Source organism: Verrucosispora sp. CNZ293, assembly GCF_002754655.1.
The window spans coordinates 3,318,971-3,434,313 of record NZ_PEFR01000001.1 but is presented as its reverse complement, the minus strand read 5'-3'; the positions used below and the strand labels follow the sequence as shown (position 1 = coordinate 3,434,313).

Below are 115,343 nucleotides of genomic sequence, written 5' to 3'. Positions count from 1 at the left end.
TCGCCGTAGGTGAACTCCACCTTGACCGGCATGCCACCCTCCGGGTTCGACGCGGTCAGCCCGAAGGTCTCGCAGTCCGCGTCGGCGGTCACCGTCGGCAGCGGGCAGTCCTCGGGACGCTCCCAGGAGTACGTGCCGTTCTCGATGACCTTGCCGTCGACCAGCACCTCGATCTTGCCGGCGTTCTCGGCGGGCACGACGGTCTCGTTGTCGGCCTTGCCCGGCTCGACCGTGACGGTCTTGGACCAGCCGTTCTCGCCGCGGACCTCGAACTCGACCGGGTACTTCGAGATCGAACCGTCGTTGCTCAGCGAGACGGTGACGGTGCCGTCGCAGGAGGAGGCGAAGGTGGACGCCGGGGTGGTGCAGTTCTTGTCACCGCCGTTGTACCAGCCCTGCGGACCCGACGAACGGTTGCCGGGCGCGCCCTTCTCGCCCAGCTTCTTGGAGCCGTAGCGCGGGCCGTTCTCGACGAGCGGGTCGATGATCTCGTCGACACCGCCCCAGATCAGGTCGACCTGGGTGTGGCAGTCCGGGACACCGACGCTCAGCTCGATCTCGTTCTGGCCACCGCCGAGGAAGTCGCTGTCCGGCTCGCCGTAGACGTACTGCGGGGTGGCGAACTCCGGCCGCGGCGCGAAGTACGACACCAGGGTGAAGTACTGCTTCTCGTCGCCGCAGAGCGGCAGGTCACCGTCCAGCTTGACCGTCGCCGTGCCCTTCGGGCCGTCGAAGGTGTGGCTGTACTTCGCCTCGCTGGCGTCAATGCACTTCGGCGCCGGGTTGCAGGCGGCGTCGGCGGCGAGGTTGATGGTGCCCTCGTTGGTCCGCTCCCGCCTGTTGTCCCAGCGGCCCTCGACGATGAGCTTGGCGCTCGTGGTCGCGCCCGGCACCCGCTGGACAGCCTGGACGGAGCCACCCCGGGGGATCGCCACACCCTGAAGGTCGACGGCCTCGGCACCCGGCACGAGCACCTGGACGGGGGTCGAGGGCTCGGCGGTCACCTTCTTGACGGTGGCGGCGGTACGACGCTCGCTGTTGGCCACCGTCCAGGTGATCACCCGCTCACCACTGAGCTGGTCGCAGACGGCGGTGGCGGTGATGGTGGTGTGGTGGGCAGCGGCCGGGGTTGCCACCGCCGCTGCTCCGGTCATGCCGATGAGGGCGGCTGCCAGGACAGCCAGCGGTCGCCGAAGCGACAGCTTGGGTCGGATCACGCGTACTCCCGGGGTGAAGAAGAGCGTCAGGGTCGGCACGGGCGGGACGGACGGCGCTGGCGGCACATGCCGCGCCTGAGAGGGTGCCTCCCGTGCCGATGACCGGCGGCGATGACGCCGGCACCGGGCAGACCCTAGCGAGATCGTGAGAAAGGAAACAGCCCTCAGGCAGGCTTAATCATGATGTTATGAATGCGAGATCATTGATATACGGGGGGTGAGCGCCCGGCGGCTTTCAGCGCCGGTGTCCGCTTTGGTCGTGGCCGGACTGGTGTGCTGACGGGGAGCCGGCCCAGGCGGTGGGACCAGTGGTGCGACGGGCGGGTGAACGCCCGAGGGCGCGTCGACCTGGTGGTCGGCGCGCCCTCGGTTCAGGTTCGGGTCAGCAGGGATCAGGCGGTGAAGCGCAGCCGGCGGCGGCGGGTCACCACGAACAGGGCCGCGCCAGCGGCCAGCAGCACACCGGCACCGGCGATGATGCCGCCGGTGGCGGCACCGGTGACCGGCAGACCGCCGCCACCGCCACCGTTACCGCAGTCCTCGGGCTGCTCCCAGGCCACCGGCTCGCCCTCGACGGTCTCGTCCTCGACCGTGAAGGTCGGGGTGACGACCAGGCCCGGGTACGCGTCGAAGGTGACCGAGGTGGTCTCGCCCGGGACCGCCTCAAGCGTCTGGGTCGTGCCCTTCTCGGAGGTCAGGGTGATCGAGAACGGGATCCCGTCGGCCGGGTTGTTGATCAGGAAGGTCAGCTCGTCACAGGTCTCGGTGAGCTCGAAGGTCGGCTCACCGGGCTCCGGCACCACCGGCTCGTCGGTCGGCGTCGGGGTCGGGGTCGGCTCGGTGGGCTCATCGGTCGGCGTCGGGGTCGGCGTCGGCTCGGTGGGCTCGTCCGTCGGCGTCGGCGTCGGGGTCGGCTCGGTGGGCTCGTCCGTCGGCGTCGGCGTCGGGGTCGGCTCGGTGGGCTCGTCCGTCGGGGTGGGGGTCGGCGTCGGCTCGGGCTCCGCGCACTTGCCGATGTACCGTGCCTTGCCGGTCTGGGTGTTGGTGACGGTGTGCCGGTCCTTCTTCCAGACCGCCTTCACGGTCAGGTGGGCGGCCTTGCCGCGCGGCACGATCTGCTCGCCGACAAGCGAGCCCTCGCCCGCCTTCGGCAGCACTGCGCCGACGACGATGTTGGTGACCGGGGTGCGGGACGGCGTGTAGACCGCGTCCACCTCGGCGACCCAACGGGACTCGCTGTTCGAGACGGTCCACTCGACCTTCACGTCGCCGTTGGCGAGCTTGCAGCCGACGCCTTTGATGATGGGGTGGTGAGCGCTGGCCGGGGCGGCGACGACGGCGACGCCAGCGAGGCCGATCAGCGCACCGGCGGCGGCAGCCGCGACGCGCCGGAAGTTCGGACGGTTCACGTTTACTCCTGAGTGGGGAACCGGAAGCTTCGTCGGCTGCGGACAGGCCGACCCGCCCCGACACCCGGCAGACCTTAGCGATCAGCCCCGCAGCGCCATAGCCTTCAGCTAAACCTAAGAATGATGTTGTGAACTCGTGATCTTCCATGTACGGAAGGTTTTCGCCCGGGTGCGGAGCGATCACTTGCGGGGTGCCGGTCGTCGGATGGATGTCGCGTAGCGTCGGAGTCATGAGCAGGAGTGAGCGATGACCCGCATCGTCGCCGGCAGCCTCGGTGGCCGGCGGATCACCGCCCCGGCCGGTGCCGGCACCCGGCCCACCTCCGATCGGGTCCGGGAGGCGTTGTTCAGCGCGGTCGAGGCGGAGATCGATCTCGACGGTGCCCGCTTCGCCGATCTCTACGCGGGCTCCGGTGCCGTCGGCCTGGAGGCGCTGTCGCGGGGTGCCGCGCACGCGTTGCTCGTCGAGTCGGATCCACGTGCCGCCCGGGTGATCCGGGAGAATCTGGCGGTGCTTCGGGTCGGCGCCTCGGCCCGACTGGTCACTGGCAAGGTCGCCACCGTCCTGGCCGCCGGGGTCGAGGGTGACCCCTACGACGTCGTCTTCGCCGACCCGCCGTACGCGCTGCCGGACGACGGCATCCACGCGATGCTCGCCGCTCTGGTGGACGGTGGCTGGCTGGCCGCCGAGGCGTTGGTGGTGGTGGAGCGGTCCAGCCGCAGCGGACCTGTCGAGTGGGTGGAAGGGGTCACTGGCCAGCGCAGTCGCCGATACGGCGAGACCACCCTTTGGTACGGTCGCCGATCATGAGACGTGCGGTATGTCCCGGCTCGTTCGACCCGGTCACCAACGGTCACCTCGACATCGTCGGCCGGGCCAGCCGGCTGTTCGACGAGGTGATCGTCGGCGTACTTGTCAACCAGTCGAAGAGCGGCCTGTTCACCGTCGAGGAGCGCATCGACATGCTCCGCGAGGTGACCTCTTCCTACGGCAACGTACGGGTGGAGTCCTTCCGGGGACTGCTTGTGGACTTCTGCCGGGCGCAGCGGGCGACGGTACTCATCAAGGGTCTGCGGGCGGTCAGCGACTTCGACTACGAGTTGCAGATGGCCCAGATGAACATCGGCCTCGCCGGGGTCGAGACGCTCTTCATGCCGACCAACCCGCTCTACTCCTTCCTCTCGTCCAGTCTGGTCAAGGACGTGGCCAAGTGGGGCGGCGACGTCACCCCCCACGTACCCGACGTGGTCCGCGACGCCCTCAAAGCCCGCCTCACCCTCCCGCGCCCCTGACTCCCCGCGCTGCTTCCACCTCGCGATCTTGCAGTTCCGGTGGCCGTTCTGTCGCTTTCGATGTGGTTTGCGGGGACGGGAAGTGCAAGATCGCGAGGCGGGGTGGGGCGACACGCCCGGGGAGGGGTCGGTACGGGGTTGGTGGTGGACGACATCATTGGGTGAAGCGGGAAACCGGCCGAAGCCCGCATGATGTAGGTCGGCCGACGAATGACAGGAGTGAGGTACCGGTGGACCCGCTCGACCGCATCGACGAACTGATCACCATCGTGGAGCAGGCGCGCTCCGTGCCGATGTCGCGCAACAACTGCATGGTCGACCGGGGTGAGATGATCGCGGCCCTCGACGAACTGCGCGCCGAGCTCCCCGCCGACCTGCGCCGCGCCGCCGCCCTCCTGGAGGAGCGGGACAAGATCATGGATGCTGGCAAGCGGGAGGCCGACCGCATCATCAGCGAGGGTGAGGCGGAACACGCCCGCCTGGTCTCGGTGAACGAGATCACCGTCTCCGCCGAGCACGAGGGCGCCCGGATCATCGCCGAGGCGCGGGCCGAGGCGCAACGACTGCGCGAGGAGGTCGACGACTACGTCGACACCGCACTTGCCAACTTCGAGCAGTTCCTCACCCGGGCGCTGGCCTCGATCGAGCGCGGCCGGGACAAGATGCACGCGCTGCGGGAGATCGGCACGTTCGCCGGCGACGAGGCGGAGCGACCGCTGCCCTTCTGAACTCTGGATCACCGTCGAACGGACCGTCCGCCGCCGGCCGGACCGTCCGCCAACCGCCGGGATCATCAGCCGCTTGCGGCATCGGGACGGCTGGTCACCCCCCAATTCGACGTTGGGCCGTCCGTCCAGGTAACCTCGTTTGTCGGCCTCTCACCGGCCGGAGTCTGACTATGCCCAAGAACTCACCCACTTCACTCAACCCCAGGTCGCCGCTGGTCCTCGACACGAGGGAGCTGCCGCGCCGACCTGGTGTTCTGCGTACCGTCGAACGGGTGGTCCCGGCACCGTCGGACCTCGGCGTGGAGTTGATCGGCGTGCCGGAGGGCGCGGACCTCGACCTCGATCTGCGGATGGAGTCGGTGTCCGAGGGCGTGCTCGTCTCGGGGACCGTGAGCGGTCCGATCCGGGGTGAGTGCGGTCGCTGCCTGCGCGAGATCAACGACTCGGTGACGGTGACGATCCAGGAGCTGTACGCGTACGAGAACAGCACCACGGACGTCACCACCGAGGAGGATGAGGTCGGTCGAATGCAGGGCGACCTGATCGACCTGGAACCGGCGTTGCGGGACGCGGTGGTGCTCGCGCTGCCGAACAACCCGCTCTGCCGCCAGGACTGCCCAGGTCTGTGCCCCGAATGCGGGGTGCACCGGGACGATCTGCCGGCCGATCACAGCCACCAGCAGATCGACCCGCGTTGGGCGGGCCTGTCGCAACTGACCCGTACAGAGGAGTAAGAACCGTGGCCGTCCCCAAGCGCAAGATGTCGCGCAGCAACACCCGGTCCCGCCGGGCGAACTGGAAGGCCGCGGCGGTCGCGACCGTCGCCTGCCCGCAGTGCAAGTCCGCGAAGCTGCCGCACGCCGCCTGCTCGGTCTGCGGCACCTACAACGGCCGCCAGGTCCTTGAGGTCTGACCCGGACGGCGCGTGACGTCTCCGACCACAGGTCGGGTGACGCACACCCCCCGGCGATCGCCCGTAACTCCGGCCGACGCCGGCCGGCCCAGGCCGGTCGGCGTCGGGACGGAGTCGGGCGTCGCACGGATCGCCGTTGACCTCCTCGGCGGGGACGAGGCTCCCGCCGTCGTGGTGGACGGCGCTCTGCGGGCGGTGTGCGACGACCCGGACCTGCACCTGCTCCTCGTCGGGCCGACCAGGGCCGCCGGCGCGTTGATCGACGCCCTCGACCCGGCGCAACGGGACCGGATCACGGTCCGCCCGACGCACTCCGTCGTCGACATGGCCGACGACCCCAGCGCGGCACGCGCGGAGACCACCGTCCAGGCGGCGGTGGCCGCTGTCCGTGCCGGGTACGCCGACGCGCTGGTCTCCGCCGGCGCCACCGGCGCGACAGTCACCGCCGCCGCTCTCGGCCTCGGACGCTGGCCCGAGGTACGGCGTCCGGCCCTCGCCGCCGCGCTGCCCGCCGTCTCCGGCACAGTCGTCCTGCTCGACGTCGGTGGCTCGCTGGAACCGAACCCGACGACGCTCGCCCGCCACGCCGCGCTCGGTGCCGCCTACGCCGCGGTCGCCCACGGCGTCGCCGCGCCCCGGGTGGGGCTGCTCTCCGTGGGCACCGAACCCGGCAAGGGCGATCGGGCCCGCCGGCTCACCGATCCCATGCTCAGCGCGGCGGCGTTGCCCGGCGACGCCCACTACGTCGGGCTCGTCGAGGGGTACGACGTCTGTCTCGGCACGCGCGCCGATGTGGTGGTCACCGACGGGTTCACCGGTAACGTGCTGCTCAAAGCCGTCGAAGGCGCGTACGCCATGGCCGGCGGAACCCCGCCCGGTGGTGGGGCGCCCAGGGCGGCCGCGCTGCTCGGAGTGGCCGGCACCGTCGTCGTCTGCCACGGCGCCGCCCGCGCCGACGATATCGCCTCCGGCATCGCCCTGGCCGCGCACCTCTGGCGGCGCGACGCCACCGAGCGGGTCGCCGCGCTGCTCGCCGGGGACCGCACCGATCGCACGACCGACACCGAGGTACGCACATCATGAGCAACGACAAGCGCCGTCGGCCCGCAATCGGCCACCTGGAGGCCGCCTTCGGCGTCTCACTGGATCCGGAGCTGCTGGAACGCGCGCTCACCCACCGTTCGTACGCGTATGAGAACGGTGGTCTGCCCACCAACGAGCGGCTGGAGTTCCTCGGCGACTCGGTGCTGGGTGTGGTGATCACGACCGCGCTCTTCCAGAACCATCCCGACCTGCCGGAGGGCCAGCTGGCGAAGCTGCGGGCCAGCGTGGTCAACATGCGCGCGCTCGCCGACGTGGCACGCGGTCTGGGCCCCGACGGGCTCGGCCAGTACCTGCTGCTCGGCAAGGGCGAGGAGACCACCGGCGGTCGGGACAAGGCCAGCATCCTCGCCGACACCCTGGAAGCGCTGCTCGGCGCGATCTACCTCCAGTACGGGCTGGACACCGCCGCCATCGTCATCCACCGGCTGTTCGACCCGCTGATGGCCGAGTCCGCCGGCCGGGGCGCCGCGCTGGACTGGAAGACAAGTCTTCAGGAGCTGACCGCCGCGCTCGGCCTCGGCGTTCCGGAGTACCGGATCGAGGGGACCGGGCCGGACCACCTGAAGACCTTCACCGCGTGGGTGGTGGTCGCCGGCAACCGGTACGGCGGCGCCGACGGGCGGAGCAAGAAGGAGGCGGAGCAGCGGGCCGCGGAGTCGGCGTGGCGGACCCTCACCGAGCAGGCTGAGACGACCGACGGCTCGGCCGACGAGCAGGTGACAGTGGCGGTCGACGACGAGCGGAACCTGGTGGGCGAGGTCGAAGCCCAGGCGCACCATGCCTGAGCTACCGGAGGTGGAGACCGTCCGGCAGGGGCTGTCCCGCTGGGTCACCGGCCGCCGGATCCTGACGGTGGAGGTGCGCCACCCCCGTGCGGTTCGTCGGCACGTGCCCGGCGGGGTTCACTTCGCCGACGTACTGGCCGGCCGGAAGGTGCTCGACGTCCGGCGGCGCGGAAAGTATCTCTGGTTGCCACTGGACAGCGGCGACGCCGTCGTCGGGCATCTCGGCATGTCCGGGCAACTGCTGCTGCAACCGGCGGACGCGCCCGACGAGACGCACCTGCGGGTCCGGTTCCGCTTCGACGACGACGGGCCTGAGCTGCGCTTCGTCGATCAGCGTACGTTCGGCGGGCTGTCGGTCAGCGAGGGCGGCGGCATGCTGCCGGCGGAGATCGCCCACATCGCCCGCGACCCGCTGGACCCGGAGTTCTCCGACGTGGAGTTCGTGGCCGCGCTGCGCCGACGGCGTACCGAGGTGAAGCGGGCGCTGCTCGACCAGAGTCTGATCTCCGGCGTGGGCAACATCTACGCCGACGAGGCGCTGTGGCGGTCGGGGCTGCACGGCACCCGGTCCACCGACGCGCTCACCGGCCCGGCCGCCCGGCGGCTGCTCGCGCACGTGCGGGACGTCCTCAGCGAGGCGATCACCGCCGGTGGCACCAGCTTCGACGCCCTCTACGTCAACGTCAACGGCGAGAGCGGCTACTTCGACAGGTCGCTCAACGCGTACGGCCGGGAGGGGCAGCCCTGCCCCCGCTGCGGTGCCCCGATCCGCCGCGAGCCCTTCATGAACCGCTCGTCCTACAGCTGCCCCCGCTGCCAACCCCGCCCCCGCCCCCGCCCCTGACCCCGCCCCTTTCCTCGGCGATCTTGCAGTTTTCGTCCCCACGAAGGCCACAAAAGGGGCGTTTCGGCGACCAGAAGTGCAAGATCGCGGCGGAGGGTGCGGGCGGGGTCAGGGGGCGGGGCAGGGGAGGCGCCAGGCGTCGAGGGTGCGGTGCTTGCGGATGGAGGCGAAGCCGTAGCCGACGCTTGTCACGCAGAAGTCGGTGGTGGCACCCGTGTACTCGACGTGGAACACCGGTTTGCCGGCGTCGGCGAACGGCAGCAGCTTCTCGCACTGGCGCAACCGGACGCACTCCTCGTTGACGGCGAAGTCGAAGTCCGGCGCCAGCGCGGCGACCTGCGGCAGGTCGCCCAGCAGACCGGGGGAGAGGTCGAGCGAGCGGGCCAGCGCGGCGACCCGACGGTTGAACTGCAACTGGTGGTCGAACTCCAGCGCGAAGCCGGAGCGCTTGTCGTAGCCGTCGGCGTCGGCGAACACCACAGCGCCGAAACCCTTCCCACGGCAGAGCCGGAACCGGTCGGCGAGCACCGGCCGCAGGGCGTCCCACCGGCGTACGTCCAACCAGATCCGTCCCGTCCGGGCCACCGTCGCACCGCGTACCGGTGCCGGATAGCGGCTGGCGTCCGGATCGGTCGGGTGCACCGACCCGATGTGTACCTGGCAGACCAGCCGGCGGCTGCGGGAGCGCAACTCCGCGGTCTCCGCAGCGGTGGTGTCGACCGGGTCGAGGACGAACACGTCCGCCTCGACGTGCGGATCGAGCACCCCCGCCACCTGCCACTGCCACTGCCAGTGTCGGGCCGAGGTGGTCGGCCAACTGGTCGGCGCTCCCGGCGGCGGCAGCTCCGGCCGGCAGGCGGCCACCGTGAGCAGCAGCGTGCACGTCAGACCGGCGGGCAGTGCCCGGTGGTGCAGCCACCGGGCGCGTCGTCCGCCCAGGCCGATCCGCATCGCCAGCTCCGCAGGTCGCGGGGCGGCGTCGGGCCGCCCGAGCCGGTACGCCGGGTCTCGGCGTACCCCACCCGGTCAAACGAGCACAGACCCGACAAGGACTCGCGCTCAGCGTGGTGCGGCGAAGACCTGCGTCCAGTACGGGCCGTTGCTGTTGGCCATGCCGACGCCGATCTCGGTGAAGGCGCAGTTGAGGATGTTGGCGCGGTGGCCGTCGCTGTTCATCCAGGCGTCCATGACGGCCGCCGGCGTCCGCTGGTTCCAGGCGACGTTCTCGCCGTAGGTGCGCCAGGAGTAGTTGACCCGGTCGATCCGGTCGCCGGGATCGCTACCGTCGCTGCCGGTGTGCGACATGTTCCGGTGGTCGGCCTGGTCCTGGCTGTGCCGCTGGGCCGCCGTCATCAGCTTGTCGTCGATGCTCAACGCGCCGCAGCCGGCCTTCGCCCGCTCGGCGTTCACCAGCGCCACCACCTCGGCCGCCTCGGCGGAGACGTCGTCCCCGGAGGACGACGGGCTGGCGGAGGCGGCCCGGCTCGGGCTGCCCTGGCGGTCGGCGCTGAGCCGGGAAGGAGCCGTGCTACGCGACGGCGCGGGCTTGGACCGGGTGGTCCGGCTCGGTGACGGCGACGCGGTGGCGGTGCTGGGGGAGACGCTGGGGCTGGGGCTCGGGCTCTCCGGCAGGTCGAGCGGTAGCGCCTGGTCCTCCTCCGGCAGGGCCGGCGCGCTGGCCACCGGCGCCTCGCCGGCCGTGGTGTTGGCGGGGGTGTCGTCGCCGGGCAGGGCGAGGGCGGCGACGCCGATGCTCACCACGAGGGTGGCCGCCGCGGCAGCGCCACCCATCACCAGGGGGCGCGGCAGCCGCCGGGACCGACGTTCCCGACCTGTCGGTTGGAGCGCCGGCTCGGCGACTCCGGCCAGGTCCCGGTGCCCGGTCTGCGGCGGCAGATGGTGGGAACGCACGACCGGTTCGGCGTACGCGTCGGTCTGGCCGGCGTAGCCAAAGGGCTGATCGACGTACCGGTCGGACCGATCATCGTAGGCGTACGGGTCGTCCTGCGGTGCGGTGTGGTGCGTGGGCCAGTCGGCGGCATGGACGGCGGTGAGGTCGTCGTCGCGGTGGTGCCGCCCGGTCCCGTGCTGGAACGAGGCGGAGGTGTCGTGCCAGTCCTGTCCGGCCCGCGGGTACGGCTGCTCCGCCGGCTGGTACGTCTCCGCCGCCGGCTGGGGATACGCGGCGTCGGACCGCCACTGCTCGGTCGGCTGGTCGCGGTACCACCCCGTGGGCGGGACCTCCGGGTCGTCGCCGAACAGGTAGGACGACCGTGGCGCCGGCCGGTCGGTCAACCAGGCCGGATCGTCGGTCGGCGGTTCCGGTCGCCGCGGGGTGTGCTCCGGGTCGATCGGATCATTCCAGCCGTGCACGCCTGTCGCCTCCACGGGTCAGTTAAGGGCCGGGGTGACGCTACGTGTTGTGTCTGAGCAGCAGCAATCTGGCTAAGGAAGAGTTAAGAGGAGCCTGTACGTCCGGGTGAGGTGTTCGGCTGTTTCAAAGCGTAGAGTCGGGGCGTCCGGACAGAGCGTGTTCGCGCCTCGTGGCAGCCTCCCGTGACGGGTGTGGCAGACGCCGAGATGATCTACGGCCTGCGTGAACTTGACGAAGCAGGGGCTGTCGGCTCAATATGGTGGTGTCGCCAGTCGCGCCCGGCCATGCCCAGAAATTGTGGGAATGGTAGTCGCGTTTACATGGGCGCGCGTTGGCCGGCCTCTCCGGCAGCGCACATCAAGGAGTAAAAATGGCGAAGGCCCTCTACGGCCACGTAGGTGCGGCGCCCGACCGGCGCCTGCTCGACGAGGTCACCCGACTGCGTGCCAGGGTTCAGTCACTGGAGTTCGAGGTCACGCGGCTGCGCGCCGAGAACGATCGGCTCGCGGCGGCTGCGGCGGAGGCGGACGATCTGCTCCGTCTGGCCGAGCCCGCGCTGACCTGACCCACCTGGTCGCCGCACAAGCGACTGCACCATTCGGTCGCCACAACTGAACAGCACCACCGCACTGAGCGCGCCGACACGATGTGCCGGCGCGCAGCTCTGTGCGTAGCCGATCGCATCGGCCGTTCGGTGCGGGGGCGTGGTCCGGTCGGTGTCCGACGGCCGGCAGGTGGGTCGCGTCGCGTGCTCCACCCGGTCCCGGGTTAGTCTGCGGGTTTACCAGGGTCCGCGCAGCCGGGCGACGGTACGGCGGCCACCGGACGAGGATCGAGAAGGTGCATCTCAAGAGTCTGACGGTGAGGGGCTTCAAGTCCTTCGCCTCCGCGACGACGCTCAAGCTGGAGCCGGGGATCACCTGTGTGGTGGGCCCGAACGGCTCCGGCAAGTCAAACGTCGTCGACGCCATCGCCTGGGTGCTCGGCGAGCAGGGCGCGAAGGCGCTGCGCGGCGGCAAGATGGAGGACGTCATCTTCGCCGGCACCGCCGGTCGGGCCCCGCTGGGCCGCGCCGAGGTGACCCTCACCATCGACAACACCGACGGTGCCCTGCCGATCGAGTACACCGAGGTCTCCATCACCCGCCGGATGTTTCGCTCCGGCGAGAGCGAGTACGAGATCAACGGCGACTCCTGCCGTCTGCTCGACATCCAGGAGCTGCTCTCCGACTCCGGCATCGGCCGGGAGATGCACATCATCGTCGGGCAGGGCCGACTCGACGGGATGCTGCACGCCAAGCCGGAGGACCGGCGGGCGTTCATCGAGGAGGCGGCCGGCGTCCTCAAGCACCGCAAGCGCAAGGAAAAGGCGCTGCGCAAGCTCGACGCGATGCAGACAAACCTGAACCGGCTCACCGACCTCACCGCCGAGCTGCGCCGACAGCTCAAGCCGCTCGGCCGGCAGGCCGAGGTGGCCCGGCGGGCCGCCGTGATCCAGGCCAACCTGCGCGACGCCCGGCTGCGGCTGCTCGCCGACGACCTGGCCACCCTGCGGACCACGCTGGACAAGGAGATCGCGGACGAGACCGCGGTCCGGCAGCGCCGCGAGCAGGTCGAGGCCGAGCACGCCGAGGTGCAGTTCCGCCTCGGCGAGTTGGAGGAGGCGCTGGCCTCCGACGCACCGCTGCTGGCCGCCGCCCAGGACACCTGGTACAAACTCTCCGCGTTGCAGGAACGGTTCCGCTCGATCGAGCAGCTCGCGGTCGAGCGACTCCGGCACCTCAGTGCCACCCCGGACGACGAGCGCCCGGGCCGCGACCCGGAGCAACTGGAGGCGGAGGCCGAGCGGGTACGCGAGCAGGAGGAGGAACTGCGCGCGGCGCTCACCGACGACCAGGTCCGGCTCGCCGAGGCGGTCGAGCACCGTCAGGAACTGGAGCGGCAGCTCGCCGCCGCCGAGCGGGAACTGGTCGCCGCCGCGAAGGCGATCGCCGACCGGCGTGAGGGGTTGGCCCGGCTGACCGGTCAGGTGAACTCGGCCCGGGCGCGGACCACGAGCGCCGGTGAGGAGATCGAGCGGCTCGCCACCGCGCACACCGACGCGTTGGCACGCGCCGAGCGGGCCCAGGCCGAGCTGGACGCGGTCGCCGAACAGTCCACCGAGGCGGACCGGGACAACGCCGACCTGGACGCCCGGCACGCCGAGGCGGTGACCGCCCAGGAACAGGCGCAGGCCACTGTCCGGTCGCTGTCGGACGCGGAACGGGCGGCGGAGAAGGACGCCGCGACCTGGAAGGCCCGGGAGGAGGCGCTCGCCCTCGGCCTGCGCCGTAAGGACGGTGCCGGGGCCCTGCTGGCCCGTGCCGATCAGGTGCCCGGTCTGTTGGGCGGTCTCGCCGGCCTGCTCACGGTGGCCCCGGGCCACGAGGCGGCGCTCGCCGCCGCGCTCGGTGGGCTGGCCGACGCGGTCGCGGTGACCGGCGTGGACGAGGCCGTGGAAGCGATGCGCCTGCTCAAGATCTCGGACGCCGGGCGGGCCGGGTTGCTCGTCGGCAGCCCCGCCGGGCCGGGCATGGCCGGCTCGGCCGAGGCGCTGCGCCCGAAGCTGCCCGACGGTGCCCACTGGGCACCCGACCTGGTCGACTGCGACGCCCAGATCCGGCCTGCGGTGCACCGGGCGCTGCGGGACGTGGTGCTGGTGGAGGACCTGTCCGCCGCCGCCGAGGTGGTCACCGACAATCCCGAACTGCGGGCGGTCACCCGGGAGGGTGACGTGGTCGGCGCGTACGCGGCGGCCGGCGGATCGGCCAAGGCACCCAGCTACATCGAGGTGCAGGCGGCGGTCGAGGAGGCCCGGGCAAACCGGCTGACGGCCGAGCGAACCAGCGCCGAACTGCGCGAACAGTTGGTCGAGGCGCGCGCCGAGGTGGCCACCGCCAAGGAGGCGGTGCAGCACGCGTCAGCGGCCAAGCGGGAGGCGGAGAGCCACCGCAACGCCGCGGCGCGGCGGTTGGCCGAGCTGGGTGCCGCAGCTCGGTCGGCGAAGGCGGAGACCGACCGGCTCGGCGAGTCCCGGTCGCGTGCCGAGGCGGCCCGGGAACGGGACCTGACGAGCCTCGCCGAACTTGAGGAACGGCTGCGGTTGGCCGAGGCCACGCCGATCGACGCGGAACCCTCCACCGAGGAACGCGACCAGCTCGCCGCCATGGTGCCGCAGGCGCGGCAGAACGAGATGGAGGTCCGGCTCGCGGTGCGTACCGCCGAGGAGCGGGTCGCCTCGATCGCCGGACGGGCCGACTCGCTGCGCCGGCAGGCCGGTGCCGAGCGGGCGGCCCGGGAACGGGCGGCGGCCCGGCGCGCGGCGCGGACCCGGGGCGCCGCCATCGCCCGCGCCGTGGCCGGTGGCGCGCGGGCGGCGTTGACTCAGCTCACCAGCAGCATCGCCCGGGCTGAGGAGCACCGCGACGCGGTGGCGCGGGAACGGGCCACCCGCGAGGCGGAGCTGCAGGAGGTGCGGGCCGCCGCGAAGCGGTTCGGTGTGGAACTGGAACGGCTGACCAGCCAGGTGCACCGGGACGAGGTCGCCCGCGCCGAGCAGCGGCTGCGCATCGAGCAACTGGAGGCCAAGGCCGCCGAGGACTTCGGTCTGACGGTCGAGACCCTGATCGCCGAGTACGGCCCGAGCCAACCGGTGCCGCCCACCGAGGCCGAGGTGGCCGCCGCCGAGCGGGACGGCCTGGCGGTGCCCGAACCGGTCCGCTACGAGCGCCCGGTGCAGGAGAAGCGGGCCGCCAAGGCCGAACGGGAACTGGCCCTGCTCGGCAAGGTCAACCCACTCGCGCTTGAGGAGTTCGCGGCGCTCGAGGAGCGGTACAAGTTCCTCTCCGAGCAGTTGGAGGATCTCAAGGCGACCCGGCGTGACCTGCTCACCGTGGTCAAGGATGTCGACGACCGGATCCTGGAGGTCTTCGCCAGCGCCTTCGCCGACACCGCCCGCGAGTTCGAACAGGTCTTCACCGTGCTGTTCCCCGGTGGGGAGGGCCGGTTGATCCTCACCGACCCGGAGGACATGCTGACCACCGGCGTCGAGGTGGAGGCCCGTCCGCCGGGCAAGAAGATCAAGCGGCTGTCGTTGCTCTCCGGCGGCGAGCGGTCGTTGACCGCTGTGGCGATGCTGGTGGCGATCTTCCGCGCCCGGCCCAGCCCGTTCTACATCATGGACGAGGTGGAGGCGGCCCTCGACGACGTGAACCTGGGCCGGCTGATCACCCTGCTGGCCCAACTGCGCGAGAAGAGCCAGCTGATCGTCATCACCCACCAGAAGCGGACGATGGAGATCGCCGACGCGCTCTACGGTGTGACCATGCGCGGCGGGGTCACCCAGGTGATCAGTCAACGGCTCAACAGGTCCGACGGGGAAGACGAGCGGCAGAGCCGCGGCGAGGAGAACGGGTAGTGGCTCGGGAACGCGCGACGGCGCTCCTGCTGGATTTCGACGGTGTGCTGCGACGCTGGGATCCGGCGGTCGCCGCCGGCGTCGAGCGGGAGTACGGCCTCTCCGCAGGTGTGCTCGGCGAGATCGCCATGCAGTGGGGGCGGTTGCAGCCGGTGCTCACCGGCCAGGTCAGTCACGCCGACTGGATGACGAGCGTGGCCGATGCGCTCACCCCGTCCGTCGGGGACGCCGAGCGGGCCCGGGCGGCGGTGGCGCAGTGGCAACGCTATCGCGGTGAGGTCGATCCGGAGGTGCTGACGTTCGTCCGTGAGGCGAGGGCCGCCGGCATCCGGGTCGGGCTGGGCACCAACGCCACCGACCTGCTCGACGCCGACCTGGCCGCGTTGGGGCTCACCGACGAGTTGGACGTGGTGGTCAACTCCTCGGCCATCGGGGTGCACAAGCCGGCGCCCGAGTACTTCCAGGCCGCCTGCGCGGCGCTGGAGACGCCGCCGGCCCGGGTGCTCCTCGTCGACGACGAGGACCGGGCGATAAGCGGCGCCCGGGCGGCCGGGCTGTCGGCGTACCGCTGGAACGGTTCGGCTGATCTTCGCTACCTGCGCGCCGCGCTGGCCGGCTGAAGCGCCGCCGGCCCGGCTCACGGCTCGCGCACCGGTCTCCGCGCCCGGGTCGCGGTACGTCGCGGTGTCCCGCTGGCGGTTGACCGCGACGTGCCGTAACCGGTGTCGACCAGCCGCGCTTTCGGTCACTCGCCGACGACGCCGTCGATGCGTTCCCGGATCAGGTCGGCGTGCCCGTTGTGCCGGGCGTACTCCTCGATCATGTGGATGTAGACCCAGCGCAGGTTGAACGTCCGTCGCTTCGGTCCCACCTCGGTGAACGTCTCGTCGAGCGACCGACCGACGACGGCGGCGCGGGCCAGCGCCACCTGTCGGTGGTAGGTGGCGAAGTCCGCCTCGGCGTCGGCGGTGCTGACGTCGTGGTCGGCGTCCGGATCGTCTTCCGTGTAGTACGGGTAGTCGACAGGCTCGCCGGCGAAGTTCTCCCGGAACCACCAGGCCTCCACCTCCGCCAGGTGCCGGACCAGACCGAGCAGGGTGAGGCCGGACGGCTCCACGCTGGCGGTGCGTAGCTGCTCAGCGGTGAGGCCCGCGCATTTGAGCAGCAGGGTCTGCCGGTGATAGTCCAGCCAGCCCTCCAGCATGGTGCGCTCGTCACCGACGTAGGGCTCGGGGGTCCGGTCGATCTGTGGTGCTGTCCATGTCATCCGGCGATTCTGGCCCCGACCACCGACAGCCGGCGACAGGTTTGTCCGGCCCGGGCCGAGGAATCTTCACCCGGCGGTGCGGATCACCGCGGCGGCACCGCCGGGACCGTCGCCCGGCTCCCGCTGCTACGCGTCGAGGTGCCGTCGGTGAGCCGGTGCCGGGCGACCTCGTGCAGCTGACCGTCACCTGTGGTGCCCTCGATGACCACCTCGGCACCACGGCCGGCGTGGGTGAGCGTCGCCACCGCGTTGCCGAAGTAGGGACCGGCCAGCTTGCGCCACTTCACCAGAGGCCGACGGACCCCGGCCGTACGGGCCAGGGCCCGGGCCGCCCCGGACGGGCCGCGCGCCCAACCGAGCCGCATCAACGGGCGCATGCCGGCCGGCACCTGGTTGTGGATCGGCGAGCAGGTGAGCTGGTGCACCGGGGTGTGCACAGCGGGGTCGGCGAACCGCACCCGCGCCACGTACGAGTGGTGCACGTCGCCGGAGAGCACGCTTATCGACGCCGGTGGCGGATACGCCGGCCCGGCACCCTTCCGGTCGTCGGGCGTACCGGGCGCACCGGCACCGATGCGGGCGAACAGCTCGGCCAGCGCGTCGAACGAGCGGCGGAACGCGGCCCAGTGCTCCAGGTCCAGCGCGCGGCGCAGCCGTTCGCCCAGCCCGGCCACCCACGGACGGGGTGAGTCGGCCAGCTTCTCGTTCCACGTCTCGACGTGGTGGATGCCGGGCGGCAGCAGCCAGGGCAGCGAGGAGCCGACCACCAGGTGGTCGTAGCCGCCGTGGGCGCGGTCGACGAACCACGACCACTCTCCCGGCGGCAGTATCGCCCGCCGGCCCGGGAGCAGCACCCGGCTGCACCTGTTGTCCAGCATCACCAGCCGGGTGCGCCCCAGGTCGAGCGAGTAGCTCCACTGGTACTGCACCGCCCGCCAGCGCTCGGTGTCGTGGGCCAGGTCGGCCTCGGTGTCCACCCGCGCTCCGAACTCCCGCAACACCCCGGTGGCGTCCTCCGCCGCGCTCACCTTGGCGAAGACCGGATCGGCCGCGATCTCGTCCGGGGAGAGGTTGCCCAGGTGCTGGTAGACCCAGTAGGAGGCCAGCCCGCTGGCGATCCGCTCGGCCCACCACGGCTGTTCGCGCATCTCGGCCCGCCAGGAGGCGGAGGTGTTCCAGTCGTCGATGATCTCGTGGTCGTCGAAGATCATCACGCTCGGCACGGTGGCGAGGAGCCAGCGGATCTCCGGGTCACTCCACGACTCCAGATAGAGCTTCGTGTACTCGTCGAAGCTGACCACCTGGTCGCTCGGGGCGCCCGCCGGACGCCTCCGCCGACGGCGCAGCAGCCGCTTCACCGTGGGCGAGGTCTCGTCGGCGTAGACCTGGTCACCGAGCAGCACCACCAGGTCGGGCAGGGCCGCCGGGTCGGGGTCGGCCATCACCCGCCGGGCGTACGCGTCGAGCGCGTCCGGCGGCAGCTTCCGGGTGGTCGCGTGCTGGGTGGTCTCCCGACAGGAGCCGAAGAGCAGGCGGACCGGCTGGTCCCGGTCGTCGTCGGCCCTGGTGCGGATGACACTTGGTGGGAAGCGACTCTCCGGCAGCGGCCAGACCACCTCGTCGTCGACAAGCACCTCGTACGCCGTGGTGCTGTCCGGGGTCAGCCCCTCGACCACCACCAGCGCGTAATGGTGGTCGTACGCGCTGAAGGTGGGTGCGGTTCCGGTGGCGCCGTCGCCCGCGCGGACGGTGACCACCGCCGGCGCCGTGGTCTCGACCCACACGGTGGCCCGAGTGCCGACGACCCGGCGCAACAAGGGGCCGATGAGCAGCTCGGCGGGCATAACGGACCTCCAGACGAAAGAACTTCATCCTTTACTACCCGGCCGGCGGCGCACCACTGCCAACTGTGGCCGAGACTACCGACGCTTCCTGGACCGTTGCCGGGAGCGGACCGACGTCGGGAACGGCCGAGCCCGGCGGGAGCGGTGGCTGAGACGCGGTCGCCGGCATCTGACAGGATTCCGGCATGACGGAATACCTCCTCATCGCTCTCGCCCTGCTCGGTGTGCTGATCCTCGGCGGCATCGGGCTGGTCGTGCCGCGGCTGCGCCGACGGCCACAGCCGCCGCTGCCGCGTACGGAGGTCGACACCCGGGCGGAGGAGGATCTCGCCGGCCCGCCGGTGCAGGCACCTGAGGCCGATCTGTCCACAGGTGTCCTGGTCGAGCCGCCGGTCGTCGAGGCGCCGGCGCCGACAGTCGAGGTGCCCGAGCCCACCGCCGGCCGGCTGGTGCGGCTGCGCTCCCGGCTGTCGCGGTCGCAGAACGTCTTCGGCAAGGGCCTGCTCGGCCTACTCAGCCGCGACCGGCTCGACGAGGACGTCTGGGAGGAGATCGAGGACAGCCTGATCACGGCCGACGTGGGCGTCGACGCCACCCGGGACATCGTCGACCGGCTGCGCGAGCGTACCCGGGTGCTGGGTACCCGATCGGTCGCCGAACTGCGCGCCCTGCTCGCGGCCGAGCTGGTGAACGCGCTCGACCCGGGACTGGACCGGTCGCTGCACACCGCGCCGAAGGAGGGAGTGCCGGCGGTGCTGCTGGTGGTCGGGGTCAACGGTGCGGGCAAGACCACCACCTGCGGCAAGATCGCCCGGGTGCTCATCGCCGACGGCCGCAGCGTGCTGCTCGGTGCCGCCGACACCTTCCGGGCGGCAGCCGCCGACCAGTTGCAGACCTGGGCCGGGCGGGTCGGTGCCGAGACCGTCCGCGGCCCGGAGGGCGCTGACCCGGCAAGCGTCGCCTTCGACGCGGTCAAGCGGGGCATCGAGACCGGCGTGGACACGGTTCTCGTCGACACCGCCGGCCGACTTCAGAACAAGATCGGCCTGATGGACGAGCTGGGCAAGGTCAAGCGGGTGGTGGAGAAGCACGGCCCGATCGACGAGACCCTGCTGGTGCTCGACGCCACCACCGGCCAGAACGGGCTGGAGCAGGCGCGCGTCTTCACCGAGGTGGTGAACGTCACCGGCGTGGTGCTCACCAAGCTCGATGGCACGGCGAAGGGCGGCATCGTCATCGCCGTGCAACGCAAGCTCGGCATCCCGGTGAAGCTGGTCGGCCTCGGCGAGGGTCCGGACGACCTGGCACCGTTCGACCCGGCGCAGTTCGTCGACGCGTTGCTGGGTACCGAGACCACCGGTCAGACCGCGTAACCTCGGGTGACCAGAGACGACCGCGCGTACGCGGGCTGGCGCGACCCGAGCCACCCGTCGCAGCGCCTCGGGAGACCGTACGTGACTTCGCAGGAGATCCCGCTGCACGGCGGGAACGTGAGCACCGTGGTGCGGGTCGGTGACACGGTGCGGCGCAACGCCGGACCGTGGACCCCGTCGGTGCACGCCCTGCTGCGTCACCTGGAGTACGTCGGGTTCACCGGTGCGCCCCGCGCCCTCGGCATGGACGAGCGCAACCGTGAGGTGCTGTCGTACCTGGAGGGGGAGTGCGGGGAGTACCCGTTGGCGCCGCACTGGGTCACCGACGAGGCCCTGGTGACCGTCGCCACCATGCTGCGGATGTTCCACGACGCCCAGTACGGCTTCGTGCCGCCACCGCAGGCGGTGTGGCGCTCGTTCGGCCCACCGCCACCGGACACCGAGGTCATCTGTCATCACGACGCGGCACCGCACAACGTGATCTGGCGACCGGACGGCACCCTCGGGCTCATCGACTTCGACCTCGCCTCGCCCGGTGCCCGGATCTACGACGTGGCGTACGCCGCCTGGACCTGGGTGCCGATCTTCTCCGACCGGGACTCCATCACGCTCGGCTGGAAGCATCCCGACCGCCCCCGCCGGCTGCGGCTCTTCGCCGACGCGTACGGGCTCATTCCGCGCGACCGGCACCGGTTGATCCGGACCATCCGCAAGCGGATCGTGGACCACGTCGAGGGCATCCGCCGGATGGCCGCGGCGGGGGAGCCGGCCTTTGTCCGGATCGTGCACAAGGGCCACCTGCGCCGACCGATGCGGGATCTGCGGTTGCTCGACTACGAGCGGCACGCCCTCGAGAACGCCCTGCGCTGAGAGATTGTCGGGGTCTGCCGACGGTCTCTGGGCCGTTGGGGGATAGACCGGCACCAAATGGCCGATCCACCCCCGTCGAAGCGCTGAGGTGTGCGGCTTTCTTCACACGTCCGAAACAACCCGTCACGGTTCGGAAACCAGCCGGGGCCCCTGTGTGAAACAGCGGACCACCAGGCTTCCGCGCAACCGGCGTACGGGCGATGCTGCGCGATGCCGGGAGGGAGGGAAAACAACCCGAGAGGAGGCAGCGTGCCGGAGCTAGATTCTGGTGCCACCGCCTGGATTTTGACTTCAGCCGCCCTGGTGTTGCTCATGACGCCGGGCCTGGCGCTTTTCTACGGCGGCATGACGCGTTCCAAGTCCGTGCTCAACATGATGATGATGAGCTTCGGGGCGATCGGCCTGGTCAGCCTGTTGTGGGTGTTCTACGGCTACAGCATCGCGTTCGGTGAGGACCTTGGCGGGATCACCGGTGATCTTTCCGCCGCCGGTCTGCGCGGCATGCTGGAGAGCGGGACCGAGGGAGGCATCCCCGACCTGCTCTTCGCCGGTTTCCAGCTGATGTTCGCCGTCATCACGGTCGCGCTGATCAGCGGCGCGATCGCCGACCGGGCCAGGTTCGGCCCGTGGCTGCTCTTCGCCGGCCTGTGGGCCACCCTGGTCTACTTCCCGGTCGCGCACTGGGTGTGGGGCGGTGGCTGGATCTTCGAGCTGGGCGTGCTCGACTTCGCCGGTGGCACCGCGGTGCACATCAACGCCGGTGCCGCGGCCCTCGCCCTGGCACTGGTGCTCGGCCGCCGGGTCGGCTGGCCGAAGGACAGCTTCAAGCCGCACAACCTGCCGATGGTGCTGCTCGGAGCGGGCCTGCTGTGGTTCGGCTGGTTCGGCTTCAACGCCGGGTCGGCGCTGGCCGCCAACGGCACCGCCGCTGTCGCCTTCATCAACACCCAGGTCGCCACCGCCGCCGCGGTGCTCGGCTGGCTGCTTGTGGAGAAGCTGCGGGACGGCAAGCCCACCACCCTCGGTGCGGCGTCCGGCGCCATCGCCGGCCTGGTCGCCATCACCCCGGCCTGTGCCTTCCTGGAGCCGCTCGGCGCCATCGCGCTCGGCGTCATCGCCGGTGTCGTCTGCGCGCTGGCCGTCGGCCTCAAGTACCGCCTCAAGTACGACGACTCGCTCGACGTGGTCGCCGTGCACATGGTCGGCGGCATCATCGGCTCGCTGCTCATCGGCTTCCTGGCGATGGAGGTGCTGGCCGGTGAGGGCAACGACGGTCTGCTCTACGGCGGCGGCGTGACGCTGCTGGGCAAGCAGGCCCTCGGGTCGGTGGCCGTGCTGGCGTACTCGTTCGTGGTCGCCTACCTCATCGGCTTCGTGATCGACAAGACCATCGGCTTCCGCGCCAGCGCCGACGCCGAGGTCGAGGGGATCGACAACGCCGAGCACGCGGAGAGCGCGTACGAGTTCAGCTCCACGGGTGGCGGCGGTGGCGCGTTCGCCGCCGCGGGCATCGGTACCTCGGCCGCGCCGAAGACCGAGCCCACCGAACCGGTAAGCGAAAAGGTCGCCGGCTAACGTTCTGCGAATGGAGGGGTTGGACATGAAGCTGGTGACCGCGGTCATCAAGCCGCACCAGTTGGACGCCGTCAAGGAGGCCCTGCACACGCTGGGCGTGGCCGGGTTGACGGTGAGTGAGGTCCAGGGCTACGGCCGGCAGAAGGGCCACACCGAGGTCTACCGGGGCGCCGAGTACACCGTCGAGTTCCTGCCCAAGATCCGGGTGGAGGTGCTCACCGACGAGATCGACGTCGACAAGATTGTCGACGCCGTCGTGTCGGCCGCCCGGACGGGCAAGATCGGTGACGGCAAGGTCTGGGTGACCGCCGTCGAGGAGGTCGTCCGGGTTCGTACCGGCGAGCGCGGCCTGGACGCACTGTAGGACGGAGCATCGATGACCTCGTTGACCAGTAGGACAGCCTCGGAACCCCCGGGTAGCGCTGATCTCCTGGTCAACGAGGTCGTCGGCGTACCGGCCGGGGTCGGCGCGGCGGCGCGCCGGGCCCGGGCCGACGCGTACGACGCCTGGCTGGCCCGGCTGCTGCCGGCCCGGCCGGGCGTCGCGCTGCTGGCGGTCGGCGGGTTGGGTCGGTGGCAGTGCGCCCCCTACGGCGACCTCGACCTGGTGCTGGTACACGCCGGAGTGCCCGGCATCGACGAACTGGCCGCCGCCCTGTGGTATCCGATCTGGGACGCCGGGCTGCGGCTGGACCATTCGGTCCGCACCGTCGCCGAGGCGCTGTCGGTCGCCCAGGACGACGTCAAGGTGGCCCTCGGGCTGCTCGACGCCCGGCTCGTCGCCGGTGACCCGGATCTCGCCGACACGCTCGTCAGCAGCGCGGCCGACCACTGGCGGCGGACCGCTGTCCGCCAGCTCGCGCCCCTGCGGGAAAGCAGTGCCGCCCGCTGGCAGGCCCACGGTGAACTGGCTCACCTGCTGGAGGGTGACCTCAAGGAGGCGGCCGGGGGCCTGCGCGACGTGGGCATCCTGCGGGCCATCGCCACCGCCGGGATCACCGACGCGCTACGACCCGCCGTGCACGCCGCGCACCTGCGGCTGCTGGACACCCGAGACGCGCTGCACCAGCAGGTCGGCCGGCGGATCGACAGGCTGCTCGCCCAGGAACGCGACGGGGTGGCCGCCCTGCTCGGCCTGCGCCGGACACCGTCCGGGGTCGCCGAGGGCGTCCCGCCGGGCGCGGTGCCGCCGCAGCCTGCCGGCTCGGCACCGGACCAGCGTCCCGAGGAAGGTGACGGCGACACCCTGCTGCGTCGGGTCGCTGGCGACGCCCGGACCGTCAGCCACGCCCTGGACGACGCCTTCCGCGCCGCCGACCGGCTGCGGTCAGGTCGCCGTCGGGGCGCCGACGGGCGCCCACTGCGCCGCCCGGTCGCCCGGGACGTGGTCGAGCACGACGGTGAGCTGGTGCTGGCCCGTACCGCCATCGGTGCCCGCCCCGACGCCAGCCTCTCGCTGCGGGTGGCCGCGGCGGCGGCGACCACCGGGCTGCCGATCGCCCGGGCCACCTGCGAATGGCTGGCCGCGTACTGCCCGCCGCTGGCGACGCCGTGGCCGGCCGAGGCCCGCGCCGCCCTGACCACGCTGCTCGGTGCCGGTGCCGGCATGATCCCGGCCTGGGAGACCTGCGACAGGTACGGGCTTATCGACAGATGGTTGCCGGAGTGGACCCGGCTGCGCAGCCTGCCCCAGCACAACCCGGTGCACCGGTTCACCCTGGACCGGCACCTGGTGCAGACGGCCGCCGAGGCCAGCCGGCACACCCGCGACGTGGACCGTCCCGACCTGCTGCTGCTCGGCGCGCTCCTGCACGACGTCGGCAAGGGGCTCCCCGGTGACCACAGCGTGGTGGGCGCACCGATAGCCCAGGGGATCGCCACCCGGATCGGGCTGCCGCCGGCCGAGGCGGCGCTGATCGGCACGCTGGTCCGACTGCACCTGGTGCTGCCCGAGGTGGCCACCCGGCGGGACCTTTCCGACCCGGTCACCATCGCCCGGGTGGCCGAGTCGGTAGGCGACGTGACCACCCTCGACCTGCTGTACGCCCTGGTACGCGCCGACGCCGCAGCGACCGGCCCGGCCGCCTGGTCGGACTGGAAGGGCCGATTGGTCGCCGAGCTGGTCGCCCGGGTCCGCACCACCCTCGACACGGGCGACGTACCCGCCCCGCCGGCACCGGATCCGGCGCTGGTGGCCGGGCCACTGCCGGTCGTACACCTGACCGGGGATCGGGTGGCGGTGGCCGCGGCGGACCGGCGCGGCCTGCTCGCGACGGTGGCCGGCTGCCTGGCCCTGCACCGGCTTGAGGTGCTCGCCGCCGACGCCTCGACTGTGGACGGGCGGGCCCTGGTGCAGTGCCGGGTGCAGCCGCGCTACGGCCTGGCCCCGGACCCGGTGGCGTTGAGCGCGGATCTGCGCCGCGCGGTGCGTGGCGACGTGTCGGTGACTCAGCGGCTACGCGGTCGGGCCCTGGCCGCACGGGGGGCCGGGGCCCGACCACGGGTGGTCTGGCACCGCGACGCCGCCACCGACGCGGTGCTGCTGGAACTGCGTGCCGCCGACGCCGCCGGCCTGCTCTACCGGGTGACGAGTGCGCTGGACGCGGCCGGCGCCCAGGTCCGGGCGGCCCGGATCGCCACCCTCGGCGGCGACGTGGTCGACGCCTTCTACCTGGTCGGCGGCTGGCCCCCGGAGCACGAACGGGCCCGCCTGGAGGCAGCCGTCCTCGCCGCCGTCTAACCCATCCCAGCATCTGTGGCAGTAGAGGTGTCTACCGATCGGCGTGTCGGCTACCGCACCTGCCACAGATGCTGGGGCCTCCGGTGGGTGGCGATGGGGGTGGCCGGCCGGGAGCGGGGGTGTGGGTGGCGGGCTACCCTAGCGGTGGTCGGACAGCTCTCCCGGCCTCGTTCGTGCTCGCCGGAACACTGACAAACGGGATGTTCGCGTGTTTGACACCTTGAGTGACCGCCTCTCCGGGATCTTCACCAAGCTCCGCGGCAAGGGACGTCTCACCGACGCCGACATCGACGCCACCGCGCGCGAGATCCGCCTCGCGCTGCTGGAGGCGGACGTCGCGCTGCCAGTGGTCAAGGGCTTCATCGCGAACGTCAAGGAGCGGGCGCGCAGCGCGGAGGTCTCCCAGGCGCTCAACCCGGCCCAGCAGATCATCAAGATCGTCAACGAGGAACTGATCGCCGTGCTGGGCGGCGAGGGGCGGCGGCTCCAGTTCGCCAAGCAGCCGCCGACCGTGATCATGCTCGCCGGCCTCCAGGGCTCCGGTAAGACCACGCTCGCCGGCAAGCTGGCCCGCTGGCTCAAGGCCCAGGGCCACCAGCCGCTGCTGGTCGCCGCCGACCTGCAACGTCCCAACGCCGTCGGGCAGCTCCAGGTGCTCGGTGGCCGCGCCGGTGTCGAGGTGTACGCCCCGGAGCCCGGCAACGGCGTCGGCAACCCGGTGCAGGTGGCGAAGTCCTCCATCGAGCACGCCCGACGGGCCGCCCGGGACGTCGTCATCGTCGACACCGCCGGCCGGCTCGGTATCGACGCGGAGATGATGCAGCAGGCCGCCGACATCCGCGACGCGGTCGACCCCGACGAGGTCATCTTCGTCATCGACGCGATGGTCGGCCAGGACGCGGTGCGGACGGCCGAGGCGTTCCGCGACGGCGTCGGCATCACCGGCGTGGTCCTCTCCAAGCTCGACGGCGACGCCCGTGGTGGTGCCGCGCTGTCGGTCCGTGAGGTGACCGGGCAGCCGATCCTGTTCGCCTCCACCGGCGAGAAACTGGAGGACTTCGACGTCTTCCACCCCGACCGGATGGCCAGCCGGATCCTCGGCATGGGCGACGTTCTCACTCTGATCGAGCAGGCCGAGGCGGCCTTCGACACCGATCAGAAGGAGAAGATGACCGCCAAGCTGATGGGCGGCGAGCAGTTCACCCTGGAGGACTTCCTCGACCAGCTCATCGCGGTACGCCGGATGGGGCCGATCGCCAACGTGCTGGCCATGATGCCGGGCATGGGGCAGGTGAAGGACCAGCTCGCCGAGCTGGACGACAAGCACTTCGACCGGATCACCGCGATCATCAGGTCGATGACCCCGGCCGAGCGTACCAATCCGAAGATCATCAACGGTTCCCGGCGGGCTCGGATCGCCAACGGCTCCGGCGTGACCGTGATGGACGTGAACCAGCTGCTCAACCGCTTCACCGACGCGCAGAAGATGATGAAGCAGATGGGCGGCATGATGGGCCTGCCCGGCGCCGGCCGGCGCAAGGCGACCAAGTCGCCGAAGAACAAGCGCAAGGGCACCAAGGGCGGTAACCGGCCGCGCAGCGGCGCCGGTACTCGGGGCGTGCAGGGTGGGCTGCCGGGCGGCTTCCCGGGCGGGATGCCGCAGTTGCCGCCGGGGATGAACCCGGACGACCTGGCCGCCGGTCAGGGCCTGCCACCCGGCTTCAAGCTGCCGAAGATCGACTTCAACAAGTTCGGCAAGGACGGCAAGCAGTGAGCGGCCCTGGAAGGTTTCGGTGGACCTGCCCGCGCTGACCGTGCGGCGGGCCGGGCTTCTGGAGCGCGACGGGCAGTGATCGGGTAGGACTGTGCGCATGGCTCTGCATGTGCGCGGTGTGATGCTGCCGGACGACGAGGTCCGGGATCTGTGGTTGGTCGGCGACCGGGTCACCTTCGACCCGGTGCCCGGCGCGGAGACGATCGCCGACGGCGGCTTCATCCTGCCCGGCCTGGTGGACGCGCACTGCCACATCGGGATCGCCCGGGGCGGCGCACCGATCACCTCGCTGGACCAGGCACGCGCCCTGGCCCGCATCGACCGGGACGCGGGTGTGCTGGCCCTTCGGGACGCGGGCTCGCCCTTCCCGTACCCGGAACTGGACGACGAACCCGACCTGCCCCGGCTGGTCCGGGCCGGCCGGCACGTGGCACCGCCCAAGCGGTACCTGCGCGACATCGGCGTGGAGGTCGGTGCCGCCGAGGTGGCCGCGACGGTGGCGGAGCAGGCGGCTGCCGGCAACGGCTGGGTGAAGCTGGTCGGGGACTGGATCGACAGGGGCGTCGGCGACCTGGCGCCGGCCTGGGACGCCGACACGATGACCGCCGCCGTCGCCGCCGCGCACGCCGCCGGGGTACGCGCCGCCGTGCACACCTTCAGCGAGTCGGCGGTGGAGATCATGGTGCGGGCCGGGGTGGACTCGGTCGAGCACGGCACCGGCCTCAGCCTGGATCTGATCGACCTGATGGCCCGGCAGGGCACCGCGCTGATCCCCACGATGATCAACATTCGTACCTTCGGCCACATCGCCGACCAGGCGAGAGCGAAGTTCCCCGGGTACGCCGAGCACATGCTCGCCCTGCGCGACCGCTTCCCGCAGGTGGTGCGGGCCGCGTACGAGGCCGGCGTGCCGATCTACGTCGGCACCGACGCCGGCGGTGGCATCGACCACGGCCTCGCCGTCGAGGAGATGCTCCTGCTGCACGAACAGGCCGGTATGTCCACAGTGGACGTCCTAGCCGCCGCCTCCTGGTCCGCCCGCGCCTGGCTGGGCCTCCCCGGCCTGGTCGAGGGCGGCCTCGCCGACCTCTCCATCTACCCCCACGACCCCCGCCAGGACCTCACCACCCTCCGCACCCCCACCCACCTAATCCTCCGCGGCCACCCCCTCTCAGGCCCCCGACCACCCCGTTGACCATGAAGTTGTAGTCGCGACACGCCGTACGGAGCGGCAACAACTTCATGATCAACCCGGAGAGGGCGGGGGAGAAGGTGCGGGGATGGGCGGGCGCATAGGATGTGCGGTCATGGCGCGTGTGCTTACTCCCCGGGCTGAGGACTTTCCTCGGTGGTACCAGGACCTGATCGCTAAGGCGAAGCTGGCCGACAACGGGCCGGTACGGGGGACCATGGTGATCCGACCGGCCGGCTATGCCATCTGGGAGCGCATGCAGGCCGAGATGGACGACCGGATCAAGGCCGCCGGGGCGGAGAACGCGTACTTCCCGCTGTTCATCCCGGAGAGCTACCTCAAGCGCGAGGCCGAGCACGTCGAGGGCTTCTCGCCGGAGCTGGCAGTGGTCACCCACGGTGGTGGCAAGCAACTGGCCGAACCGGTCGTGGTGCGGCCGACCAGCGAGACGGTCATCGGCGAGTTCATGGCCAAGTGGATCGACTCGTACCGGGACCTGCCGCTGCTGCTCAACCAGTGGGCCAACGTGGTCCGCTGGGAGCTGCGCCCTCGGATCTTCCTGCGGACCAGTGAGTTCCTCTGGCAGGAGGGGCACACCGCGCACGCCACCCGCGAGGACGCTCGCGCCTACGCCCGCAAGATCCTGCACGAGGCGTACGAGGACCTGATGGTGAGCGTGCTCGGCATCCCGGTGGTGGTCGGGCTCAAGACCGCTCGCGAACGTTTCGCCGGGGCGACCGCCACCTACACCTGCGAAGGCATGATGGGCGACGGCAAGGCGCTCCAGCTCGGCACCAGCCACGAGCTGGGCCAGAACTTCGCCAAGGCGTTCGACATCAGCTACTCCTCGGCCGAAGGCGGCCGGGAGCACGCCTGGACGACCTCCTGGGGCACCTCGACCCGGATGCTGGGCGGCCTGATCATGTGTCACGGCGACGACAACGGGTTGCGGGTGCCGCCGAGGCTGGCGCCGACCCAGGCGTACGTCATGGTGGTCAAGAACGGTGACGGCGTCACCGAGGCGGCGGCCAAGCTGCGCGACGCGCTGCGTGACGCCGGCGTCCGGGTCACGCTCGACGACCGCACCGACACCCCGTTCGGCCGCCGGGCCGTCGACGCCGAGCTGCGCGGCTATCCGGTACGCGTCGAGGTCGGTCCCCGCGACCTGGCCGCCGGCAACGCGGTGGTGGTCCGCCGTACGGACGGCTCGAAGGCGCCCACGCCGGTGGCGGACGTGGTCGGTGCGGTGCTCGCCGCCCTGGACGCCGACCAGCGGGCGCTGCACGACCAGGCGCTGGCCTTCCGCGAGTCGCGCACGGTCGACGTGGCGACGCTCGACGAGGCGTTGGAGGCGGCAACCACCGGCTGGGCCCGCGTCCCGTGGTCCGTCGTCGGCACCGACGGCGAGGCGAAGGCCAACGCCCAGGGCGTCACCGTCCGCTGCCTGCTGCGCGCCGACAACTCCGTCCCCGACACCGAGGACGAACCCGACCTCCTCGCCATCCTCGCCCGCGCCTACTAACCCGAACCCCCACCCCACCCACCCCACACCTCGTCGATCTTGCACTTTCTGCCCGGGCGAATGCTGTGAAAGCGGGCGTTTCGCCGACCAGAAGTGCAAGATCGGCGGGAAGTCGGGGTGGGTCTGTGGTGTTTGGGGGTGGAGGGGTGGGGCGGTAGGGTCGGGGGCGTGGGGTTCGAGGCGGGGCGGTTGGTCGTGCACCGCAATGTGCGGCGGGGGCGGATCGGCTGGGTGCGGCCGGCCCGGGTGGTCAGCGACGACGAGCGAGGGCTGCTGCTCTGGGTGACTGAGGGCACGCCGGTGGCCGGCGAGGTCAACGAGGCCGGGCTGGGCATGCGGGCGGTGCCCTTCCGGGAGTGGCTGACCCCCACCTACCGGTTGGCGCAGGGCCACTGGAACGGGCCGCCGTTGTTGAAGTTCCTGCCCACCGGGGCGGCCCACTCCGTGTGGTTGTTCCGGGACGCGCGGGGCCGCTTCGCCGGCTGGTACGTCAACCTGGAGGAACCGGGCGTCCGGTGGGACGACGGCGAGCTGGCCGGCGTCGACATCGTCGACCAGGATCTCGACGTGTGGGTCCGTCCGGACCGCAGCTGGGAGTGGAAGGACGAGGACGAGTTCGTCGAGCGGCTCGCCTTCCCGGAGCACTACTGGGTGACCGACGAGGCGGCGGTGCGGGCCGAGGGTAAACGGGTGATCGCGCTGGCCGAGGCCGGGGTCTTCCCCTTCGACGGCACCTGGTGTGACTTCACCCCGCCTGCGCACTGGACGGCCCCCGATGGCCTGCCCGAAGGCTGGGACCGCCCTCCGGTCCGCTGAGCCCGCCGGGTGTGTTCCTCGTCACGTCCGGCCCGCCTCGGGTGACCCTGGCCGGTGCGGTGTCAGTGCTCCGGACGGGATCTGGCAGAATGGCTTGCTGGTATCCGGCGCGTGTCCGGCGCCCTCTAACCCGGGCGCGTCGCCAGTCCACCCGAGCGGTCTCCGGCCCAACCCCACTGTGCCGGTTGGCGCTCACCCATGCACACCGCCCGTACGGGTCGGTGAGATCGCAACAGGAGCGAAACAACCGTGGCCGTAAAGATCCGGCTCCTGCGGATGGGCAAGATCCGCAACCCGCAGTACCGCATCGTCATCGCCGACTCGCGCACCAAGCGCGACGGCCGGGCGATCGAGTTCGTCGGCATCTACCAGCCGAAGGAAGACCCTTCGGTGATCGAGGTCAAGTCGGAGCGGGTCCAGTACTGGCTCTCCGTCGGTGCCCAGCCCAGCGAGGCCGTGCAGCGGCTGCTGGAGCTGACCGGTGACTGGCAGAAGTTCAAGGGCCTGCCGGCCCCGCCGCCGCTGAAGGTCGCTCCCGAGCGGGCCGACCGCAAGGCGGCCTACGAGGCGGAGGCGAAGGCCGCCGCAGGCGTGGCCGACACCCCGGCCAAGCCGGCGAAGAAGGCCGCCAAGGCCGCTGAGGCTCCGAAGGCCGAGGAGGCTCCGAAGGCCGCTGAGGCTCCGAAGACCGAGGAGCAGCCCGCCGCGGACTCCGGCGAGCAGGCCTGACATGGCGTTGCGGCCGGCGTTGGAGCACCTGGTCAAGGGCATCGTCGACCATCCTGACGACGTGCGCGTCCGGATGGTGGACTCCCGTCGGGGCAAGCGACTGGAGGTCCGGGTGCATCCCGAGGACCTGGGCACCGTGATCGGGCGGTCCGGCCGGACCGCCAAGGCGCTGCGCCAGGTGATCGGCTCCATCGGTGGGCGCGGCGTACGCGTCGACATCGTCGACTCGTACTGATGCAGCTCATCGTCGGCAGGATCGGGAAGCCGCACGGCATCCGCGGTGAGGTCACCGTGGAGGTGCGGACCGACGAGCCCGAGACGCGGTTCGCCCCCGGCATGGTGTTGGGCACCATGCCGGGGGCGAATGCCGCCAAGACACCCGCCGCCCAGCCCGCACCGGACGGTCCCGGTGTGCCGTTCCGGGTGCCTGACGAGCTGACGGTCGAGTCGGCGCGTTGGCACCAGGGGCGGTTGCTCGTGGTCTTCGGCGGGGTGCTGGACCGCGACGTCGCCGAGGCGCTGCGCGGCACCCTGCTCGCCGTTGACAGCGCCGACGTCGACCCGCCGGAGGATCCGGAGGAGTTCAACGACCACCAGTTGGTCGGGTTGGCAGTGGTCACCCCGACCGGCGAGCGGTTGGGTGAGGTGGCCCGGATCGATCACGCTCCCGCATCCGATCTGCTGGTGCTGCGGCGTCCCGAGGGGCGCACGGCACTGATCCCGTTCGTCAAGGAGATCGTCCCCGAGGTCGATCTCGCCGGTGGTCGCGTCGTGGTGGACCCGCCCAGCGGCCTGCTCGATCTCTGACCGGCGGAGCACCCCTGATGCGCGTCGACATCGTGTCGATCTTCCCGGAGTACTTCGCCCCGCTCGACCTGTCACTGATCGGCAGGGCCCGCGCCAACGGGACGCTGCGGCTGGCCGTACACGATCTGCGCGGCTGGACCCACGACGTGCATCGGACCGTCGACGACACACCGTACGGCGGCGGACCCGGCATGGTGATGCGGCCCGAGCCGTGGGGCGAGGCGTTGGACGCCCTGGCACCGGCGGAGCTGACCCCGCCCCGGCTGCTGGTGCCGTCGCCGGCCGGCGTGCCCTTCACCCAGGCGATGGCCCACGAGCTGGCGGCCGAGCCGCACCTGCTGTTCGCCTGCGGCCGGTACGAGGGCATCGACCAGCGGGTCCTCGACCACGCCGCGACGCGGATGCCGGTCACCGAGGTCAGCCTCGGTGACTACGTGCTCTTCGGCGGTGAGGTGGCGGTGCTGGTGATGCTGGAGGCGGTGACCCGGCTGCTGCCGGGGGTCCTCGGCAACGCCGGTTCGCTGGCCGAGGAGTCCCACGCGCACGGGTTGCTGGAAGCGCCGATGTACACCAAGCCGGCGACCTGGCGCGGGCTGCCGGTGCCGGAGGTGCTCCGCTCCGGCGACCACGGCCGGATCGCCCGCTGGCGCCGCGACGAGGCGCTGGTCCGGACCGGTCACCGTCGGCCGGACATGCTCGCCGGGCTGGACCCGCAGAGCCTGGACAAACGGGACGTGGCGGCGTTGGACCGGGCCGGATTTCAGGTGCCCGGACCGGATGTGGCAAAGTAGAGGGGTTGCCGCAGTCGTCTGCGCCCGTGGGCGGCTGCGAGGATCCCCGACCGGGGTCGGTCAGCGCCGGCCACCACCCGGGGATCAGTATCACCCATCCGCGTGCCGATTGACGGTGCGCCGTGAGCCTCACGAGGACGCAGCGATGAACATCCTGGACGCCCTTGACGCCCAGTCGAAGCGCACCGACCTGCCCGACTTCCGTGCCGGTGACACCGTGAAGGTGCACGCCCGGGTGGTCGAGGGAGCCCGGTCCCGGGTCCAGATCTTCCAGGGCGTGGTCATCCGCCGCCAGGGTGCCGGACTGCGCGAGACCTTCACCGTCCGCAAGCTCAGCTTCGGCGTCGGCGTCGAGCGGACCTACCCGATCAACAGCCCGGCGATCGACCGGATCGAGGTCGTGGTTCGGGGTGACGTCCGTCGGGCCAAGCTCTACTACCTGCGTGAGCTGCGCGGCAAGAAGGCCAAGATCAAGGAGCTGCGCGAGAAGCAGCCGAGCTGACGTCGCGCTGCGCCACGCCGCCCGAGCTGCGCGTATGCCGTACTGGCCAGTCCGCACTACCCTGGTCGTACGGGCGCAGCTCGGCGGTACCCGCCTCGTGTGGCGGGTGACCTCCACTACCGCCCGGGGAGCCTCGACGAGGCTCCCGGGCGGTAGTCGTTTCTGCGGACCGGGGAGTGGGCGTGGTACAGGCGCTTGACGACAGCGGTGCGGCCGATCCCTGGCGCCGGCGCACCCGGCGCGGTAAACGGCAGATGCCGCTCTGGCAGGAGCTGCCGCTGCTGCTCATCGTCGCCTTCTGCCTGGCGGTGCTGATCCGTACGTTCCTCCTCCAGGCGTTCTTCATCCCCTCCGGGTCGATGGAGGACACCCTGCTCGTCGGTGACCGGGTGGTGGTCAACAAGGTCGTCTACAACGTCCGGAACCCGCAGCGGGGCGAGGTGGTGGTCTTCCGGGGCACCGACCAGTGGGTGCCGCAGGTGGACGCCCAACCGCCCACCGGCTTCGCCGACAAGCTGGGCCGCACCGTCGGTGACCTGATCGGCGTCGGTCGTCCGGGCGAGAAGGACTTCATCAAGCGCGTCATCGCACTCCCCGGGGACCGGGTGAGCTGCTGTGACGACCAGGGGCGGGTGCTGGTCAACGGCACCCCGTTGGACGAGTCGGCGTACGTGCTGCGGGACTCGCCGCTGGAGCTGCCGCCGAACCCGCAGGAGTGCCGTTCCCGGCGGTTCGAGGAGATCGTCGTCCCGCCCGGCCAGATGTTCGTCCTCGGCGACCACCGGCAGGTCTCGCAGGACGCACGCTGCCAGGGCACGGTGCCGATCGACAACGTGGTGGGCCGGGCGTTCGCGGTGGTCTGGCCGTCCGACAGGTGGCACTCGCTGCCGGTCCCCGAGACCTTCGGCAGCGTCGCCCCGCCGCCCACCGCGACCGGCGGTGCGGCTCCGGTACGCCCCACCTCCGACGGGGGGGTCGTGCTACTCCTCCCGATTGCGGCCACACTATCCGTTCTCGCGCGTTCCGGACGTTGGCGCTCGGTCGGGCAACGTAGGCTCCTCCCGTGATTGACGAGCAGACCGACAAGCCGCGCCACTCCTTCTGGAAGGAACTGCCCATCCTCCTCGGGGTGGCGATCCTGGTGGCGGTCCTGGTACGTGCCTTCGTACTGCAGACCTTCTTCATTCCGTCGCCGTCCATGGAGAACACTCTCAAGATCGACGATCGGGTGCTCGTCAACAAGCTCGTCTACCACACCCGCTCGCCGCATCGCGGCGAGGTGATCGTCTTCAAGGCGCCGCTGGAGTGGAGTGGCAACCCGGCGGGGGAGGACTTCATCAAGCGGGTCATCGGCGTCGGCGGCGACCGGGTGGTCTGCTGCGACGACCAGGACCGCCTGCTGATCAACGGGACGCCGTTGGACGAGCCGTACATCTTCTCGGTGGACGGCCAGCGGGACAAGCCGGCGGACCAGGAGTTCGACGTGCAGGTGCCCGAGGGGCGGCTCTGGGTGATGGGTGACCACCGGTCCGCCTCCGGAGACTCGCTGGAGCACTACCAGCAGTCCGGGCAGAACATCCAGTCGGCCACCATTCCCGAGGACGACGTGGTGGGGCGGGCCTTCACGATCTTCTGGCCGTTCGACCGGGCCACCATTCTGACCGTGCCGGACGAGTTCGACGCGATTCCGAAGTCCTGACCAGGGCCGGCCCGCTGCTCCGCCGTCGACGGGCAGCGCCGGTTGCGCCGGGGCGTGGGCGACGTCGCAGGCGTCTGGCAGTCTGGTGCGGTGACCGTCTACACCCCGAGGTGTGCCGCTCGCGTCCTTCTGGTCGACGCGACCGGCCGGTTGCTGCTGTTCCGCGGTTTCGACCCCGCCCGCCCGGAACGCGGACGGTGGTGGTTCACCCCCGGCGGGGGCCTGGACCCGGGGGAGACGTACGCCGAGGGTGCCGTCCGCGAGTTGGCCGAGGAGACCGGGTTGCGGCTGACCGTTGCCGAGGTCGGCCAGCCGGTGCACGCCGACGTCACGGAGTTCTCGTTCGACGGCGTGTGGTACCGGCAGGAGCAGCAGTTCTTCCTGGTGCGGGTGGCGGCACACGAGGTCGACACGGCGGGTTTCAGCGAGGTGGAGCGGGGCAGTGTCGACGCTCACCGGTGGTGGTCGGCAGCCGAGTTGCGCGACACCGGGGAGCGTTGCTTCCCGGTTGACCTCGCAGCGGTGCTGGCCCGCGCGTTGACCGGTACGACGGCAGTCATCGAGGGACGGGCATGCTGACTCCACCACGCACCGTGATACGCCGGGAGGCCGGCCTCTACGCCCTGGAGCGGGCCCTGCAACGGCGCGGATTCCGGCACGTCGCCGGTGCTGACGAAGCTGGTCGCGGTGCCTGCGCGGGCCCGTTGGTCGCCGCCGCCGTGGTGCTGCCGGAGGGCCGGCGGGGTGAGATCGACGGGCTGGCCGACTCCAAGTTGCTGACCCCGGCCAGCCGGGAACGGATCCACGACGAGGTCGTCGAGCGGGCGCTGGCGTACGCCGTGGTGGTCATCCCGGCCGACGAGGTCGACGCCCGGGGGCTGCACGTGTGCAATCTGGCCGCGATGCGGCGGGCGCTGGCCCTGCTGACGGTTCGGCCGGAGTACGTGTTGACCGACGGGTTCGGTGTCGACGGCCTGGGCGTTCCCGGGCTCGCGGTGTGGAAGGGTGACCGGGTGGCCGCCTGCGTGGCGGCGGCGAGCGTGCTGGCCAAGGTCACCCGGGACCGGATCATGGTGGATCTGGACGTCGAGTATCCCGGCTACGGGTTCGCCGAGCACAAGGGGTACATCACCGCCGAGCACACCGCCGCCCTGCGCGAGCACGGGCCGTGCCGGGAGCACCGTTTCTCGTACGTGAACGTGGCAGCTGTCTCCGGGCTCGACGGCCGGCCACCCCGCTCCCGGCGACCGCTCGGCGCAAGCCGGGAAGAGCCGATGGAGCGCTCGGACGCCGCAGGGGGTACCGTCGGCGTGGCGTTGGGCGAGCAGCCGCGGCCTTCGGCGCCGGTGGGGGAAGATGTGGTCATGGAAGGCGGAGTGCGATGAGCGCGGAAGATCTCGAAAAGTACGAGACCGAGATGGAGCTCCAGCTCTACCGGGAGTACCGCGACATCGTCCGCCAGTTCTCCTACGTGGTGGAGACCGAGCGCCGGTTCTACCTGGCCAACCAGGTCGACCTGCACGTGCGCAACTCCGACGGCGAGGTCTACTTCGAGGTCGAGATGCACGACGCCTGGGTCTGGGACATGTACCGCCCCGCCCGGTTTGTGAAGAATGTCCGGGTAATGACCTTCAAGGACGTGAACGTCGAGGAGTTGGAGAAGCCGGACATCTCCCTGCCGGCCGACTCCGGTTTCGGCGGCTGAGCCGTCCACCTCCCTCGGGCAGCGACGGCGGACCCCCACCCGCCGCGATCGTCCGTACCGCTTCGTCCACAGTGCACCGGCCGTACCGGTCGTCGGCCACGCGCTGAGGTGCACGGCGACCGCCCATAGCAGATCATCCCGCTCGATGTGGACTGTCCACAGGACGTTCAGCCGTCCACAGGTACGCCGTCCGGGGCGGTGGTGGCCGGCGGAACCGGCCAGGCTCGACCACATGCGACAAATGTCGATACTCGCCGGGCTCACCGCGCTCCTGCTGCTGGCCCCATCCGCGCCGGCGGGTGGGGCGAGCGGACGGTCGCCGTCTCCGGCCATGCCGAGCGGCCTGTCGTTCCCGCCCGCCGCGCCGCAGGCGGGTGGCACGACCGACATCGGCGGCGTCGTGCCGTCGCGGGTGCCGGTCGCCAGCGCGGAGCAGACCGGCGACGCCGGTTTGTTCCGCTGGCCGGTCGACGGAAAACCGCAGCCGGTACGCAGGTTCGACCCGCCGCCCCGGCCGTGGCTACCCGGCCACCGGGGGGTCGACCTGCTCGCCCCTGCCGCTGCCACGATCCGGGCAGCCGGTGCCGGCACCATCCTCTTCGCCGGCATGGTGGCCAACCGGCCGGTGGTCACCGTCGGGCACGCCGACGGCCTACGGACCACCTACGAACCGGTCCAACCGGCAGTCACGACAGGCACGGCGGTGTCGGCCGGAGCGGCCCTGGGCACCCTGCTGCCCGGGCACCCCGGCTGTCCCGGCACCGCGTGCCTGCACTGGGGTCTGCGTCGGGGAGACGACTATCTCGACCCGCTCGCCCTGCTCGGCCTCGGCCGGGTCCGACTCCTGCCGCTCGACGAGCGCACCACCGGTCGGGTGCGTCAGCTCAACGCTGGGCGAGCAGGCCGGGCAGCCCCACGGCGAGGCGCTGGTACTCCTCGGGCGCGTTGTAGACCTGACCGCACAGCCGCAACCACCCGCGGCCGTCCCAAGCCATGATCGCGACCTGGGTGGCGAGCCGCTCGGCGATGCGGGTCTGCAACGCGCGGGCACCGTCGAGGGTCGTGGCGAGCCCCGCCGGCAACGGGACGAGTCGCATGGCGACCGTCGGTCCGCCGGGGTCGGGCAGGTCGGCCGGTGGCACGCCGAGCGCGTCCCCCACCACCCGCTGCCCGTACGCGGCCAGTCCGGCGTTGTGCGCGCGTACCCGGTCGACGCCGAGACTGCGCAGCGTGTAGAGACCAGCCGGGGCGCTCAACCAGGCCGTGTAGTCCCATGTGCCCTGCCACTCCAGGCGAGCCGGGAACCCCGACTCCTGCTCCCAGGAGACCACAAGCGGCTCGATCCGGTCCCGCCACTGCGGCGCCACCACCAGCACGGCGGTGCCACGCGGGGCGTACCCCCACTTGTGCAGGTTGCCGACCCAGAAGTCGGCTCCGATGCTGCGTACCGACGCCGGCAGCATCCCTGGCGCGTGTGCGGCGTCGACAAGCACCGGTACGCCGTGCTCCCCGGCCACGCCGACGATCGCAGCGACCGGGAACAGCCGGGCCGTGGCCGAGGTGAGCTGGTCCACCACCAGCAGGCGGGTACGGCCCGGACGCAGCCCGTCCCGCACGATCTGCACCACCTCTTCGTCGGTGGCGGTCAGCGGCACCCGTAGGGCCCGGTGCGTCGCCCCGGTGCGTCGGCACTCCCGGCGGATCGAGAGGTCGACCGCGCCGTAGCCGTGGTCGGTGGTGAGCACCTCGTCACCGGCGCGCAGCCCCAGCGACTGGAGCACCACCGCGACCCCGGTGGTGGCGTTCGTGGTCAGAGCGGTGCCGTCGGGGTCGGCGCCGAGGAAACCCGCCAGATGCCGGCGGGTGTGTGCGACCCGGTCGACCAGGCCCTGCGTGAAGAACCGCAGCGGGTCGGCTTCCATCTCGTCGCGCAGCCGGTGCTGGGCCCGTTGCGCCACGATCGGCACCGCTCCGAACGAGCCGTGGTTGAGATGACTGACCGCCGGGTCGAGGGAGAAGAGCAGGCGGGCGCCCACGATCGGCTCGGGCGGCGGCGGGACGCTCACTCGATGATCGTAACCGCCGGGCCTGGCGTAGCCGGCGCAGCTTGCCCCCCGTCACCGGTGAGAGCTCCGTGCCAGTTCCTCAGCCGCATCTCTCCGGGGCAGGTCGTCAGGCGCGGGGGTGGGCCTGACGGTAGGCGGCCCGGAGTCGTTCCACCGAGACATGGGTGTAGATCTGGGTACTGGCCAGCGAGGAGTGCCCCAACAGCTCCTGCACCGCCCGGAGGTCCGCCCCGCCTTCGAGCAGGTGAGTGGCGGCCGAGTGGCGCAGCGCGTGCGGGCTGGTCCGGGGTAACCCGGCCGCCTCGGCGTAGCCCCCGACGATCCGGCGGGCCGTGGTCGGATGCAGCCGGCCACCGCGGGCGCCGAGCAGCAGCGCATCACGGGAATCGGGGACCGCCAGCACCGGCCGCCCGTGCCGCAGCCAGTCATTGAGGGCCCGTTGCGCGGGCAGCCCGTACGGCACCGTCCGCTCGCGCCCACCCTTGCCCCGTACCCGGACCACCCGCCGATCCTGGTCGACGTCGGTCGTGTCGATCCCGCACACCTCGCTGACCCGTACCCCGGTGCCGTAGAGCAGTTCGAGCAGCATCCGGTCGCGCAGTCGTACCGCCTCCCCGGTGCTGTCGGACGCACCGGTCACGGGTGATCCTTCGGCGGTCGCCGAATCAGTGCCCGGTGCGGGCCCACCAGGTGTCGGCCCGTCGGATGTCGGTCCGCTGGGTGAGGGCGTGGCCGGATGGCGGGCGGGTTTCTCGACGAGCAGGGCCGCCTGCTCGGGACGAAGCACCGTGGGCAGCGTCCGGCGCGGCCGAGGGCTGGCCAGCGTGGCGGCGACGTCGGTGGGCAGCAACCCCGTCCGGTGGGCCCACGCGCTGAAGGTCCGAGCCGTGGCCGCCCGACGGGCCAGCGAGGTGCGGGCGGCACCTGTCGTGCGTTGCCGAGCCAACCAGCTGCGTACCGTGTCGAGGCTCAGCTCGGCCACCTCTTTGCAGCCCATCCGCCGAGCGTGATCCAACAGCGACACCAGATCGGCGACGTACGCCCGCACCGTGTGTGCCGAGCGGTTACGGACCGAGGCGAGGTACTCCGCGAACTCGTCCACCGCGTCCCGCAGCGGTGCCGGCAGCGCGTCGTGCATCGCCCGGGTGCTGCTGGCGGCCCGCCCCCGCCCGCCGATGCTGCCCACGGGAACCACCCTACGATCGGGACGCCCGGACGGCGAACGGACGACACGTCGACGCCGACCGCTGATCAGGCGGGTGACGCGACCGCGCGCCGAGCAGGCCCTGTGACGTCAGGTCAGCGCAGATCGGACTCGCCGGCATGGCCGGGGTCGGCCGGTGCACTCCGCCGGCTCGGCGTCACCAGGGCGTAGCCGTCGTCACGGCGTACCACCAGGGCCAGCTCCTCCAGCAGCGGCAGTTTGCGCAACACCGTGCGGACCGCAAGGCCAGCCCGCGCGGCGAGAGCGTCCACACTGATGCGGCCACGTCGCGGCATCGCCTCCACGATCGACCGGGCGTCGTCGTCGAGCAGATCGGTGGGTCGTTCGGGCCCACGCGGCACCGGGGCAAGCTCGCCGACCCGGCCCACTTCCTCCAGCACCTGGGCGAGGCCGGTCACCAGCCGCGCATTCGGTTCTTCCCGAAGCACCTCGTGAGCACCCACCGACATCGCCGAGGTGACCGGGCCCGGTACCACCATCGCCGGTCGGCCCAGGGCGAGGGCGCGTCGGGTGGTCTGCGTCGCGCCGCTGCGGGCCGCCGCCTCGACGAGCACGGTGCCCCGGGTACCCGCCGCGATCACCCGGTTGCGGATGAGAAAGCGGGGACGCAGTGGCTCAGCACCCGGCGGCCACTCGCTGACCAGCAGACCGGTGTCGGCGATCCGGTCGAACAGGGCGGCGTTTCCCATCGGGTAGGCACGGTCCACACCGCAGGCGAGCACCGCGACGGTGAGCCCGCCGGCGGTCAACGCCCCGCGATGCGCGGCAGCATCGATGCCGAACGCGCCGCCGGAGACGACGGTCCAGTCCCGGTCCGCCAGTCCGTAGCCCAGATCCGTGGCGATGTGGGTGCCGTACGCGGTGGCGGCGCGTGCCCCCACCACCGCCACGGACCGGTCCAGCGCTTCGGCCAGCGGCCACGAGCCGCGTACCCAGAAACAGAGCGGCGGCGCGGTCTCGGTGTCCACCCGACGGCGGGCGTCGGACAGGCGGAGCGTGCGTAGCTGCTCCACTGTCCCGGGCCACTCGTCGTCGCCGGGGATGACGACCCGGACACCGAGCCGGTCGGCACGGTGCAGCGCCTCGGCGGCGACCATCCTGGCGTCGCCGGCCCGGCTGCGGGCCACCACCGACTCGCGTAGCGCCTGCTGGGGTGCCCCGCCGTCGAGCAGCAGGTCAAGCGTGCCCACCGGGCCGAACTCGTCGACAAGGCCGTACACCGACCACGTGCCCGGTTCGGCCAGCCAGGTCAACGCCACCCGCGCCAGAATCAACTCGTCGTGCGTGCTCACGTGCCCTCTCCCGTCCTGAGCGTGATGGCCTCGGCGACGTCATCCGTGTCCGGCCGGGCCCGCCCGTCGAGGTCGGCGATCGTCCAGGCGAGTCGGACGACCCGGTCGAAGCCGCGGGCGGAGAGCGACCCGGAGTCGAGCCGGGACCGCAGCTCGACGGTGACCCGGCCGGGCAGCCGCCACGGCGTCCGACGCAGCTCCGGCCCGGGTATTTCGCTGTTGAGCCGCCGGCCCAGCGGCGCCCAGCGCTCGGCCGCCGCCGCCCGTGCCGCCGTCACCCGGCGGGCGACCACGGCGGAGGACTCGTGGCTGCCTGTTTCCATCAGCTCGGCCGCGCGCATCGGCGACAGTCGTACCTGTAGGTCGATCCGGTCGAGCAGTGGACCGGAAAGGCGGCCGAGGTAACGACGACGGGCCAGCGGGGGACACTCGCAGCGGTCGTCGCCGGCCGGGTTCGCACACGGGCACGGATTCGCGGCGAGGACCAGTTGGGCGCGGGCGGGATACTCGGCGCTGCCCCGGCTACGGGTGAGCAGTACCCGGCCGTGCTCCAGCGGCTGACGCAACGCCTCCAGCGCCGCCTTGCTGAACTCGGGTGCCTCGTCCATCAGCAGCACCCCACGGTGGGCCAGTGAGATCGCACCGGGGCGGGCGAGCCCCGACCCGCCGCCGACGATTGAGGGAACTGTCGCGGTGTGGTGCGGTGCCTGGAACGGTGGACGTCGGATCAACCGGCCGCCCGGCGGCAACAGCCCGGCGATCGAGTGCAGGGCGGTGACCTCCAGGGCCGCCTCGTCGTCCAGCTCCGGCAGGATCGACGGCAGACGCTCGGCGAGCATCGTCTTGCCGGCTCCCGGGGGGCCGATGAGGGCCAGGTGGTGCCCACCGGCGGCGGCGACCTCCACGGCCCGTCGGCCCAGGCCCTGCCCGGCGACCTCGGCCAGGTCGGGACCGGGTGCGGCCGGCGGCGGAGCGTCGAGCGGCGGCTCGATCAGCGGGGTGCCGTCGCGGACGAAGGCGACCAGCCGGTGCAGGGTGTCCACGCCGCGTACCAGCAACCCGGGGACGACCGCTGCCTCGGCGGTGTTGCCGGCCGGGACGATCACCCGTTGGACACCGGCCTGCGCCGCCGCGGCGACCATGGGCAGTACGCCCCGGACCGGTCGCACGGTCCCGTCCAGGCCCAACTCCCCGAGGACCGCCACGCCGTCCAGCGGCAGCAGCGGAAGCTCGCCGGAGCCGCCGAGCAGTGCCACCGCGATCGCCAGGTCGAACGCCGAACCGAACTTGGGCAGGGTGGCCGGTAGCAGGTTGAGGGTGATCCGGCGGTTCGGCCACCGTTGGCCGGAGTTGACCACCGCAGCCCGGACCCGGTCGCGTGCTTCGTGCAGGGCGGTGTCGGGCAACCCGGAGATCACCACGCCGGGCAGGCCGGCCGCCAGGTCAACCTCCACCTCGACCAGATGCCCGGTCACCCCGACCAGACCGACGCAGAGCACCCGGGCGTAGCTCATCGCGCCACCTCGCCGGGTACGGTGTCGCTGCCGGGCGCCCTGGCCGGGAGCCGGAGGCCGCGCCCGCTCACCGGAACGCGTCCTTGACGTGCTCGACGTGGGCCCGACCGCTGCGGGGCACCAGCACCGAGATGACGTCGAAGCGGACCTCCTCGGCGGTGGTGCCGGTGGTGGCGAGCCAGGCGGCGGCGAGCCCTCGAAGCCGACGCGCCTTGCGGGGCACCACCGCCTCGGCGGGGCTGCCGAAGGTCGTGGTGCGTCGCGTCTTCACCTCGCAGAAGGCGAGCACCGCCCCGTCCCAGGCGATGATGTCGATCTCTCCGGTGGGGCAGCGCCAGTTGCGGGCCACCGGACGCAACCCCGCCTCGATCAGGTGTCGTACGGCGCAGCGTTCCCCGTACCCGCCGACCGCCTGGTTCCGCTTGGTCATGACCGGCACCCTGCTCGCTGACGGGGACGCGCGGCGACCCCGTCACGGCGACCTGTGGACAACCGACGGTGTTGTGGACGAGCGGACGATCATGCCCCGGATGTGCTATTGGCGGCGTTTCTGGGCTGGTCAGGGGGCTCGGCCAGATGGCGCACGGGCCGTCGGTCGCATACGGTGCCGGCGTGGACGGACGACGCAGCTTCTCCGACGACCAGGAGTCGCGGTGGTACCCGGGCGATCATGACCGTGGCTACGCCGACCCGCAGTGGCGCCCGCCGGGAGACGGGCAGTACCCCGGCGACGAGCCGCGCGCGGTACCCGAGCAACGTGGTGACGACGACGACAGGTACGGCTCGCCCCGGCGCCCCGCGCTGGCCGACCCGCTCGGGGACGTCGCGGCGGAGACCGAGCGCTACCGGGCGTCGCGGTCCCGCCGGGCGGAACCGGCGGACCCGGAAATCTCCGGTGAGTTGCCTGCCGATCGCCCGGGCCGGCGTGCCGCGCGCGAGGTGGGGCCGACCAGCGGTGGCCCGCCCTTGTCGTCGGATCCGACCCGCGTCGCGCTGGCCGGATACCCGATCGTCGAGGCCAAGCGTGGGCCCGAGATGGCCAACCCGCTGGAGCAGCCGACCGGGCCGGTGCCCTCGGTGGCACCCCGCGGGGAACCTCCGGTGGGCGAGGCGCCGCCCGGGCCCGCCGCCGTGCCCGGTCATCCGACGGCCGGCCACCTGGCACCCGGCTACCAGACGAGCGGCGTCCCGGCGGGTGGCGTCCAGCCCGGTGGCGTCCTGGCGGGTGGCGTCCAGCCGGGCGTGCCGGCCGGGGACGGCGTCTACCGGACGCGACGACCGGTGCTCGCGGTGCTCTTCGCCGCGCTGGTCGTGATCTTCGAGCTGCCTGCGGTGCGGGTGCTGCTGCACGGCGCGACCGCCGACCCGGTCGACGCCGGGGACGTGCTCGCCGGAACGTTCCTGGTCTGCGGTTTGCCGATCTTCGCGGCCGGCCTCTACGGGCTGCGGACGACCGGGTTCTCGCTCACCGACGGCGCGCGGGGGTGGCTGCGACCGCCGACCGCGTACCTGACGGTCGGCCTGGCGCTCTTCCTGGTGGCCGCGCTCGCCGCCGGCTGAGCGGGTCGCCGTCGCCGCGCTGAGCTGGTTCGCGCTGCCGGGCTGAGCTGGTTCGCGCCGCCGGGCTGGGCGGGGCGTGGCCACCGGCTGCGGGGGCCTCGTTGCACCCGGGCGTGGATCGGCCGGGAGGGCGCGTACACTGGTCAACCGGCGACCGCCTCGTGCGGTCGACCTCGCGTGCCCTCCTCACGAGTCGTCGTGTGGCGGCGGCCTCCCTGGTCCCGACCCGGTCGGGCCCATCATGGTCGACGACCGGGCACCAGGACGCCCGGCCGCCGGCCGGGCGGGACAACCAGGGACCGCAAGGAGTACGAATCATGGCCGTCGTGACCATGCGTCAGCTGCTGGAGAGTGGTGTTCACTTCGGGCACCAGACCCGGCGCTGGAACCCGAAGATGAAGCGCTTCATCTTCACCGAGCGTAACGGCATCTACATCATCGACCTGCGTCAGACCCTCGACTACATCGAGAAGGCGTACGAGTTCGTGCGCAACACGGTGGCCGAGGGCGGCAGCATCCTCTTCGTCGGCACGAAGAAGCAGGCGCAGGAGGCGATCGCCGAGCAGGCGACCCGCGTCGGCCAGCCCTACGTCAACCACCGTTGGCTCGGCGGCATGCTCACCAACTTCCAGACGGTGTACAAGCGGCTGCAGCGGATGAAGGAGCTGGAGGCCCTCGGTGACCTCAGCGGCACCGCCGCCGGTTACACCAAGAAGGAGACCCTGCAGCTCTCCCGCGAGAAGATCAAGCTGACCCGTACCCTGGGCGGCCTGCGGGACATGCAGAAGCTCCCGGCCGCGGTCTGGGTGGTTGACACCAAGAAGGAGCACATCGCCGTCGACGAGGCCCGCAAGCTGGGCATCCCGGTGATCGCCGTGCTCGACACCAATTGCGACCCGGACGAGGTCGACTTCCCGATCCCGGGCAACGACGACGCGATCCGCTCGGCCGAGCTGCTGACCAGGGTTGTCGCCGCCGCCGTGGCCGACGGTCTGATCGCCCGCTCCGGTCGTCGCCGGGGTGGCGACGAGAAGCCGGAGGCGGGTGTCGCCACCGACGAGCCGCTGGCCGAGTGGGAGCGCGAGCTGCTCGAGGAGCCGAAGAAGGCCGACGAGCAGCCCGCAGCCGAGCAGCCCGCGACCGAGCAGCCGGCCGCCGAGCAGCCCGCGACCGAGCAGCCGGCCGCCGAGCAGCCCGCGACCGAGCAGCCGGCCGCCGTCTCCGGTCAGTGATCGTGCCGCCGTCCGGTCACCGTCCGTTCCGCTGACGGTGACCGGCGGCGGGTAGACCGGGCACGAACCTCTCGGAACCGGGTAATCGTCACCGCAGACCATTCCACGCAGTCTCAACACCGAAGAGAGAGCCATGTCCCAGATCACCGCCGCGGACGTCAAGAAGCTCCGCGACCTGACCGGCGCCGGCATGATGGACAGCAAGAAGGCGCTGACCGAGGCCGAGGGCGACTTCGACAAGGCCGTCGAGATCCTGCGCGTCAAGGGCGCCAAGGACGTCGGCAAGCGGGCCGGCCGGACCGCCGCGAACGGTCTGATCGCGCACTCCGGCAAGGCGCTGCTCGAACTCAACTGCGAGACCGACTTCGTCGCCAAGAACGATGCCTTCATCGCGCTGGCGCAGCAACTTGTCGAGCACGGTGAGCGCTCCGGCGCGAGCAGCGCCGAGGAACTGCTGGCCAGCGAGATCGACGGTCGTCCCGTCGCCGACCTGGTCCAGGAGCAGTCCGCCAAGATCGGCGAGAAGCTGGTGCTCAACCGGTTCGCCAAGCTCGACGGCACCGTCGCGGTCTACCTGCACCGCAAGGCGCAGGACCTGCCCCCGGCGGTCGGCGTGCTCGTGCAGTACGCCGGCAAGACCGACGAGGCGGGCGACGCCGACGCGCGCGGTGCGGCGATGCAGATCGCCGCGATGCGGCCGCAGTACCTCACCCGCGACGAGGTGCCGGCCGAGGTCGTCGAGTCCGAGCGGCGCATCGCCGAGCAGACCGCCCGCGAGGAGAACAAGCCCGAGGCCGCCCTGCCGAAGATCGTCGAGGGCCGGGTCAACTCCTTCTTCAAGGACTTCGTCCTGCTGGAGCAGTCCTCGGTGACCGACAACAAGAAGACGGTGAAGCAGGTGCTGGCCGAGGCCGGCATCGAGGTCACCGGCTTCGTGCGGTTCGAGGTCGGCCAGGCCTGAGCCGGCTCGGGCGCACCGCGCCCGTGGGCTGGGAGCAACGACGAGACGAGGGGGCCGCCGGTGTACGCGACACACACCGCGGCCTCCTCGTCCCATAAGGTCGGCAGCGGCAGGTACGCGCACCTGAGCGCGCCAGTGGGGGAAGGACGGGCGGATGACGCAGGTTGTGAGTGACCGGACGTTGGCGGCGGACGATCCGACGGCACCACCGCCCGGCCGGGCCCGGCGGGTGGTGTTGAAGCTCTCCGGCGAGGTGTTCGGCGGGGGCGCGATCGGCGTCGACCCGGACGTGGTGCAGGCCATCGCCCGGCAGATCGCCACCGTGGTACGCCGTGGCGTGCAGGTCTCCGTGGTGGTCGGCGGCGGCAACTTCTTCCGGGGCGCGGAGTTGCAGAAGCGCGGCATGGACCGCGCCCGGGCGGACTACATGGGCATGCTCGGCACGGTGATGAACTGCCTGGCCCTCCAGGATTTCCTGGAGAAGGAAGGCATCGAGACCCGCGTCCAGAGCGCCATCACGATGGCCCAGGTGGCTGAGCCGTACATCCCGTTGCGGGCGATCCGGCACCTGGAGAAGGGCCGGGTGGTCATCTTCGGCGCCGGCGCGGGCATGCCGTACTTCTCCACCGACACGGTGGCCGCCCAGCGCGCCCTGGAGATCCACGCGGACGTCGTGCTGATGAGCAAGAACGGAGTGGACGGCGTCTACACGGCCGACCCCCGGATCGATCCGACCGCCAGCAAGTTCGACTCGATCACCTTCTCCGAGGTGCTGCGCCGCAACCTCCGGGTCGCCGACGCGGCCGCCTTCAGCCTCTGCATGGAGAACGGCCTGCCGATGCTGGTCTTCGGCGCGCAGGGCGACGACACGATCGTCCGGGCCGTGGGTGGCGACAAGATCGGCACGCTGATCACCACCTGAGCGCGACCGCCGACGGTGATCCCGGCGGTCCCGGTGACCCGACAAGCCCACGACGAGCACAAGAAGGAGGCGAGGAGACAGGTGATCGACGACACCCTCCTCGAGGCCGAGGAGAAGATGGAGCGTGCGGTCGAGCACGCCAAGGAGGAGTTCGGCGCCATCCGCACCGGTCGCGCGACTCCGGCCATGTTCTCCAAGATCATCATCGACTACTACGGCAGCCCGACCCCGCTGACGCAGATGGCGTCGGTGGCCGTCCCCGAGCCGCGGATGGCCATCATCAAGCCGTACGACAACTCGCAGATCAACGCCATGGAGAAGGCGATCCGCGACTCGGATCTCGGGGTCAACCCGAACAACGAGGGCAACCAACTGCGCATCCTGCTCCCGCAGATGACCGAGGAGCGCCGCCGCGACATGATCAAGGTGGCCCGGCACAAGGGTGAGGAGGCGAAGGTCGCCATCCGCAACATCCGCCGCAAGGGCAAGGAGGAGCTGGACCGGCTCGTCAAGGACGGCGAGGTCGGCGAGGACGACGGTCGGCGCGCGGAGAAGGAACTGGACGACCTGACCCAGCGCTACGTGGCCCACGTCGACGAGCTGGTCAAGCACAAGGAGTCCGAACTCCTGGAAGTCTGATGCCAAGGTCATCGCCTGCTTGATCATGAAGTTGCCGCCGCCGTCACCGGCGTGGCGTGGTGACAACTTCATGATCAAGGTGGCGGGGGCGGGCACCGGTACGTCCTGCCGGGCGGGTGGGTGCAGTAGGCTCGGCACGATTCCCGGTGACCCGGCGGTGAACGGTGGGGATCGGCCAGCCGACAGGCCGGCACATCAGACGGAGCGCCTCGCGCGGGTAGGGGATGGTAGTGGTTGTGCGTCAAGTGGTGGATCTCGTACCGCTCCCCCTGGTGCGTGATGTCCCACCTCGACCCCTACGGCGGCGCCGAGGCCCGTGACTGGGATCGCCCGGACCGCCCCACCTCGCTGCCCTGGCCGGACCCGGACGTCGAGCCCGGTCCGTGGGGCCGCAGCCGATACGTCGGCGACCGGCCGGCTCAGGAAGGTCGGAACGGAGGCCCACCTGCCGGCTGGGACCAGCCCCCGAACGGGCGCAACGGAGCCCGCGACCTGGAGCACGGCGACGCACCCACCGCGCAGATCGCGCCGATTCGGGTCGGTGACGGTCGGGACCACGACGACGCCCCCACCACCCAGATGACGCCGGTACGGGTCGGTCCCGGCCTGGAGCACGGCGACGCACCCACCACCCAGCTCGCGGCCGTGCCGCCCGGGGACGCGGACCCTGAGGCGGCGCAGGCCGACGCAACGGACGAGCCGGGTCGACGCCACCGTGGTCGGCGTCGGGCCGGTGCCGGCCGACCGGCCACCCAGCAGAGCGCGAGCCGGGCCGGGCGGAACCTGCCGGCGGCCATCTCGGTCGGGGTCGGCCTGGGTGCGGCGGTCCTGCTGCCGCTGTTCCTGTACACCCCGGCGTTCCTGCTGGTGCTCGTCGCCGCCTTCGGCGTCGGCATCTGGGAGATGTCCCGCGCGGTCCGCCGTGGCGGCGCCGAGGTGCCGCTGGTGCCCCTTGTCGCCGGTGGAGTACTCACCGTCACCCTGGCCTGGTTCGCCGGGCTGGACGCGCTCCTGCTCGGTCTCCTGGTCACCGTCGCGGGCACCCTGGTCTGGCGGCTCGGTGACGGTACGACCAACCTCCGACGCGACATGACCGCGGTGACCCTGATCGCGGTGTACGTGCCGTTCCTCGGTGGTTTCGCCGCCCTGCTCGCGTCCTCGCCCGGTGACGGCGCGCTGCGGGTGCTGGTGACGCTGGTGGCGGTGGTGCTCTCCGACACCGGCGGGTACGCGGCCGGTGCCAACTTCGGCAAGCGTCCGATGGCCCCGACGATCAGCCCCAAGAAGTCGTGGGAGGGCTTCGCCGGCTCGGTAGGTGCCGCGGCGCTGGGCAGTGCCGTGCTGCTCTGGGCGCTGTTCGACGTCGCGCCCTGGTGGGGTGCCGTGTTCGGGGTGGCGGTCTCGGGCGCCGCGGTCCTCGGCGACCTCGCCGAATCCATGATCAAGCGGGATCTCGGCGTGAAGGACATGAGCAACCTGTTGCCCGGCCACGGCGGCCTGATGGACCGGCTCGATTCCGTCCTGTTCGCGGTGCCGACGGCGTACCTGTTGCTCGTGGTGCTCGTTCCGGCGGTGAACTGAGGCATGGCCCACGCCGGCGGGACCGGGGCGCGGACGAGGCGGGAGCGGATCCGGCACCTCCGCAGAGGTGCGTTCCGGGCCGAGCGTGCCAGACTGGACGTGCCATGACGAGTCTTCCCCTGATCCCGGTCGACCCGGACGCGCCAGGTGCGCGCCGGGCGGCAATGCCACCGCAGCACCTCGCCGACCTCGACCTGGCCGGCCGCAAGGACCTGGTCACGAAGTTGGGCGAGTCCGCGTTCCGGGCCCGGCAGATCTCCACCCACTACTTCGGCCGGCTGGTGCGCGACCCCGCGCTGATGACCGACCTGCCAGCGTCGTCCCGCGAGCGCCTCGCCGACCAGCTGCTGCCCCGGCTGCTCACCCCGGTACGCGAGCTGGCCTGCGACGACGGCGCCACCCGTAAGGCGCTGTGGCGGTTGCACGACGGGTCGCTGGTGGAGAGCGTGCTGATGGGCTACCCGGACCGGGTCACCGTCTGCATCTCCAGCCAGGCCGGATGCGGCATGGCCTGCCCGTTCTGCGCGACGGGCCAGGCCGGCCTGACCCGTAACCTCTCCACCGCCGAGATTGTCGACCAGGCGGTCTACCTGGCCGGCGTGGCCGCCTCCGGCAAGGTCGCGGGGTCACCGCCGAGGCTGTCGCACGTGGTCTTCATGGGCATGGGCGAGCCCCTGGCGAACTACAACAGGGTGATCGCGGCGATCCGCCGCCTGGTCGCGCCGGCACCCGAGGGTCTCGGCCTGTCACAGCGGCACATCACCGTTTCCACGGTCGGGCTGGTGCCGGCCATCCACCGACTGGCCAGCGAAGACCTCTCCGTGACTCTTGCGTTGTCGCTGCACGCCCCCGATGATGAGCTGCGCGACGAACTCGTGCCGGTCAACCAGCGCTGGAAGGTGTCCGAGGTGCTGGACGCAGCCTGGGCCTACGCGGCCCGTACGGGCCGTCGTGTGTCGATCGAGTACGCGATGATCAAGGACGTGAACGACCAGCCGTGGCGAGCTGACCTGCTCGGCCGGCTGCTGGCCGGCAAGCTGGCCCACGTGAACCTGATCCCGCTCAACCCGACTCCGGGCAGCCGCTGGGACGCGAGCCCGAAGCCGGTCGAGCGGGAGTTCGTCCGGCGGTTGCGCGACGCCGGGGTGTCCACCACGGTGCGGGACACCCGAGGTCGCGAGATCGACGGAGCATGTGGGCAGCTGGCCGCCGCGGAGGACAGTGGCACTGACCCGGCCGGGGAGATGACGGCGTGACCGGGCGTGGCGAACGAGACCAGGAGACATAGTGGCGAGTCAGGGTCAGCGTTTCCGGCGTAAGGCGCTCCGCCGGGGATACAAGGTTGACGAGGTGGACGCCTTCCTGGACCGGGTCGAGGCGACACTCGCCGGCCAGCCGGTCGGAGCGCCGGTGGCCTCGCAGGAGGTCCATGACGTCGTCTTCCGGGTTCGCTTCAACGGCTACGACGAGTGGCAGGTCGACCTGCACCTCGACCGGGTCGAGCGGCAGCTGGCGGAGCTGGAGGAGCGCGGCGGCGTGGCCGGCCGTGGCGATGGCCGGATGGGCCCGATGGAGCGGATGGGTCCCGGCATGCGCGAGGACCGGGGCATGTCCCCGGTGCCGCAGCCGCCGATGCCGCCCCGGGCGATGCCGGCACAGGCCGGGCCGCCCTACGGCCGCTACGACGAGCCGACGGGCGCCTTCGCCGGTGGGTACGACAATGCTCCCCGGGGTGGTTACGACGGCCCGCGCGGTGCCGCCGCCCCGATGGGTCCGGGTGCGCCGATGGGTCCTCCCGGCGGCATGGGTCACGGAGGGCCGCCGCCGCGTGGCCTGCCCGCGGGCCCCGGCGGCTATGGCCCGCCGGACGGTCCGGGCGGCTACGGCCCGCCCGACGGCCCCGGTGGTTACGGGCCCCCGGACGGTCCCGGCGGTTACGGTCCGCCGCCGGACGAGCAGCGCTTCGACGGGTTCGAGGCGGGCCGGCACGGCCGTACCGACATGACCGCCGAGATCCGGCTGCCGGACCGGGACCCGCGCCGTGGCCCGGCCGGCCCCCCCGGCATGCCGCAGCAGGCCCTTGGCGGACCCCCGATGGGCGGCCCTCCGGCGATGGGTGGACCGCCGATGGCCGGCCCGCCCGGCAGCGACCTCTACCGGGTGGACCAGATCCGGCGCAGCTTCCAGGTCCGCCGTTTCGGCAGCGGGTACGACCCTGACCAGGTGGACCGGTTCTTCGAGTCGCTGCTCGGCGGGATGGCCGGGCGCAACCAGATGCCGGTGAACCCGAAGGACCTGGACACGCTGCGCTTCGGCCTGGTGCAGGGCGGCTACTTCGAGGCCGAGGTCGACGCCGCGCTGAAGAACGTGCAGGACATCCTCTTCGGCCGCTGACGATTCGGCCGCTGCCAGACATTCATGCGCGAGGGCCCGCCTCCGGAGACCGGGGGGGGCGGGCCCTCGCGCGTCGTCGCGCAGGTGGGTGCGGCGGTGGGGCCGACAGGCGGTCGCCCGAGGCCAGATGCGTCAGGGGCGCAGGCCGCCGCGGGTTGACCGGTGCGTCAGGAGCGCAGGCCGTTGCGGCGCAGCACCGCGTCACCGATCACGATGAGCAGCAGCAGCGCGGCCAGACCGATCAGCCAGAGGTTCTCGACCCTGCCCTCGTGGTTGCCGCAGAGCATGGCCAGCAGCGCGAACGCGGTGAGCACCGCGCCGATCCGCCCGGCCTTACGATGCCCGGGCTTGTGCTGGTCTGGCGACGTTACCGGCTCGCTTCCTGCCACTGTCGGTCCTTCCTCGGGAACGGATCTCCGGCTAGTCTGGCACGTCCCCCGCGAAGGTTTCCGGCCAGGGCCGATGGGCCCGCTCAGGTGGGTGGAAGGGCACTACCGGCGTCGCGGGGCGAGGACCAGACTGCCTCCGGTAGCGTTCTGGGGCGTACACCTTGATTGTCTTTTTGAGGGGGAACTGCGGTGCGAGTGACCGGTACGGGGCACGCGAGCATGCGGATCGACACGGCCGCGGGCAGCATCCTGTGCGACCCGTGGGTCAATCCGGCCTACTTCGCCTCCTGGTTCCCGTTCCCCGACAACTCCCAGCTCGACTGGGAGGCCCTCGGTGACGTCGACTATCTGTACGTCTCCCACCTGCACCGGGACCACTTCGACGCGGCTCACCTCAAGCGGTACGTGTCGAAGAAGGCCACCGTGCTGCTGCCCGAGTTTCCCACCTCGGAGATGGAGGACGAGTTCCGCGAGCTGGGCTTCACGAAGTTCCTGAAGACCCGCAACGAGGAGGTCGTCGAGCTCGACGGCGGCCTCAAGGTGATGATCCAGGCGCTGACCAGCCCCACCGACGGCCCGATCGGTGACTCCTCGCTCTGGGTGGAGTACGACGGTGTCCGGCTGCTCAACCAGAACGACGCTCGGCCGACCGACCTGAGCACCTTCGCCGAGCTGGGCCACGTGCACGCGCACCTGCTCCAGTTCTCCGGTGCGATCTGGTACCCGATGGTCTACGAGCTGCCGAACGCGGCGAAGACCGCCTTCGGCAAACAGAAGCGGGACCGGCAGTTCGACCGCACCTGGCGCTACATCGACGACCTGAAGGCCGACCACGTCTTCCCGATCGCCGGCCCGCCGTGCTTCCTGGACGACGAGCTGTGGCAGTTCAACGACATCTTCGGCGACGAGGGAAACATCTTCCCCGACCAGTCGGTGTTCCTGGCCGAGTACGCGAAGGTCGGCGGCACGAACGGCATCGTGCTGCTGCCCGGCAGCGTCACCGAGGTGACCACCACCGGCGCGACGACCACGCACCCGGTGCCGGTGGCGGAGTTCTTCGCCAACAAGGTCGCCCACCTGGAGGAGATGCGCGAGCGTAAGCGGCCGATCATCGAGGCGGAGAAGGCATCCTGGCGGCACCCCGAGGTGGACGTGCTCAAGGAGCTGAAGCGACGCATCGAGCCGCTGCTCGACGAGTCGATCTACCTGGCCAAGGGGGTCGGCGGTCCGGTCCGCTTCGACCTGGTCGGCTACGACGGTGAGAGCGTCGAGTCGATAGTCGTGGACTTCCCCGACAAGCAGGTGCGGCCGTACGCCGACGAGAAGGTGCGCTACCGGTTCCGTACCGAGCGGGCGCTCGTGGAGCACCTGCTGCACATCGGCGAGGTGGACTGGGTCAACTCGCTCTTCCTGTCCTGCCGGTTCTCCGCCGCCCGGATCGGGCAGTACAACGAGTTCGTCTACGCCTTCTTCAAGTGTCTGTCCACCGAGCGTCTCCAGTACGCCGAGGGCTGGTACGACGAGCACGAGCGGGCGGTGGACGCCGAGGACATCACCCTCGGCGACTGGGTGGTGCAGCGGCGCTGCCCGCACCTGAAGGCGGACCTGAGCCGGTTCGGCATCGTCGACGGCGACCAGCTCACCTGCCAGTTGCACGGCTGGCGGTTCGACCTGCCCAGCGGGCGGTGCCTGACCAGCGTCGGCCACAAGGTCCGCGCCCACCGGGTCGGCGAGGAGGCTCCGGTCCCGCAGGCCGCCCAGCCGACGAACTGAGCCCTCAGCGGCCGAGGTCGGCGAGGATGCGCTGGGCGGCGTTGTGGCCGGCGGCACCGATGACGCTGCCGGCCGGGTGACAGCCGGCGCTGCCCGCGTACACCCCGTCGACGCCTGTGGCGTAGGGCATCCGGTCGGCGAACGAGACGGTGTTGTCGACGTGGTGGATGTGACCGCCGGTGATGCCGAAGTGCGCCTCGATGCCGGGCGGTGGCAGCGGCACCGCGTCGGCGATCAGGTCGCCGGTGCCGGGGGCGTAGCGCTCGCAGATGCCGACCAGCTTGTCGACGTAACCGGGCAACGCCGCGTCCCAGGTGGTGCCGGCCAACTCGTACGGCACCGACTGGACGAACAACGCCGACGAGTGGTGCCCGGCCGGGTCGGCCAGCGACGGGTCGACTGTGGTGTGCAGGTACCACTCGATTGTCGGCTCGTCGGGCAGCAGACCGGCCTGCACGTCGGCCCACATGGCGCGCAGCGCGGCCATCGGTGACTCGCCAGCGCCGCCGCTCAGTGACGCCGAGCCGGGCAGCAGGTGAATCGTCGATCCGAACGGGCTCGGCGCACCCTCGGGCAGGCAGGAGAAGCGGGGCAGGCCACGCAGCGCCAGGTTCAGCTTGAGGGTGCTGCCGGTGCGCCGGACGGCCGCCATCCGTCCGCTGAGCGTGGTCGGCAGCGCGCCGTCGGGCAGCAGCTCCATCAGGCGGTACGGGTCGCAGGCGCCGAGCACCACCTCGGCGTCGACCTGACGGCCGTCGGCGAGCACCACGCCGCTGGCGGCACCGCCGTCGAGGGTGATCGCGGTGACCGGCGCTCCGGTGACGATCCGGGCGCCGGAGGCCCGGGCGGCGTCGGCGAAGATCCGCGACACGGTACCCATGCCACCCTCGGCGATCATCCAGGTGCCACCGGATCCGGGCAGCCGGCACATGTTGTGGACCAGGAAGTTGTGCCCGGTGCCGGGGTCGTCGGGGCCGGCGTTGAGCCCGGACAGGCCGTCGGTGACCGCGTACATGCTGACCAGCAGCTCGGAGCGGAAGTCGAACCGGGCCAGGTAGTCGGCGACGGAGCCGCGTACCAGGTCGACGAAGGTCTGGCGCAGCGCGGGACGGACGTACCGGTCGGCGGTTTCCTCGACGCTGAGCGGCTCGGCCAGCCAGGCCGGGGCTAGGTCCTCGCGCAACGCGGCCAGCTCGGCCTGCAACGCCTCGTCGGCGGCGGCGTCGGCGGGGGAGAAGAACTCGGCGAGCTGCGCCCGGGTGGCCGCCGCGTCGGTGCCGAAGAGCAGGTACGGCGAGCCGACCCCGCCGGGCGTGGGGAGAAAATAGTGCGGGTCGCGGCGCAGCACCGGGATCCGGACGTCGAGCGCGGCCAGCAGCTCCGGCGGCATCAGCCCGAGCAGGTACGACCCGGTGGAGTGGCGCAGTTCGGGCACCTTCGGGAACGGGTTCTCGGTCCGCGTCGCCCCGCCGATCACCTCGGCGGCCTCCAGCACCAGCACATCCAACCCGGTTCGAGCCAGCAGAATCGCCGACACCAACCCGTTGTGCCCAGACCCGACGATCACCACGTCCGCCCGCCCCGGCACCCCAGCACCCCTCATCCCCGCACCCTAACCCTTGCCACCCCACCCTCACCCCCGCGATCTTGCACTTTCTACCCGGGCAAGAGGTGTCAAAGCGACATGTCGGCGACCGAAAGTGCAAGATCGCCGGGGTTGTGCCTCAGGGGTGGGGTCATGATTCAGCGGGGTGGGGGCGGGTGCGCCAGGAGGAGAGGGCGAGGGTGGCGGAGTAGCCGGCCAGCACGATCACGTGAAACAGGTAGAGCCAGAGCAGGATCGCCACGGCGGCACCCACCTCGTCCAGCCCGCCGAAGGGCACGCCCAGGTCGAGTGGCAGCGAGGCGAACAGCACGAAACCGTGCAGGAAGCCGGACAGGTTCGCGGCGGTGAAGGAACCCATCGCCAAGGTGGAGAGCCAGTCCGGGGAGGCCGGTCCGACCACCCGGAACACCCACATCAGCACCGGCGTGAGCACCAACCACACCGCCAGGAACGACAGCACCACGCCCAGCGCGCCGGCCCAACCGCCGCGCCGGACCAGCCCGGTGGTGGTCGGCAGGGCCAGCAGGATCGACAGCAGCAGCGCCGGGGCCGGGGCCAGCAGCGGCAGCAGCAGCAACCGGCCCCGCCAGCCGACCAGGTGTTCGTCGGAGCGGGGCGCGGCGACCGAGACGAACGCCCGGCGCAGCCCCTCGCCGTACAGCGAGGCCGGCAGCAGCGCGGCCAGCGCCAGCCACGGCGTCAGGCCCACCCCGGCCTCGACCAATGCGGCCACCGCGTGCGGCGCACCTATCGCGTCCGGCAGCGCGTCCACGGCGTACCCGGTGAGTCGCCGTACCTGGGACGCCCCCACCAGCAGTGAGGTGAGCCAGATCGCCAGCAGAGCCACCGGCACCACGGCGATCGCCCCGTAGAACGTGATCGAGGCGGCATGCAGCGACAGATCCCGACCACGTACCGGGCGGAACGCCGCCCGGGTGATCCGTCGCGTCCTGTCCCACGCACCGCCCATCGCGCTCCATTTCCCCGTCGACCCTCCCGGCAACCGTTTCTGTTACCCGCGCCGCACGAACACCTTCTGCTTGTCAGCCTCGCCGAGGACGACGGCCGGGCCAGGCGGATGCGATCAGATCAGGCGGCCGGGCCGGCGGTGATGACCCAGCGACGCGCGGGTGTCCGCGCGGCCGCGCGGCCGACTGGATGCGTGAGAGCGTGAACGGCTCAGCTCGACAGCATCCACCGGGCAGTACGGCTGCGGCGGCCGGCAGTGCCGGCTCAGGTCGAGCGTGAACCGCGGTGCCTGGTCGAGGTTGGTGGGCCGGCCGGCACGAACACCGGCCGGCGCGGGTCAGCCGAAGGCGCGGAAGGCTGAGTAGTCGGGCGACAGGACCACCTGCACCGACGCGTCGATGTTGGTGAGGGAGGGGCGGTGCAGCCGGATGCTGCCGTCGGCGCCGGAACGGGTCCAGAGGTCTGGTATCCCGTCGCCGCTGACGTCCGGAATGCCGACGACCGCGTTGTAGGCCGCCTCCGTCCAGCCCGTGCCGATCCGGACGTCGCCGTCCCGGGAGTTGGCGGCGAGCTTCAGTGACTCCAGGGTCACGCTGTTGGCTCCCGTGCCGGGCAACCCGTGGCGGACGTAGAGCGTGCCCGCGTCCATGTTGCGCCAGAGCAGGTCGGGAGTACCGTCCCGGTCGAAATCGGTGATGTTGAGGACTTCCCGGCGGGCCCAGGCGTCGTGATTCATCATTGTGGCTTCCTGGAATCCCGCCCCGGTGTATCCGGACAGCACCCAGAACTCGGGACCGGAACGCAGGGCCAGGTCCGGCCGCTTGTCGCCGGTGATGTCACCGAGCGCCTTGATCTGGGTCCAGGTCGACGGGTTGGGCGCGTTCGGCGGCAGGATGATCCGCAGCCGCTTGTCAACGTTGAAGCTGCCGTAGCCGTCACCGGGGTAGAGCCAGAAGCCGCCGTCCGGGGTGCGGGCGAACAGGTCGGTGATCCCGTCGCCCGGGTACCCGTCGGAGTGCTTGGTGATCAGGGCCGCCTTGCCGGTGGCCGGCTCGTACCAGTGCCCGGGTGGGTTCTGCGTGCCCTTCTCGGTGTACGAGGCGGCGAGGTGGTCGTACAGCTCGCCGCCGGCGTCGCCGATGTAGGTCCGCAGGTGGCCGTCGCCGTTGACGATAAGCATGTCGGGCAGCTGGTCACCGGTGGTGTCGGCCGGACCGTCGGGTTCCTCGTTCGGTGGCACGAAGAAGGTGTAGTCGGTGCGGGCGCTGCGGTTGCCGACCGCGTCGTAGGCGTACACGTGCAGGGTCGTGGGACCGGCGTGCCGTGGGGCCAGGTTCGGCACCGTGGCGGTGCCGTTCACGGCATTTACGGGCTGGGCGTTGATGGCCTCGAAGGCGTAGGTGAAGCGGGTCGCGCCCGTGGCGCTGAAGGTGATCGCACCGGTTCCGCCGAACGACACGCTTGCCCAGGTCGCACCGTCGGGGGTGGCCTCCGGGAACACCTCACTCGTCACGGTGGGTGCGGGCGGCGCCGAGGCGTCGATTGTCAATCGGCAGGGTTCGGTGCCGGGCGGGAAGTAGCTCGACGAGGCATTCGAGGTGTCCTCGGCGCGTACGTCCCAGGAGTAGGTGGCCTTGTCTTCCAGACTGCTGGACGGCACCGTGAGTTGGGCGATGCCGTTGTCGTCGGCGGTGACCACCGTGCCCGAGGGGACGGTCGAGCCGGTCTTCCAGAAGCGGAAGCGCAGCGCCTTCAGGTTGCCGTCCGGGTCGGTGGCCTTGGCGTACAGCGTCAGATTGGTCCTGGCGACCGTGACACCGCCGCCGGGGCCGGGTACGCAGGTGCCGCCGGGCGTGCTCTTGCCGCCCGTCGGTTCCTTCGGCGGCGTGTTGTAGACGACCTCCAGCGTGGTGCTGCTGACCTTGAACCTGCGCCAGGTCAGCGTGTCGCCCTCGCTTGTCGCCCGCATGCCGAGGGTCACGTTCGACCAACCGCCGTCGGCGCCGTTCTGGGCGATCTTCTTCACGTCGAAGCTGACGTAGTCGTCGGCGCAACTGCTTCCGTAGCCGAAGGCGAACGACTTCTTCTGCTGCACCTCGACCCAGCTCGGCTGCTTCTTCCAGGTCGTGGCGGACGAGATGGAGCCGGTGCGCCACACCTCCATCTGGCGCGCGGTGCAGTTCCAGGAATGGTTGTTGAACACCTTGAACTCGGCCGAGCTGACCGTCGCGCCCTTCATGCTGCTCTTGAAGCCCATTCGCCAGAAGGAGCGGGCGGTCAACGGAGTCCGCTCGTCGTAACCGACCCGGGCGTCGGTGCTGCCGGAGTTGAAGTTGGTGCCGTTCCAGGTGTTGGTGCTCGAATGCTGTTTGTAGACCGTCGCCCAGGCCAGCGTGGTGCTGTTCATCGTCGGGTCGAGGAAGAGCGGGAACAACGCCTCCTCGTCGGTGAGCAGGCCGGTGGCGGCGGCGTCCAGGTGCAGACGTACGTTGCCGCTGCCGTCACCGTCGAGACTGATCGGCATCGGAGCGTGCCGGGCACCCGCCTCGACCCCGTTCAGCCCGGAAAGGTTCAGCACGTCGGTGGTGGTGGCGACGGCGGTGCGCAGGGTCGGCTGCGGCGAGGCCGGGTCCTGGCCGGCGGAGTCCCAGGCGAACGGGGTGGGCATCGAGCCGATCTCGACCCGGCTTGCGGCGTCGAGAATCTGCACGCCGCCGGTCTCCTGGTCGTGGCGGAAGACCGCCGTCGGGGATTGCAGGCCGTAGGTGAGGGACCGGACCGCCTCGATGGTGGCGCTGTTCCGGTTCTTGACGATCAGCAGCTGCCCGAATCCACCCTCGTCGCGGGCGACCACAAGCAGATCGACACCGGGCCGGACCTCGGGATAGAGCAGGCGTGGGCCGTCGAGCACCGGTGCCGGCAGCGGACCGGGCCACAGGTAGGTGACGGTGTGACCGTCGATCTCGACCTCGGCGAGTGGGGTGTCCACTTCGGTGCGGGCAACGAGGCGCATCGACTGGGCGGAAGGACTCGGGGACGGCGTGGCGTCGGGTCGCGTCGCGCCGCCGAAGAACCGCACCGGGGTGGGCGGGTTGACCGGGCGGACGCCGAGGCCGTCCGCAGCGTCGGCGTCGTGGGTCAGGGTCAGATCGATCGGAGCCCACTGCCCGGTGGCGTCCTTGGCCCGCTGAGGAATGGCGTGGGTGGTGGTGCGCCACTGCCCGGCCGGCAACGCCCAGGTGAGCGACGTGGCCGTGGTCGCGGTCTCGACGAGCACCTCGGTACCCGTGCGGAGTGCCTCGGCCATCGCTGTCGCCTCGTCGCGCGGTGGCTTCGACGCCGGGGCGGCCTCGGTGACGACCTCCGGCCGACTGTCGCCTCCGCCGATTCCCGGCCACCACGGCAGGGACGCCGCGATGACGGCGACCAGCAGGAGACCCATGGTGCAGATCAGCCGGGTGCGCGTACGCACGAACGGGCTGAGCAGGCGAGGCGCTGTCACGGCGGTCTACTCCCGTGGGCCGGGCGGACAGGAAGGTGCGAAATCTGCCCCGTCGGTCGGGCCGAGGGGCAGAAACGCGGGCACACGATCGCACGTCACCAGGGCATCTCGTCTATCCCGTCAACGTTATCGATTCGTGACGTTTACTTTCTGATCATTGACCGGTACGCCGGAGTTCGATCTTGTGTGGGTGGATTTGCCGACGTCATGTGTCGGACATAGCTGAATTGGCCACCTCGTCGAGTTCTCCGCGTTCTCTGACCCTCTGCGGCATTCGCGACGTGAGGTGGATCACATTCACATATGGAAGATCACATTATGCGACCTTGAGCTCTGACCTGCCCTGACGGAGAGTGCTCACGCACGCGCCGATCCGGCACGTGTCCTCGCGGTTCTTTCGCGAACCTCCTTATTCGTCTGCACGCCTGGGTGGGAGTCGACGCGCATGCCTGGTACCGGTTTGCTGGCCCGGCGGCGGGGGCGTCCCGCCCGTACGGCGTTCATCCTGGCGCTGTCCATGACCATGACGGTGACGGCGCTGCCCGCCCCGGCCTTCGCGGTGCCGGGCCCGGGCATGAGCCGCGGCTCGATCGACCTTCCGGAGATCCCGGAGGTGGAGCAGATCGCGCCCGACGAGCAGGCAGTGACCGACCTGCTCACCGACGAGCCGGAGCCACTCGACCCGTACGAGCCGTCCGCGGTGGACGCCTGGGACGAGGGCAGCGGCACGGTGGACCTGACCGGGGTCGCCGCCGGTGAGGCGTTGCCGGTCGACGACCTGCCGGTCGCCCTCGGCGTGCCGGAAGGCGGTGACCCTGCCGCCCTCGCCGGCACCTGGGCGGTGGATCTGGCTGCCCCCGAGGCGTCGCACGACGTCGGGGTCGCCGGCCTGATCATGAAGATCACTCCACCGGCCACCGCGGACCCCACGGCCGAGGTCGCCCTCAGCGTCGACTACACGCCCTTCGCCGACTTCTACGGCCCACAGGCCGCCGACCGGTTCGGTGTCGTGCTGCTGCCGGACTGCGTCTTCGACGACCCGGACGGCGGCGACTGCGCCGACGGCGGCGCGGGTGTCCAGTCCACCGATCCGACAGGTGTCACCGGCCAGGTCGTCTCCAGTGAGGTGGAGCTCCTCCCGGTCGCCGGGGAGTCCGCCCGCAGCGCCGCGATCGCAGGCGTCGACGAGGGGTCACCCACCCGCCGGATCGTCACCGGCAGCGTGCCGGTCGGGTCGCTTGTCGGAACCGACAGCGCGGTCGCCGGCCGGTCGGCGTTCGGGGCCCAGTCCAGCGCGACGGACGCCAACGTCGTCGGCGTGCTCGACACCGGCGCGTCGGCTTCCGGCGACTTCACCGCCACCCCGCTGCTGTTCTCCGGCTCCTGGGCGGCGGGTTCCTCCTCGGGCGCGTTCACCTACTCGTACCAGGTGCAGGTGCCCGAGACGGCCGGCGGCCTGATGCCGAAGGTGGCGCTGTCGTACTCGTCGCAGTCGGTGGACGGGCGTACCTCGGCCACCAACAACCAGGCTTCCTGGATCGGCGACGGCTGGGACTACGCGGCCGGCGCGATCACCCGCACCTACGTCAACTGTCGGCAGGACTCCAAGAAGCCCGGCTCGAACAACAGCGAGCACCGGACCGCGGACCTCTGCTGGGGGTCGAAGAACGCCACCCTCTCCCTCGGCGGGATGACCACCGAGCTGGTCCGGGACGACAGCACCGGGACCTGGACCACCGCCAACGGCGACGGGTCCAAGGTGCAGCTGCTCAAGGACACCGACCTGGCCAACGGCGACGCCGACGGTGAGTACTGGGTCGTCACCACCAGGGACGGCACCCGCTACCACTTCGGCCGGCACCGCCTGCCCGGCTGGACCGCCGGTCAGCCGGTCACCAACTCGGTGCTCACCGCACCGGTCTACGGCAACCACTCCGGTGAGGACTGCTATCAGGCCGGCGACTGGGCCGATTCGGCCTGCACCCAGGCGTGGCGGTGGTCGCTGGACTACGTCGAGGACATCCACGGCAACGTGATGAGCCTGTGGTGGGCCAAGGAGGAGAACCGCTACGCGCGGAACTTCAACTTCAAGTCCCCGGTGAAGTACGACCGTGGCGGCTACCTGACCCGCATCGACTACGGGCAGCGCAGCGACAACGTCTACGGCACCGCGCCGCTGGCCCGGGTCAGCTTCGACGTGGCGGAGCGCTGCTTCGCCGAGGGCTCCCAGACCTGCTCCGAGTCGAACTTCAACAGCCAGATCCCGCACGACTACCGCATCTGGTACGACACCCCGGCCGACCTGAACTGCATCTCTGGCCGGAAGTGCTGGAACGCCTCACCGTCGTTCTTCACCCGCAAGCGCCTCGACAAGATCACCACCTGGGCGCAGCGGCGCAGCGGCTCCACCGCGTTGCAGAAGGTGGACGAGTACCAGCTCACCCAGTCCTTCCCGACCCTGCTGACCGGCCCCAACACCGCGCTGTGGCTGGAGTCGATCCAGCGCACCGGGTACGGCGTCGGCGGCGACAAGGTCGCGCTCAACCCGGTGCGGTTCGCCCACAACCCGGAGGACATGCCCAACCGGGTGCGCAACGACAACCGCCCCAGCTTCTCCCGGCTGCGCATCGCGCGGGTGATCAACGAGTACGGTGGCGAGACCGTCGTCACGTACCGGCAACCCACCGGTTCCTGCGCCAATGGGTCCGGCCTGCCCGGCAAGAACGACACCGCCGAACTGAAGGCCAACACCCGGCTCTGCTTCCCGAACTTCTGGCACCCGGACCCGGCCAAGGACGACGTCATCGACTGGTTCCACAAGTACGTGGTGGAGTCCGTCGAGGAACTGCCCGCCATCGACGGCGCCGCCTCCTCCACCCTCACCACCTACGCGTACGACAACGCCGGTTGGCGGCTGGCCGAGGCGGAATTCAGCAAGAAGTCCCGCCGTACCTACTCCCAGTTCGCGGGCTTCGAGCAGGTCACCGTCCTCACCGGGCCACCCACCGCCGAGCTGGGCAGCGAGCAGACCAAGTCCGTCACCCGCTACTTCCGGGGCATGGGTGACAGCGTGTCCGTGAAGGACAACGTGGGCACCGGCGACGAGATCGCCAAGGACCGCGAGCCGTTCGCCGGCCGGGTCGCCGAGGAGTTGACGTACGCCAAGGCCAGCGACCCGGACGCCAACTGGCTCACCCGCAGCGTCACCTACCCCACGGCGACCGAACTCGCCTCCCGCGACCGGGACGACGGGCTCGACCCGTTGAAGGCGTGGCGGGTCACCGACACGCGGCAGAAGGCGGTGTCCCGGTCCTCCGGCACCGGCGACGACACCCGCACGCTGCGTACGGTCGAGACCAAGACCACCTACGAGAGCACCCACGGCCTACCGGAGCGGATCGAGTCACTCGGTGACACCGGCAAGTCCGGTGACGAGTCCTGCACCTTTGTGGAATATGTGCACAGCACGACCAAGCACATCATCGGCCTCACCAGGCAGATCCGCAGCAGCCCGACGACGTGTGCCGCCGCCGACTTCGATGACCTGACGACGCTCTCCTCGGCCGGCCGGGTCGGCTACGACGGCACCGCCTACGGTGCCGCCCTGCCGAGCACCACCCGGGGTCTGGCCACCCAGACCTGGTCGCTGAAGGCGGACGGCTCCGGCTTCCAGAACGACGGCACCACCACCTTCGACGCCGTCGGCCGGGTGCTGACCCGCACCGACCCGGACAACAAAGTCTCCAAGATCACCTACACCCCGGCCACCGGGCAGGCATACGCGGTAAGCGAGGAGAACTCCCTCGGGCACAAGCAGACCCGGGAACTGGATCCGGGCCGTGCCGTCACCCTCAAGACCACCGACCCGAACAACCAGGTCAGCCACGCCGAATACGACGCGCTCGGCCGTCTCGTCAAGGCGTGGGGCGCGGGGCGTACCCCGTCACCGGCCCTGGTGCCCGACTTCCGCGCCGAGTACGCCCTCCCGGCGATCGTGCCCGACCCGGAGAATCCCGGCGAGAGCATCCGCAAGCCGCCGTACGTCACCACCTTCGCCCGGGGCCACGAGGACCGGATCCAGACCTCGGTCACCATCTACGACGGGCTCGGCCGCGAGCGGCAGTCCCAGGTGGAGGCGACCGGCGGCGGCCGGCTGATCACCGACACGCTCTACAACTCGGCCGGTGAGGTCTGGCAGACCAACAACGCGTACTTCGCCGAGGGCTCACCGATCGGCCGGCTCTTCACACCCGAGTCGGACACGGTGGTGCCCAACGCCACCCGCTACACCTACGACGGCCTCGGTCGGGTGGTCGAGGAACTGCCGCTGCTCAACGGTACGGAGTACCCGAGCCGCGCCACCAAGTACAACTACGGTCTCGACCACTCCACCGTCATCAACCCGGCGGGCGCGGCCTCGTACCGCCTCTACACCGACGGCGTGGGCCGCACCACGCGGGTCGACACCTTCCGCGACGCCGCCCGCACCGACTTCACCTCGATGCGCTACGAGTACGACGCGCGCGGGCAGCTCGCCGAGGCCACCCACTCGGCGAACCCGGTCCCGTGGACCTGGACGTACGACCAGCGCGGCCGGCTGACCCGGACCACCGACCCGGACACCGGCGCCACCACCATGACGTACGACCACCGGGACCGGCCGCTGACCAGCACCAACGCCCGTGGCATCACGGTGTGGAACGGGTACGACGAGCTGTCCCGCCCCACCCAGCAGCGGCTCGGTGGCAGCGGCGGCACGCTGCTGGCCCAGTACACCTACGACACGGTGGCCGGCGGTAAGGGCCTGCCGGCGACGTCGACCCGGTACACCGACGGCCTGCCGTACACCCAGTCGGTCGGCGGCTACACCGCGGACTACCAGCCGACCTCGACCACGCTGACGCTCCCCGAGTCGATCGCCACCACCTGGGGTCTGAACCGGGAGTACCGCTACGACTACACGTACACCGACACCGGTCTGACCGAGTCGGCCACGCTGCCGGCGGTCGGCGCGCTGCCCAGCGAGAAGCTGCTGGTCCGGTACACCAAGGACGGCCTGCCGCTGTCGGTGTCCGGCAAGGACTGGTACGGCTCCGAGACGGTCTACTCGCCGTACGGGCAGGTGCTGCGCTCCACCCTGGGCGCACACCCGTACCGGGTGTGGACCATGGCCTCGTACGACGACGCCAGCGGCGCCCTCACCCGGCAGCAGGTGTTCCGCGAGGTCAAGGGCAACCACCTGGTCTCGAACCGTGGTTACTGGTACGACGCCGCCGGCAACGTGACAGCGATCCGCGAGTATGCCGCCGGCATCGCCGAGCGGCAGTGCTTCACCTACGATCCGCTCGGCCAGCTCCGCAACGCCTGGACGTCGCAGGACCAGGCGTCGTGCCAGGCCGGGCCGGGTACCGCGGCCGCACCGAACGCGGCGGCGGGTGTCGACGGCACCGGCTACTGGCAGGAGTACGAGTACGACCTGCTCGGCAACCGCAGCAAGCTGGTCGAGCGGGACCTGACCGGCCGCACCTCCACCGGCCCGATCGAGACCACCTACGGGTACGGCTACGAGACCGAGGAGGGCGACCAGCCGCGCACCCTCGACGCCGTCACCAAGACCTACACCACGCCGCAGGGCGCGGCCATCGTCTCCGAGGCGAAGCGGCTGTACGAACTGACCGGCGAGACGAAGTCGGTCACCTCCACCCGCAACGGTGACCAGCAGGAGCTGTCCTGGACGTACGACGGCCAGGTCGAGCGGATCACCGGCTCGGGCACCAAGGGCCGCACCGCGTACATGGGCCTGGCCGCCAAGTGCATGGACCTCAGCCAGCGCCTCGCCCAGCCGAACCAGCCGATCCAGCTCTACTCGTGCAACGGCGGTGCCTGGCAGAAGTGGGCCTTCACTCCCACCCCGAGCCAGAACAACGGCAACCTCGGCACGCTCTCGGTCTACGACGACAAGTGGTGTGCCCAGCCGGCCGGCACGACGGCGGGCTCGGTGCTGCGGTTGCAGGCGTGTGACGGCACCGCCGGCCAGCAGTTCGAGCGGCTGCCGTCCACGGCACAGCTCAAGCATGCCGCGTCCGGCCTGTGCCTGGCCGCGAAGGACGGTGCCTCGGCCGACAACACCCCGATCGTGCTGGTGACCTGCGCCAGCGGATCCGCCGCGCAGCAGTGGAACCCGCAGGACGAGACCCGGCACATCTACGGGCCCGGTGGCACCCGGCTGCTGACCGTGCAGGGCCGGCAGGCCACGCTGAATCTCGGGGAGGCCCAGCTGACGGTGCACCCGGGCGGGTCGCCGATCGACGCACAGCGCACCTACTCGACTCCCGGTGGCGCGGTGCTGCGTCAGTTCGTCGGCACTGCCCAACAACCGTTGACCGTGGTGGCCAGTGACCACCAGGGCAGCCCGTACGCCGAGGTGAACCTCTCCGGTGTCATGGAGGCCCGGATCCGTAAGCAGGATCCGTTCGGCAACGTGCGTACCGGTGCTGTCAGCGGCTATCTGCGGACCAACCAGGGCTTCCTCGGCGCGGTCCGCGACGACGCCTCCGGCTTCGTACCGTTGGGTGCCCGGCTGTACGACCCGGAGGTGGGTCGGTTCCTCTCCGCGGACCCGGTGCTGGACCTGACCGACCCGGTGCAGAACAACGGCTTCACGTACGCCCACAACAACCCGGTCACCCACTCCGACCCGTCGGGTCTGTCGGTGGCGTTGACCGCGTCGGAGACGGCGGCGGCGCTGGCCGGTGCAGGTCTGTCGTCGGCGATGATCGCTCAGGCGCAGGCAAACATGGGCCGCTCGCTGATCTCGGTGATCCTGGATTCAGCGTGGTACATCCTCAAGGAGTTCATCGGCATCAACGACGCCCTGAACTGCTTCGGCGGTGACATGTGGGCGTGTGGCAGCCTCATCCTCAACGCGATCCCCTGGACCAAGGTCGCCAAGATCCCAGCGGTGATCCGGGCGGTCAACCGTACGATCAACGCGATCCAGGCATGGCAGGCGGCGAAACGGGCCGCCGAGGCGGTGCTGGCGGCGGCACGGGCTGCCGAGGCCGCCGCGTTGCAGGCCAAGAAGCTCGCCATCGAACGGGCCAAGAAGGCCGCCCAGGCGGCGAAGAAGAAGGCCGCCGACAAGGTCAACTCGACAAGCAACAAGGCGACCCAGTCGGCCAAGAAGACGGGTAACGGCCCGCAGAAGGAAGCCCAGGCCAAGTCCAACCCGAAGGGCTCGTCGGCGGCGTCCGGCGGCGCCAGCGGCAAGGGCGGCGGCGGCGGCAAGGGCGACTCGAAGCCGGGCGGCTCCTCAGGCGCCTCCAACCGCAGCAGCGGCGGCTCCAGCGGCAACAATGGCGGTTCGTCGGGCGGTGAATCCTGCGAACGCCTCGGCAACAGCTTCGTGCCGGGCACGCGGGTGCTCATGGCCGACGGTTCAACCAAGGCGATCGAGGACGTCGAGCCCGGCGACAAGGTGGTGGTCACCGATCCGGAGACCGGCCGTACCGAGGTGGACACGGTCACCGCCGCTATCACCGGCGACGGTGTCAAGCACCTGGTAAAGGTCGTCATCGACACCGACGGCGACCAGGGCAGCGAAACCGCCGAGGTCACCGCCACCGACGGCCACCCGTTCTGGGTACCCGAGCTTGGCGAGTGGATCGACGCCACCGACCTCCAGTCGGGGCAGTGGCTCCAGACCAGCGCGGGCACCTACGTCCAGATCACCGCCATCGACCGCTGGAGCGTCCCCCGCGCCACGGTCCACAACCTCACCGTCGCCAACACCCACACGTACTATGTGACCGCCGGCAACACGCCGGTCCTCGTCCACAACTGTAACAATGTTTTGTCCAATGCTGACGGATATGACAACTCAGGTGCGCTGGCGGCGCATGACCCGGGGGCTGCGTTCAGCGGGGTTTACGATCCCGATACTGGGGTGTTCCGTGCGCAACTAAGCGTTGATGAGCGTGGCCCCAACTCACCTGCAAATGCCGTTAACCGCCGAGGTGGCCACGGCGAAATCAACCTGATGAGCTTCGGTGGTTCGCGTCGAACGGTCGGTTTCACGCTGTTCTTCGAAGAGGACGGGTTCTCGGTTCATTGGCTCTCGCGAGGGGTGAACGGGCGTAACCATGGAGATCCTATGGCTCCGATGGATGCACGTCAGGGGATCATGGATGCGATTTCGGCAGCGACGGGAAGGAGTGTGCGGTCAAGATGACTAGTCGTTCCCCTGCAGTTCTGGTCGCTGGACTCCGTCTTCCTGAAGCGTTAGTCGTCGCGATTCAAGGAGGTCGTTGGTCGGTCCCACAGGATCTGCATCGATTGGAGATGGTGTTCAAGGACAAGGCGACCCAGCCGCGGTTCTATTCGCTTCAGGGAATCATCAGCGAAACCGAGCATTGGCGCAGTGAGACGGACGGGGAGGTGTTGGCGTGGTACCTAGGTTCGTCTAGTGACGTAGCTCGACCGGGTGACATCTCGCAGTCCGAGTCGGTCATCATTGGAGATCTCGGTCCGGACCAGCCCTTCGCGCTCGACTATCGACAGAACTCCGAGGAGCCGGAGGTGGTCTACCTAACCACCTATAACGGCTGGGTAAGAGTAGCTCCAGATGTTGGAACACTGCTGGCCCTGCTTGGGTTGAGTACTCAGTAAGGCCGAGCGGCCCAGCGCTACGAGTCGCCGACATGCGAGGAAGACCCGGCCACTCGAGGCAGAAGGACGCTCAGACCAGGTCGCAGCATCACGGGGAAGCATGGACGGGTCACAACAGCATGGGCCAGGCGTGGGCCGCTCGCGCGGCGGGTCGATCGACAGCCTCCTGACCTGGCTGGTTCATCCGGTGACGGTGGCGGCCACTGCGCTGCTGATCCTGAACGACCACGTGCTCAAGGCGGCTTCTCCCGGCTGGTTGACGGGAAAGCTCAGCGACGCCGCCGGGATGGTGATGGCACCACCGTTGCTGGCCGTCGTGCTGGTGATGTTGCTGGCCGGGTGCGGTCGACTGCCGGTGTTGCGGCGTAGGGGCAGGGTTGCCCGGCCTGGTCCTGGGCCGGGCATCGCGCCGGCCGACCTGCTGGCGGCCGTCTCGATTTTCATCGTTGGGGTGGGATTCGCGGCGGTGAAGGCCACTCCGGAGGGGGCGGCCACGGCGTCCGCGGTGTGGAGCGTGGTGAACGGACCGTCGGTGATCCTGGCCGACGGCACGGACCTGTTGGCGTTGCCGGCGCTGGGCCTGGCCTGGTGGACGTGGCGCTCGGCGGCGGCCCGCCCGACCCTGGCGCGCTGGCTGCGGATGGTGGCGGTGCTGGTGGTGTTGCCGATCGCCGGGCTGGGCGTCGCGGCCACCTCCGCTCCCCAGTACGACGACGCCGTTGCCTTGTACGAGTGGCAGGGCGTCGCTGTGGTCGGCATCGGAAACGCCTATCACGACTCCCGGGAGCCCCACACGTGGTGGATCGGCGCGGACGACGGACCGACGTTCTCGGAGCTGCCGGAGGGCGGCTACGAGCTGTTCTCGAAGCAGCCGCCGCCGGTCGCGTCGGGAGAGGACTGTTCGGCGCGGGATCCGGGGCACTGTTTCCGGATCGTGCCGCGCCGCCTGGCGGTGCAGGAGAGCCGGGACGGTGGGGCCAGCTGGCGCGTCGCCTGGCAGATTGACGAGGATGCCCGGCAGCGACTGGCGACGGTGATACCTGGTTTGCGTGATGCCGACGAGTACCTGTCGTCCCGCGCGTTGCTGGTGCGCGATCAGCCGGACGGTGGGGTGGTCGTGCTGGTGGCAAACGGTCGGGACGGCGTTGCCCGCAGGGACGCTGCCGGCCACTGGGAGCGCATCGGGTTCGGCACAGTTGCCGGTGACGGCTTCCGGCACCAGCAACCCGCAACACCGATCCCGGGTGTCGCCGAGGCGACCGTCACCGTCGGCTGGCGGGTCGCCGTACCGCTGTCGGTCGCGGTGGGAAGCCTGGTGGTGCTTGCCGGCTGCGCCACGTTGCTGGCGCGGCGGTACGGCTGGTTCGTGATTCCACTTGCCGCCGTTGGTGGCGCGCTCGGTCTCCTGGCGCTCGCCCTGTACGTCCCCTACGCATTGGGTGGCGCGAACTCAGACGACGCAGTGGGATCGGTCCTCGTGGTGGCGCTGATCGTGGGGATGACGGCGGTGCCGGCGGGCTTCGCCGTGCTCTTCGGCAACGTCACGGATCCGTTGCCGGCCCTGACCGGCCGGATCTGTGTCGCGGGCATCCTCGCTGGGGCGATGGTGCCACTGCCGTTGCTGCTGCGTCTGCTGACCGGTTGGCCTCCGCAACGTGCGGCGGTAGTCGTCGTGCCTATCGTCGCGGTGGTCGTGGTGGTTGTCGGTGTCGCGTGGGCCATCCGTTACGCCGTAAGCCGGGTGCCGAGGCGAGGCTCCTCATCGGCAGGCACACCGCCGTGGACGCCACCCGACCCACCGTGGCCGGAGACTGCTGACGCGCCGCGAACCGCCTGATCGGGTACTCGACAGCTCGTCATCCGACGACCTTTGCCTTGCTACGCCGTCAGGACGGTACCGCGTGCCGACTGCGCATTTGACGGTTGAGGCTCGGGTCTTGGCTCTCGGGGTGCGCCGGGTGCCTCAGAGCAGGTCGTAGACGTCGCTGCGGTGCCCGAGGTGGACGACGAGCACGATCAGCTCCTGGTCCCGGACGGTGTAGATGATGCGGTATGCGCCGACGCGGATGCGGAAAAGGCTGGAGTGGCCGGTCAGGGCTTTGACGCCGGCTGGGCGAGGTTCTGTGGCTAGATTCGCGATGGCGGTGACGAGGCGGGCCTGCACGGGGCGGTCGAGCTTGCGCAGCAGCTTGGCGGCGGCTCGGTCGACCTGGACGGTGTAGGCGGGTGGAGTCGGGCTGGTCACAAGCCGAGCTCATCGCGTAGGTCGGTCAGCGGTATTGGGGCGTCGCCGGCGTCAATGCGGGTCAGGGCCTCGCGGGCGGCGGCGACATCGCTGGCGTCTTCGGCGCGCTCGATGGCCTCGGCGACCTCGGCCGGAACGATGGCGGCCAAGCGTTGCCCCCGACGGGTGACATAGGTGATCCTCCCGGCGTAGTGCGCGCGGGAGACGACGTCCGCGAGGCTGTCGCGGGCGTCTGAGATCGGGAGTTCGGCTGCGGGCTCACTCACGGTTTCGATTGTACAACTCGTACGAATCGTACGGGCAGAAGTAGGTCATAAGATCATGAGCTGGGTCCGGCAGTGGGCGTCAAGATCGGTCGAGAGCGCAGGGGCCCGGGTGGGCGTTGGGGTGGGGGCAGCGTCCGGGGCCGTCGAGTGGGGTGTCGCACCAGACTCGGGTACGCAGGCTTTGGTGGTCTTCTTCGCTGAGGGTGGTTTCGCCGAAGTCGATGACCGTCAGGTGCCCGAGGGAGTCGCGGAGGGCCACGGCGAGCGCGGTCGCCTCGTCGAGGCTGGTCAGGGTGGTGGGTAGGTGGATCACCCAGCGGGGTGGGCTCATCGCGATCCGCGACTGTGGTGGCGGTGAGCGGCCTGGCGGGACTGCCATTGGCGCAGTGCCTGGCGGACTCGTTCGGCTTCCGTGTTGGCTGTGGTCAACTCGCGGTGCAGGCGTTCCAACTCGTCGGCGAGCCGGTTGAGGTAGGCGTACACCTGGTCCGGGTCGAGGCCGCGCCAGCGGGTGTCGAAGGTGGCGGCGCGGGCGTGCTGGGGGAGTGGGCGCTCCCCGGACAGGTAGATCATGGGCGGGCGGCTTCCTGCTCGCCGAGCATCGACTGAATCTCCTGGTCGGTGAGGCCGCGCATGGTGAGGATGCGGCGGCCCCAGCGGTGCAGGCGGCAGGGGTGGGGTGCCCGGTCGTTGCGGCAGCGCGGGCCGTCGGGCCATTGTTCGGCGGCGTGCACGCTTATCGCCCGGAGCGCGAATGTGACATCTTCGGCGGTGATGTAGGGAGGCAGCGGAATCTCGCCGAGGGCTTCGTCGATCGAATCCATGATCCTCCTCTGTGGAATGGTCGCGGGCCGGAGCGGACGCCGGGATGAGGTTCGTGGGAGGCGTCCGCTCCGGCCGTGACCTGCCAGGGGGATTGGCTGGTCATCCACGATGGTGATTTCACTACTGGCCTGGCGCAATGTTCTGCGGAAGAATGCGAATCAAGGGATGAGGTGCCTTACGCGACAACAGCAGAGGAGATGACGTGGACGATCCGGGAAGCACCGTCCCGCGTAGGCAACTCGGCAGATATTTGAGAGAACTTCGCGAAAACGCGCACGTAACTGTGGCCGCGGCCGCGAAGGAACTGGAATGGTCGACGCCGCGAATCTGGCGGTACGAAACCGGTCAGGTCCCCATGCACCCGAACGACGTGGAGGCCATGTGCCGGGTGTACGGCGCGACCTACGAAACCATCCGGACCATGCGGTCGCTGGCCCGGGAGACCAAGGCGCACGGCTGGTGGCACAGCTACGGCGAGGCGATCAAAGACTGGTTCAAGCTGTACGTCGGCCTGGAAGCCGCTGCGACCAAGATCCGAAAGTACGAGGCCAATCTGGTACCCGGCCTGTTGCAGACGGTCGAGTACATGCGCGAAGTGATCGCCCTCGACCAGCCGGACTTGAGTGAGACGGAACGGCAGGCCAAGGTGGACATTCGGTTGCGCCGGCAGCGGCTGCTGGCGCGGGCGGTTCCTCGGGCTCCTTACCTGGAGGTGATCCTCAGCGAGGCGGTGCTGCGCCGGCCGTTGCGTGACCGGCTCGCGATGGCCCGGCAACTCGACGCACTGGTGGTGACCAGCGAGCGGCACAACGTCAACCTTCGGGTGCTGCCACTGCGCGCAGGACTGTTCCGTTGGGGCGACACCGGCGCCTTCACCATGCTCGACTTCCCCATCGATGTCCGGGAGCCGGAACCGACCACCATCTACATGGACGGCCCGTGCGGTGCGGTCTACCTTGACAAACCGCACGAAATCCAGACCTACGAGGAAGCGTGGCGCTCGCTCAGCGAGCGGGCGCTCGATGTCGATGACTCCCGTGAGCTGATCACGGTGATCGCAAAGGAGATGACCCATGAGACGTGACGGAGTGTGGCGCACGTCGTCCCGGTCCGGCAGCAACGGTGACTGCGTCGAGGTGGCCGGCTTTTTCGATGCGGTAGGCGTACGCGACAGCAAGGACCGGCAGGGCGCGGAGCTGAGCTTCGCCGCGACGAGCTGGACCCGGTTCGTCGCCGCCACCCGCGCGGGCCGGTTCGCCCCCCGCGCCTGAACCTGGCATGACCCGCCCGGTGCCGACCGCCCCCGGTCGGCACCGGGCCACGTCTTCGCAGTGCCGGGCCGGACCACCCGCAAGTCTTCCCACACTCAGTCGGTCCAGGCATGATCAGGTGACCGGTTCGGTGGAGCTGTTGGACCTACGGCACGGCCTTTGTCATTTCACCGCACCAAGCCGTCGCGCTGCTCAAAGTCGCTCCCCCTGAGCGTCGCTCCTGGTCGTCCGCACGCCATCGACCTGCTGCTGGCTCTGCTCACCATCGCGGCGGTTCCCAGTCAGGCAATAGCCGAGGACCGCGCGGTGCGTAGTTCGCGCTCACCGGCCCCGACGGCCTGTCCGCCGCCCGCTCGACGTATCCGATGCAATCTTGGACAGTTTCCGTTCGTAATTAACGGAAAGTGTCCAAGATTGGCTGGCGAGTCCTAAGTTTCGACGCGCTGACGGCGTGCAGCGGGGGTGGCTAGCGCGCGTGTGTGGTTGAGGGTGGTCGTTCGCGAATTGCGCGGTGTGCGCTCGCCGGGCGGCGGTCTCCGGGCCGTGACGATCCGGACGGCGGTGTTGCGAGGAGAGATCGCGGCGTCGGAAGTGATTGGTACCGTGCGTACTCCGCCACTGACGTGCAGTTATCCACCGGAGGCGTCGACAAGGTGCCCTTCCCTGCGCTCAACGGCGGTGGGGAAGAATGGGCGGCGTGACGTCCCCCCGTGATCTTGTGCTGCTGGGTTGTACCGGGTCGATCGGTACCCAGGCCATCGACATCGTGCGGCGCAACCCGGAGCGGTTCCGGGTGGTGGCGCTCGGTGCCGGTGGCGGCAACATCGGGCTGCTCGCCGCCCAGGCGCTCGAACTCGGTGTCGACGTGGTCGGGGTGGCCAAGGCGTCCGCCGCGCAGGATCTTCAGTTGGCGTTCTACGCCGAGGCGAGCCGGCGGGGCTGGGCCAGCGGCGAGTTCAAGCTGCCCAAGATCGTGGCCGGGCCGGAGGCGATGACCGAGCTGGCGCAGTGGCCGTGTGACGTCGTGCTCAACGGGGTGGTGGGGTCGCTCGGGCTGGCGCCGACGCTGGCGGCGCTGCGCGCCGGGCGTACGCTCGCGCTTGCCAACAAGGAGTCGCTGGTGGCCGGCGGCTCGCTGGTCAAGGGCGCGGTGACGCGGCCGGAGCAGATCGTCCCGGTGGATTCGGAGCACTCGGCGTTGGCTCAGTGCCTGCGCGGCGGCACCCGGGGTGAGGTGCGTCGGCTGGTGGTGACCGCCAGCGGCGGGCCGTTCCGGGGGCGGCGGCGCGACGAGTTGACGGCTGTCACGCCGGAGCAGGCGCTCGCCCACCCGACCTGGAACATGGGACCGGTCGTCACGATCAACTCGGCGACCATGGTCAACAAGGCGCTGGAAGTGATCGAGGCGCACGAGCTGTTCGACGTGCCGTACGCCGACATCACCGTGATGGTGCACCCCCAGTCGGTGATCCACTCGATGGTCGAGTTCGTCGACGGGTCGACGCTGGCGCAGGCCAGCCCGCCGGACATGCGGCTGCCGATCGCCCTCGGGTTGGGCTGGCCGGACCGGGTGCCGGAGGCCGCTGCCGCCGTCGACTGGACCACGGCGCACACCTGGGAGTTCGCGCCGCTTGACGACGAGGCGTTCCCGGCGGTGGCGTTGGCCAAGGCGGCCGGGGAGGCGGGCCGGTGCCGGCCGGCGATCTACAACGCGGCGAACGAGGAGTGTGTGGCGGCGTTCGTCGCCGGGCGGCTGCCGTTCCTCGGCATCGTCGACACGTTGCGGCGCGTGTTGGAGGACGCTCCCGATTTCGGTGAACCGGGTACCGTCGAGGACGTACTCGAAGCCGAGTCGTGGGCGCGCGCACACGCGCAGGAGATCATCGCTGCTGCGGTGGAAGGAGCTTGATGTCGTTCGCGTTCGGGGTGGTTCTCTTCGCCCTCGGCATCCTCGTCTCGGTGAGCCTGCACGAGGCCGGGCACATGCTCACCGCCAAGGCCTTCGGCATGAAGGTCACCCGCTACTTCGTCGGCTTCGGCCCCACCATCTTCTCGTTCAAGCGGGGCGAGACCGAGTACGGCCTCAAGGGCATCCCGCTCGGTGGCTTCTGCAAGATCGTCGGCATGACGCCGCAGGACGACGACGTCGAGCCCGGTGACGAGAAGCGGGCCATGTGGCGCTACCCGGTGTGGAAGCGCACCATCGTGATGTCCGCCGGGTCGGCGACCCACTTCGGGTTGGCGATCTTCGCGGCCTGGCTGGCCGCGATGACCTTCGGCCTGCCCAACCCGGACCGCGTGACCACCGAGGCGCAGGTCCGCGCCGAGCCCGCGGTGATCGCCCTCCAGGACTGCGTCCTGCCGGACACCACCTTCCGCGAGTGCACCGCGAGCGACGCGGCCAGCCCCGCCGCCGCCGCCGGGCTGCGGGACGGCGACCGGATCACCTCGTTCAACGGCGCCCCGATCACCAACTACGGTGACCTGCTCACCGCCCTGCGGACCGCCAGCCCGGGGGCCACCGCCGCCATCGGCTACGAGCGTGACGGCCAGGCCGGCAACGTCGAGGCCGTGCTGGGCACCACAAAGCGTCCCCCGATCGACAACCCGGCCGGGCCGGTCACCGACGTTCCCGCGCTCGGCATCGGGCTGATCATCAGCACCCCCGGCCTGGTCAGCTACGGCCCGGTGGAGGCGGTCGGCGCGACAAGCACCTTCATCGGCGACATGGCGGTGGCCACCGCGCAGGCGTTGCAGCGGCTGCCGGAGAAGATCCCCGCGCTGTGGCGCGCCATCACCGGCGGCGAGCGGGACATCGACACCCCGATCAGCGTGGTCGGCGCCAGCGTCCTCGGCGGTGAGGCGGTGGCCAACAACGCCTGGGAAATCTTCGTCATGCTGTTCATCTCGCTGAACTTCTTCATCGGGGTGTTCAACCTGCTGCCGCTGCTGCCGCTGGACGGCGGCCACATCGCCATCGCCTGGTTCGAACGGGCCCGCTCCTGGTTGTACGCGCGGCTGCGCCGGCCCGACCCGGGCCGGGTGGACTACTTCAAGCTGATGCCCTTCACGTACGTGGTGATCCTGATCGGTGGGGTGTTCACCCTGCTCACCATCACCGCGGACGTGGTCAACCCGATCACCCTCTTCCCAAAGTGAGTGCCTGAAGTGACCGCTGTCAGTCTCGGTATGCCGCCCGTACCGCCGCCGCCGCTCGCGCCCCGCCGGGCCAGCCGCCAGATCATGGTCGGGTCCGTGCCGGTCGGCGGTGGCGCGCCGGTGTCCGTCCAGTCGATGACCACCACGTTGACCGCTGACATCAACGCCACCCTCCAGCAGATCGCGGAGTTGACGGCGTCCGGGTGTCAGATCGTCCGGGTCGCGGTACCCAGCCAGGACGACGTGGAGGCGCTGCCGGCGATCGCGCGCAAGTCGCAGATCCCGGTGATCGCCGACATCCACTTCCAGCCGAAGTACGTCTTCGCCGCGATCGACGCCGGGTGCGCGGCGGTCCGGGTCAACCCGGGCAACATCCGCCAGTTCGACGACAAGGTCAAGGAGATCGCGGCAGCGGCCTCCGCCGCCGGTACGCCGATCCGGATCGGCGTCAACGCCGGCTCGTTGGACAAGCGGCTGCTGGCCAAGTACGGCAGGGCCACGGCGGAGGCGCTCGTCGAGTCGGCGTTGTGGGAGTGCTCGCTGTTCGAGGAGCACGGCTTCCGGGACATCAAGATCTCGGTGAAGCACAACGACCCGGTGGTGATGATCCGGGCGTACCGGCTGCTCGCCGAGCAGTGCGACTACCCGCTGCACCTGGGGGTGACCGAGGCGGGACCGGCGTTCCAGGGCACCATCAAGTCGGCTGTCGCCTTCGGTGCGCTGCTGGCCGAGGGGATCGGGGACACCATCCGGGTGTCGCTGTCCGCGCCGCCGGTCGAGGAGATCAAGGTCGGCAACCAGATCCTGGAGTCGCTCGGGCTACGCGAGCGCGGCCTGGAGATCGTTTCCTGCCCGTCCTGCGGTCGGGCGCAGGTGGACGTCTACAAGCTGGCCGAGGAGGTCACCGCCGGCCTGGAAGGGCTGCCGGTGCCGCTGCGGGTCGCCGTGATGGGCTGCGTGGTGAACGGTCCCGGTGAGGCCCGCGAGGCCGACCTCGGGGTGGCCTCCGGCAACGGCAAGGGGCAGATCTTCGTCAAGGGTCAGGTCATCAAGACCGTGCCCGAGGGGCAGATCGTGGAGACCCTGATCGAGGAGGCGCTGCGGCTCGCCGACGAGATGGGCGCCGAACTGCCCGAGGAACTGCGCGACCTGGTTCCCGGCGGCGCCACCGTCACCGTGCACTGACGACGCGACAATCCTCTGTTGATCAAGAAGTTTGGGTCGGGAACGGTGCCGAAATGGGCGAAAGCTTCTTGATCAACGTGGGGTGTGCGGGTGGTCCGTCCGGGTCTGTCTGGTTGGGGTGTCCTGGGGGTTGAGCGGTGGTTACCGTCAGCCAACACGCGGTGAACAGATCTGGCAGGCTGGTAACCGTGCTGACGGCGCCGGTGCGGCAACTCGGGGAATCGGAACGGCGCGCGGTCGAGCGGTTGCTCGACCTGGACCCGTTCGCGAGCGCGCAGGTCGCGGAGCGGGTCGCCGCGCGCGGGCTGGCGTGGTGGCGGGCCGAGGGCCGGGTCCTGGGGTACGGCTCCCGCCGTCACCTCGAATCGGTTTGTTGGCTCGGTGGGAACCTCACCCCGGTGCTGGCCGGCCCGCAGGCCATCGCCGCCTTCGCCGACCTGCTCGCCGGCGAGGAACGGCTCTGTTCCTCGATCGTCGGGCGCGCCGACGCCGTGCTGCAACTGTGGGACCGCCTCTCCGACACCTGGGGCCCGGCCCGCGACGTACGCCCCAACCAGCCGTTGCTGGTCACCGACGCGCTGCCCCTGGTCCCGGTCGACCCGCAGGTACGCCGGGTGCGTAGCGGCGAGATCGACAAGCTCTTCCCGGCGGCCGTGGCGATGTACACCGAGGAGGTCGGCGTCTCGCCACTCGTCGACGACGGCGGGCGCGGGTACCGGCGCCGGGTCACCGAGATGATCCGCTCCGGTCGGGCGTACGCCCGCTTCGTCGACGGCCGGGTGGTCTTCAAGGCCGAGCTGGCGGTCGTCACCCGGCGCACCGCGCAGGTCCAGGGGGTGTGGGTGGCACCCGAGTGGCGAGGGCGGGGAATCGCCACCGCCGCGATGGCCGCGGTGGTCAGTGACGCGCTGGCCCGGATCGCCCCGACGGTCAGCCTGTACGTCAACGACTTCAACCTGCCCGCCCGGCGCGTCTACGAACGCTGCGGCTTCCGCCCGGTCGGCACCCTGGCGACAGTGCTGTTCTGACCCGCCCGACGGTTCCCCTCGGGTTGTCTGCTGCCCGTGAAAATGCGTTGAGCCAGGCCGCTGGGCGAAGCAGGCTGGAAACTCCGCCACCAGACCGGAGGAACCGACCCATGCGCCTGCTCCGTGATCTGTGGGTCACCTCTTCACGCCGGATGACCCTGGTGGCTGTCCTGATCCTGCTCGGCGGCATCGGCCAGGCGGCCACCGCCGCGCTCGCCGGACCGGTGCTGCTGCATCGCTCTGTCGGATTCTTCGTGCTGCTGTCGGCGGCACTTGTCGCGGCGGTGTTCAGCGACCTGGTGGTCAGCCTGGTGATGGCCGGGTTGACCGCGGACTGGTCCGCTGACCTGCGTCGCCGACTGTGCCGGGTGGCGATGGGGCAGCCGGTGCCGGCCCTGGAGACGACCCCGGTGGGGGAGATGCTCGACCGGATCGACGGCGACGTGTACGACGTCGCGTCGGGGGTGCGCGGCCCCGGCGTACGGCTGGCCCAGGCGCTGGCCGTCGGCCTGCTGTCCACGCTCGTCGCGCTCACTGTCTGGTGGCCGGCCGGGCTCGGCATGCTGCTGCTCTGCGTTCTGCTCGCGTTCACGTTGCGCCGTCCCGCCGCCCGGATCGCCCCGGCCCGGATGTACGAGGAGGCGGCCTGGTCGGACCTCGCGGCGGTGATGGAGGAGTCGATCCACGGCCAGGACGACGTACGCACCAGCCTGGCCCGGCCGTACGTGCTGCGGCTGTACGCCCGCCGGGCAGCCGAGGTGCTGCGCCGGGGCCATCGGGTGTGGCAGATGTCGGCGCAGGTCAACACCGTCGCGGCCGGAGTGACCCGGGCCGGGGTGGCGGTTGTCGTGCTCGGCGGGGTGTGGGCGTTGTCCACCGGCCGGGTCGACGCCGCCCGGATGACCGCGATCTGGCTGCTCGCGCTCTCCCTCGGCATGACCGTCGAACACGTCAGCCGGATGGTGCCGGAGGTGCAGTACGCACTCGGCGCGTGGGGGCGGGTGCAACTGCTCGCCGCCGCCGCGCAGGAACCCAGCGGCGGCGCCGCCCCCAGCGACGGTGACCTGGTCATCCGCGACCTGACCTACCGCTACCCGAGCACCGGGCCGGACGCCGAGCGTGGTCCCGCGTTGCGCGACATCGACCTGACCTTCGTGCGGGGCCGCTCGTACGCCCTGGTCGGCCGGACCGGTTCAGGTAAGTCCACACTGGCCAAGGTGCTCACCCGGGCGGTCGACGTGCCGGTGGGGACGGTCCGGCTCGGTGGACGCGACGTGCTCGACCTCGACGTGGAGCAGCTACGCCAGTGGATCGCCGTGGTGCCGCAGCGTACCGAGATCCTCGCCGGCACCCTCGCCGAGAACGTGGCGCTGTTCGACCCGGCGCTGCTCGACGCCGCCGCCCGGGCCCTCGACGAGCTGGGGCTGGCCAACTGGATCGCCGAGCTGCCGGCCGGCCTGGACACCCGCCTCGGCGAGGGCGGTCACGTGCTCTCCGCCGGTCAGGAACAGTTGGTCGCCTTCGCCCGGATCCTGGTGCGTGATCCGCACGTGGTGATCCTCGACGAGGCCACCGCCCGACTCGACCCGGTCACCGAGGCGCGGGTACAGCAGGCCACCGAGCGCCTGCTGCGCGACCGGATCGGCATCGTCATCGCCCACCGGCTGTCGTCGGTGAGCCGCTGCGACGAGGTGGTGGTGCTGGCCGACGGCGCGGTGGTCGAGGCCGCCCCGCTGGCCGAGTCGCGTCGCTTCGCCGAACTCCTCGCCGCCAGCCACGCGGGCGGGGTGGCCGGCGACGCCGGGCTCGACCTGCTGGCCGGGGCGGACTGGCCGCGAGCGGAACCGGTACTTGTCGGGGCCCACCCGACGGCCGCGACGATCGCCGCCGACAGGGGTGACCCGACCGGCCCGGTCGTCGAGGGCATCCGGGCCGCCGGCCCGCCGGACGGTACCGATCCGCTTGCCGACGTCGCCCCGCCGGACCCATCGACCCGGGTCGTCGTCGGTGATCCTGCACCTGTGGTCGGACCCGAGCCGGTGGAGCCGGCCGAGGGCCGGGAGACCGGTGGACACGAGGTCGGCGGACGTGACGTAGGCCGGGCGACGGTCGACGCGCCGGTCAGCGGTACGGGTGATCAGCGGCAGGCGTCCCGGACCCGGACCCTGCGGGAGATCGGCCGGCTCTGTCTCAACGACCCCCGCTACGGCGCCGCGGCGGTGGGCATCTTCGCCGTACTGGCGATCCTCGGCCTGGACGGGCCGGTGCTCGCCTGGCTCTGGGCCGACGTGGTCGACGGCACCGGCGACCCCTGGCTGCCCGCCGTGGGTATCGCGGCCGGACTGATCCTCGCCATCCCGGCCCACTACTGGACCCACCTGTGGTTCCCGGCCTGGTGGGTCCGGCAGATGCTGCGGATCAGCGCGCGACTCGTGCACGGCCAGACCGGCCCGCGCCGGGTCAGCCGGCACACCCCAGCCGAGGTGGTCGCCCAGGGCGGTGACACCGAGCGGGTGGTCCAGCTCGCCGACAACGTGCTCGACCAGACCGTCGGTCTGATCCTGCTGGTCGCCATGACCCTGATCACCGACAGTGTGGTGCCGGGACTGTTCTTCCTCGGCACGATGGTGCTCTCCGGGCTGGCCGCCACCGCGTTCGGGCCGAGACTGGAACGGGCGGCCCGGGACACCGTCGCGGCGCGGGCGGCCTTCGCCACCGCGCTGGTCTCCACGCTGTCGGCGGCCCGCACGGTGAAGCTGGCCGGTGCCACCCGGCCGGTGCTGGCCCACCTCGCCAACCTCGACACCGTACGCAGCGAACGGCAGCGCCGGGAGATCTCCGTGCAGGTCTGGGCGCGCTCCACGCCGGCGGTGGCCAGCGGGCTGTTCCCGATCGGCGTGTGGGCGTTGTTCCTGGCCGGTGGACTCTCCACCGGGGCGACGCTTGTCGCGGTCGCCACGCTGGGCGCGGCCCGCTGGTTCGCGTGGACCACCGCCTCGTTGATCTCACAGGTGCCGTCGGCGCGGGTCTGGACCCGGCGGACGGCGGAGATGACCGGGATCGAGGCGTACTCGGCGCGGGTGCCGGGAGTCGACCTCACGGCCGGCACCGCCCCCGCCCCGACGGTGCCACCGCGTACCGCGCTGCGGCGGCTGGAACTTGTCGGCTTCGGCGTCCGGCACACCGACGGCACCACCGCCGTACGCGACGTGGACCTGACAGTGGAACGCGGCCAACTGGTCCTCGTGGTCGGACCGGTCGGCTCGGGCAAGTCGTCGCTGCTGCGGGCCCTCGCGGGCATCGCCCCGCACACCGGGCTGCTGGCCTGGAACGGCGAGCCGGTGACCGAACCGGAACTGTTCCTGCGCCCCAACCAGGTCGGCTACGTCGGCCAGCTGCCCCGGGTGCTGTCCGGCACGGTCGCCGACAACATCACCCTCGGACATCAGGTGGACGCCGCACACGCGGTCAGCACCGCCCAGCTGGAGCACGACCTGGCCGCCACCGGTAGCGGGCTCGGCCTGCTCATCGGGCACAAGGGCACCCGGCTCTCCGGTGGGCAGCTGCAACGGCTGGCGCTGGCCCGGGCGCTGGCCCCGCGTACCGAGCTGCTGGTGGCCGACGACGTTTCCTCAGCGCTCGACGTCACCACCGAACTGGCGCTGTGGCAGGCGTTGCGGGACCGGGGCGTCACGGTGGTCGGCTCCACCTCGAAGCGGGCCGCGCTGGTGCGGGCCGACCACGTGGTGGTGCTCATCGCCGGTACGGTGGCCGCCCAGGGTCCGTGGCGTGACCTGGACCGGCGCTGGGGTCACCTGGCCGGCTGAGAGCGTGTCTCAGATCCGCACGGGTCCGGCTGCCGCCGCCACCGGGCAGCCGGACCCGCCGGTCAGGCCGCTCGCAGGTACGGGTCCGGCCAGTTGGGCGCGGCGCCCAGCTTGGCGGCCGCCTGGTGCGGCCAGTACGGATTGCGCAGCAGTTCCCGGCCGAGCAGCACCATGTCGGCCTCGCCGTCGGCGATGATCGCCTCGGCCTGCTCCGGTTCGACGATCAGGCCGACCGCGCCGGTCGGCACCTGCGCCTCGCGGCGGACCTGAGCGGCCAGCGGCACCTGGTAGCCGCGCCCGACCGGGACCTTGGCGGATGGCGACGCCCCGCCGGAGGAGCAGTCGATCAGGTCCACCCCGGCGGCGGCGAGTTCGGCGGCGAGGGCCACGCTGTCCTCGACCGTCCAGCCGCCCGGCACCCAGTCGGTGGCAGAGATCCGGGCCAGTACCGGCACGTCCTCACCGACAGCGGCGCGCACCGCCCGAGCCACCTCCAGCGTCAGCCGCATCCGCCCGGCCCGGTCACCGCCCCAGCCGTCGGTTCGATGGTTGGTCAGCGGGGAGAGGAACTCGTGCAGCAGGTAGCCATGTGCAGCGTGAATCTCCACGGCGGCGAAGCCGGCCGCCACCGCCCGCGTGGCGGACTCGGCGAATGCCGCGACGACATCGGCGATCCCGGTGTCGTCCAGGGCCGACGGCACCCGGTACTCCGGCACGAACGGTTCGCCGGTGGGCCCGACCGGCGTCCAGCCGCCCTCGGCGTCCGGCACCCCACCCTGGCGCGGTTCCCACGGCCGGTACGTCGACGCCTTGAACCCGGCATGCGCGAGCTGCACCACGGGCACCGCGCCGTGCGCGGCCACCAGCCTGGTCACCGGCCGCCAGGCGTCGACGTGGCGGCCGGACCACAACCCGGTGTCCTGCGGACTGATCCGGCCCTCGGGCAGCACGGCGGTCGCCTCGGTCATCACCAGGCCCGCGCCACCGATCGCCCGGGTGCCGAGATGCACCAGGTGCCAGTCGGTGGGCAGACCGTCGGGACCGGCGCTGTACTGGCACATCGGTGCCAGCGCGATCCGGTTGGGCAGGGTGACCGTCCGCAGCGTCAGCGGCGTGAACAACGAACTCATCGCACCATCCTCTCCCGGGTGCGCGACCTCAGCGCCGACGGCGAGCTGTGGGCTCGCGCACGGTCGGTGTCCGGTGGTCCTGCACCGCCACCGCCGTGGGGTCGCGTACCGCCAACGCTCCGGCGGTGGCCAGGGCCCAGCCGACGACAACCGTCAGCAGCAGCCGCTCCAGCACCCCGACCAGCGGACTCCGGCCGACCAGCAGCATCGCCAGACCGACAGCGCCCGCGAGTGGCAGCGACACCGCTGCCGCGACGACACCCGTGCGCCGCAGCCGGCGTCGCGCCACCGGCGAGAAGGCGATCGCCAGCATCGCGAAGACCACCGCCGCCGTCGCGGCGACACTTGCCGCACCGTGCACCAGATCCGCCACGGTGGCCCGTTCGAACGGCGGCAGTGGGCAGCCCGCGCTGCACGTCACCGCTCCGGACAGGACCGTGCACAGACTCGCCGCCACGAGTAGCGTCACGGCGACCCGGAGTGCCGTGTCGCCGCAGTGCGGCGCACCGACCCGTAGCGCGACGGCGAGCAGCAGCAGCGCCCCGGCCAGGGCGAACACCCCGATCCGGTACGTCCAGGCATAGTCGCTGTCGACGACACCGGCCTCACTCACGTACCCGGTCAGGCCCGGTCCTGGGCCGGCGACCACGGCGAGTGTCACCGCAGCCGTGCCGGCCAGGGCGCAGAGCGCGGCGACCAACGCGGCGCCGCACCGCACCGACCGTCGGACCGTCGCCGGCGGCTCAGCCACGCCCGTGCGGCGTCGTCCAGCCGAGCAGATCCGGACCGAGGGGGACGATGCCTGTCGGGTTGATCTCGCCATGGGTGGCGTAGTAGTGCCGCTTGATGTGGTCGAAGTCGACCGTCTCCCCGAAACCGGGCGTCTGGAACAGGTCCCGGGCGTACGCCCACAGCACCGGCATCTCGGTGAGTTTCTGCCGGTTGCACTTGAAGTGCCCGTGGTAGGCCACGTCGAAGCGGACAAGTGTGGTGAACAGCCGCACGTCCGCCTCGGTGATCGAGTCACCCATCAGGTAGCGCCGGCCGGCCAGCCGCTCCGACAGCGCGTCCAGCCGGCTGAACAGCGCCTCGAACGCCTCGTCGTACGCCTGCTGGGTGGTGGCGAAGCCACATCGGTAGACACCGTTGTTGACGTCCCGGTGGATCTCGGCCATCAGCGCGTCCAGCTCCGGACGCAGCTCGACGGGGTAGAGGTCCGGCGCGCCGGGAGCGTGCAGCCGCCGCCACTCGGTGGACAGGTCCAGGGTCAGCTGCGGGTAGTCATTGGTGACCACCCGGCCGGTACGGGTGTCGACAAGCGCCGGCACGGTGACCCGGCCGGAGTAGTCCGGATCGGTGGCCAGGTACGCCTCGGAGAGGAAGCCGATACCCAGCACCGGGTCGAAACCGTCCTGGTCGAGGGCGAACCGCCAGCCACGATCGTCCCGGATCGGGTCGACCGTGCCCAACGAGATGGCGTCGGTCAGCCCGAGCAGGTTACGCACGATCAGCGCGCGGTGCGCCCACGGGCAGGCCCGGCACCAGATCAGCCGGTAGCGACCCGGCTCCAGCGGCCAGCGGTCCTGCTCGTCCGGCCCACCACCCGGCGGCGCGGTCGAGTGCGGGGTCACCCGCCCGGTGAACCTGTTGGGTTGGCGGACGAACGCGCCGCCGCCGCTGGTCTCCGCGCTGAACTGGGCCCGTACCATGCCCACAACCTAGCGGCATCCACCGGGGATATCCTGGCCGTCGGTGAGTCCCCGTGGACCCGTGGGCGCACCGTTCCGACCTTCCCACCCCCGAAGGGCTCGCGATGACCGTGGCATATCTGGTGGCTGGTGTCCGCACTCCGATCGGCCGGTACGCCGGCGCGCTGGCCGGCGTACGCCCCGACGATCTGGCCGCCCACGTGATCCGCGAGCTGGTCGCGAGGCACCCGTCGGTGGACTGGGAGCGTACCGACGACGTGGTGCTCGGCTGCGCCAACCAGGCCGGCGAGGACAACCGCAACGTGGCCCGGATGGCGGCGCTGCTCGGCGGGCTGCCCGAGCAGGTGCCCGGCAGCACCGTCAACCGGCTCTGCGGCTCCGGCCTGGACGCGCTGGCCACCGCCGCCCGCTCGATCGTCGCCGGCGAGGCGGACCTGGTCGTCGCGGGCGGGGTGGAGAGCATGAGCCGGGCGCCGTTCGTCATGCCGAAGGCGACCACCGCGTTCTCCCGATCCGCCGAGGTGTACGACACCACTATCGGTTGGCGGCTGGTGAACCCGTTGATGGAGCGGGGCTGGGGCATCGACTCGATGCCCGAGACGGCGGAGAACGTGGCCGCCGAGTACGGCGTGGACCGGGCGGCGCAGGACGAGTTCGCGTACCGCTCGCAGTTGCGCGCCGCCAAGGCCCAGGCCGACGGGCGGCTGGCCGAGGAGATCGTGCCGGTGACCGTGCCGGCGGGGCGGCGGGAGACCCGGCTGGTCGAGGTCGACGAGCACCCCCGACAGACCTCGTTGGAGAAGCTTGCCGCGCTGCCCACCCCGTTCCGCGACGGCGGCACGGTGACCGCCGGCAACTCCTCCGGTGTGAACGACGGCGCGGTGGCCCTGCTTGTCGCCTCGGAGGCGGCCGTCGCGGCGTACGGCCTCACGCCGCTGGCCCGGGTGACCGGCACGGCGGCGGCCGGCGTGGCGCCCCGGGTGATGGGCATCGGTCCGGTTCCGGCGACCCGACGGCTGCTCGACAGGCGTGGTGTGGCGCTTGCCGACATCGACGTCATCGAGCTGAACGAGGCGTTCGCGGCCCAGTCCGTGGCGGTGCTGCGCGAGCTCGGCCTGCCCGAGGACGCGGAGCACGTCAATCCCAACGGGGGCGCCATCGCGCTGGGCCACCCGCTCGGCGCCAGTGGTGCCCGGCTCGCGCTGACCGCCGCGCTGGAACTGCGCCGGCGTGGCGGGCGGCGGGCGCTGGCCACCATGTGCATCGGGGTGGGGCAGGGCATCGCGCTGCTGCTGGAGGCCGCCTGATCCGCAGGCACCGGCGGGAGATCGGGAAAAGAGCCTTGTGGATCTCCCCCCACGCGACGGACCCGCCTAGAGTGGGCAGCATCACACGACCCACGGCGACGACGTGAGGTGCAACCAGTGCAGCAGCCGGACGGACTTCCCGCCGAGATCGACCTCTCCCGGCCCAGCGCGGCGCGGGTCTACGACTACTTTCTCGGCGGCGCCCACAACTTTGAAATCGACAGGCAACTGGCCGAGCAGATCGCGGCCATGACGCCGAACCTGCCGGCGACCATGCGGGCCGGGCGGGAGTTCCTCCGCCGGGCCGTACGCGTCCTGCTCGACGCCGGCATCGACCAGTTCCTGGACATCGGCTCCGGCATCCCCACCGTCGGCAACGTGCACGAGGTCGCCCAGGCCGCGAACCCGAAGGCCCGGGTGGTCTACGTCGACATCGACCCGGTGGCGGTGGCACACAGCCGGGAGCTGCTCGCCGGCAACGAGTTGACCGGCGTCATCCACGGCGACCTGCGGGATCCGGCGCGGATCCTGGCCGAGGCCCGCGCGCTGGACCTGCTCGACTTCGGTCGGCCGTTGGGCATCCTGCTCGCCGGGGTGGTGCACTTCGTCCCGGACACCGACGGTCCCGGTGACATTCTGGCCACCCTGCGCGCTGCCGCCGCCCCCGGCAGTCACCTGGTGATCTCGCACTCGACATTCGAGGATCAGCCGCAGGAGATGCTGGACGCGCAACGGCTGTCGGCGCGTACCGCCACCGAGATAACGCTCCGCTCACGGGCCGAGATCACCGGGTTCTTCGGAGACTGGACCATTGTGGAGCCGGGCGTCGTGCACATGGAACTGTGGCGTCCCGATTCGCAGTCCGAGACGACCGCCGACGGGCAGCGCTTCGGTGCCTTCGGTGGTGTCGCCCGGAATGACCGGTCTGCCGGCTGATCCCATGGCCGCCGTGGGGGCCTCCGGCGGGAGCACCGTCGATCCGGCGGGCGCCAGGCGGTACGCCGCCGACTGGGCGCGGGCCGTGCACCGGCTCGGCTTCGTGCCGCTGAGCGCGGCCGAGACCGAGCGACTGCTGCTCGGGCACACCGTCCGGTTGGCGGAGGTGCTGCTCTCCGCCGAGCCACCGGCCCCGGTGGCGGAGGAGATCGGACGGTCCCTTGTCGACACGCACCTCGCCGAGCCGGGGGTGATCGAGTGGTCGGTGCGTACGCTCAGCGGGCGGTTCCGCACCGAGGTGCTCGCCGACGCCGCCGGGCGGCCGGGGCTCGACGAACGGATCGCGGCGACGCAGGCCGCGTTGGCGGCCGGCTTCGCCCGCGCGCTGCGTCAGCGGACCTTCGTCCAGCAGGAGGGCATCGCCCGCGCCATGTGGCAGGCGCGGGACGACGCCGAGCAGGCGCTGCGTGACAGCGAGGCCCGGTTCCGGGCGGTCTTCGACGGTGCCGCCATCGGTATCGGCATCGCCGGGGTCGACGGGACGATCATCGACGTCAACCACGCCTTCGCCGACATGCTCGGCTACCCCGTCGAGGAACTGCGGCAGCTGAACGTGGCGTCACTGTTCCACGCCGACGACGCGGCCGGCATGTGGGAGCTGTACCAGGAACTGATCGAGGGCAAGCACGACGCGGTCCGGGTCGAGAAGCGTTACTACCGCAAGGACGGCAGCGCCGTCTGGACGGACCTGGCCGTCTCGCTCATCCGTCACGACGACGGCCGGCCCCGGTTCACCGTGGCCGTGGTCGAGGACATCACCGAACGGTACGAACTCCAGCAGCGGTTGCGTTTCCAGGCGCTGCACGACCCGCTCACCGGCCTGCCCAACCGGACGCTGTTCTTCGACACGTTGGCCGGCCTGGTGGAGCAGCCCGACGCGCCGGGCCGGGTCGGTGTCTGCTTCCTCGACCTGGACGGGTTCAAGGCGATAAACGACAGTCTCGGGCACGCCCTCGGCGACCGGTTGCTCGTCATGATCGCCCGACGGCTGGCCGACTGCGTGGCCGAACAGGGCTACCTGGTCGCCCGGATGGGTGGCGACGAGTTCGTCATCCTGGTCGACGGAGTGGCCGCCGTCGAGGACGTGATCGCCGTGGCGGAGTCGGCGTTGGCCGCCGTCTCCGCGCCGGTGTGTGTCGGTGACCAGCAACTCGCCATCTCGGCAAGCATCGGCATCGTCGACTCGGCAGTAGTCGGCACCAGCGTCGTGGAGCTGATGAAGGCCGCCGACGCCACGCTCTACTGGGCCAAGGCGGAGGGTCGTGACAGGTGGGCGGTCTACGATCCCGAGCGCAGTGCCCGGGACAGCGCCCGGTCGGCGCTGGCCGCCGGGCTGCCGGTGGCCCTGGACCGGGGCGAGTTCGTGCTGCACTACCAGCCGATCGTGTCCCTGCTCGACGGTCGCATGCTGGCCGTCGAGGCGCTCGTCCGCTGGCAGCACCCCCACCTGGGGCTGATCGGCCCGGACCGGTTCATCGGGCTCGCCGAGGAGACCGGTCTGATCGTCCGGCTCGGCGAGTGGGTGCTGCGGCAGGCGTGCCGCGACGCCCAGCTGTGGCACACCGAGTTTCCCGACGCCAGGCTGGTGGTGAGCGTCAACCTGGCCGCCCGCCAGGCCGACCGGCCGGCGATCGTGGACACCGTGGCCGACGCGCTGGCCAGCAGCGGACTGCCGGCCGAACTGCTGCAACTGGAGCTGACCGAGAGCGCGGTGATGGGGTCCGCGGGGGAGCCGTTGCGGACGCTGCACCGGCTCGCCGCGCTCGGCGTACGGCTGGCCGTGGACGACTTCGGCACCGGGTACTCGAATCTGGCGTACCTGCGCCGGTTGCCGATCACCTGCCTGAAGCTGGCCGGCCCGTTCGTCGAGGGGATCCGGGGCACCGAGCCGGCCGACGCCGACCACCGCGACGAGCGCATCGTCGACGCGCTGGTCCGGCTGGCCCACGCGTTGGAGCTGTGGGTCACCGCGGAGGCGGTGGAGACCGAGGCGCAGGCGGAGCGGCTGCGGGCGTTGCGGTGTGACACCGCCCAGGGGCGGCTGTTCGCCCCGCCCGGCCCGGCGGAGACGGTGGTGGCCCGGTTGCGTGGCGACCAGCCGTCATGATCAGAACGTGCCGTTTCCGGGTACGGAGACGGCGAGTGCATCAGGGTCGAACCGAGCGGATGGAGAGTCGACGTGGGGCTGACGGAGACCGGAGCGGTGGTGTCGGTCGTCGCCGCGCTGGCCATCCTGGCCGGGCTGGCCGGGGTGGTGGTGCCCGGTCTGCCGGCGTTGCCGTTGTGCTGGGGCGGCGTCCTGGTGTGGGCCCTGTTCGGCGACGCCGGAGCCGGCCGGTGGCTGGTGCTCGCCGCCGCGACGCTCGTCGCCGTCGCTGGCACCGTGGTCAAGTACGCCTGGCCCGGCCGTAACCTCAAGCGGGCCGGGGTGCCCACCACGTCGCTGCTGGCCGGCGCGGTGCTCGGCCTGGTCGGCTTCTTCGTCATCCCGGTGGTAGGGCTGGTCATCGGCTTCGTCGGCGGGATCTTCGTGATGGAGCGGCTGCGGCTGAAAGACACCCGGCTGGCCTGGCCGGCGACGAAGCAGGCGGTGGCCGCCGCCGGGCTGTCGATGCTCGTGGAGTTCCTCTCCGGCATGGTGATCGGCGCCCTCTGGGTGGCCGGGCTGGTGATGGCCTGACCGATCTCGGCGCTGGTGCTGACCGAAGCGGCGCGGGGCGGAGTCGGGGCAGGGCGTGACGCCGTACCCGAGAGAGAGGTGACGCTTCCCCGCGCCGCCGCGGACGCCGGGCCGTTCCGAGGGCCCGGTGGTCGGCCCGTCGCGATCGGGCCTGGTCACACGCCCAAGGATGGGCTACTCCGGCCCCGCCGGCAACGCAATTGCGCGGCCGGCGGTCGGGGTCACCGTCCGGCTGCGTCGTGTTGTCGGCGTACCATCTCGGTGATCCAGATCGGGGCGTACGGGGACGTGCAGTTCGGGGGAGTCGGGTAGTCCTTGAGCACTTCGAGACGCTCACCGATGTCAAGGGCCCGGTCGCGGTGCTCGGCATGCTCGATCCCGATCTGGGCGAGGCAGTGGTTCATCGCCCACTGAAGCCGGTCCGGGGCATCTTTCATCTCCGCCTCGATGACGTCGAGCAGTCCGGCGAGGCTGAGGCCCTGGGCGTTCTTCGCCACGCGTTCGGTGGTCAGTGCCCAGCCGGCACTCGCGACCGCTGGATCCGGATCGGCGGACCAGGCCACGCGCAACGCCTCGGCGTGCGGGCTGTTCTTCACCACGTAGTTCACGAGCCAGTCGTGCACCTTGGGGGTGCGCGCCTCGCGCAACATGGCGTCCAACTCGTCGCGCGGGAACGCCTTCGGGCGGCAGATCAGGATCGCCAGCAGTCTCGCTGCGGTGTCCCCCGTCTTCCAGAGCTCCCGTGCGAGTTCCTGCTGCGTCTTGAGGCGTTTCGCGAGCGCGCGCAGCAGGCTGAGTTTCACACCGTGGTCGTCACCGTGTTTCTCGTTCACCTCGCGCGTCTTCGGGTCCTCGTACGCGGCCAGTTCGGTCATCACCTCGGCCACCGTCGGTTCGGTCATCCAGCCTCCCTGCCTCTCACGTAGATCACTCGCGCCGCGGGCACATCCGGTCGTCAGTGGGTGTGGTCGGTCTCAGGGGAGAAGTGCTGTACCGCGAACGCGATGGCCGCGGCGATGTCGTCGTCGCTGGTTCCCCAGGCAGCCTGGATGACGGGACCCCAGGCGTGGCAGCTGCGGGCGGCGAACTCCTTCGCCTCGGGGGTGTCCTCCCAGGTGGCACAGTCGAAGCTCACGCCGTCGAGGAACATGTCAAGAGCGACGAGCGTGAGATCCCAACCGCCGCCGATTCCGATCGTGCCACCGGGCCCGTAGGTGTTCACCAACTCATCGACGATCTCGGCGGGCGAGGCGTGCTCCAACTCGAAGACGGTGCGGCCGTCGTCGCTTGGCGTCAGGCGTACCTCGACCTCGGTCGACATGCCCTCGCCCAGGACCCAGGTCACCTTGATCAGGCGGGGTTGTTCGCAGCGCAGGATCTCGCCGCCGGCATTGTTCTTGAGCTGGAACCTGCCGCCGGCCCGCAGGTCACCCTCGATCGGGCCCAGCCAGCGGCTGAGCCGTTCCGGGTCGGTGCAGGCACTCCAGACGTCCTCGATCGGGGCGCCGTAGGTCCGTCGCAGCAGCAGTGATCGCCCTGCCCCGGTGGCGACCGCCTGGTTGCCGATCTCCCGGTGGGTGGCGTTGATCTGGTTGACGATGTCGATCACGTCTTCTCCTCGCTGACGGGTCGCCTGCCGATGGTGATTCCGTGTTCCTGCGGATCGCCGCGCTCTTCGCGTCGTTGGCGGCTGCCGCGGGCGAGTTCGGTGGCCAATGCGTCCAGGCGCTGATCCCAGAACTGCCGGAAACGCTCCAGCCAGACGTCGATCTCCTGTAACGGCGCCGCCTCCACGCTGTACAGGCGGCGCGTGCCGTCTGGACGGACGGTGACGAAACCCGACTCCCGCAGGACTCGCAGGTGTTGCGACACCGCGGGCGGCGAGATGCCGAACTCGGCCCGGACGACCTCGCTGACGGATCCGGCGGCCTGTTCGCCGTCGGCGAGCAGCTCCAGTATCCGGCGTCTGACCGGGTCGCCGAGGACGTCGAACGCGTGCACTCTCGAACTATTTCAAGACCAGCTTAATTAAGTCAAGTCTGAGGTTGTCGGTTCATCAGGGAACGGCGACGCGATCAGGTGGCGGAGCCGAACCACCGGGGTAGCCGGGTGAGCAGATCCTGCTGGTCGTCGCCGACCCAGGCCACGTGACCGTCCGGTCGCAGCAGCACAGCGGGTACGTCCAACTCCTCGCTGACGTCGACGATATGGTCGACCCGGTCCGCCCAGCCGTCGACCGAGAGTTTGCCGGTCTGGTCGAGCAGCAGGCCGTGGCCGGCGTGCGTCAGCTCGTAGAGGCGGCCACGCGTGAGCCGTACGTCCCGCATCCGCCGGCCGAGCAGGTCATGCCCCGGGCCGAAGTCGTAGCGGACCCCGATCGCGGTGATCTTCTCAACCAGGTACCTGTTCACCTCCTCGAACTCCATGAGTTCCGCCACCAGTCGGCGTACCGCCAGCGGGCCCGGCTCGGTGGCGAGCAGTTCCATCTGTGCGCGGGTGTTGTTCAGCACGTCGTCGGCGACCGGGTGCCGTTCGGCGTGGTAGCTGTCCAGCAGCCCGTCCGGCGCCCAGCCGGCCACCACGGCGGCCAGCTTCCAACCGAGATTGAACGCGTCCTGGAGGCCCAGGTTGAGGCCCTGCCCACCGGTCGGCGGGTGGATGTGTGCCGCGTCGCCGGCCAGCAGCACCCGGCCGGTCCGGTACCGCTCGACCAGCCGGGTGGCGTCGCCGAAGCGGGACAGCCAGCGCGGTGAGTGCACACCGAAGTCGGTGCCCGCGTACGCCCGCAGCTGTTGTTTGAACTCCGCAAGGGTCGGCGGGACCGAGCGGTCGGCGGCCAGCCCTTCGGCGGGCACGACGACCCGGTATCCGCCGTCGCCGAGGGGGCCGAGCCCGAACCGCTTCTGGGTCGTGCGGACCTCGGCCACCACGGCGGCCACCGTCTCCTGCGGTACGCCCACCGCCATCTCACCCAGCAGCGTCTCGACCCGGCTCGGCTCGCCGGGGAAAGCCACAGCGAGCAGCTTGCGTACGGTGCTGCGACCGCCGTCGCAGCCGACCAGGTAGCGGCCGGCCAACCGACTGCGGTCCGCCAGCTCGACTGTCACCCCGTGCTCGTCCTGGCTCAGCCCGACCAGCTCGCAGCCGCGCCGGATCTCCGCGCCGACCTCGGCGGCCCGCTCGGCCAGCAGCCGATCGGTGACCGGCTGCGGGATGCCCAGCACGTAGGGGTGGGCGGTGTCCAGCCGGTCCGGCGCGGGCTTGTCCACGGCGGCGAAGAAGCCGCCGACCGGGTACCGCCGGCCGAGCGCGAGGAACCGGTCCAGCAGGCCGCGTTGGTCCAGCAGTTCGATGCTGCGTACGTGCAAACCGAGCGCGCGGACGAACGAGGTCGGCTCGGTCTCCTTCTCCAGCACCAGCGTGCGCACCCCGTGCAGCCGCAACTCGCCGGCCAGCAGCAGACCGGTCGGCCCACCCCCGGCGATGATCACGTCGAACATCCGTACCCCCCCACCGGTGTTCGGCCAGGTGCCGCGCGGTCCGGCGCGTGCCGTGCGGATCTCTGTTTCCGCAGGTCCTGGCCTCGGCCGCAGATTCTGCGGCATCACCCGGGTCTTGCGGCAAGCCCCCAGGCGCGATATACGTTAGGAGTGGCAGGGAGATCCTTCTTCCTGCCTTCTGTCTTGTGTGGGCTAATGGCGGCGGTGCGCCGGGCACATCTCAGCCCCGATCGCGTCCCGGACCTGTTCGACCGCTGTCGCGTCCCGGCGCGGCGTCCCGAGCGGCGGTGAGGCGGGCCGGGTCCAGCACGACGATGGTGCCGGGCTCGACGCGGATGGCGCCCGCGCCGACGAGCACCTGGAGCGCACGGTTGACTGTCACCCGGGACAGGCCGATCTCCTCGCCGAGCCCCTGCTGCGCCCCTGGCAGGGTGATCCGGGTGCCCCGCGTACGCATGGATTCGGCGACCCAGGCGGCGATCCGCGCGACGGGCTCCGGCGCGGCGCGGCGGACCTGGGCCCGGCGGTCGCGGTTCACCTGCTCGGACAGGTGGCGTAGGACGTGGTCGCGGAGCGCCGGCACCTGGTCGATGAGATCTCGTAGGCGGTCCGCCGGCAGCAGGCGGATCCGGCAGGCGGTCGACGCGGTCCAGGTCGCCGTGTGCGATCCGCCGCCGAGCACGGCTGCCTTGTCGATCACGCACGGGCCGGTCACCGTCGCGAACCGGACCCGTGCGCCGTGGCTGGTGTCGTAGCCGGCGGAGAGCGTCCCGCGAGACCTGGCCCGGGGCGCCACCGCCGCACGCGTCGGCGAGCCGGCCCGGCACCTCGTCGTGCTGATCCGGAGCGATGCTTGTCTTCACCGGCGACCGGGCGGAGGTCGATCGGCTCATGGCGGCGGATCCCTACTTCACCACCGCCGGTGTGCGGGTCGTGGCGGTGCGCGGATGGCGACCCGTCGTCGGTCCCGAACGGTTTGCCGGGGGAGTGGATGGGGGTACGGGCGGAGCGTCCTGTTGACGGTGATCGGCTCGGCCGGTAGACCTTGGTGATGGAGGCTGGCGGATGAGGAAACCACCGCTCACGCTCGAACAGTTGCGGGGCGCCGTCGCCGAGGGCGAGATCGACACGGTGGTGCTGGCCCTCGTCGACATGCAGGGCCGGTTGCAGGGCAAACGGTTCCACGCCCCGTACTTCCTCGACCAGGTCGTCGCGCACGGCAGCGAGGGGTGCAACTATCTGCTCGCCGTCGACGTCGACATGAACACTGTCGACGGGTACGCCATGTCGAGCTGGGAACGCGGCTACGGCGACTTCGCGATGAAGCCGGACTTCGACACGCTGCGTCGGGTGCCCTGGCAGCCCGGCACCGCCCTGCTCCTGGCCGACCTGGAATGGCTTGACGGTGCCGGTCCGGTGATCGCCTCGCCGCGACAGATCCTGCGCCGGCAGTTGGACCGGCTGGCCGCGTACGGGCTTACCGCGTACGCCGGCACCGAGCTTGAGTTCGTGTTGTTCCGTGACTCGTACGAGCAGGCGTGGCAGCGCGGCTACCGGGAGCTGACCCCGGCCAACCAGTACAACGTGGACTATTCACTGCTCGGTACCGCCCGGGTGGAGCCACTGCTGCGGCGGATCCGTACCGAGATGGCCGGCGCGGGTCTGGTTCCGGAGAGCGCGAAGGGTGAGTGCAACCTCGGCCAGCACGAGATCGCCTTCCGTTACGACGAGGCGGTGGCCTGCGCCGACCATCACGTGATCTACAAGAACGGGGCGAAGGAGATCGCCGCCCAGGAGGGCATGTCGATCACCTTCATGGCCAAGCCGAACGAGCGGGAGGGCAACTCCTGCCACATCCACTTCTCGCTGCGGGACGCCTCCGGCGGCTCGGCGATGCTTGGTGACGGGCCGGCGCACCTGAGCCCGACCGGGCAGCGGGTGCTCGCCGGGCTGCTCGCCACGATGCGGGAGCTGAGCCTGTTCTTCGCGCCGAACATCAACTCCTACAAGCGTTACCAGCCGGGCTCGTTCGCTCCGACCGCACTGCGGTGGGGCACGGACAACCGCACCTGCGCGCTGCGGGTGGTGGGGCACGGTCAGGGGATGCGGGTGGAGAACCGGGTGCCGGGCGCCGACGTCAACCCGTACCTGGCCATCGCGGCCCTGGTGGCGGGTGCGCTGCACGGCATCGAGAACGGGTTGGAACTGGCCGAGGAGTGCGCCGGCAACGCGTACGACGACGCGAGCGCCGAACGCGTCCCCGGCACCCTCCGCGACGCCCTCACCCTCTGGGAAGGCTCGACAGTGGCCCGCGAAGCCTTCGGCGAGGAGGTGGTCGCCCACTACGCCAACATGGCCCGCGTCGAGCTGGCCGCCTTCGACGCCGCCGTCACCGACTGGGAACTGACCCGTGGCTTCGAACGCCTCTGACCCCACCCACCCAGTTCTCCGCGATCTTGCACTTCTGGTCGTTGATGTGCGGTGGTATGTCGAGTTTGCCCCGGCAGAAAGTGCAAGATCGCGAGGAGTGGGTGGGGTGAGGGCGGGTGGGTGAGGTATGGGATCCGGCTCGTGGGGTGGTGTTGCGGGAGGTTGGGGAGAGCTCGACTGAAGACGTGGACCGGGCGGTGGGGCGGGCCGCCACGGCGTTTGAGCGGTGGCGGGGGGTCAGTGCGGGGGAGCGGGGGCGGTTGTTGCGACGCTTCGCGGCGGTGGTGGACGAGCACCTGGAGGAGTTGGCGCGGCTGGAGGTCGCCAACGCGGGGCACACCATCGGAAACGCGCGGTGGGAGGCGGGCAACGTCCGGGACGTGCTCGACTACTACGCGGGTGCGCCGGAGCGACTCACCGGGCGGCAGATCCCGGTGCCCGGCGGGCTGGACGTCACCTTCCACGAACCGCTCGGTGTGGTCGGGGTGATCGTTCCGTGGAACTTCCCCATGCCCATCGCCGCCTGGGGTTTCGCCCCCGCGCTCGCCGCCGGCAACACGGTGGTGCTCAAGCCCGCCGAGTTGACCCCGTTGACCGCGATGCGGCTGGCCGAGTTGGCGACCCAGGCAGGTCTGCCCGAGGGGGTGTTCACCGTACTGCCCGGGCGGGGCGAGGTGGTCGGTGAACGATTCGTCAGCCACCCGGCCGTCCGCAAGATCTGCTTCACCGGCTCGACCGAGGTCGGCACCCGGATCATGGCCGGTTGTGCCCGTCAGGTGAAGCGGCTGACCCTGGAACTGGGCGGCAAGTCGGCGAACATCGTCTTCGCCGACGCCGACCTGGAACGAGCCGCGGCGAGCGCGCCGTACGCCGTCTTCGACAATGCCGGCCAGGACTGCTGCGCCCGGTCCCGGCTGCTGGTGCAGCGTTCGGTGTACGACCGCTTCCTGGAACTTCTCGAACCGGCGGTACGCGCCTTCCGGGTCGGTGACCCGGCCGACGAGAGCACCGAGATGGGCCCGCTGATCTCGGCCGGGCAGCGGGACCGGGTCGCCGGGTACGTCGACGGCTCCCGGGTGGCGTTCACCGGCTCGCGGCCCGACGGCTCCGGCTACTGGTACCCCCCGACAGTGCTGCTGGCCGAGACACCCGGCGACCGTCACTGGCGAGACGAGATCTTCGGCCCGGTCGTCTCGGTGCTCCCGTTCGACGACGAGGCTGACGCCGTCCGGTTGGCGAACGACACCGAGTACGGTCTCTCCGGCTCGATCTGGACCCGCGACGTGGGCCGGGCGCTGCGGGTGGCCCGGGCCGTGGAAGCCGGCAACCTGAGTGTCAACTCGCACTCCTCGGTGCGGTACTGGACGCCGTTCGGCGGGATGAAGCGCTCCGGCCTGGGCCGGGAGTTGGGGCCTGACGCCCTGCACGCGTTCACCGACGTGAAGAACGTCTTCGTCAGCACCGAGGAGTGAGCATGCAGGGACGGTTGCAGGACCGGGTGGCAGTGGTGACCGGGGCGGCCAGCGGTATCGGACTGGCCACCGTGCGGCGGTTCGCCGCCGAGGGCGCCCGGGTGGTCTGCGTCGACGTCGACGTCGAGGCCGGACAGCGGGCCGCCGACGAGGTGGGTGGGAGTTTCGTCGCGGCCGACGTGGCCGACGAGCCGGCGGTACGCGACCTCTTCGACGGGGTGGTCGAGCGGTACGGGCGGGTGGACATCGCGTTCAACAACGCCGGCATCTCCCCACCGGAGGACGACTCCATCCTGGAGACCGGCCTGGACGCCTGGGAACGGGTGTTGCGGGTCAACACCACGAGCGTCTACCTCTGCTGCAAGCACGTCATCCCGCACATGCGTAGGCAGGGCCGGGGCTCGATCATCAACACCGCCTCGTTCGTGGCGTTGATGGGTGCGGCGACGTCCCAGATCGCATACACCGCGAGCAAGGGCGGGGTGCTGGCGCTCACCCGGGAACTGGGCGTGCAGTTCGCCCGGGAGGGCATCCGGGTCAATGCCCTCTGCCCGGGCCGGTGGCCACGCCGCTGCTGCGGGAGCTGTTCGCGGCCGACCCGGAACGGGCCGCCCGTCGGCTGGTGCACGTGCCGATGGGACGGTTCGGTGAACCGACCGAGATCGCCGCCGCGGTGGCCTTCCTGGCCAGCGACGACGCCTCGTTCATGACCGCCGCGCAGTTCGTGGTCGACGGCGGCATCACCGGCGCGTACGTCACCCCCCTGTGATCTCGCTTACCCGGAGGGTGGGCAACAGCGGTCAGCCGAGCGGACGCCTGTGCTCGTCCGGAGCTGAACAGCGTCTGAGCAGTCGTATGCGTTACGTTGCTGATCCGTCTGGGTAGAAGGCGGGTCAGGGCATTCGATGATCGGCGCGGTGCGGACACGGCCGGGGAGGCTGCATGAACTCGGCCCAGGGGGGCGTGGACGGTAGTCAGCCGTCCGCTGCGGAAGAGGGAACGCCTCCGCTGCTCGCGGCGGCATTCGCGGGCGGCGGCGAGATGGGCGCGCTGCTGCGCGATCGTGACTGGTCGGCCAACCCGCTCGGTCCCCCGGAGCGCTGGCCCACCTCGCTGGGCAACGCCATCAGCACGATGCTCGCCTCCAAGGCGCAGATCGCCATGTTCTGGGGCGAGGACCTGCGCGCCTTCTACAACGACGCGTACCGACCCACCATCGGCGACAAGCATCCAGCCGTGCTGGGCGAGCCCGCCCGGGAGCACTGGGCGGAGACCTGGGACGTGCTGGGGCCGTTGCTCACCGGGGTGCTGCGCGGCGGCGAGTCGTACCAGGCCCGGGACCGTCACTTTCTGCTCAATCGGCACGGCTTCATGGAGGACGTCTACTTCGACGTCTCGTACGACCCGATCCGTGACGTCGACGGAACCATCAGCGGGGTGCTCTGTATCTGTAGCGAGACCACCGGGCGGGTGCTCAGCGAACGCCGGCTCCGGGTGCTTGCCGAACTCGGCTCGGAGCTGGCCGATCCGGTCGGCAGCGACGAACTCGGCCAGGTCGCGGCGACGGTGCTCGACAGGTACCGGGCCGACGTGCCGTTCGGGCTGCTCTACCTGCGGGACAGCGAGGGATACCTGCGCCTGACCGGGGTCAGCGGCGCCGGGACCGTCGCGGGCGATCCGTCCGCGCGGTTGATCGAGGTGGCCGCGACCGGGGTCGGTGTGGTGCTGCCCACCGCCGACCTGCTTGGTCAGGTGCCGGCCGATGCCGCCGACGAGGCGATGGTGCTGCCGATCAGCGCGACGAACGATCCGGCCGGCGTGCTGGTGCTGGGAGTGGCCCGGCGGCTGCCCCTCACCGAGGACTACCGCACGTTCTTCGAGCTGGTCGCCGCACAGATCTCCCGGGCGGTCGGCAAGCAGCGGGCGTACGAGCAGGAGCGGGCCCGAGCCGCGGAGCTGGCCGCCCTGGACCTCGCCAAGACCAACTTTTTCGCCAACGTGAGTCACGAGTTCCGCACCCCGTTGACCCTGGTGCTGGGCCCGTTGGAGGACCTGCTCGCCGACCCGTCGCTCAGCGAGGACTACACACAGCGGTTGACGGTCATGCACCGCAACGCGTTGCGACTGCTGAAGCTGGTCAACACGGTGCTCGACTTTTCCCGGCTGGAGTCCGAGCGGTTGGTGGCCCACTACGAGCCCACCGATCTGGCCGACTACACCTCCCGGGTGGCCAGCACGTTCCGCTCCGCCACCGAGCGTGCCGGGTTGCGGTTCGTGGTGGACTGTCCGCCCCTGGCGGAGCCGGTATTCGTCGATCCGGACATGTGGGAAAAGATCGTCCTCAATCTGATCTCCAACGCGCTGAAGTTCACCTTCGAGGGTGAGATCAGCATCCGGGTGCGTGCGGTTGACGGGGTGGCCCAACTGGAGGTTTCCGACACCGGGGTGGGCATCGACGCGCGGGAGCTACCGCACGTGTTCGAGCGGTTCCACCGGGTGCCGGGGGTGCGCTCGCGCAGCCATGAGGGCACCGGGATCGGCCTGGCCCTGGTCCGCGAACTTGTCGAGATGCACGGCGGCCGGGTCAGCGCCACGAGCCAGCTCGACGTCGGCAGCACCTTCGTGGTCACCGTCCCGTTCGGTGCGGTGCACCTGCCGGCCGAACGGGTGGCCGACACCGATCACACCGTGCGGGAGCCACGGCAGGCGCCGCTTTTCGTCGCCGAGACCGCACAGTGGACCGCCGGCCCGGTCGCGGCCGTGTCCCACCCGGCGGACGCCGCGACCGGGCCGGGCGTCGACTCCCCGACGGAGTTCGTGCCGCAGCCCCCCACCGCCGCGCCCGCCGGCCGCGTGCTGGTTGTCGACGACAACCCGGATCTGCGCGAACACGTCACCCGGCTGCTCGTGCCCACCTGGGAGGTGAGTACCGCAGCCGACGGGGTGGAGGCGCTGCGGCTGGCCACCGGGGAGGCGTTCGACCTGGTGCTGTCCGACGTGATGATGCCGCGTCTGGACGGCTTCGGTCTGGTCGCCGCGCTGCGCGCGGACCCGCGTACCCGGTATGTGCCGATCGTGCTGCTCTCCGCCCGCGCCGGTTCGGCCGAGGAGGTCGCCGGGTTGTCGGTGGGGGCCGACGACTACCTCACCAAACCCTTCTCCGGGCAGGAGCTGATCGCCCGGGTCCGCGCCAACATGGCCCTCGGTCAGCTGCGCAACCAGATCATCCGGCGGCTGCGGGCGCTCGCGGACGCGGCGGTCGCGGTCAACACCGCCCGCTCCACCGCCGACGTGCTCCAGGTCGCCGCCCGCCACGCGTTGAGTCTCGCCGAGGCGGTCCGGGTGGTGGTCTCCGCCGGTGGGGCGCGCTACGAGGCCGACGCCGGCGGGGCCAGCAGCGTCGAGCCGTCGTTCGTCCTGCCGTTGACCGGGGTGGCCGACCAGCCGCTCGGTGAGCTGCGGGTGTGGCACCCGGCCGCCGAGAGCGCCGACGCCGACGAGGCCGCGTTGACCCAGCTCGCCCGCCTGGTCGGGGTACGCATCGAGAACGCCCAGCTCTACGAGGTCGAGCACCGCATCGCCACCACCCTCCAGCACAGCCTGCTGCCCCGCACCCTGCCCCAGCTGCCCGGAGCCGTGGTGGCCAGCCGCTACCTGCCGGGTAGCGCGGACGTCGAGGTGGGCGGCGACTGGTACGACGTGATGGCCCGGGACGACGACGAACTCGTGCTGGTCATCGGCGACGTGGTCGGCAAGGGGGTGCCGGCGGCGGCGGCGATGGGTCAGCTACGCAACGCGCTGCGCGCGTACGTGCTGGAGGGTTTCGACCCCGGCGAGTCGTTGACCCGGCTGAACCGGCTGGTGGGCTCCACCGAGTCACGCTCGTTCGCGACGGTCTTCTGCCTGTGGTTCAGTCCCCGGACGGGTCGGCTGCGCTACGCCAGCGCCGGGCACCCGTCGCCCCTGGTGATCCGGGAAGACGACGTCGCGTTCCTGCACGGCCGGGCGCTCGGGCCGCCGGTCGGCGCCATCGCCGGCACCGAGTACAAGACCGTCTCGGGCGAGCTGCGGGCCGGCGATCGGTTGCTGCTCTACACCGACGGCCTGATCGAGGACCGGGAGGTCGGCATCGACGAGTCGCTGGCCCTGCTGCGCGCCGACGCGGCCCGGTCGGGTGAGCACGTGGCCGACCTGATCGACGCGGTGGTGGCGCGGGTCGCCGGCCGTCCCCGACGGGACGACGTGGCGGTTCTCGCCCTGGAGGCGGTCGAACTCAACCGCTTCGAGCTGCGGCTGCCCGCCGACCCGACCCGGCTGAGCGTGCTGCGCAAGCGGCTGGAGGACTTCCTCGTCGCGCATCGGGTGGGCGAGACGGACCTGTTCGACCTGACCGTGGCGGTCTCCGAGGCGGCGGCGAACGCCATCGAGCACCCGGTCGACCCGGTGGAGCCGGTGGTCGAGGTCGAGGTGCGGGTGGAGGACCGCACCGTGGTGGCGACGGTGTGCGACAGCGGACAGTGGCGCGAGTCGACAGGTTCGGGCTTCCGGGGGCGCGGGCTGTCCCTGATCCGGGCACTCGGGGATCTTTCGGTCGAGCACACCCCGCAGGGGACTCGGGTCACCCTGCGCCGGGAACTGAGCGCGTAGTCGAGCGCCTGTCGGGCGGAGCCGGCCGGCGCTCGACGCGACGGGTGCGGATCAGGCCGGATGGAGCCAGGGTTGGCTCCCCAGGCCGGCGATCTCCAGCACCCGACTGACCTGCCGGGACGGCAGCACCGTCAACGTGTCCGGGTAATGGCCGGCGAGCCGGACCACCGCGTGGATGGCCGCCGAGTCGAAGAAGGTGACCGCCCGCAGGTCGAGTGTCACCCGGCCGGCCGGCTCATCGAGCACGGTCTGGAGCATGGTGTCGGCGGTCGCCATGTCGACCTCGCCGGTGACCACCACGCTCAGGTGATCACCATCGGTCTCCGCGCTGGCGGAGAAAATGGGAGGTGCGCCCCCTTGATCCACGCAGACACCTTGACACAGTGCTTGTGGCAGGGCAACAACCGCTCGCAGCGGCCGGTGGTGGGGGTCACTACGGGGGCGGCGATAGGCTTGCGTCATGACCGTCCGTGCGCCGCTGACCCCCGGCACGCTATCCCCGTGGCGGCCGGTACCCGCCCACATCGCCCGACCGGAGTACGTCGGCAAGAAGGCCCCCCGACCCTGGCAGGGGTCGCACGTCCAGCCGCCGGAGACCATCGAGAAGATGCGGCTGGCGGGCCGGATCGCCGCCCAGGCGGTGCAGTTGGCGGGGGAGCACTGCAAACCCGGCGTGACCACTGACGAGATCGACCAGGTGGTGCACGACTTCCTCGTCGACAACGGCGCATACCCGTCGACGCTGGGTTACCGGGGCTTTCCGAAGTCCTGCTGCACCAGCCTCAACGAGGTGATCTGCCACGGCATCCCCGACTCGACCACGCTCGTCGACGGCGACATCATCAACGTCGACGTCACCGCGTACATCGGTGGGGTGCACGGCGACACGGACGCGACGTTCTGCGTCGGCGAGGTCAGTGAGGAGAACCGACTGCTCGTCGAGCGGACCCACGAGGCGATGATGCGGGGGATCCGGGCGGTCGCTCCGGGTCGGCAGATCAACGTGATCGGCCGGGTCATCGAGTCGTACGCGAAGCGTTTCGGCTACGGTGTCGTCCGCGACTTCACCGGGCACGGCATCGGCGAGGCATTCCACAGCGGGCTCTACGTACCGCACTACGACAGTCCGCGCCCCACCGACGTGATGGAGCCGGGAATGACCTTCACCATCGAGCCGATGATCACGCTCGGCACCTACCAGTACGACCTCTGGGACGACGGCTGGACGGTGGTCACCAAGGACCGGAAGTGGACCGCCCAGTTCGAGCACACAGTGCTGGTGACCGAGGACGGGCACGAGATCCTGACGCTGCCGTGACCGAGACCCCGGCGGCGCTGCGCGAGCACCACCACGCCGACGTGTCCGGCGGCTGGCTGCGCCCGGCCGTGTTCGGCGCGATGGACGGCCTGGTCACCAACATCGCCCTGATCGCCGGGGTGGGTGGCGGTGGCGTCTCGCCCCACACCATCGTGCTCACCGGCACCGCCGGCCTGGTCGCCGGCGCGATCTCCATGGCGCTCGGTGAGTACACGAGCGTGCGGTCCGCCAACGAGCAGATCGCCGCCGAGGTGGCCAAGGAACGACGGGAACTGGAGCGTCACCCGGAGGCCGAGGCCCGGGAACTCGCCGACATGTGGGTCGCGCGGGGGCTGCCGGAGGACCTCGCCATCCAGGTCGCCGAGGCGGTACGCAGCCAACCGGAGCAGGCGCTGCGGATGCACGTACAGGAGGAGTTGGGCGTCAACCCGGACGAACAACCCGATCCGTGGAAGGCGGCGCTCTCGTCGTTCCTCTGCTTCTCCGTCGGGGCGTTGGTGCCGCTGCTGCCGTACCTGTTCGGGGCGACCAGCCTGGTCCTGGCCCTGGTGATCGGCGGGCTCGGGCTCTTCGTCGCCGGTGCCGTCGTCTCCCGGTTCACCAACCGTCGGTGGTGGTCGGGCGGGTTGCGTCAACTGCTGCTCGGCGCCGCCGCCGCGGTGGCGACATACCTGATCGGCACACTCATCGGGGTGCAGGGCGGCCTCGGCTGAGTCAGCCGTCGAGCAGGTCGTCGATGGTGCCGTCGACGGGGCGGCCCCGGGCGGTGAGTTCCGCCGACTGGCGGGCCAGCACGGCACCCACCTCGGTCATGTCCGCGCCGGCCAGCCCGGTCCGCCGCACCGCGTCACCCGGATCCCGGAAGTAGGTACGGCTGAGCAGCCCGCTGACCGTGGCCGCGCAGAGCCGGGCCTCGCCGAGCATCAGCAGAGCCTGGTCCGTCTCGTACCACTCGGCCAGTCGGGCGGCCCGGGCATGTGCGGCGCTGCCCCGGTACCACGCCCTGCGGGCGGCCGAGGTGAACTCGGCCGGGCGGGCCCGGGCCAGCCGGCCGAGGTGCTCGTCGCGCAGCGTGGCCAGCCATCCGGTCGGGTCGTGCAGCGCCCGCGTGGTCACGTACCGGTCGGCGGTCAGTGGCCACCGGCTGGTCAGCTGCCGGGCCTGACGCAGCCGCTCCTCGGCGGCGAACACTGTCAGGTCGACGAGCACGCCGTCCACCCGGCGGGTCGCCGGCGGCGGTCCGGTGCCCGGCCGGTAGGTGGCCACCAGCAGCCCCACCTCGCCGTCGCCACCGCCGTCATCGTCGCCGTGGGCCAACGGACCGTGGACCGCGACCGCGAGCACGTCGGCCGGGAAGCGCCGCCGGATGGCTACGGCGACCCGCTCGGCCACGCTCCACCGGGGATCGTCCCGGTGTTCCTGAACACCGTCCACGTCGACCACCCCGCGATCGCGCACCCACACCGTCGCCGACAGCGACGTCCCGGTCACCGCACACCCTAAGCCCTGCGACGGCCCGCGACGGTCAGGCGTGATGTCAGATCATGTTCGTGGTTCGTCGGGCACCAGGCGGAAGATCCGGATCTCCCGGCCGCCGGCTCGTTCCACGTACGTCTCGTAGGCCGGCCACTCGTCGACCAGGAGCCGCCACAGTCGGTCGCGCTCGGCACCGGTGGCCACCTCGGCGCGAACCGGGATCCGGCGTCCCTTGACGTCCACCTCGGCTCTCGGTTCGGCGAGCAGGTTCAGCGACCACGCCGGCTGGTGGGCCTGGCCCCAGTTCGATCCGACCACCACGTAACAGTCCCCGTCGGGCACGTAGAGCAGCGGGTTGCTGCGCGGTAGACCGGACCTGCGGCCGGTTGTGGTGATCACCAGGGACGGTACGAGCCCGAGGGCGACCACCCGACCCCGGGTCAGTCGGCCGACGGCCCGGTCGACAGGTACCAGCAGCCGGATGGTGGCGCCGAACCAGCGGTGCCGACCGACCCGGCGGGTGAGGCTTCCCAGAACGGACATCCGCACAGTCTGGGGTGCCGGGTGCCGGTCAGTCCAGGCGGCGTTCCACAGGTAGCCGGGAGCGGGTGAACAGCGCCGCGCCGAGCATCGCCACAAGTGGCACCGCGACCAGCACGCCGAGGGTGAGCCAGGGCATCACCAGCGGGTAGGGCGGTTCGATCGGCCAGCGGTCGGCGTAGCGCTGGTTGGTGAAGGTCAGCACGATCAGGGCCGAGGCGAGGCCGGCGACGATGCCCAGCGTGGAGCCGAGCACCGCGATCAGACCAGCCTGGCAGAGCGACAGCAACCGGCGTACGCCCGGGCCGGCACCGACCGCGGCGAGGGTGGACAGGTCGGCCCGGCCCTCGGCGGCGGCCAGACCGGTGGCGATGCCGGCGGCGCCGACGGTGACCACCGCGGAGACCGCCGCCAGCAACAGCAGCAGTGGGCGGGTGTCGTCGTCGTAGTTCCGGTTCCGCTCCAGCGAGATTCCCACGGAGCGGAGTGCGGCGTCGAGTTCGTCCTGTCGCTGCTGGTCCGGTGGTTGCGGGACGTCGAGTGCCCAGCCGACCTGCCGGGTGACGAGCCCGAGGCGGTCGGCGGCGGCGGGGGAGAGCAGCAGCCAGTGCTCGCCGAGCCCGGTGTGCAGTGCGTGCCCGGGCACCGTGGCGGTGTCCGCCGGCCGTGTCTCATCGCCGTGGTCGACCCGGAGATCCAGCCGGTCGTCCCGCACGAGACGGGCGTCGGTGACCACGGCGCCACCGGACCGCAGCGTGGTGGTGGCGGCTGCGGCGTCGGCCGGTGCGACGCCGGTGAGCAGCCGCAGCGCGGTGCCGTCGTCCACGGCGACCCGAAGGTACGGGCCGTGCGGGGTGTCGTCGACGTGCTGGCAGCGGGGGTCGGCGCGGGCCTTCAACTGGTCGGCGGCACTGAGCGGCTCGTACGGCTGCCAGGGGCAGGCCCGCTCGGGCGGTATGGTCGCGGTGACCGTGCAGGTGTAGAAGTCGGGCGAGCACCCGGCGGACACCAGCGGGGCGATCGTGCCGGCGCCGAGCAGTTCCCGGGCCGGGCCGCTGATCTCGTCGAGGGAGGGCGGGCGGTCCGACATCGGATCCCCGCTGGTGGTCACCAGCACCGTGTGTTCCGGAAGCAGTGCCCGGTTCTGCTGGTCGCCGCGGGCCTCTTCGCTGGCCAGGAAGAGACCGAGGGCGACACTGCCGGCGACCGCCGCCATCACGGCGGAGATGGCCGGTGCGGCCGAGGCACGGTTGCGGCTGGCGTCGCGTACCGCGATCCGGGGTGCCAGCGGGAGGAACCGTCCGAGCCGGGCCAGCAGTCCCACGAGTGTCGGGGTGGCGAACACCAGCCCCAGTTCGCCCAGGACCAGTCCGGCGAGGATGACCGCCTGCGAGGTGACGACCGCACCGATCGCGGCCACCACGGTCCCGCCGGCGGCCAGCGCGATGCCGATGGTCAGCCACCGGCGGCGGTGCACCGGCGGGGTACGCCGTCCGGCGAGTCCGGCCACCACGTCCTGCCGGGCGGCCGTCCACGCCGGTGCCAGTGCGGCCAGCACCCCGGCCAGCACCGCGACCAGCGCGATCACGACAAGTGCCGCGGGCCAGACGCGGTAGCCGCCGAACCGCTGCTGGAAGATGAACTGTTCGACAAGGGGCCGGCCGGCGAAGGCGGCGGCCACGCCGAGCGTGATCCCGGTCACCGCACCGACCCCGCCCAGCACCACACCGTCGGCGAGCACCACCCGGCGCAGGTGGGCGGCGTCACCACCGGCCACCGCCACCAGGGCCAGTTCCCGCCGCCGACGGCGGACGCCGACGGCGAACGCCGGCCCGACCAGCAGCACCACCTCGAGCAGGCCGAGCCCGCCGACAAGTACGCCGGTGCTGACCTCCTCCAGTGTCATCCCGCTCTCCGGCGGGGCGAGGTGCTGGAGCCGAACCCCGGACGGGGCGGGCGTCCGGGCGGTGACCACGACGCCGTTGCGGTTGAGGTGCCGGAAGATGTCGTCGGTGATCGGGCCGGGCAGGTCGACCAGGAACACCTCGTCGGGGTGGGTCTGCGCAGGCGCCCCGGCGGGATGCAGGACGACCATCGGGGTCAGCTGTTCGGGTAGTTCGGCGACGCCGACGACAATCCAGGTGCGGGAGCCGTCCCCGGCGGCGACCCGGTCCCCGAGGTCGACACCGAGGCTGCGTCGGGCGGCCAGGTTCACCGCGATCTCGTCGGCGGCGCCCGGCGCCCGGCCCCGGTGGATCCGGGCGAAGCCGTGCCCGAGGGGGTCGGTCAGGTCGATCGCGGTCGCGGCGACGTCGTCGCGGATCCGGTCGTCCTGCCAGGCGCTGAACGGCACCCAGCGACGTACCGGCAGCACCCGGCTGCCCTCGGGGAGCAGCGTGGCGACGTACTCCGCGGTGACCGGCGCCGTGAGCGGCTGGTCCTCACTCCCGGAGGTCCAGCCGCTGCCGTCGGCGCTCTGCTCCACCGGCGCACGGCCCACCACCTGTAGTTCCGCGTCGGCGCTGCCCAGCCGGCGGTCCATCCGTTCGGTCGGGGTCAGCCGGGCCATGTCCACGCTCACCGCGATGAAGCTCAACGCCAGCACCGGCAGGATGATCATCGCCAGCACCAGGGTGGTACGGCCACGGGCCCGCCTCGCCTCACGCCGGGCGATACGCACCGCGGCCCGCCACGAGCCGAGCAACTCGGCCAGCCGGGGTGCCCGCCCGCTCACCGGCCGCTGCCGCTGAGCAGGGCCTCCACGCTGGCGAGCGGGGCGGTCGAGTCGACAGCCACACCGTCGCGCAGGAAGACGACCCGGTCCGCCCAGGCGGCGTGGCGCGCCTCGTGGGTCACCAGCACCCCGGCCGCCCCGGCGTCCACCCGGCGGCGCAGCAGCCGCAGCACCGCCTCTCCGGTCTGTGAGTCCAGCGCCCCGGTCGGCTCGTCGGCCAACACGAGCCGCCGCTGCCCGACAAGCGCCCGCGCGATGGCGACCCGCTGCTGCTGACCGCCGGAGAGTTGGTCGGGGAACCGGTCACCCAGCTCGGACAGACCCACCTCGGTCAACGCGTCGAGCGCCAGCCGACGAGCCGCGCGTACCCCGGAGCCGTCCAGTTCGAGGGGGAGGGAGACGTTCTCCGCCGCGGTGAGGCTGCCGATGAGGTTCAGGTTCTGGAAGATGTAGCCGATGCGGCGGCGGCGCAGCCGGGCCAGTCCGCGCCGATCCAGGGCGTGCAGCGGCTGCCCCTCGACGTGCACCTCACCGGCGGTCGGGCTGTCCAGCCCGCCGGCCAGGGTGAGCAGGGTGGACTTGCCGGAACCGGAGGGGCCCATCACGGCGACCAGTTCGCCGGGGCGTACGGCCAGGCTCACCCCGCGCAGGGCGTGTACCGCAGCCGGACCGCTGCCGTGCGTGCGATGTACGTCACGCAGATCCAGCACGGCGTCGCCGGGCGGGCCGGGGACCGCTGGGTCGGAGGTCGCCGCGGCATCGGACGCCGCTCGTGGATCGGGGGCGGCCGGCATCCGCCCGCCGGCGGTGGTCACCGTCGCGCCTCCTCACCACTGTGGCCCACCGCCTCGGAGAGGGGCGCTGGGCCGGCGACCGGGGGGCGGTGCCGTACCAGGCTGCTCTCGCAGTGGTCGAGCCAGCGCACCTCGGCCTCGGCCTGGAACACCATGGCGTCCAGCACCAGCCGCCACGGCAGATCCGCCGGGCTGTCGCTGGAGTACTTCAACCGGGTCAACTCCTGCAAGGTGCGCATGGTGGCGGTCCGTTGCGTCTGCACCACCGAGCGGACGTCCACGCCGGGGGTGGTCAACGCCAGCGCCAGTTTGATCGCCAGCTCGTCGCGGGGGCGGTCGGTACGGCTGATCGGGGTGGCGAACCACAGGGCCAGGTCCGCCCGCCCGGCGTCGGTGATCTCGTACGGACGCTGGCCGGCCTCGCTCTCCGGCAGCGACCTCACCAGGCCGTCCCGCTCCAGCCGGGACAGCGTGGTGTAGACCTGCCCGATGTTCAGCGGCCAGGTAGAGCCGGTCGACTCCTCGAAGGCGGCCCTGAGCTGGTAGCCGTACATCTGCCCGCGTTCGAGCAGGGCGAGCAGGCCGTGGCGGATGGACATGGACCGGAGTATGCATACCTGGTATGCCGACCGCAACCGGCGCGGGAGTGAGCTCGCCTACGCCCGGTGCGTCAGGCCGTTCGACTCACGCCGGGCGGCCCGGAAACGGCACTGTCAACGGGGCGATTCCGGCGCTGCGCCGCCAGCGGGTCGCCCGCACCGCGTACTCCACCAGGGCGGCCAGGGCGCGATCCCGGTCGGCGCCGGTGCTGACCGGCAGCGCCGCGCGCCAGAAGGCCGCCGTGCGTTCCTCCACCTGCACGGCGAGGCGCAGCGCGCTGGCCCGGTCGGTCACCGGGAAGGGCAGCGCATATCCGGCCCGGTCCGGCGGGACGGTGCCACCGGCGGTGCTCAACTGCATCACCAGGGCGTCCCGGCGGGCCCGGTGGGCGGCTTCCGCAGCCACCGCCGCCTTGCGTTCGGCGTCGCTGAGTCGTACCCCGATGGGGCCGTACGCCCAGATCGCCGCGTACTCGGCGGTGAGGGCGCCGGCGAGCGCCTCGAACGTCTCGCTCATGACGCCACTCCGCTTCGCTCGCCCCGCTCGCTCATCGCAGCGCCTCCAGGTGGGTGGCGCGTGCGGCGGCGACCGAGCCGAGCAGGGCGGCGCGCTCGGCGGGGGCGTCGGCGCAGGCCCGGATCGCCGACTCGCGGCCGGCGCGTTCGGACTTCCGCAGGGCGGCCAGCGCGGCGGAAGGATCGACAGGCAGCGGACCGGACGGGGAGGCCGCAGGCGTGGCGGAGGCGATCGTGACACCTGTCAGCCGGGCCAGTTCCGCGGCGTGTGCCTCGTGTGACTCGGCAAGCGGGAGCAGTCGGGTGGCCAGGTCGGGGTGGACTGTCGCGGCGGCCCGCAGACCCGCGGCCAGCCGCAGCGACTCCTCCAGCAGTGGTGCCAGCGGATCGGGCTGCGGCGGCTGTTCGTCGCGGTCGAGCAGGCCGCAGCCGGTAAGCGGTGCGGTGGCCCCGCCGAGGGCCAGTAGCGCACCGGCCCGCAGTACCGCCCGTCGGGAAAGCTCGGACGATTCGTCCTGCCGAGTCGTTATGCCCATCGCCACCGGACAAGTCAACACCATCGCCGTGACCCGCGTCCGGCGGTGGCGTCGGTGCGCCGCCCGGGCCGTCGTCCCGGCGGCGCGTTACGCTCTGCGCAGCCACCGGCGCGTCCGCACCGGTGGCGTGCCGGCATGGCGTCGGCGAGCAGCGGAAGGGTTCTTTGGATGACGCAGCGTGGCCGTGCCACCAGGACGACGGGGCGACCCCGCGGTGGCCAGGCTGCACGCGCGGGTCAGCCCTCCCGCGGTGACCTCGCCACCCGCCGCGAACGGTTGCGCTCGGTGATCGCGCCGGTGGTCCAGGACGCCGGCTACGACCTGGAGGATCTCACCGTCTCCCGAGCCGGCCGCCGGCACGTGGTGCGGGTGATCGTCGACGCCGATGGCGGCATCAACCTGGACGCGGTGGCCGACGTGTCGCGCGCCGTCTCCGCCGCCCTCGACGCGGCGGAGGAGAGCGGCGGCGACATCGTCGCCGGGGAATACCAGCTCGAGGTCAGTTCGCCGGGTGTGGACCGCCCGCTGACGCTGCCCCGACACTGGCGCCGCAACGTGGGGCGACTGGTCCGGGTGACCGTGCGCGGCGCTGCGCCCGACGGGCAGCCGGGGGGCGACCGGCAGCTCACCGGCCGGGTGGTCGACGCCGACGCCGAGCGGGTGGTGCTGGAGACCGACGCGGACCGCGCGGAGTTGGCCTACGCCGATCTCGGGCCGGGCCGGGTGCAGGTCGAGTTCACCCGCCTCGATGAGTTGGCCGAATCAGAAGACGTCGACGACGATGACGATGTGGAGGACGAGGAGAGGTGAACATCGACCTCGCGGCGCTGCGCGCACTGGAGCGCGAGCGGGAGATCCCGTTCGACACGATCCTCGCGGCGATCGAGACCGCGCTACTGACCGCGTACCGGCACACCGAGGGCGCCGAATCGCACGCCCGGGTGGAGATCGACAGGAAGACCGGCGCGGCACTTGTCTACGCCCAGGAGCTGAACACCGAGGGCACCGTGGAGCGGGAGTGGGACGACACCCCGCACGACTTCGGCCGGATCGCGGCCATGACCGCCAAGCAGGTGATCCTCCAGCGGCTGCGGGAGGCCACCGACGAGGTGCACTTCGGTGAGTACGTCGGCCGCGACGGTGACCTGGTCACCGGGGTGGTGCAGGCGCACGAGGCGCGGGCCGAGAAGGGCATCGTCACCGTCGACCTGGGCAAGCTGGAGGGGGTGCTGCCGCAGTCGGAGCAGGTGCCCGGCGAGCGGTACACCCACGGCGAGCGGATCCGGTGCGTGGTGGTGCACGTGGCCAAGGGAATGCGTGGCCCGCAGATCACGTTGTCCCGCACGCACCCGAACCTGGTGAAGAAGCTCTTCGCCCTGGAGGTGCCGGAGATCGCCGACGGCACTGTCGAGATCGGCGCGATCGCCCGTGAGGCGGGTCACCGTACGAAGATCGCCGTGCGCTCCACCGCCGCCGGAGTCAACGCAAAGGGTGCCTGCATCGGCCCGATGGGCCAGCGGGTCCGCGCGGTGATGAGCGAGCTGCACGGCGAGAAGATCGACATCATCGACTGGTCGGACGACCCGGCGACCTTCGTCGGTAACGCGCTCTCCCCGGCCAAGGCGCTGCGTGTCGAGGTGGTCGACCTGGCCAACCGGGCCGCGCGGGTTACGGTTCCGGATTTCCAACTGTCGCTCGCGATCGGGCGGGAGGGGCAGAATGCCCGGCTTGCTGCCCGACTGACCGGTTGGCGGATCGACATCCGCTCCGATGCCGAGCAGACCGACTCCCCTGGGCGGTCCGGCGCTGATCACGTCCGGGAACCGGGCGGAGCGGTGTCGGGTAGCTAGGGGTAGACTTCCACCAGTGGCACGACGCGCGCTGCCGGAGCGCACCTGTGTGGGTTGCCGACGGCGCGCACCGGCCAGTGAATTACTGCGGATCGTCGCGATTGGCGACGAGGCTGGTTTCAGCCTCCGACCCGATCCGGCCCGCAGGCTGCCGGGTCGGGGAGCGAACATGCACCCGGATCCGGCCTGCTTCGCGCAGGCAGTGCGGCGTCGTGCCTTCGGGCGCGCGCTGCGCCTCGCCGGGGTCCCGGATGACGGGTCCCTCGCGGAGTACCTGACGCGTCAACCACCACGTCCGGTCACCCGGCCGGACGAGGGCCGCTAGCAAGGTAGGACGACCGACATGAGCACACGATGAAGTCCCAGAAATGATCAGGCTTCAAGTGCACGAGTGAGGTCGCTGCGGGTGCTGCCCGCACGACCTCGGAGTGAGGAGTGCAGTGGCAGGTAAGGCCCGCGTACACGAGCTTGCAAAAGAGCTCGGGGTCGAAAGCAAGACCGTACTCGCCAAGCTCAAGGAGATGGGCGAGTTCGTCAAGTCCGCGTCGAGCACTGTCGAGGCGCCTGTCGCCCGACGGCTGCGCAGCGCGTTCGTCGCCTCGGGTGGCCCTGGTGCCCCGTCGGCCGCGCCGTCGGCCGCACCGGCTCCGACGGCGGCACCGACCCCGTCGCCGACCTCCGGCGAGCCTCGGGTCACCGCCAAGCCGACGCCACCACGGCGTCCGGCGGTGCCCGGGCCGAAGCCGAAGGGCCCGGTGCCCGGTCCGCCGCCACCGGCGGCCCCGGTCGCCAAGCCGGCGAGCGCTCACGACATCGAGGTGGCCGCCGCGGAGGCGCGTGCCGCCGCGCTGAAGGCTGAGCAGGAGGCCGCGGTCAAGGCCGCACAGGCCGCCCGCCAGCAGCAGCGGGAGAACGTCCGCCGGGAGCCCCCGGCCGACGGTGGTGCCCGTCCGGGTCCTCGGCCCGGTCCCGGCGCCATGCCGCCCCGCCCGGGTTCCCCGGCCGCGGGTCGTCCCGGTGCGACAAATCCGGGTCCGGGTGGCCGGCAGGGTCGCCCGCCGGCGCGCGGCGCCGGTAACAACCCCTTCGGTATCCAGGGCAGCCAGCAGCAGCGTCCGCCGGCCGCCGGTGCCGGTGGTTCCCGCCCCAGCCCGGCCTCGATGCCGCCGCGGCCCAGCCCGGCCTCGATGCCGCCGCGGCCGAGTCCGGCTTCGATGCCGAGCCAGCGGCCAGGTCGTCCGGGTGGTCCGGGCGCCGGCCGTCCCGGTGGGGGCGCCGGTCGTCCGGGTGGCGGCGGCGGTGGCGGTGGCTACCGTGGCGGCCCCGGTGGCGGTGGCGGTGGCGGTGGCTACCGTGGCGGCCCCGGCGGTGGTGCCGGCGGCGGTGGCGGTGGCTACCGTGGCGGTCCCGGCGGTGGCGCCGGTGGCGGTGGATTCCGCCCGGGTGCGCCGGCCGGTGGCGGCGGTCGCCCAGGTGGTGGCGGCCGTGGTCGGGGCGGTGGAGCCGCGGGTGCCTTCGGGCGTCCGGGTGGCAAGCCCACCCGTGGCCGCAAGTCCAAGAAGCAGCGCAGACAGGAGTTCGACAACCTGTCGGCTCCGACCATGAGCTCGGGTGCTCCCCGGGGTCAGGGGCAGGTGGTCCGGCTCTCCCGGGGCGCCTCGCTGTCGGACTTCGCCGACAAGATCAACGCCAACCCCGGCTCGCTGGTCCAGGAGATGTTCAACCTGGGCGAAATGGTCACGGCGACCCAGTCGTGCTCCGACGACACGCTGCTGCTGCTGGGTGAGCACCTCGGCTTCAACGTGCAGATCGTCAGCCCGGAGGACGAGGATCGCGAGCTGCTCGCGCAGTTCAACATCGACCTCGACGCCGAGGTCGCGGAGGACCGCCTGGTCAGCCGGGCTCCGGTGGTGACCGTCATGGGTCACGTCGACCACGGTAAGACCAAGCTGCTCGACGCGATCCGTAAGGCGAACGTCGTCGCCGGTGAGGCCGGAGGCATCACCCAGCACATCGGTGCCTACCAGGTCCACGTGCCGCACGAGGGCGAGGACCGCGCGGTGACGTTCATCGACACCCCGGGTCACGAGGCGTTCACCGCCATGCGTGCCCGTGGTGCCCAGGTGACGGACATCGTGATCCTGGTGGTCGCGGCGGACGACGGTGTCATGCCGCAGACCATCGAGGCGTTGAACCACGCCAAGGCGGCCGAGGTGCCGATCGTGGTGGCGGTCAACAAGGTCGACAAGCCGGAGGCGAACCCGGACAAGGTCCGCCAGCAGCTGACCGAGTACGGCCTGGTCGCCGAGGAGTACGGCGGCGAGACCATGTTCGTCAACGTGGCCGCGAAGCCCGGCATCGGCATCGAGGATCTGCTCGAAGCGGTGCTGCTCACCGCCGACGCGTCGCTGGAGCTGACCGCTCCGATCGACGGGCCGGCGCAGGGTGTGGCCATCGAGGCGCACCTGGACAAGGGCCGTGGTGCGGTGGCGACGGTGCTGGTGCAGAAGGGCACCCTGCGGGCGGGCGACTCGATCGTCGCCGGTGGGGCGCACGGCCGGGTCCGGGCGATGCTCGACGAGAACGGCAACCAGGTCACCGAGGCGGGTCCGGCGCGTCCGGTCATGGTCCTCGGCCTGACCGCGGTGCCGGGAGCGGGCGACACCTTCCTCGCCGCGGCGGA

The 115,343-nt window shown here is 71.2% G+C and carries 97 protein-coding genes and 3 pseudogenes (2 of these 100 running past the window's edge); 64 read left to right on the top strand and 36 right to left on the bottom strand.

Features of this window, described 5'->3' with window-relative positions; translation table 11 throughout:
• Positions 1–1,217: the 5' portion of a cell wall anchor protein gene (locus CLT74_RS15495; protein WP_099852071.1), read on the bottom strand. Its footprint begins 286 nt before the window's first position; the window shows 1,217 of its 1,503 coding nt (coding positions 1–1,217); it begins with the start codon at positions 1,215–1,217; its stop codon lies beyond the left edge, outside the window.
• Positions 1,218–1,609: 392 nt separating this feature from the next.
• Complete coding sequence (locus CLT74_RS15490; RefSeq protein WP_099847180.1) at positions 1,610–2,626, bottom strand: LPXTG cell wall anchor domain-containing protein; 1,017 nt, start codon at positions 2,624–2,626, stop codon at positions 1,610–1,612.
• Positions 2,627–2,873: 247 nt separating this feature from the next.
• On the opposite strand from CLT74_RS15490, the gene rsmD reads away from it, so the two are divergent.
• From rsmD to mutM, 8 genes are all read left to right on the top strand, one after another.
• Positions 2,874–3,437 (top strand): 16S rRNA (guanine(966)-N(2))-methyltransferase RsmD, encoded by a 564-nt coding sequence (rsmD, locus tag CLT74_RS15485; RefSeq protein WP_099847179.1) that lies wholly within the window; start codon positions 2,874–2,876, stop codon positions 3,435–3,437.
• Positions 3,434–3,919 carry a pantetheine-phosphate adenylyltransferase gene (gene coaD / locus CLT74_RS15480; RefSeq protein WP_099847178.1) on the top strand — a complete coding sequence of 162 codons (486 nt, stop codon included), beginning with the start codon at positions 3,434–3,436 and terminating at the stop codon, positions 3,917–3,919. Before rsmD ends, coaD begins: the two co-directional genes overlap by 4 nt.
• Positions 3,920–4,149: 230 nt before the next feature.
• Complete coding sequence (locus CLT74_RS15475) at positions 4,150–4,647, top strand: hypothetical protein (RefSeq protein WP_099847177.1); 498 nt, start codon at positions 4,150–4,152, stop codon at positions 4,645–4,647.
• A 170-nt stretch (positions 4,648–4,817) separates the two neighbouring features.
• Positions 4,818–5,381: a YceD family protein gene (locus CLT74_RS15470; RefSeq protein WP_099847176.1), complete on the top strand. Its 564-nt coding sequence runs from the start codon at positions 4,818–4,820 to the stop codon at positions 5,379–5,381.
• 5 nt (positions 5,382–5,386) lie between these two features.
• Positions 5,387–5,560 (top strand): 50S ribosomal protein L32, encoded by a 174-nt coding sequence (rpmF, locus tag CLT74_RS15465; protein ID WP_091435485.1) that lies wholly within the window; start codon positions 5,387–5,389, stop codon positions 5,558–5,560.
• 129 nt (positions 5,561–5,689) lie between these two features.
• A complete protein-coding gene (locus tag CLT74_RS15460) occupies positions 5,690–6,643 on the top strand; it encodes a phosphate acyltransferase PlsX (RefSeq protein ID WP_486582734.1) in 954 nt (317 codons plus the stop codon).
• Positions 6,640–7,449 (top strand): ribonuclease III, encoded by an 810-nt coding sequence (gene rnc / locus CLT74_RS15455; protein WP_099847174.1) that lies wholly within the window; start codon positions 6,640–6,642, stop codon positions 7,447–7,449. Before CLT74_RS15460 ends, rnc begins: the two co-directional genes overlap by 4 nt.
• Positions 7,442–8,293: a bifunctional DNA-formamidopyrimidine glycosylase/DNA-(apurinic or apyrimidinic site) lyase gene (gene mutM, locus CLT74_RS15450; protein WP_099847173.1), complete on the top strand. Its 852-nt coding sequence runs from the start codon at positions 7,442–7,444 to the stop codon at positions 8,291–8,293. Before rnc ends, mutM begins: the two co-directional genes overlap by 8 nt.
• A 108-nt stretch (positions 8,294–8,401) precedes the next feature.
• Here the strand turns inward: mutM and CLT74_RS15445 are convergent, their stop codons facing one another.
• Both CLT74_RS15445 and CLT74_RS15440 read right to left on the bottom strand, forming a co-directional pair.
• Positions 8,402–9,244: an endo alpha-1,4 polygalactosaminidase gene (locus CLT74_RS15445; RefSeq protein ID WP_099847172.1), complete on the bottom strand. Its 843-nt coding sequence runs from the start codon at positions 9,242–9,244 to the stop codon at positions 8,402–8,404.
• Positions 9,245–9,352: 108 nt separating this feature from the next.
• Positions 9,353–10,666: a CAP domain-containing protein gene (locus CLT74_RS15440; RefSeq protein ID WP_099852068.1), complete on the bottom strand. Its 1,314-nt coding sequence runs from the start codon at positions 10,664–10,666 to the stop codon at positions 9,353–9,355.
• A gap of 371 nt (positions 10,667–11,037) precedes the next feature.
• On the opposite strand from CLT74_RS15440, the gene CLT74_RS15435 reads away from it, so the two are divergent.
• The 3 genes from CLT74_RS15435 (at position 11,038) to CLT74_RS15425 (ending at position 15,742) form a co-directional block, all read left to right on the top strand.
• The gene (locus CLT74_RS15435; protein WP_093401709.1) at positions 11,038–11,232 is read left to right on the top strand and encodes a hypothetical protein; all 195 of its coding nucleotides are present in this window, start codon (positions 11,038–11,040) and stop codon (positions 11,230–11,232) included.
• 275 nt (positions 11,233–11,507) lie between these two features.
• Positions 11,508–15,122 carry a chromosome segregation protein SMC gene (gene smc, locus CLT74_RS15430; RefSeq protein ID WP_099847171.1) on the top strand — a complete coding sequence of 1,205 codons (3,615 nt, stop codon included), beginning with the start codon at positions 11,508–11,510 and terminating at the stop codon, positions 15,120–15,122.
• Positions 15,122–15,742 carry an HAD-IA family hydrolase gene (locus CLT74_RS15425; RefSeq protein WP_099847170.1) on the top strand — a complete coding sequence of 207 codons (621 nt, stop codon included), beginning with the start codon at positions 15,122–15,124 and terminating at the stop codon, positions 15,740–15,742. The genes smc and CLT74_RS15425 overlap by 1 nt, the downstream gene beginning before the upstream one ends.
• A gap of 125 nt (positions 15,743–15,867) precedes the next feature.
• Here the strand turns inward: CLT74_RS15425 and CLT74_RS15420 are convergent, their stop codons facing one another.
• Together CLT74_RS15420 and CLT74_RS15415 are read right to left on the bottom strand one after the other, a co-directional pair.
• The gene (locus CLT74_RS15420; protein WP_099847169.1) at positions 15,868–16,389 is read right to left on the bottom strand and encodes a DinB family protein; all 522 of its coding nucleotides are present in this window, start codon (positions 16,387–16,389) and stop codon (positions 15,868–15,870) included.
• A gap of 83 nt (positions 16,390–16,472) precedes the next feature.
• On the bottom strand, positions 16,473–18,233 hold the full coding sequence (locus CLT74_RS15415) for an alkaline phosphatase D family protein (RefSeq protein ID WP_099847168.1): 1,761 nt from the start codon (positions 18,231–18,233) through the stop codon (positions 16,473–16,475).
• A 185-nt stretch (positions 18,234–18,418) separates the two neighbouring features.
• Here CLT74_RS15415 and ftsY point away from each other — a divergent pair, with 185 nt between their 5' ends.
• The 20 genes and pseudogenes from ftsY (at position 18,419) to CLT74_RS15315 (ending at position 37,325) form a co-directional block, all read left to right on the top strand.
• Positions 18,419–19,606, top strand: a complete 1,188-nt coding sequence (gene ftsY / locus CLT74_RS15410) for a signal recognition particle-docking protein FtsY (RefSeq protein ID WP_099847167.1) — start codon at positions 18,419–18,421, stop codon at positions 19,604–19,606.
• Between the two features lie 6 nt (positions 19,607–19,612).
• A complete protein-coding gene (locus CLT74_RS15405) occupies positions 19,613–20,476 on the top strand; it encodes an aminoglycoside phosphotransferase family protein (RefSeq protein ID WP_199172193.1) in 864 nt (287 codons plus the stop codon).
• Between the two features lie 210 nt (positions 20,477–20,686).
• Positions 20,687–22,051 (top strand): ammonium transporter, encoded by a 1,365-nt coding sequence (locus CLT74_RS15400; protein ID WP_099847165.1) that lies wholly within the window; start codon positions 20,687–20,689, stop codon positions 22,049–22,051.
• A 25-nt stretch (positions 22,052–22,076) separates the two neighbouring features.
• Positions 22,077–22,415 (top strand): P-II family nitrogen regulator, encoded by a 339-nt coding sequence (locus tag CLT74_RS15395; RefSeq protein WP_199172388.1) that lies wholly within the window; start codon positions 22,077–22,079, stop codon positions 22,413–22,415.
• A 12-nt stretch (positions 22,416–22,427) separates the two neighbouring features.
• Positions 22,428–24,791, top strand: coding sequence for a [protein-PII] uridylyltransferase (locus CLT74_RS15390; protein WP_099847163.1), 2,364 nt, complete (start codon positions 22,428–22,430; stop codon positions 24,789–24,791).
• Between the two features lie 208 nt (positions 24,792–24,999).
• Positions 25,000–26,565, top strand: coding sequence for a signal recognition particle protein (ffh, locus tag CLT74_RS15385; RefSeq protein WP_099847162.1), 1,566 nt, complete (start codon positions 25,000–25,002; stop codon positions 26,563–26,565).
• A 97-nt stretch (positions 26,566–26,662) separates the two neighbouring features.
• Positions 26,663–27,760 carry an amidohydrolase family protein gene (locus CLT74_RS15380; RefSeq protein WP_099847161.1) on the top strand — a complete coding sequence of 366 codons (1,098 nt, stop codon included), beginning with the start codon at positions 26,663–26,665 and terminating at the stop codon, positions 27,758–27,760.
• 112 nt (positions 27,761–27,872) lie between these two features.
• Complete coding sequence (gene proS, locus CLT74_RS15375; protein WP_099847160.1) at positions 27,873–29,279, top strand: proline--tRNA ligase; 1,407 nt, start codon at positions 27,873–27,875, stop codon at positions 29,277–29,279.
• 168 nt (positions 29,280–29,447) lie between these two features.
• Complete coding sequence (locus CLT74_RS15370) at positions 29,448–30,095, top strand: ribonuclease FAU-1 family protein (protein ID WP_099847159.1); 648 nt, start codon at positions 29,448–29,450, stop codon at positions 30,093–30,095.
• A 249-nt stretch (positions 30,096–30,344) separates the two neighbouring features.
• Entirely contained in the window at positions 30,345–30,824 is a 480-nt protein-coding gene (rpsP, locus tag CLT74_RS15365; protein ID WP_099847158.1) for a 30S ribosomal protein S16, read from the top strand.
• 1 nt (position 30,825) lies between these two features.
• Positions 30,826–31,059 carry an RNA-binding protein gene (locus tag CLT74_RS15360; RefSeq protein WP_013732101.1) on the top strand — a complete coding sequence of 78 codons (234 nt, stop codon included), beginning with the start codon at positions 30,826–30,828 and terminating at the stop codon, positions 31,057–31,059.
• On the top strand, positions 31,059–31,631 hold the full coding sequence (rimM, locus tag CLT74_RS15355) for a ribosome maturation factor RimM (RefSeq protein ID WP_099847157.1): 573 nt from the start codon (positions 31,059–31,061) through the stop codon (positions 31,629–31,631). Before CLT74_RS15360 ends, rimM begins: the two co-directional genes overlap by 1 nt.
• Positions 31,632–31,648: 17 nt before the next feature.
• Positions 31,649–32,422: a tRNA (guanosine(37)-N1)-methyltransferase TrmD gene (trmD, locus tag CLT74_RS15350; protein ID WP_099847156.1), complete on the top strand. Its 774-nt coding sequence runs from the start codon at positions 31,649–31,651 to the stop codon at positions 32,420–32,422.
• A 145-nt stretch (positions 32,423–32,567) separates the two neighbouring features.
• Entirely contained in the window at positions 32,568–32,924 is a 357-nt protein-coding gene (rplS, locus tag CLT74_RS15345; protein WP_093401691.1) for a 50S ribosomal protein L19, read from the top strand.
• A 182-nt stretch (positions 32,925–33,106) separates the two neighbouring features.
• Positions 33,107–33,978: pseudogene (lepB, locus tag CLT74_RS15340) on the top strand (signal peptidase I).
• Between the two features lie 9 nt (positions 33,979–33,987).
• Entirely contained in the window at positions 33,988–34,623 is a 636-nt protein-coding gene (gene lepB / locus CLT74_RS15335; RefSeq protein ID WP_099847155.1) for a signal peptidase I, read from the top strand.
• A 90-nt stretch (positions 34,624–34,713) separates the two neighbouring features.
• Positions 34,714–35,202: an NUDIX domain-containing protein gene (locus CLT74_RS15330; RefSeq protein ID WP_099852063.1), complete on the top strand. Its 489-nt coding sequence runs from the start codon at positions 34,714–34,716 to the stop codon at positions 35,200–35,202.
• Positions 35,196–36,008 (top strand): ribonuclease HII, encoded by an 813-nt coding sequence (locus CLT74_RS15325; RefSeq protein WP_099847154.1) that lies wholly within the window; start codon positions 35,196–35,198, stop codon positions 36,006–36,008. The genes CLT74_RS15330 and CLT74_RS15325 overlap by 7 nt, the downstream gene beginning before the upstream one ends.
• On the top strand, positions 36,005–36,328 hold the full coding sequence (locus tag CLT74_RS15320; protein ID WP_007075222.1) for a DUF2469 domain-containing protein: 324 nt from the start codon (positions 36,005–36,007) through the stop codon (positions 36,326–36,328). The genes CLT74_RS15325 and CLT74_RS15320 overlap by 4 nt, the downstream gene beginning before the upstream one ends.
• A 232-nt stretch (positions 36,329–36,560) precedes the next feature.
• On the top strand, positions 36,561–37,325 hold the full coding sequence (locus tag CLT74_RS15315) for a peptidoglycan DD-metalloendopeptidase family protein (protein WP_099847153.1): 765 nt from the start codon (positions 36,561–36,563) through the stop codon (positions 37,323–37,325).
• Here the strand turns inward: CLT74_RS15315 and CLT74_RS15310 are convergent.
• From CLT74_RS15310 to CLT74_RS15290, 5 genes are all read right to left on the bottom strand, one after another.
• The gene (locus CLT74_RS15310; protein ID WP_099847152.1) at positions 37,213–38,394 is read right to left on the bottom strand and encodes an aminotransferase class V-fold PLP-dependent enzyme; all 1,182 of its coding nucleotides are present in this window, start codon (positions 38,392–38,394) and stop codon (positions 37,213–37,215) included. The genes CLT74_RS15315 and CLT74_RS15310 overlap by 113 nt on opposite strands.
• Positions 38,395–38,500: 106 nt before the next feature.
• On the bottom strand, positions 38,501–39,532 hold the full coding sequence (locus CLT74_RS15305; protein ID WP_099852061.1) for a tyrosine recombinase XerC: 1,032 nt from the start codon (positions 39,530–39,532) through the stop codon (positions 38,501–38,503).
• A gap of 161 nt (positions 39,533–39,693) precedes the next feature.
• Positions 39,694–40,911, bottom strand: coding sequence for a DNA-processing protein DprA (locus CLT74_RS15300; protein WP_099847151.1), 1,218 nt, complete (start codon positions 40,909–40,911; stop codon positions 39,694–39,696).
• Positions 40,908–42,425, bottom strand: a complete 1,518-nt coding sequence (locus CLT74_RS15295; RefSeq protein ID WP_099847150.1) for a YifB family Mg chelatase-like AAA ATPase — start codon at positions 42,423–42,425, stop codon at positions 40,908–40,910. Before CLT74_RS15295 ends, CLT74_RS15300 begins: the two co-directional genes overlap by 4 nt.
• A 67-nt stretch (positions 42,426–42,492) precedes the next feature.
• Positions 42,493–42,855 carry a YraN family protein gene (locus CLT74_RS15290; RefSeq protein WP_099847149.1) on the bottom strand — a complete coding sequence of 121 codons (363 nt, stop codon included), beginning with the start codon at positions 42,853–42,855 and terminating at the stop codon, positions 42,493–42,495.
• A 146-nt stretch (positions 42,856–43,001) separates the two neighbouring features.
• Here CLT74_RS15290 and CLT74_RS15285 point away from each other — a divergent pair, with 146 nt between their 5' ends.
• From CLT74_RS15285 to CLT74_RS15250, 8 genes are all read left to right on the top strand, one after another.
• The gene (locus tag CLT74_RS15285; RefSeq protein ID WP_099847148.1) at positions 43,002–43,985 is read left to right on the top strand and encodes a hypothetical protein; all 984 of its coding nucleotides are present in this window, start codon (positions 43,002–43,004) and stop codon (positions 43,983–43,985) included.
• A gap of 317 nt (positions 43,986–44,302) precedes the next feature.
• The gene (gene rpsB, locus CLT74_RS15280) at positions 44,303–45,217 is read left to right on the top strand and encodes a 30S ribosomal protein S2 (protein ID WP_099847147.1); all 915 of its coding nucleotides are present in this window, start codon (positions 44,303–44,305) and stop codon (positions 45,215–45,217) included.
• 133 nt (positions 45,218–45,350) lie between these two features.
• Positions 45,351–46,178, top strand: coding sequence for a translation elongation factor Ts (tsf, locus tag CLT74_RS15275; RefSeq protein ID WP_099847146.1), 828 nt, complete (start codon positions 45,351–45,353; stop codon positions 46,176–46,178).
• Between the two features lie 154 nt (positions 46,179–46,332).
• Positions 46,333–47,100 (top strand): UMP kinase, encoded by a 768-nt coding sequence (gene pyrH, locus CLT74_RS15270; RefSeq protein ID WP_093401681.1) that lies wholly within the window; start codon positions 46,333–46,335, stop codon positions 47,098–47,100.
• Between the two features lie 81 nt (positions 47,101–47,181).
• Positions 47,182–47,739 carry a ribosome recycling factor gene (frr, locus tag CLT74_RS15265; RefSeq protein WP_099852059.1) on the top strand — a complete coding sequence of 186 codons (558 nt, stop codon included), beginning with the start codon at positions 47,182–47,184 and terminating at the stop codon, positions 47,737–47,739.
• A 279-nt stretch (positions 47,740–48,018) separates the two neighbouring features.
• Entirely contained in the window at positions 48,019–49,320 is a 1,302-nt protein-coding gene (locus CLT74_RS15260; RefSeq protein WP_099847145.1) for a phosphatidate cytidylyltransferase, read from the top strand.
• Positions 49,321–49,424: 104 nt separating this feature from the next.
• Positions 49,425–50,576 carry a dual-specificity RNA methyltransferase RlmN gene (gene rlmN, locus CLT74_RS15255; RefSeq protein ID WP_099847144.1) on the top strand — a complete coding sequence of 384 codons (1,152 nt, stop codon included), beginning with the start codon at positions 49,425–49,427 and terminating at the stop codon, positions 50,574–50,576.
• 31 nt (positions 50,577–50,607) lie between these two features.
• A complete protein-coding gene (locus CLT74_RS15250; protein ID WP_099847143.1) occupies positions 50,608–51,714 on the top strand; it encodes a DivIVA domain-containing protein in 1,107 nt (368 codons plus the stop codon).
• Positions 51,715–51,881: 167 nt separating this feature from the next.
• On the opposite strand, the gene CLT74_RS15245 is transcribed toward CLT74_RS15250, so the two are convergent.
• The gene (locus CLT74_RS15245) at positions 51,882–52,103 is read right to left on the bottom strand and encodes a DUF2631 domain-containing protein (protein WP_099847142.1); all 222 of its coding nucleotides are present in this window, start codon (positions 52,101–52,103) and stop codon (positions 51,882–51,884) included.
• Between the two features lie 189 nt (positions 52,104–52,292).
• On the opposite strand from CLT74_RS15245, the gene CLT74_RS15240 reads away from it, so the two are divergent.
• Positions 52,293–53,876 (top strand): Rieske 2Fe-2S domain-containing protein, encoded by a 1,584-nt coding sequence (locus CLT74_RS15240; protein WP_099847141.1) that lies wholly within the window; start codon positions 52,293–52,295, stop codon positions 53,874–53,876.
• 4 nt (positions 53,877–53,880) lie between these two features.
• Here the strand turns inward: CLT74_RS15240 and CLT74_RS15235 are convergent, their stop codons facing one another.
• The 3 genes from CLT74_RS15235 to CLT74_RS15225 all read right to left on the bottom strand — a co-directional run bounded on the left by CLT74_RS15235 (position 53,881) and on the right by CLT74_RS15225 (position 59,953).
• A complete protein-coding gene (locus CLT74_RS15235) occupies positions 53,881–55,479 on the bottom strand; it encodes a phytoene desaturase family protein (protein WP_099847140.1) in 1,599 nt (532 codons plus the stop codon).
• A gap of 133 nt (positions 55,480–55,612) precedes the next feature.
• Positions 55,613–56,452, bottom strand: a complete 840-nt coding sequence (locus CLT74_RS15230) for a YhjD/YihY/BrkB family envelope integrity protein (RefSeq protein ID WP_099847139.1) — start codon at positions 56,450–56,452, stop codon at positions 55,613–55,615.
• Between the two features lie 336 nt (positions 56,453–56,788).
• The gene (locus CLT74_RS15225) at positions 56,789–59,953 is read right to left on the bottom strand and encodes a DNRLRE domain-containing protein (RefSeq protein WP_099847138.1); all 3,165 of its coding nucleotides are present in this window, start codon (positions 59,951–59,953) and stop codon (positions 56,789–56,791) included.
• A 445-nt stretch (positions 59,954–60,398) separates the two neighbouring features.
• Between CLT74_RS15225 and CLT74_RS15220 the strand changes: the two genes are divergently transcribed.
• The 3 genes from CLT74_RS15220 to CLT74_RS15210 all read left to right on the top strand — a co-directional run bounded on the left by CLT74_RS15220 (position 60,399) and on the right by CLT74_RS15210 (position 70,457).
• Positions 60,399–68,183 carry a ricin-type beta-trefoil lectin domain protein gene (locus tag CLT74_RS15220; RefSeq protein WP_099847137.1) on the top strand — a complete coding sequence of 2,595 codons (7,785 nt, stop codon included), beginning with the start codon at positions 60,399–60,401 and terminating at the stop codon, positions 68,181–68,183.
• Positions 68,180–68,620: an SMI1/KNR4 family protein gene (locus CLT74_RS15215; RefSeq protein ID WP_486582317.1), complete on the top strand. Its 441-nt coding sequence runs from the start codon at positions 68,180–68,182 to the stop codon at positions 68,618–68,620. The genes CLT74_RS15220 and CLT74_RS15215 overlap by 4 nt, the downstream gene beginning before the upstream one ends.
• 130 nt (positions 68,621–68,750) lie before the next feature.
• Positions 68,751–70,457 (top strand): hypothetical protein, encoded by a 1,707-nt coding sequence (locus tag CLT74_RS15210; protein ID WP_099847135.1) that lies wholly within the window; start codon positions 68,751–68,753, stop codon positions 70,455–70,457.
• 126 nt (positions 70,458–70,583) lie between these two features.
• On the opposite strand, the gene CLT74_RS15205 is transcribed toward CLT74_RS15210, so the two are convergent.
• The 5 genes from CLT74_RS15205 to CLT74_RS15185 all read right to left on the bottom strand — a co-directional run bounded on the left by CLT74_RS15205 (position 70,584) and on the right by CLT74_RS15185 (position 71,955).
• Positions 70,584–70,865, bottom strand: a complete 282-nt coding sequence (locus tag CLT74_RS15205; protein ID WP_099847134.1) for a type II toxin-antitoxin system RelE family toxin — start codon at positions 70,863–70,865, stop codon at positions 70,584–70,586.
• A complete protein-coding gene (locus CLT74_RS15200; RefSeq protein WP_099847133.1) occupies positions 70,862–71,131 on the bottom strand; it encodes a type II toxin-antitoxin system prevent-host-death family antitoxin in 270 nt (89 codons plus the stop codon). Before CLT74_RS15200 ends, CLT74_RS15205 begins: the two co-directional genes overlap by 4 nt.
• A 79-nt stretch (positions 71,132–71,210) precedes the next feature.
• Positions 71,211–71,462: a hypothetical protein gene (locus CLT74_RS15195; RefSeq protein ID WP_099847132.1), complete on the bottom strand. Its 252-nt coding sequence runs from the start codon at positions 71,460–71,462 to the stop codon at positions 71,211–71,213.
• A complete protein-coding gene (locus CLT74_RS15190) occupies positions 71,459–71,704 on the bottom strand; it encodes a DivIVA domain-containing protein (protein ID WP_099847131.1) in 246 nt (81 codons plus the stop codon). The genes CLT74_RS15195 and CLT74_RS15190 overlap by 4 nt, the downstream gene beginning before the upstream one ends.
• Positions 71,701–71,955 (bottom strand): hypothetical protein, encoded by a 255-nt coding sequence (locus CLT74_RS15185; RefSeq protein ID WP_099847130.1) that lies wholly within the window; start codon positions 71,953–71,955, stop codon positions 71,701–71,703. The genes CLT74_RS15190 and CLT74_RS15185 overlap by 4 nt, the downstream gene beginning before the upstream one ends.
• A 203-nt stretch (positions 71,956–72,158) precedes the next feature.
• Here CLT74_RS15185 and CLT74_RS15180 point away from each other — a divergent pair, with 203 nt between their 5' ends.
• The 7 genes from CLT74_RS15180 (at position 72,159) to CLT74_RS15150 (ending at position 82,426) form a co-directional block, all read left to right on the top strand.
• A complete protein-coding gene (locus tag CLT74_RS15180) occupies positions 72,159–73,040 on the top strand; it encodes a Scr1 family TA system antitoxin-like transcriptional regulator (protein WP_099847129.1) in 882 nt (293 codons plus the stop codon).
• Positions 73,041–73,044: 4 nt separating this feature from the next.
• Entirely contained in the window at positions 73,045–73,227 is a 183-nt protein-coding gene (locus tag CLT74_RS15175) for a DUF397 domain-containing protein (protein WP_099847128.1), read from the top strand.
• A 697-nt stretch (positions 73,228–73,924) separates the two neighbouring features.
• Positions 73,925–75,136, top strand: coding sequence for a 1-deoxy-D-xylulose-5-phosphate reductoisomerase (gene dxr, locus CLT74_RS15170; protein WP_099852057.1), 1,212 nt, complete (start codon positions 73,925–73,927; stop codon positions 75,134–75,136).
• Entirely contained in the window at positions 75,136–76,386 is a 1,251-nt protein-coding gene (locus CLT74_RS15165; protein ID WP_099847127.1) for a site-2 protease family protein, read from the top strand. Before dxr ends, CLT74_RS15165 begins: the two co-directional genes overlap by 1 nt.
• 9 nt (positions 76,387–76,395) lie before the next feature.
• Positions 76,396–77,571 (top strand): flavodoxin-dependent (E)-4-hydroxy-3-methylbut-2-enyl-diphosphate synthase, encoded by a 1,176-nt coding sequence (gene ispG, locus CLT74_RS15160; protein ID WP_099847126.1) that lies wholly within the window; start codon positions 76,396–76,398, stop codon positions 77,569–77,571.
• Between the two features lie 188 nt (positions 77,572–77,759).
• The gene (locus CLT74_RS15155; protein ID WP_099847125.1) at positions 77,760–78,599 is read left to right on the top strand and encodes a DUF4081 domain-containing GNAT family N-acetyltransferase; all 840 of its coding nucleotides are present in this window, start codon (positions 77,760–77,762) and stop codon (positions 78,597–78,599) included.
• Positions 78,600–78,709: 110 nt separating this feature from the next.
• Positions 78,710–82,426: an ATP-binding cassette domain-containing protein gene (locus tag CLT74_RS15150; protein WP_099847124.1), complete on the top strand. Its 3,717-nt coding sequence runs from the start codon at positions 78,710–78,712 to the stop codon at positions 82,424–82,426.
• 62 nt (positions 82,427–82,488) lie between these two features.
• Here the strand turns inward: CLT74_RS15150 and CLT74_RS15145 are convergent, their stop codons facing one another.
• From CLT74_RS15145 to CLT74_RS15135, 3 genes are read right to left on the bottom strand one after another with little or no spacing between them, the layout of a single operon-like run.
• Complete coding sequence (locus tag CLT74_RS15145) at positions 82,489–83,556, bottom strand: NADH:flavin oxidoreductase/NADH oxidase (protein ID WP_099847123.1); 1,068 nt, start codon at positions 83,554–83,556, stop codon at positions 82,489–82,491.
• Positions 83,557–83,584: 28 nt separating this feature from the next.
• Positions 83,585–84,307: a DUF998 domain-containing protein gene (locus CLT74_RS15140; RefSeq protein WP_486582316.1), complete on the bottom strand. Its 723-nt coding sequence runs from the start codon at positions 84,305–84,307 to the stop codon at positions 83,585–83,587.
• Entirely contained in the window at positions 84,300–85,265 is a 966-nt protein-coding gene (locus CLT74_RS15135) for a glutathione S-transferase C-terminal domain-containing protein (RefSeq protein ID WP_099852055.1), read from the bottom strand. Before CLT74_RS15135 ends, CLT74_RS15140 begins: the two co-directional genes overlap by 8 nt.
• 104 nt (positions 85,266–85,369) lie before the next feature.
• Between CLT74_RS15135 and pcaF the strand changes: the two genes are divergently transcribed.
• The 4 genes from pcaF to CLT74_RS15115 all read left to right on the top strand — a co-directional run bounded on the left by pcaF (position 85,370) and on the right by CLT74_RS15115 (position 90,248).
• Complete coding sequence (gene pcaF / locus CLT74_RS15130; RefSeq protein ID WP_099847121.1) at positions 85,370–86,572, top strand: 3-oxoadipyl-CoA thiolase; 1,203 nt, start codon at positions 85,370–85,372, stop codon at positions 86,570–86,572.
• A gap of 117 nt (positions 86,573–86,689) precedes the next feature.
• Positions 86,690–87,508, top strand: coding sequence for an SAM-dependent methyltransferase (locus CLT74_RS15125; RefSeq protein WP_099847120.1), 819 nt, complete (start codon positions 86,690–86,692; stop codon positions 87,506–87,508).
• A 4-nt stretch (positions 87,509–87,512) separates the two neighbouring features.
• Positions 87,513–89,675: an EAL domain-containing protein gene (locus CLT74_RS15120; RefSeq protein ID WP_099852052.1), complete on the top strand. Its 2,163-nt coding sequence runs from the start codon at positions 87,513–87,515 to the stop codon at positions 89,673–89,675.
• A 72-nt stretch (positions 89,676–89,747) separates the two neighbouring features.
• Positions 89,748–90,248, top strand: a complete 501-nt coding sequence (locus tag CLT74_RS15115) for a DUF456 domain-containing protein (protein ID WP_099847119.1) — start codon at positions 89,748–89,750, stop codon at positions 90,246–90,248.
• 221 nt (positions 90,249–90,469) lie between these two features.
• Here the strand turns inward: CLT74_RS15115 and CLT74_RS15110 are convergent, their stop codons facing one another.
• From CLT74_RS15110 to CLT74_RS15090, 5 genes are all read right to left on the bottom strand, one after another.
• Positions 90,470–91,150, bottom strand: a complete 681-nt coding sequence (locus CLT74_RS15110; protein ID WP_099847118.1) for a DNA alkylation repair protein — start codon at positions 91,148–91,150, stop codon at positions 90,470–90,472.
• A 53-nt stretch (positions 91,151–91,203) separates the two neighbouring features.
• Positions 91,204–91,857, bottom strand: coding sequence for an SRPBCC family protein (locus CLT74_RS15105; RefSeq protein ID WP_099847117.1), 654 nt, complete (start codon positions 91,855–91,857; stop codon positions 91,204–91,206).
• Positions 91,854–92,249: a metalloregulator ArsR/SmtB family transcription factor gene (locus tag CLT74_RS15100; RefSeq protein WP_099847116.1), complete on the bottom strand. Its 396-nt coding sequence runs from the start codon at positions 92,247–92,249 to the stop codon at positions 91,854–91,856. Before CLT74_RS15100 ends, CLT74_RS15105 begins: the two co-directional genes overlap by 4 nt.
• A gap of 74 nt (positions 92,250–92,323) precedes the next feature.
• On the bottom strand, positions 92,324–93,748 hold the full coding sequence (gene rox / locus CLT74_RS15095; RefSeq protein WP_099847115.1) for a rifampin monooxygenase: 1,425 nt from the start codon (positions 93,746–93,748) through the stop codon (positions 92,324–92,326).
• Positions 93,749–93,968: 220 nt separating this feature from the next.
• Entirely contained in the window at positions 93,969–94,544 is a 576-nt protein-coding gene (locus CLT74_RS15090; protein ID WP_099847114.1) for a Crp/Fnr family transcriptional regulator, read from the bottom strand.
• A 269-nt stretch (positions 94,545–94,813) separates the two neighbouring features.
• On the opposite strand from CLT74_RS15090, the gene CLT74_RS15085 reads away from it, so the two are divergent.
• From CLT74_RS15085 to CLT74_RS15070, 4 genes and pseudogenes are all read left to right on the top strand, one after another.
• The gene (locus tag CLT74_RS15085; protein ID WP_099847113.1) at positions 94,814–96,178 is read left to right on the top strand and encodes a glutamine synthetase family protein; all 1,365 of its coding nucleotides are present in this window, start codon (positions 94,814–94,816) and stop codon (positions 96,176–96,178) included.
• A gap of 116 nt (positions 96,179–96,294) precedes the next feature.
• Entirely contained in the window at positions 96,295–97,650 is a 1,356-nt protein-coding gene (locus tag CLT74_RS15080) for an aldehyde dehydrogenase family protein (protein ID WP_099847112.1), read from the top strand.
• 2 nt (positions 97,651–97,652) lie between these two features.
• A pseudogene (locus CLT74_RS15075) lies at positions 97,653–98,419 on the top strand (3-oxoacyl-ACP reductase).
• 173 nt (positions 98,420–98,592) lie between these two features.
• Positions 98,593–102,297 (top strand): SpoIIE family protein phosphatase, encoded by a 3,705-nt coding sequence (locus CLT74_RS15070; RefSeq protein WP_099847111.1) that lies wholly within the window; start codon positions 98,593–98,595, stop codon positions 102,295–102,297.
• Between the two features lie 51 nt (positions 102,298–102,348).
• On the opposite strand, the gene CLT74_RS15065 is transcribed toward CLT74_RS15070, so the two are convergent.
• Positions 102,349–102,663, bottom strand: coding sequence for an STAS domain-containing protein (locus tag CLT74_RS15065; protein WP_199172192.1), 315 nt, complete (start codon positions 102,661–102,663; stop codon positions 102,349–102,351).
• 94 nt (positions 102,664–102,757) lie between these two features.
• Between CLT74_RS15065 and map the strand changes: the two genes are divergently transcribed.
• Together map and CLT74_RS15055 are read left to right on the top strand one after the other, a co-directional pair.
• Positions 102,758–103,615, top strand: coding sequence for a type I methionyl aminopeptidase (map, locus tag CLT74_RS15060; RefSeq protein WP_099847110.1), 858 nt, complete (start codon positions 102,758–102,760; stop codon positions 103,613–103,615).
• Positions 103,612–104,328, top strand: coding sequence for a VIT1/CCC1 transporter family protein (locus CLT74_RS15055; RefSeq protein WP_099847109.1), 717 nt, complete (start codon positions 103,612–103,614; stop codon positions 104,326–104,328). Before map ends, CLT74_RS15055 begins: the two co-directional genes overlap by 4 nt.
• A 1-nt stretch (position 104,329) precedes the next feature.
• Here the strand turns inward: CLT74_RS15055 and CLT74_RS15050 are convergent, their stop codons facing one another.
• From CLT74_RS15050 to CLT74_RS15020, 7 genes are all read right to left on the bottom strand, one after another.
• Positions 104,330–105,049 carry a nucleotidyltransferase domain-containing protein gene (locus CLT74_RS15050; RefSeq protein WP_486582733.1) on the bottom strand — a complete coding sequence of 240 codons (720 nt, stop codon included), beginning with the start codon at positions 105,047–105,049 and terminating at the stop codon, positions 104,330–104,332.
• 108 nt (positions 105,050–105,157) lie between these two features.
• Positions 105,158–105,634, bottom strand: coding sequence for a nitroreductase family deazaflavin-dependent oxidoreductase (locus tag CLT74_RS15045; RefSeq protein WP_099847108.1), 477 nt, complete (start codon positions 105,632–105,634; stop codon positions 105,158–105,160).
• 28 nt (positions 105,635–105,662) lie between these two features.
• Positions 105,663–108,365, bottom strand: coding sequence for an ABC transporter permease (locus CLT74_RS15040; protein WP_099847107.1), 2,703 nt, complete (start codon positions 108,363–108,365; stop codon positions 105,663–105,665).
• Positions 108,362–109,180 carry an ABC transporter ATP-binding protein gene (locus CLT74_RS15035; protein WP_486582315.1) on the bottom strand — a complete coding sequence of 273 codons (819 nt, stop codon included), beginning with the start codon at positions 109,178–109,180 and terminating at the stop codon, positions 108,362–108,364. Before CLT74_RS15035 ends, CLT74_RS15040 begins: the two co-directional genes overlap by 4 nt.
• A complete protein-coding gene (locus tag CLT74_RS15030) occupies positions 109,177–109,758 on the bottom strand; it encodes a PadR family transcriptional regulator (RefSeq protein ID WP_099847106.1) in 582 nt (193 codons plus the stop codon). The genes CLT74_RS15035 and CLT74_RS15030 overlap by 4 nt, the downstream gene beginning before the upstream one ends.
• Before the next feature lie 85 nt (positions 109,759–109,843).
• Entirely contained in the window at positions 109,844–110,275 is a 432-nt protein-coding gene (locus CLT74_RS15025) for a ferritin-like domain-containing protein (RefSeq protein ID WP_099847105.1), read from the bottom strand.
• A gap of 31 nt (positions 110,276–110,306) precedes the next feature.
• Positions 110,307–110,810 carry a hypothetical protein gene (locus CLT74_RS15020; RefSeq protein ID WP_199172387.1) on the bottom strand — a complete coding sequence of 168 codons (504 nt, stop codon included), beginning with the start codon at positions 110,808–110,810 and terminating at the stop codon, positions 110,307–110,309.
• 168 nt (positions 110,811–110,978) lie between these two features.
• Here CLT74_RS15020 and rimP point away from each other — a divergent pair, with 168 nt between their 5' ends.
• The 4 genes and pseudogenes from rimP to infB form a co-directional block, all read left to right on the top strand.
• Positions 110,979–111,620: a ribosome maturation factor RimP gene (gene rimP / locus CLT74_RS15015; protein WP_099847104.1), complete on the top strand. Its 642-nt coding sequence runs from the start codon at positions 110,979–110,981 to the stop codon at positions 111,618–111,620.
• Positions 111,617–112,660 (top strand): transcription termination factor NusA, encoded by a 1,044-nt coding sequence (nusA, locus tag CLT74_RS15010; RefSeq protein ID WP_099847103.1) that lies wholly within the window; start codon positions 111,617–111,619, stop codon positions 112,658–112,660. Before rimP ends, nusA begins: the two co-directional genes overlap by 4 nt.
• Positions 112,661–112,676: 16 nt before the next feature.
• A pseudogene (locus tag CLT74_RS15005) lies at positions 112,677–113,007 on the top strand (YlxR family protein).
• Between the two features lie 93 nt (positions 113,008–113,100).
• Positions 113,101–115,343: the 5' portion of a translation initiation factor IF-2 gene (gene infB, locus CLT74_RS15000; protein WP_099847102.1), read on the top strand. The gene runs 745 nt beyond the window's last position; only the first 2,243 of its 2,988 coding nucleotides appear in the window; it begins with the start codon at positions 113,101–113,103; its stop codon lies beyond the right edge, outside the window.

Coding starts and splice junctions, on each gene's coding strand:
- CLT74_RS15195 (WP_099847132.1), bottom strand. CDS start 71,462: ATGAGCCCACCCCGCTGGGTGATCCACCTACCCACCACCCTGACCAGC.
- CLT74_RS15235 (WP_099847140.1), bottom strand. CDS start 55,479: ATGAGGGGTGCTGGGGTGCCGGGGCGGGCGGACGTGGTGATCGTCGGG.
- CLT74_RS15325 (WP_099847154.1), top strand. CDS start 35,196: ATGCTGACTCCACCACGCACCGTGATACGCCGGGAGGCCGGCCTCTAC.
- CLT74_RS15295 (WP_099847150.1), bottom strand. CDS start 42,425: ATGAGCTACGCCCGGGTGCTCTGCGTCGGTCTGGTCGGGGTGACCGGG.
- rox (WP_099847115.1), bottom strand. CDS start 93,748: ATGTTCGACGTGATCATCGCCGGGGGTGGGCCGACCGGTCTGCTGCTG.
- CLT74_RS15020 (WP_199172387.1), bottom strand. CDS start 110,810: ATGGGCATAACGACTCGGCAGGACGAATCGTCCGAGCTTTCCCGACGG.
- CLT74_RS15185 (WP_099847130.1), bottom strand. CDS start 71,955: ATGGATTCGATCGACGAAGCCCTCGGCGAGATTCCGCTGCCTCCCTAC.
- CLT74_RS15150 (WP_099847124.1), top strand. CDS start 78,710: ATGCGCCTGCTCCGTGATCTGTGGGTCACCTCTTCACGCCGGATGACC.
- CLT74_RS15360 (WP_013732101.1), top strand. CDS start 30,826: ATGGCGTTGCGGCCGGCGTTGGAGCACCTGGTCAAGGGCATCGTCGAC.
- CLT74_RS15135 (WP_099852055.1), bottom strand. CDS start 85,265: ATGGTACGGGCCCAGTTCAGCGCGGAGACCAGCGGCGGCGGCGCGTTC.
- rnc (WP_099847174.1), top strand. CDS start 6,640: ATGAGCAACGACAAGCGCCGTCGGCCCGCAATCGGCCACCTGGAGGCC.
- rimP (WP_099847104.1), top strand. CDS start 110,979: ATGACGCAGCGTGGCCGTGCCACCAGGACGACGGGGCGACCCCGCGGT.
- CLT74_RS15030 (WP_099847106.1), bottom strand. CDS start 109,758: ATGTCCATCCGCCACGGCCTGCTCGCCCTGCTCGAACGCGGGCAGATG.
- CLT74_RS15435 (WP_093401709.1), top strand. CDS start 11,038: ATGGCGAAGGCCCTCTACGGCCACGTAGGTGCGGCGCCCGACCGGCGC.
- tsf (WP_099847146.1), top strand. CDS start 45,351: ATGTCCCAGATCACCGCCGCGGACGTCAAGAAGCTCCGCGACCTGACC.
- CLT74_RS15400 (WP_099847165.1), top strand. CDS start 20,687: ATGCCGGGAGGGAGGGAAAACAACCCGAGAGGAGGCAGCGTGCCGGAG.
- map (WP_099847110.1), top strand. CDS start 102,758: ATGACCGTCCGTGCGCCGCTGACCCCCGGCACGCTATCCCCGTGGCGG.
- rlmN (WP_099847144.1), top strand. CDS start 49,425: ATGACGAGTCTTCCCCTGATCCCGGTCGACCCGGACGCGCCAGGTGCG.
- CLT74_RS15420 (WP_099847169.1), bottom strand. CDS start 16,389: ATGACATGGACAGCACCACAGATCGACCGGACCCCCGAGCCCTACGTC.
- CLT74_RS15260 (WP_099847145.1), top strand. CDS start 48,019: ATGTCCCACCTCGACCCCTACGGCGGCGCCGAGGCCCGTGACTGGGAT.
- CLT74_RS15395 (WP_199172388.1), top strand. CDS start 22,077: ATGAAGCTGGTGACCGCGGTCATCAAGCCGCACCAGTTGGACGCCGTC.
- CLT74_RS15230 (WP_099847139.1), bottom strand. CDS start 56,452: ATGGGCGGTGCGTGGGACAGGACGCGACGGATCACCCGGGCGGCGTTC.
- mutM (WP_099847173.1), top strand. CDS start 7,442: ATGCCTGAGCTACCGGAGGTGGAGACCGTCCGGCAGGGGCTGTCCCGC.
- CLT74_RS15110 (WP_099847118.1), bottom strand. CDS start 91,150: ATGACCGAACCGACGGTGGCCGAGGTGATGACCGAACTGGCCGCGTAC.
- CLT74_RS15120 (WP_099852052.1), top strand. CDS start 87,513: ATGGCCGCCGTGGGGGCCTCCGGCGGGAGCACCGTCGATCCGGCGGGC.
- pcaF (WP_099847121.1), top strand. CDS start 85,370: ATGACCGTGGCATATCTGGTGGCTGGTGTCCGCACTCCGATCGGCCGG.
- CLT74_RS15380 (WP_099847161.1), top strand. CDS start 26,663: ATGGCTCTGCATGTGCGCGGTGTGATGCTGCCGGACGACGAGGTCCGG.
- CLT74_RS15445 (WP_099847172.1), bottom strand. CDS start 9,244: ATGCGGATCGGCCTGGGCGGACGACGCGCCCGGTGGCTGCACCACCGG.
- CLT74_RS15190 (WP_099847131.1), bottom strand. CDS start 71,704: ATGATCTACCTGTCCGGGGAGCGCCCACTCCCCCAGCACGCCCGCGCC.
- proS (WP_099847160.1), top strand. CDS start 27,873: ATGGCGCGTGTGCTTACTCCCCGGGCTGAGGACTTTCCTCGGTGGTAC.
- trmD (WP_099847156.1), top strand. CDS start 31,649: ATGCGCGTCGACATCGTGTCGATCTTCCCGGAGTACTTCGCCCCGCTC.
- CLT74_RS15470 (WP_099847176.1), top strand. CDS start 4,818: ATGCCCAAGAACTCACCCACTTCACTCAACCCCAGGTCGCCGCTGGTC.
- CLT74_RS15045 (WP_099847108.1), bottom strand. CDS start 105,634: ATGTCCGTTCTGGGAAGCCTCACCCGCCGGGTCGGTCGGCACCGCTGG.
- ftsY (WP_099847167.1), top strand. CDS start 18,419: ATGACGGAATACCTCCTCATCGCTCTCGCCCTGCTCGGTGTGCTGATC.
- CLT74_RS15145 (WP_099847123.1), bottom strand. CDS start 83,556: ATGAGTTCGTTGTTCACGCCGCTGACGCTGCGGACGGTCACCCTGCCC.
- CLT74_RS15025 (WP_099847105.1), bottom strand. CDS start 110,275: ATGAGCGAGACGTTCGAGGCGCTCGCCGGCGCCCTCACCGCCGAGTAC.
- CLT74_RS15290 (WP_099847149.1), bottom strand. CDS start 42,855: ATGACCAAGCGGAACCAGGCGGTCGGCGGGTACGGGGAACGCTGCGCC.
- rimM (WP_099847157.1), top strand. CDS start 31,059: ATGCAGCTCATCGTCGGCAGGATCGGGAAGCCGCACGGCATCCGCGGT.
- CLT74_RS15285 (WP_099847148.1), top strand. CDS start 43,002: ATGGCGCACGGGCCGTCGGTCGCATACGGTGCCGGCGTGGACGGACGA.
- rplS (WP_093401691.1), top strand. CDS start 32,568: ATGAACATCCTGGACGCCCTTGACGCCCAGTCGAAGCGCACCGACCTG.
- CLT74_RS15070 (WP_099847111.1), top strand. CDS start 98,593: ATGAACTCGGCCCAGGGGGGCGTGGACGGTAGTCAGCCGTCCGCTGCG.
- CLT74_RS15305 (WP_099852061.1), bottom strand. CDS start 39,532: ATGCACGACGCGCTGCCGGCACCGCTGCGGGACGCGGTGGACGAGTTC.
- coaD (WP_099847178.1), top strand. CDS start 3,434: ATGAGACGTGCGGTATGTCCCGGCTCGTTCGACCCGGTCACCAACGGT.
- CLT74_RS15215 (WP_486582317.1), top strand. CDS start 68,180: ATGACTAGTCGTTCCCCTGCAGTTCTGGTCGCTGGACTCCGTCTTCCT.
- CLT74_RS15165 (WP_099847127.1), top strand. CDS start 75,136: ATGTCGTTCGCGTTCGGGGTGGTTCTCTTCGCCCTCGGCATCCTCGTC.
- CLT74_RS15085 (WP_099847113.1), top strand. CDS start 94,814: ATGAGGAAACCACCGCTCACGCTCGAACAGTTGCGGGGCGCCGTCGCC.
- CLT74_RS15220 (WP_099847137.1), top strand. CDS start 60,399: ATGCCTGGTACCGGTTTGCTGGCCCGGCGGCGGGGGCGTCCCGCCCGT.
- rsmD (WP_099847179.1), top strand. CDS start 2,874: ATGACCCGCATCGTCGCCGGCAGCCTCGGTGGCCGGCGGATCACCGCC.
- CLT74_RS15320 (WP_007075222.1), top strand. CDS start 36,005: ATGAGCGCGGAAGATCTCGAAAAGTACGAGACCGAGATGGAGCTCCAG.
- CLT74_RS15415 (WP_099847168.1), bottom strand. CDS start 18,233: ATGCCCGCCGAGCTGCTCATCGGCCCCTTGTTGCGCCGGGTCGTCGGC.
- CLT74_RS15315 (WP_099847153.1), top strand. CDS start 36,561: ATGCGACAAATGTCGATACTCGCCGGGCTCACCGCGCTCCTGCTGCTG.
- CLT74_RS15390 (WP_099847163.1), top strand. CDS start 22,428: ATGACCTCGTTGACCAGTAGGACAGCCTCGGAACCCCCGGGTAGCGCT.
- pyrH (WP_093401681.1), top strand. CDS start 46,333: ATGACGCAGGTTGTGAGTGACCGGACGTTGGCGGCGGACGATCCGACG.
- rpsB (WP_099847147.1), top strand. CDS start 44,303: ATGGCCGTCGTGACCATGCGTCAGCTGCTGGAGAGTGGTGTTCACTTC.